Origin of the sequence: Acinetobacter sp. WC-141, from assembly GCF_000313935.1 — a bacterium.
Lineage (GTDB): Bacteria > Pseudomonadota > Gammaproteobacteria > Pseudomonadales > Moraxellaceae > Acinetobacter.
The window spans coordinates 1-108,191 of record NZ_AMSS01000054.1; the positions used below are offsets into that span (position 1 = coordinate 1).

Here is a 108,191-nt window from a genome sequence, read left to right on the forward strand (position 1 = left end):
ATAACTCATTGAGATGTGTCATAGTATTCGTCGTTAGAAAACAATTATTGTGACATTATTTCAATGAGTTATCTATTTTTGTCGTGTACAGAGATAATTTTTTCAAGATTTGATGGTTTTGATCATCAACAAAGATTATTTTGTCTCTCATACGCAACACAGGAATAAAATAATATGTTTGCCCAAACAAACTCTTCACGCCCACCCCAGCTCCCTTTTAAAGATAGTCCTTTTTCGATTCATGGGCGTTTTAATCGTATGAGCTATTTAGGTGGATATGGACTGATTTATTTAGTTACCCTCGTGGGCTATTTCATTTTGGCCTCATTTCTTGGAAGTTATCAGCTTTCAAGCAATCTATTTGATTTTGAGTTTTATAGCTCTCTTTCTGGTCCTAGCGCTTTAGTGGTCTGGGCTTTCTCACTGTTTTTAATTTATTTAAATATTGTTCTCGTTGTTCGACGTCTGCACGATTTAAATAAGAGTGGGTGGATGGGGTTACTGTTGTTCATTCCGGTTGTTCAGTTCTTTTTTATGATTTATTTACTGCTTGCTTCAGGTACAGCCGGTCCAAACGACTACGGTCCTGTTCGACCATCAACGTTTATAGAAAAACTCATGGCTTGGCTTATTTTAGTGGCTATTTTAGTTAGTCTCATTTCAACAGCCGGAATTTTTTATTATTTCTCAGGGACTGATACCCTAGAAACACCGACACAAATCTTACAAAAAGGAACGGAATACTTTTAATTAAAAAACACTTTATTATTCAGATGAACTCATTATAGTAGGCGCACATTTTATCTCCTACTATGATGAAAGCTGAAAATCGCTTTCATATTTTTTTTTAATTGAGACTTGTCGTGGCTGATGAACAAAAATCCTTAACGGATGTCGCAAAAAATACTGGCGAACTTTTACAAGAAGCAGGCACTAAAACCACTCAAACGGTTTTAGCCCATACTGAAAAGTATCATGATGCCTATACCACTATCGACAAAATCGTGGATAGCTTCTGGGAACGTGTGCCTTATATTTGTATTGCGATTATCGTTTTTATTATTTTTTGGCTATTGACCAAATTATTTAAGTTCTTTGTTCGTAAAACATTGGAAAACCGCTCTTATACGCGTCAAAACCTAGTTTTGGTGTTAAACCGTGTAGGCAGCACAGCGATTTTATTCTTTGGTTTCTTAATTGCTTTAGTGATCTCGATTCCGGGGTTTACGCCAGGGCAACTCATGAGTGCACTTGGAATTGGTTCTGTCGCAATTGGTTTCGCATTCAAAGATATCTTTCAGAACTTACTGTCAGGTATTTTAATTTTATTAAGCGAACCATTCCGTATTGGCGATTCCATTGTTGTAAATTCGCTTGAAGGAACTGTTGAAGATATTCAAATTCGTGCAACATTCTTACGCTCACCAGATGGCCGTCGCATTGTTATTCCAAACGCAACTGTTTATACGAGTGCCTTAACTGTAAATACAGCTTATCAACAACGTCGCTGTGAGTTTGTAGTCGGAATTGGATATGACGATGACGAACAAAAAGCCAAGCAGATTATTTTAGATATTCTTAACAATGACCGAAATGTACTTAGTCAGCCAGCCTTCTCCGTTAACGTAACAGCGTTAGCGGACTTCTCGGTTAACTTGACTGTACGCTGGTGGGTTGATACGACTGAAACTGATATTTCGTCATCTACGAGTACCATTCAAGCTCAGGTCAAACAAGCTTTTAATGCGAACGGAATTAATATTCCTTACCCAATTCAGGAATTAAAAATGGCCGCAAATCAGCCACTTTTAAACCCTGAAGCATCAACTAAAGAGACGACCTAAAATATAAGAAATAGACGTTTCAGTTCTTAAAATACGGTTGCCTAAGCTCACAGCTTGGCAGCCGTTTTTTGTGAGCAAATCAACCTCATAGGGAATGAAACCGCCTTCGGGACCCACGACTACACTACAAGTATGTGGAATATTAACAGGCATGCTCTGCTCAGCATAAGGATGAGCCACATAGGCGGGTATTTCTTTCGAAATTAAGCTGGGTAGGACATCTTCAACAAAAGGTTTAAAGCGTTTGTACATGTGAATTTCAGGAACAATCGTGTCGCCTGCTTGTTCAAGACCCAAAGTCACATAGTTGTCGAGTTGTTGCAAAAATGGAGTTTGCCAATAACTTTTATCTACGCGGTAGCTATGAATTAGACTAATTTTTTCAACACCTAAAGTCACACTATCCATAATTAAACGGCGTAAAACTTTGGGCCTTGGTAAAGCCACAATTAAATGAACCGGAAGTTTTGCAGGTACGGCTTCTTCATTAATCGGACGTACACAAACCTCTTGCTCATTAATTGAGACAATTTCAGTGATATAACGTGCGCCGTTGCGAATGCCGACTTTTAGATTTTGACCAACCGTAATATCAAGATGTTCACGCAAATGCTGTAATTGGCGCTTAGAGTGAATGGACCATATATCTGAATGGATATCTTCAGGCTCTAATAAAACAATATTCATGTTTTGTCGGCCAAATACCGATTAATTACACCAATATGTTTTTGCAATGAACCTTGATTACGTTGTAAGACTTTATGCGCTTGCTCTACCACTTGTTGGGCCTGATCAGGTTCAGCTAAACATGCCATCCAGATTGCCACAACTTGCTCAGCGTCTTGGGCAATGAGTACCCCATTTTCATCAATGAATTCATCGACAATGGTTTGGAAATTAAAATAACGAGGTCCAATTACGGTCGGTACATTCAAAACCATAGGCTCTAAAATGTTATGTCCACCACCCGGTTCATTTAAAGACCCCCCCACAAAACACACCTGACTTAAGGCGTACCACAACCAAAGCTCCCCCATACTATCGGCCAGATAAACCTGGGTACTCGTATGAATACTTTGGTTCAAGCTTCTACGGTGAGTAATTAAATCTAGGTTTTGGCAAATTTCAAATACTTCGTCAAAACGTTCAGGATGTCGAGGTACGACAATACAAACTAAATCTGGTTCTGACTTTAAATAAGGTGCCAGCGCTTCTAAAATTTGTTGTTCTTCGGGTGCATGTGTACTGGCAATGGTCAGGACTTTACGCTGCCCCAAATACCATAAATCATGTAATTTGGCTGCCTGATTTATAAATACTTCTGGTGCGTGAATATCAAATTTAATATTTCCAACCACCTGACTTTTGTGTTGATCTAAGCCAAGTTCGACATAACGTTGGCGAGTAGCATTATCTTGTGCCAAAACCCAGTCGATTTTTTCCAACATTCCTGCTGTTAGACCTGCAACTCGGCTATAACCTTTAGCTGATTTTTCTGATAACCGCGCATTTAACAATAAACAAGGAACTTGTTGTAGCTTGGCTTGATCAATTAAATTTGGCCAAAGTTCAGTCTCGACCAATGCTAAAAGTTTTGGCTGATATAAATCAAAAAACTGTTTTAAAAGATGCTTTTGGTCAACAGGCAAATAAACTGCTTGAAATAAATCTAAATACGGCGCTTTTAAAAATAATGATTTGGCTCGCGCCTGCCCAGTTTTAGTTGTATTAGTAACTAGTACAGGTTGACCGAGTTTAAGATAATGCTCGATTAAAGGCTGCGCAGCATTGGTTTCTCCAACCGAAACAGCATGGAACCAAATTGCTCTCACATTTTTCGGAGATTCAAACGGCCCAAATCTTTCAAGACATTCCTGATGATATAATTCCTGGCTTTCTGCACGTTTTTTTATCCGCCAGTGGTAAAAAGGTTTTAATAAATGGAGTGCGGTGTTGTACCAAAAAGGGGTCGCCAAGCGGTTTGCCTCAAATAGTCAAAGTTTAAAACTGGGGAAAATATAACATAGATAGAAAAAATGGCAGAGTTTCGATACCTAAACTCTACCATTACAAGAAAAGCGATTTACTGAGCCCATAAATCAAATAGGTCAGTAATTCTTAATTTCAAAAAATTTATGAAGCTTCTAGCGTTGGATAGTCTGTATAACCTTCCGCGCCTTTCGCATATAAAGTGGTTGGTTGAAGTTCATTTAAAGGTAAGTCTTGCTCTAAACGCTGTAAAAGATCTGGGTTGGCAATATATGCTTTACCAAAAGATACTGCATCAGCTTCACCATCACGCAAGATACGTTTTGCTGATTCTGGTGTTAGGTTTTCGTTGGCAATCCATACACCATTAAATTTTTCGCGAAGTTTTGGACTAATGCTGTCAGCAGCTGCATATTCACGAGAGAAAACGAAAGCAACATTACGCTGGTTAAGCTGTTCAATAACATAACCAAAAGTTGCTAATGGGTTTTCATCCCCCATATCGTGCGAATCACCACGCGGTGCAATATGTACACCTACTCGGCCAGCACCCCACACTTCAATAAATGCATCAACCACTTCTAATAATAAACGTGCACGGTTCTCAACAGGACCACCGTATTCGTCATCACGTTGATTCGTATTACTTTGAAGGAACTGGTCAATTAAATAACCATTCGCTGCATGTAATTCAACACCATCAAAACCCGCCACTTTAGCTAGTTCTGCTGAATGTTTATATTGAGCAACAACTTCTTGAATCTCTTCTAATGAAAGTGCGCGCGGTTTTACATACGGACGTTTAGGACGTAATAAACTCACCTCACCCGCAGGTTGAATTGCACTTGGCGCAACAGGAATATCACCATCCAAAAGATCGGGATGTGAAATACGGCCGACATGCCAAAGTTGAGCTACAATTTTTGAACCTTGAGCATGAACTGCCTCAATAATTTTATTCCAAGCTTGTGCTTGCTCTTGTGACCATAATCCTGGAGTCTCTGCATAACCCACAGTTTTTGAACCAATTACTGTTGCTTCAGTCAAAATAAGACCAGCATTTGCACGCTGTTGATAATATTCAACCATTAAATCATTCGGTACTCGGCTTTCACCACTACGCGCACGCGTTAATGGAGCCATTACCAATCGATTTTTGATTTCAAAATCACCAACCGTTAAAGGAGTATTGAGTTCAGCCATAGTCGCCTCGACTTACACTTTAAATCGTTAAAGTGTTTGTTTTAAATGTTCGATATATTGCTGAATCAAAGCTTCGTTACGTGAAAAATAAGACCATTGACCATATTTTTGGACCTGAATAAGCCCCGCCTGTTGTAAAACAGACAAATGATTCGACATTGTAGACTGTGCTACTTTGCCCAAACGTTCAATATGACCTGCACAAACACCCTTCTCAAAACTACCACCACATTCTTCCACCGGTAAATAATGTGCAGGTTCTTTTAACCATTGCAAAATTTGCCGACGTAGCGGATTGGAAAGGGCTTTGCTAATTGCATCAATATCCATAGGCTCAACACGTCTTTTAAACGAACAAAGCTTTGTTCAACATTTCGAAAACATAATATCGCATTTTTACGATATTCATATCTATTTTTTTCGATATTCATATCGCATTTTTTCGATTAACATTCGAATGCTGAACTGCTTTGCCGTTTTAATCGCTAAAAATCCAAGAGTTCTACATATTCATAGATGAACTGTATTTAAACTAAAAGTTCAGCAGACTCTTATAAACCTTGTTTTAAACTCGCTTCGATAAAGCGATCAAGGTCACCATCAAGAACAGCACCCGTATTAGAGTTTTCAACACCCGTACGTAAATCTTTAATACGCGAATCATCTAATACATATGAACGAATTTGGCTTCCCCAACCAATATCAGACTTCGAGTCTTCTAGGGCTTGAGCCGCTTCATTACGTTTTTGCATTTCCAACTCATATAAACGTGCACGCAATTGTTTCCATGCATGGTCACGGTTCGCATGTTGTGAACGTTGGTTCTGACATGCCACCACAATACCCGTTGGAATGTGAGTCAAACGTACTGCCGAGTCGGTTTTGTTAATATGCTGACCACCTGCCCCAGATGCACGGTAAGTATCTGTACGAACATCAGAAGGATTAATATCAATTTCAATATTGTCATCAACTTCTGGGGAAATAAACACTGCCGAGAACGAAGTATGACGACGGTTACCACTGTCAAATGGTGATTTACGAACTAAACGGTGTACACCTGATTCAGTACGTAACCAACCGTAGGCATATTCACCTTCAACACGAATCGTTGCAGACTTAATACCCGCTACGTCGCCATCAGATACTTCCATGAGCTCTGCTTTGAAACCATGGCGTTCAATCCAGCGCATGTACATACGTAATAGCATAGACGCCCAATCTTGTGCTTCAGTACCGCCTGAACCTGATTGAATCTCGACATAGCAAGGATTCGGATCCATTGGGTTACTAAACATACGACGGAATTCAAGTTTTGCCAATTCTTCTTCAGCAGCCCCAAGTTCAGATTGAACATCTTCAAGCAAACTTTCATCATCGGCTTCTACAGCCAAATCTAACATCGCTTTTGCATCTTCAAGTTGTGTTGACAACCCATCCAATACATTAATAACGTTTTCTAGTTCGCCCTTTTCTTTCGCCATTGCCTGAGCGTGGCTTTGATCATTCCAAATCGCAGGGTCTTCTAACTCACGTAAAACTTCTTCTAAACGCTCTTTTTTCAGATCGTAGTCAAAGATACCCCCGTAGTGTTTGGCTACGATCAGTTAAGTCTTTCAATTGGTTTAGATAAGGATTAATTTCCACGCGAGTGTTCCCATAAAAGCAGATAAACAGTCAATTATTTTAGCATAGCTTGCCATACTCAAACAAAAGCTCTCAAACATATTGATTTTCAATATCTCATTAATGAAAAATAAATATAATATTATTGATTTACCCATTAAAAATGTATTAAAATTAACAACTTAAATCTTAATAACTTTATAACATATATTACTCTAGAGCTTTATTCATGAAAAAATCAAAATTTTTGTTTGCACTTGTCACAACTGTATGTGCTTTCAACGCAAATGCCTATCAAACTGAAGTTGGTACAATGTACGAATTTACAGATATGGATGGTGGAGAAAATAATAGCTTCGGGATTAACGGTAAATATTATTTTAATCCTGTGGAAGCAAAAACTTTTCCTTTAGCTGAAGCTGCTTTTTTAAATAAATCTTCAAATATTGGACTAGGATATGCATATAGCAAACTAGAAGATGATGAAGACTCTGGAAAACTCGAATTTAGTTCTGTAGGCATTACAGGTGAATACTTTATTCCAAATACCCCACTTTATTTATCAGGAGCATTTAACCGCACAAAAACCGAAGTCTCTGCAAATGATTTTGGTTCGGTTGATGATAGCGGCAACGGCTATGCTGTAGAGGTCGGCTTCCTACCAACAGATGGCTTATTGTTGGCCGCTGGTGTAACAGATTTATCTGAAAGTTTTGATCCAATACAAGCAGCTAAATATGGCTTTATTACTTCAATCACAAATGCTACAGCTGTAACTGGTGAAGATGATGACACAGCCGTAACTTTACGTGCCAAGTATATTACTCAAATTTCAGGTTTTTATACTAATTTTGAAGGACAAACTTATATTGGTGATGAAACCACTTATCGTTTAGGCGCAGATCTTTATCTTGATCCTACTTTAAGTATTGGAGCATCTTTTGCAGATTCAACAGCAGAAGATTCTGATGCAATTTTTAGTGTCCGTGCACAGAAATTCTTCACACCTCAAGTAGCAGTAGGTTTAACTTATACAACTGTTGATGATGCTAACTCTTTTGGTATTAATGGAACATTCCGCTTCTAATCCATAAGTATTTATTATTAAAAATATGAATGCTCAAGGGAATTTTCCTTGGGCATTTTTCAGTTCACTTTAAGCTTAACCAGTAACATCCTCATACAAAATTGGGTACTTTTACAGCATTTTTTATGATCTACACAAAATCTCCTCAATTTTAATAAAATAAAACATTCTATTTTTATATTTTAAAATCAAATATTTAAGTTAAACATATTTACAAAAAAAGCACATAGTTACAGTATGGTTACTTGTACAAGATTGACGCTACCCGATTTTCCTCTAGACTAAAAGTTGTAACAAAACATTTATAAAATCGCTTTTTAGAGGGGAGAGATTCCATGAAAAAACTAGCAATTGCATCAGCTCTTTTATCTGCACTCGCAGTAAGTGGCGCGGCAAACGCTTACCAAGCTGAAGTTGGTGGTTCTTACAATTATCTTGATCCAGACAACGGTAGCAGCGTAAGTAAATTCGGTGTTGACGGGACTTATTACTTTAATCCTGTTCAAACTCGTAATGCTCCACTTGCAGAAGCAGCATTTTTAAGCCGTGCAAGTAATGTTAACGCACTTATCAACTATGGCGATAACAGCGGTACTAAAGATACTCAGTATGGCGTAGGTGTTGAATACTATGTTCCTAACTCAGATTTCTACCTTAGCGGTGATGTAGGCCGTAATGAGCGTGAAATTGACAACACTAACTACGACCAGAAAGTTACAACTTATGCAGCTGAAGTAGGTTATTTACCAGCTCCAGGTTTATTACTTGCACTAGGTGTTAAAGGTTACGACGAAAAAGACGGTAAAGACGGCGCTGATCCAACAGTTCGTGCTAAATACGTAACTCAAGTAGGTCAACATGACGTAAACCTTGAAGCGTTCGGTGCGTTTGGTGACCTAGACGAATATAAAGTTCGTGGTGACTACTACATCGATAAAACTTTAAGTCTTGGTGTGGATTACTACAATAACGACTTAACTGATAAAGATGAATTTGGTATTAATGCTAAAAAATTCTTAAATCAACAAGTAAGTCTTGAAGGTCGTATTGGTTTCGGTGACAACGATAACACTTATGGTGTTCGTGCAGGCTACCGCTTCTAATCTTACCTAAAAGTTTATAAAAAAATCCGCTCAATTGAGCGGATTTTTTTTATTGGGTTAAATGCACAATACGCAATTGCAAATTTACATTGCCATTAAATGCGTTACGATCAATCTCATAGACCAGATGAACCTCATCTCGCATAGGATTAAATTCAAATCGCCCTGCTGCATTAAAAGCAATCGCATCAAAAGTATATTGATCAAGACCTAATCTAAGTTTTAGATGTGTGTTTTTAAGCCAACGATAATCAACAACTTTAAAATGCCCTTCAAACTGGGGGAAAGGGAATTTTTGACCCCATGGTCCAAGCTGCTCTATCCAGTCCAATGTGCCTAGTTGCAAAGCAGAAGCTGGTAGTTCTCCATCCGTCCATAGGGTTGCTTGAAACAGAGATTCGTCCATGGCTGCAACACAGCCAACAAAAACAGTTTTAAAAGCATCAAAGTTTTCTTTACGTATCGTTAAGCCAGCCGCTGCCGCATGTCCACCAAAATGGCTCACCAATTCTGGATGTTGTTCGGCAACCTGTTCAATCATATCGCGAATATGCACACCATCAATTGAACGCGCAGAACCTTTAATATGAACACCGTCTTCATCTGGTGCAAAAACTATTGTTGGTCGATGAAACTGTTCTTTTAAACGCCCAGCTACAATCCCAATCACACCTTGATGCCAATTTTCCTCAAAAAGCACAAGAGCTGGAGGAACATCTTCTTTTGAAAGTTGCAGGCTATCTAAAGCAGATAAGGCTTGTTGCTTCATCTCTCCTTCGATTTGTCGCCGTTCTATATTTAACTGATTTAATTGTTGAGCAATCGGGTAAGCCGCTTCCATAGAATCAGCTAATAAACACTCAATGCCGATTCGCATGCTTTCCATACGCCCAGCAGCATTAATGCGTGGACCTAAAACAAAACCTAGATCTTGGGCACGCAAAGACGACGCCTCTCGACCCGCAATATCCAATAGTGCCAATATTCCAACTCGACATTGATGTTGCTGGATACGCTTCACACCTGCATCCACTAAAATGCGGTTGTTATAATCTAATACAGCAACATCTGCATAAGTTCCCAGAGCAACTAAATCTAGATATTGAGTGACTTTACTTGTGCTTTTGCCTTGCTTATTACGTAAACTTGCCAAATTGGCCAGCACATAAAATGCAACACCAACACCAGCAAGTGCTTTACTCGGAAATTCACAGCCTAACTGGTTTGGGTTAACCACCGCTTCTGCCGGAGGTGTTTCTTTAGTAGTTAAATGGTGATCGGTAATAATGACTTTCAGCCCCAAGGCATGGGCAGTTTCAACGCCTGCATGGCTGGAAATTCCATTATCTACAGTAATTAATAAATCAGGATGATAAGTTTGATGCGCAAGCTCTGCAATTGCAGGCGTAAGCCCATAACCATACTTGAACCGATCTGGAACTAAATAGTCGACTTGTGCTCCCATATCACGAAGCACCAATACCATTAATGCTGTGCTGGTTGCGCCATCTGCATCATAGTCACCGACAATAACAATTTTTTTCTGCTCATCAATGGCTTGATCCATTAATGCTACAGCGATTTCTAGACCTTTAAGCTCAGGAGCAAGTAAATTCTTAAGCTTTAGCTCTAGTTCCTGTTCCGATTGTACTCCACGTCTTGCCAAAATCTCGGCAATAAACGGAGGCACGCCCTGAAACTGTTCAGGGCGTGTCAATAAAGGTCTTTGTTTGATTTGTATTTTTGTCATTTAAGGCATCAGCCGGTGCAACATCCATTGACCGTCGATTTTTTCATAACTCAAGCGGTCATGTAAACGATTTGGTCGCCCTTGCCAGAATTCATAATAATCTGGTTGTAGACGATAACCTCCCCAGAACTCTGGCTTATCAAGCACTTCACGACTTTCGACTTGCTGCTGTAAGTCTTGAAAACGTTGCTGTAACAGCTCTCGGCTTTCAATTTTACCGCTTTGTGGAGTGCTGATATGTGCTGCAATCTGGCTATCACGTGGTCGTTTAAGGTAATAGTCTGTAGATTCTTGCTCAGCAATTTTAACTACACGACCACCAACTCTCACCTGACGCTCTAGACTTGGCCAGTAAAATAACAGTTCGGCATAAGGATTCTCTGCCAAATCTATACCTTTCTGACTGTCATAATTCGTATAAAAATCATACCCAGCTTCTGTAGCACCACGTAATAAGACTGTTCGAACATGGGGTCTACCATTAGCACCCGCGGTTGCTAATGACATGGCATAGGGTTCATGCAAATTAGCTGCTAGAGCATGGTTAAACCAACCCAGAAACTGCTGATGAGGGTTAGATTCAACCTGTCCCTCATGCAACTCGCCTTGCTCATAGCTCAAGCGTAATTCACTTAAATCTTTAATGACATCACTCATGTCATCACCTTACGCAACTTGTGCTTGTGAACGAACAGAATCTGCTAAATGCTGAGCTAAAGCATTTACTTCTTGCTCATCGTCACCTTCAACCATGACACGAATCACAGGCTCTGTTCCTGATTTACGAATCAAGATACGTCCACGACCTTTAAGCTGAGCTTCTGCTTTATCAAATTCAGCAACCAATGCAGGAATAGAATATGGATCAAGCATTTGTTCTAATCGTACATTTAAAAGAACTTGTGGGAATAATTTAAAGTCTTGAACCAATTCATGAAGGGCCTTATTTTGCTCGACCATAACAGTTAAAACTTGAAGAGCGGCGATAATGGCATCACCAGTCGTACTCTTGTCTAAAGTTAGAATATGACCAGAAGGTTCGCCACCTATCACCCAACCATTTTCTTCTAAAGCTTGTAATACATAGCGGTCACCGACTTTTGCGCGAACAAAGTTAACGTTTGCTTTTTCAAGTGCAACTTCAAGTGCCATATTACTCATGACTGTACCAACAATACCCGCTGGCTTATTTTGAGCTTGAGTCGCCAAAATATATAAAATATGGTCACCATCAATTAAGTTACCAAACTTATCAACCATCACAACACGGTCAGCATCACCATCAAAGGCAATCCCTAAATCTGCTTGGTGTTCAACTACTGCTTTTTGTAAGTGTTCAGGATGTGTTGAACCACAGCTTTCATTAATATTTAAGCCATCTGGTTCATTATATAAAGCTACAACTTTTGCCCCTAACTCACGGAAAACTGAAGGACCAACGCTATACGCCGCCCCATGAGCACAATCCAATACAATCTTTAAATTATTTAAATCAAAGTGGTAAGGGAAAGTAGATTTACAAAATTCGATATAGCGACCGTTTGCATCATTTACACGAACACTTTTACCTAAGTTGGCAGTGTCCTCAATAAATAAGTCTTTTTCTAATTCGCGGTTAATTTCTTCTTGTAATGAATCTGGTAATTTTTTGCCTTCGCTTGAGAAGAATTTAATCCCATTATCATAATATGGATTATGCGAAGCAGAGATAACAATACCTGCATGTGCATGCAAAGCACGAGTAAGGTGTGCAATTGCTGGTGTTGGTAATGGACCAAGTAAATGAACATATACACCGGCAGCGTTTAAGCCCGCCTGCAAAGCAGATTCTAAAATGTAACCAGATAAACGAGTGTCTTTTCCTAATACAACAAGTGGCTTATTTTTCGGACTCGTTCGTTTTAATACCTTCCCTGCAGCAAAACCGAGTTTTAAAGCAAACTCTGGAGTAATAGGCATTTGCCCAAATTTTCCACGAATACCATCCGTTCCAAAATAACTCATAGCTTATCTCATTCTTACGCCACTTCAGCCGTGGCTTACTTCATATATGGCAATTCCGCCATATTTCTTTTCGTCAGATTTACTTTACACCAAAAACAAAAAGCCGTCAGTGTAATGACGGCTTTCTTCATTGTCTTGGTTACCAAATTCTAACCAACACGATAGTTTGGAGCTTCTTTAGTGATCGTTACATCATGAACATGTGATTCAGACATACCCGCTGAAGTAATTTTCACAAATTTCGCATTTTGGCGAAGATCTTCAATCACAGATGAACCGGTATAACCCATCGATGAACGTAAACCACCCATCATTTGATGGACGATGTTACCCATTGGGCCTTTATATGGAACACGACCTTCGATGCCTTCTGGTACTAACTTTTCAGCACCCGCTTTTGAGTCTTGGAAATAACGGTCAGCAGAACCTGTTGCTCCCGCCATTGCACCCAATGAACCCATACCACGATATGCTTTGTAGTAACGACCTTGGAAAAACTCAACTTCACCAGGCGCTTCTTCAGTACCAGCCAGAAGTGAACCAACCATGATCGTACTTGCACCCGCACCGATCGCTTTTGCCATATCGCCAGAGAAGCGGATACCGCCATCAGCGATTAAAGGAATTTGATCTTTTAGTGCGTTAGCAACGCTGTCAATCGCAGAAATTTGTGGCATACCAATACCTGCCACAATACGTGTCGTACAGATAGAACCAGGACCAATACCTACTTTTACAGCATCTGCACCTGCATCTAATAATGCTAATGCAGCATCACCAGTTGCGATGTTTCCACCAATCACTTGTACTTGAGGGAAGTTTTGTTTCACCCAACGTACACGTTCAATTACACCAGCTGAGTGACCGTGTGCTGTATCAACAACAATTACGTCAACACCCGCTTCAACCAATGCTTCTACACGACTTGGTGTATCAGCGCCTGTACCTACCGCAGCACCAACACGTAAACGACCAAGATCATCTTTACAACTGTTTGGATAGCTCTCAGCTTTGCGGAAGTCAGTCACTGTAATTAAGCCTTTAAGTTCATTGCTCTCGCCAACGACCAAGACTTTTTCAATACGGTGTTTTTGCAATAATGCTTGAATATTTTCTTTAGACTCGCCTTCACGTACAGTGACTAAACGATCTTGACCTGTCATGATGTTGCTAACAGGTTGTTCTAAATTAGTTTCAAAACGCGTATCACGGCCTGTCACAATACCAACAACCTTGCCGTCTTTAACAACAGGTACACCGCTAATGTTATTAGCAGTGGTAATTGCAATCAGTTCACGTACTGTAGTTTCAGGCGTTACAGTGATAGGGTCTTTCACCATACCCGCTTCGAATTTCTTTACACGGCGTACTTCTGCAGCTTGAGCAGCAATATCCATGTTTTTGTGCAAAATCCCGATACCACCATTTTGTGACATTGCAATCGCCATACGTGACTCAGTCACTGTATCCATTGCTGCTGAAACTAATGGGATATTTAAATGAATGCCGCGAGTTAAACGTGTCTTTAAAGAGACATCTTTTGGGAGAACAGTAGAGTAGGCAGGAAGTAATAAGACATCATCGAAGGTTAGCGCTTCTTGAACGATGGTCAGCATAACAATCTCACTGGTAAATTCCGTGAGCTATTATAAACAAATTTCAATGCAATTTTCATATTATCTTTGCCTTTTTCAGCAATAGATATAGAGCCGCTCTAAATTATTCCCACTTATTATAGTTTTAAGCTTATTTTTTTAGTTCATATTTTATAACCCAGAATTTTATCTGGGTTGATCATTAGACATCATATTTAAGCAGGACAACTAAAAACCTGTTCTGTCAATAAGTCGACACCACACGCTAAAGTTTCAATCCAGTCCAAAAACTGATTAATCATTTCTTTACCCATAAATGGGCTGCCATGCTGTGGAACAATCATTTCAATATCCATTTGGCGAACCATGTTTACCCATAAACGGATGACCTTATTGGAACACATGTAGCGCTGGTGAAATGCCTTCATTTTTAGAACATGCGTATCAAAATCTGTTAAAGGTTCGCTTGCATCTTCAACAATCGAGGCTCCCATATCGCCAGAAAATAAAATTTTGGCCACTGGATCATAAAACTGAAAATTACCTACCGAATGTAGAAAATGCGCAGGGACCATCACAAGCTTTGACTCACCCAACTGAATCACTTGGCCCTGATCAGGTAATTCAATTAGGCGATCTTCCCAATTGCCTTTCATGCGCTCACTCATGAATGATGAATTTAAGTGAGGTAAAAATCGTGCCCACAATTTTGACGCCACGACTTTAGCGTCGGTATAGACTAACCAGCGCGGCATTGAGGTAATAATGTCCGGATCTTGATGAGAGGCCATCACATAGTCCAGATTTTTTAAGCGTGTATATTTATTGAGTTCCATGGTTAGCGGAACATAGGTCAAATCGCCACCGGGATCAATTACAGCAGCACGCTCATGATCAATAATTAAAAATTGATTGGCTTGGATACCTTCCCCTTTGACCAAACTGGTAAAACTAATACATTTATGTACGCCATTATCAAATAATATCTGCGATGTTGTTTTTTCAAACCCCATACAATTCCCCAAAAAAACTTTAAATATTAGATATTTTTATATCCATACTAAAATAAAGGGATTCGATAACTCTTGCAATGAATTGCTTTATTTTTCTCATAATATTTTAAAATAGCTTTCGCTTTTCTTATTTTATAAATGAATCATAATGTTATTTAAAATTAAGACACAATAAATTAAAATAATTCTCATTATCAGTTTTGTCTTTTGCGCTGCCTAGGCCTCCCATGAACCAAGCCCCTTATTTTTCAAGTTCCAAAACATTATTAGCAATTGCTATTTTTAGCTTAATGACAGCAAGTCATGCTGAAGAAATAACAGAACAAAAAAATTCGACCAGTGTGCTACCCACAATTTCTATTCAGGCGCAAAAAGAACCCAGCTCTACGTATGTCGCAACTAAAGCAACCTCTGCCTTAAAATCAGATGCGCCCTTATTTAAAACGGCTCAATCGGTTTCGGTAGTGACGCGTGAACAGCTCGACCAGAAACAAGCAAAGACGCTTGCAGAGGCACTTGAAGGCGTTGCAGGTGTTGAAGCTGGAAAACTTGGTCGTCGTGGTTGGGATGATTTCGTTATTCGAGGACAAACATCTTCCGATTCGGTTTATGTTGACGGTTTAAGAATCGGTCAAAGTTCTCCAACGCCATCTGTAGCAGCTGAACTATCAGGCATGGATCAAGTCCAAGTTTTAAAAGGTCCGGCCTCTATTAATTTCGGTTTGGTTGCGCCAGGCGGCATGGTGAATTTAGTCACTAAACGACCTGAAGCAGAAAACTTTACGCGTGCTAGCATGACTTATGGCAGCTATAACCTTAAAGAAGGAACATTCGATTTAAACTATAGCCCTAATAATAGTGAGAAAGGTGCTTTTCGTTTAAATGGTCGTATTTCTGACCAAGATGACCCGACAGATTATGTCTATTTTAAAAATTACTATATCTCCCCTTCTTACAATTTCGACTTAGGTGATAACACTGACCTCTCTGTAATCGCAAGCTATCAGCATCGCGAATATATTCGTCAGCAAGGCATGCCTGTAATTGGCACATTAAAAGACAATCCTAACGGCGCTATAGACCGAAGTTTATATATTGGTGACCCTAATTTCGGTAAATATGAAGCCGATGTTTACCGTACTGGTTATACGTTTAAACATGCTTTTAATAATGGCTGGAACTTTAACCAGAATTTTGCCGTGCAAAAAACTGAAATGGATGGCACTGCAGTTTTTGCTCAAACAGGGTCAAATTTCTGGGCAGACTCATCTTACACAACCATTAATCGAGCAAATAATAGTCGACATCAAGTTATTGATAACTTGAGTTTCGCCATCGATAACCGTTTAAACAAACAGTTTGATTTATATGGCATGCAGCATGACGTTAATATTGGCGTAGATGCTTTTCAAGAAAAAAGTGATTACACCAATGATAAATACAATATTGGCAATTTAAACATTTATAACCCCATTTATGATCAAGACGTGACATTTAAGAAGAATGTTCGTGATATTAATCGCCTCAAATATTTAGGGCTCTATGTACGTGACCGTATTCAGCTTAATGATCAACTACTTTTAAGCTTATCTGGTCGTCAAGACTGGGCACAAACTCAAACTAGAAGTTTGGTTAATAGCAATACGAGTAAACAATCAGACAATGCATTTACGGGTAGCGCCTCTGTCATGTACACCCTTAATGACATTGTGGCTCCTTATGTCAGCTATGCCACTTCATTTACACCCAACAGTGGTACTGATGTAAATAACAATCCGTTCAAACCTGAAGAAGGAAAACAGGTTGAAGTCGGAATGAAATTACAAAGCCCTGATCAACGAATTCAAGGTGCGATCGCTTGGTATGATTTAAAACGCCAAAATGTTTTAGTCACCGATACTGCGAATAGTGGGTATAAAATACAACGTGGTGAACAGTTAACTCGTGGTATTGAAACTGAGCTCAGTGCAGAAATTTTAGAGGGCTTAAAATTAACAGCTGCATATACTTACACCATTGATGCTGAAATTAGTAAAGATGCAAATTCAAGTAATGTAGGAAAAGCACTCGATAATATTCCTGAGCATGCTTATAGCTTGTCAGCGCGCTATAAATTTGACCCAGCATCAAAACTTGGTTGGTATGTAGGCGGTGGATTCCGTGGTGAAACCTATAAAACTGTCGATGGCTTAGATGTTCACGTTCCAGGCTATACAGTCTTTGATACTGAGGCCGGCTATGACGCTGGACATTGGGGCGCACAACTTGCGATCCGTAATTTATTTGATAAAGATTACTATGCAGGTGCACTGAATGAGAATTTGGTGACGCTCGGTAACCCTCGCCAAATTAACTTCACAGTGAAATTTAACTACTAAAATGACCTATAAAAAACGCACTCAATTCGAGTGCGTTTTTTATGGCAGCTTTAAATGCTTTAGAAGAAATAATGCTGCACTAAAGTAGAGATACCTACAATTAAGAAAATCGCAGCACCAATTTTATGAATGAGTGAGATAGATAAACGTTCAGCTAATTTATTACCAATAAATACAGCGGGTGCATTGGCAATCATCATACCTAAGGTTGTGCCTAGCATTACCCAGAAAATGCTGTCGTAACGTGCAGCTAAAGCAACTGTCGCAATTTGAGTTTTATCACCAATTTCTGCTAAGAAAAACAAGATAAAGGTTGCACCAAAAACACCAAATTTTTGCCATCTGTTAATGCTATCTGTTTCATCATCTAGCTTATCTGGAATAAGCATCCAGAACGCCATACCAATGAAACCACCCGCAAGTACCCAAACTAAAATTTCGGGACTCAAAACGGTCGTAATCCACTGCCCAAGCACAGCAGAGATACCATGGTTAATTAAAGTCGCTAAAAGAATTGCAATGAGAATAGGGATTGGCTTACGGAAACGTGCAGACAGTAAAAGGGCCAACAATTGAGTTTTATCACCCATTTCAGCTAGGGCAACAATCGAGGTAGAAATCAGAAATTCTTGCATGTCGTTTCTCTGGCTAGCATAAATGCCCATGACCTACCGCTCCTGCTAGCCAAATATCTGCAGAGTGGTAAATCAAAGGTCTTGCCAACTCGGAAACGATGAGACGTTTAAGCTATGATGACCATGTTCTGTTGAACAATTATGTTGATCATCACCTATTCATTCAGAAATGAATAGCGGCTACTCCCCAATGAAGTATGTGCTCATTATATTCGAGCAGTTCTATTTTTCAAACAAAAAATTTTATCCATGCCCATACTAACAGCCGCCCCAAGCCTAATAGTAAAGCTAAACAGATACTTAAGTTAATAAACCCAAAATTGTTCATGCCAGCTATATGCTGTGATTGAAATTCAAATGGCAAAATAAGGGTTGCCACAAATACTTCCAAACCTATCGCAACATAGGTCATCCACTCCCAAGGGAAGTGCAAAAGACTGACCCATAATCCCATCAATAAAAATACAACCAATAGAATCGGCAACATGATTTTAAAAAAACCCATCATTTATTATTTCTCCTTTGCTTAATAACGAGAAATTTCTCCTCTCTCGGTCATTCCCTCTTAATCTTTAGGTTAACCTAAAACCCATTAAATTAAATATCAAAATAAAACCCCGCCGAAGCGAGGTTTTCTTGATTCATTTCAAAATATTAGATTAATAAAGTACGAATATCTTTAAGAAGTTTCGTAAGTTTATTAGTAAAGCGAGCGGCATCTGCACCATTAATTACACGGTGGTCATAAGACAATGACAACGGCAACATTAATCGTGGGTCAAAGTCCTTACCGTTCCACACAGGCTGCATCGTTGCAGGTGAAATACCTAAAATTGCAACCTGTGGCCAGTTTACTAGCGGTGTAAATGATGTACCACCAATCGAACCTAAACTTGTGATTGTGAAGTTCGCGCCTTGTAAGTCTTTCGGTGTTAATTTCTTATCACGCGCTTTCTTACTAAGCTCACCTAACTCAATAGCAATTTGCTTAATTGATTTTTGGTCAGGATTACGTAGTACTGGTACTGTCAAACCATCCGGTGTTGCAACCGCAATACCCATATGAATTTCATTACGAAGCAATACAGACTTTTGATCATCTGCCAAGTGACCAGCGAAATAAGGCTCTTCTTTCAACAAGTGCGCTAACGCTTTTGCAATGAATGCTAAGATTGTTAGGCTAATACCTTGTTTCTTAAAGCCGTCTTTTAACTCACCACGCCAAGCTTCTAGCTCAGTGATATCAGCAAGGTCAAACTGGGTGACCTGTGGGATATAGTTGTTTAGAGACAACTGTGGCACAGATACTTGCTGTAAACGAGTCATTGGCTTCACTTCACCGCCACCAAAAGCAGTAAAGTCAGGTAATGATGGTAATCCAGCTGGTGCTGCAGCAGCTTGAGCAACAGGCGCTGCTTGCGGTGCAGTTAAACGAGTCTTCACATATGCAAAGATATCTTCTTTAATAACACGACCATGTTCACCAGAAGTTTTAACTTGTGATAAAACTACACCAAGCTCACGAGCAAGCTTACGCACAGCAGGGCCTGCATAAACTTTAGCGTTTTCAGCTTCTTGTTCTTTGGTTAATTTATCATTACCAGAAGAGGCTGGAGCAGATACAGCCTGAGTCGGAGCAGGAGTTGCCGCTTTAGGCGCTGCTGCCTGTGGAGCTGGAGCTGCTTCTGCTTTTGCCGCTGGTGCAGCAGCAGGTGCTTGGCCTTCAGCTTCAATTGTTGCAAGCAAAACACCTTGTGAAACCTGTTGGCCTGCTTGCAAGTGAATCGCTTTCACAACGCCTGCAACAGTACTTGGAACTTCAACAGTCGCTTTATCTGACTCAACCACAACAAGGCTTTGGTCTACATCAACTTTATCGCCAACTTGTACCAGAATTTCAGCAACAACTGCTTTATCTACACCCAAATCAGGAACGTTAATATCAACTGGTCCAGATTGAGTAGCAGCCGCAGCTACATTTTCTTGTTGAGCTGGTGCAGGTGCTGCCGCCGGAGCTGCTGTTGTAGGAGCAGATTCAGCCGGTGCACTTGATGCAGAGGTTGTTTTCACTTTAATGAGCACAACACCTTCTTTAACTGTATCGCCTTCTTTCACTTGAATGCTTTCTACAGTACCCGCAACACTGCTTGGTACTTCTACAGTTGCTTTGTCAGATTCCACAACAACGATGCTTTGTTCAACATCGATTTGCTCACCAACTTTTACTAAAATTTCACCAACGAGTGCTTTTTCAACACCAATGTCAGGAACTTGAACTTCCACCACTTGGCTAGTGGTTGCCGCTGCTGGTTGTGCAGCGGTTGAAGCCTGTTGTACCGCTGCCGGCGCTGCTGTTTGTTCAGCTACTGGGGTAGGTTTTTCAACTTCTTCTGCTTGAGCTACAGGTGCAGCACCTTCAGCTTCAAGTTCAAACAATACCGTACCTTCAGTTACGCTATCACCTTCTTTGATTAAGATGCTTTTTACAACACCTGCTGAAGTGCTAGGCACTTCAACAGAGGCTTTATCTGACTCAAGCAAAACAAGGCTGTCATTTTCAGCAATGCTGTCACCAACTTTTACCAAAATTTCAGCAACAACTGCTTTATCTACGCCAATATCAGGGGTTTTAATTTGCATGCTTAGTTCCCCTCACCAGTTTGCGCTTCATTGTATTCAGCAACTGCCTGAACTTCTGGATGTGCTTGTGGAGCCCATGCCACTGGACGGTCAGTATCTAACTCAAAGTTAGAAATTGCATCTTTAACTAAACGTGCATCCACTTCACCTTCGTCAGCTAATTTTTTCAAAGTAGCAACAACGATATGTGCAGCATCAACACCAAAGAAACTACGTAAGTTAGCACGTGTATCTGAGCGACCATAACCATCTGTACCCAATGCAACAAATGGGCGACCATCTGGAAGATAAGCACGGATTTGTTCGCTATACGCACGCATATGATCTGTTGCCGAAACAACAATTCCTTCTGTACCGCGTAATTGTTTAGATACCCAAGACTCTTTCACTTCTTCAGTAAGTGGGTGTAAGCGGTTGTATTCTTCACATGCCATACCATCACGCGACAATTCATTGAAGCTTGTTACACTCCACACGTTTGAACGGATTTGGTATTCGTCACGTAAGATTTTCGCAGCTTTGATCACTTCACGAAGAATTACACCTGAACCGAGTAACTGAACAGTTGCTTTTTCATCTTTTTCGAACAAGTACATACCACGTTTAATGCCTTCCTCAGCGCCTTCAGGCATTGCAGGATGCTCGTAGTTTTCGTTCATTACAGTTAAGTAATAGAACACACGCTCTTGGTTCACGTACATACGTTGTAAACCGTCATGAACGATTACAGCCAATTCGTAACCAAAACATGGGTCATAAGATACACAGTTAGGAATCGTGTTCGCCAAGATATGCGAATGACCATCTTGGTGCTGTAAACCTTCACCGTTCAAGGTGGTACGACCAGCAGTAGCACCTAACAAGAAACCTTGAGCTTGTGCATCACCAGCTGCCCATGCAATGTCACCAATACGTTGGAAACCAAACATTGAGTAGTACATATACATCGGAATCATTGGCAAGTTATTGGTTGAATAACTTGTTGCCAACGCAGCCCATGCGCTCATCGCACCAGCTTCGTTAATCCCTTCTTGAAGCATGTGACCGTCACTTGCTTCACGGTAATGCATTAACTGTTCTTGGTCTTCTGGGGTATATTTTTGACCGTGAGCTGCATAAATACCAAGCTGACGGAACATACCTTCTAGACCAAAAGTACGCGCTTCATCTGGAACGATTGGTACTACGCGGTCTTTAATTGCTTTTTCTTTAAGTAAAGCAGCAATTAAACGAACCATCACCATAGTGGTAGATTGCTCTTTACCACCTGAACCATTTAATACAGCATCAAATACAGATAATTCAGGAATCGCTAAAATTTCACTCTCTTTACGACGTGCAGGTAGGTAACCACCTAACGCTTCACGACGCGCCTTCATATACTTCATTTCTGGAGAGTTTTCACTTGGGCGGTAGAATGGAAGCTCTTCTAACTTATCGTCTGTAAATGGAAGGTTAAAACGGTCACGTACATATTTCAAAGAATCGATCTGCATTTTTTTGATTTGGTGAGTTTTGTTCACCGCCTCAATTTCTTCAGACAAACCATAACCTTTAACAGTTTTCGCAAGAATAACTGTTGGTTGACCTTTGGCTTTCATTGCTTCTGCATAGGCAGCAAAAACTTTGTATGGGTCATGACCACCACGGTTAAGATTATCGATGTCTTCATCGCTTAAATCTTTTACAAGTTCCGCAGCTTCTGGGTACTTGCCAAAGAATTTCTCACGTGTATATGCACCACCTTTCACTTGATAGCGTTGGTATTCACCATCAACTGTTTCTTCCATGACCGCTTTTAAAGCGCCTGAGCTGTCTTTTGCAAGAAGTGGATCCCAATGACGGCCCCATACAACTTTAATTACACGCCAGCCCGCACCACGGAATAAAGATTCTAATTCTTGAATGATTTTACCATTACCACGTACAGGGCCATCTAGACGCTGTAAGTTACAGTTAACCACCCAGATCAAGTTATCAAGTTTTTCACGACCAGCAAGTGAAATTGCACCAGTACTTTCTGGCTCATCCATCTCACCATCGCCAAGATATGCCCAGACTTTACGATCTTCTTCTTTGATCAAGCCACGGTTCATCAAATATTTCTGAATGTGTGCTTGATAAATCGACATGATTGGACCAAGACCCATTGATACAGTTGGGAATTGCCAATAGTCCGGCATTAAATATGGATGTGGATAGCTTGGTAAACCGTTACCGCCAACTTCACGACGGAAATTACTTAACTGTTCTTCAGTTAAACGTCCTTCAAGGAATGAACGTGCATAAATACCAGGAGCACAGTGTCCTTGGTAATAAATCATATCTCCGCCAAAGTTATCGCTGTTTGCGCGGAAGAAATGGTTAAAACCTACGTCATATAATGTTGCACTTGATGCGAAGCTCGCCAAGTGTCCACCTAAATCATCACCTGTTTTATTCGCACGAAGTACCATTGCTAAGGCATTCCAACGAATCAATGCACGAATACGGCGTTCCATATCTTGGTCGCCTGGCATTGCAGGTTGTTCTTCAACAGAAATTGTATTTAAGTAAGGTGTATTGAGACGTTGAATGGGAACATGCTTAGCAATTGCTTGTTGGTAAAGTTTTTCCAATAAGAATGCCGCGCGCTCAGTTCCCATATGTTGTAAAACTGAATCGAATGCATCTTGCCACTCTTGGGTTTCTTGTGCATCGGAGTCACCGTAAAACGCCATAATTCACCTGTTCCTTGTTCTTTAATCTACTTTGTATTTTTACCACGTTTTACCCCTCTCTAGTTATTGCCACGGGTGAATGTGAGGGGGGCCTATTATTTTCTGAATGAATAGTCATTGACCGAGCATTAAACAAAATAACAAAAAAACGCCAATAATGGCGTTTTTTTATACAATCTTTACGTTAAAAAAGGTTTAGCTTAGTTTTAGATTCATAAATTTAATAACCTTACCTTTTTAACTATGCTTTTATGGAAGCATTGCCAAGTAAGTAGTTGGATTCTTACGTTGACCATCTTTAACTACTTCATAGTGCAAATGTGGACCAGTACAGCGGCCAGTACAGCCTACATTGGCAATATGTTCACCAGCAGATACTTGGTCGCCTACACGTACCATTAAGCGCGAAGCATGAGCATAGCGTGTTAAGTAGCCATTACCATGGTTAATTTCAACATATTGGCCATAGCCAGTGCCCCAACCAGATTTCGTTACAATACCTGGGCCTGTTGCATAGATTGGTGTGCCACTCGGAGCAGCCATATCTAAACCGCCATGATGTTCGGCACGGCCACTCATTGTACGACCACCGAAGTTTGAAGAAACTCGTACAGTATCAGGAAGAGGATGAGCAATTAACCAAGAGTAAGCATTTGAAGAAGAGGCATTGAAAGAATTCTTCGCACTCGTATTGCCATATTTTTTTGCGAGCGACTCATTGTTGAGCTCAACCGTTTTTTGGCGTAAGGTCACTGAAACTTTCGCACTCGCCGGAAGATCTAAATCGTCAGGATGGGTATATGAACCTTGAGATAATGTTTTTGATAGTTGTTCCAATCGATCTGAATCAGTAGATTGGTTAATTGTTTGATAATCTGCAAAAGCAACTGATGCTGCCGAAGCGGCAAGTGAAAACGCTAATAAAATACGACGCGTGTGCATAAAAACCTCTTGAAACTGTTCTTACTCAAGTTCCTTATGATCTCTTCCTTGATATCAATCGAAATGAACGCTTAAGATGAAGACAAGAATCTATCCGAGAATGACCCATGTCTAAACCCGATAACGTTTTTCAACAAACCGGAAAACACATAAAAACAGGAAACCTTACGTTTCTAACAACGCAAGTCGCGCAATGGCAAAGACTTACGAAAATTATCCAACCCTTATTGCCCCAACCGGAACAATGGCAGGTCGTGTGTTATCAAAATGGTTCTTTAATCATTACTGGTGAAAATCAAGCGATGATCAGTCAACTCAGTTATTTACAGAACCAATATGTATCTAAATTATCTCAACTTGAAGGGTTAAAAGACTTACAAAGAATTCAGGTTCGCTTGAGAAATAAAAATATTCCAAATCCACCCTCATCTGATCCATCTAAACCCATCCCCCCGGAAACACAAGAAATGTTACGTAGTGCAGCCGACTTTGTGAGCGACCCTAAGCTTAGCCAAGCTTTACTACGTTTGGCAAGCAATAAAAAATGAGGGGCTTTCTATTTCTTAATTAGAATCGTTCTTATTATGTGACGATAATCACACTTTACAACGTTACAATATAACGTAGCCAAGTAAAGACAATGACTTATGTCACACTGACATATGGAATTGGACATTCATTCTCGTCATTAAATGTTACAATTTCATAATTACTTGGATCACTTTGAACATTGCGTAACAACTGATTATTTAAAGCATGTCCTGACTTATAGCCATCAAACTTGGCAATAATTTGATGACCAAGCAAATACAAATCACCTACTGCATCTAAAATCTTATGTCTTACAAATTCATCGGCGAAACGTAAACCTTCTTCGTTAACAACGCCTGTGTCATCTACACCAATCGCATTATCTAAACTTGCACCCAACGCTAAGTTATTTGCTTTGAGATAATCTAGATCTTTCATAAAACCAAAAGTACGAGCTTCACTTACTTCATATACAAATGTTTCAGTAGAAAAATCGATAGTGGCAGATTGATATTCTTTAGCAAATGCTGGATGGTCAAAATCAATCGTAAAATTTAACTGAAAACCATTATGGGGGCTAAAAATTGCTTTTTTATCATCTATTAATGCTTCAACTGGCTTTAATATTCTTATAAATTTTTTCGGCGCATCCAGTTCGCGTAATCCACCTTGCATTAATAGGTAAATAAATGGACCAGCACTTCCATCCATAATCGGAACTTCAGACGCAGATACCTCAACAATAAGGTTATCAATTCCCAAGCCTGCAATTGCGCTCATCACATGCTCAATTGTTCCAACTTTTATGTCACCAATCACTAAATTAGAGCACATAAAAGCTTCTTGAATGAGCAATGCATTCGCATGGATTTCAACAGGCGGATCTAAATCGATACGACGAAATACAATACCTCCATCCGCGGTATGTGGAATGAAATTGATCATCACTTTTTGACCGCTATGAAGACCTATTCCACTCGCTTTTACCACACGATTGAGAGTACGTTGTTTCACCATGCTTTGTAACTTCTTTTTTAAAACCGCTATACGTTAGCATATTTAGTCATTGATCAAAAACAAAAAAAGGCAGTGTTTAAACACTGCCTTTTTTAAAATCTAATAATATTTTACTTACGTTGCTGATTTTTCAAGTAATCTTGAATACTCATTGGAGAAGAACGTGGAGAAGAACTTGCTGTGCTACTCACTTCATTGTCTGCATTTTGACGCTTATTAATTGCAGGAACGTCATCTTCATCAACAGATTGAGCTGATTGAGTCGATGCATGACTTACTGTATTACGTTTTCTTGGTTCTGCATCTGCTGCATTACGAGTTAAACCAGTTGCAATCACTGTTACGCGTAATTCATCACGCGCATCTGGATCAAATACCGTACCGTAGAAGATTTCACCTTCATCAAGGTCAACAATCTGGTTCACGACATCAGTAATGATTTCAGTTTCACGTAAAGTAATATCATCGCCGCCAGTAATGTTAATCAACACACCTTTAGCATTAATAATATTGACGTTATCAAGTAATGGACTACGAATTGCTTGTTCAGCAGCTTGACGTGCACGATCTTCACCACGACCTAAACCTGCACCCATCATGGCATAACCACGTGTACTCATTGCAGTTTTCAAATCGGCGAAGTCAAGGTTAATGTGACCACGATTTACAACAAGGTCAAAGATACTACGTACAGCGTTTAACAATACATCATCAGCTTTTTTATAAGCATCTTTCATTGAAATATCGCCATATACGCTGAGTAAGCGTTGGTTAGGGATAATAATCAATGAATCAACATGTGCTTCAAGCGCTTCAATACCGCGTTCAGCAGACTTTAAACGGCGACGACCTTCAAAGTTAAATGGAGTTGTTACAACACCAACAGTCAAAATACCCATTTCTTTGGCAACTTCAGCCACCACAGGTGCCGCGCCTGTACCCGTACCACCACCCATACCAGCGGTAACAAATACCATATCCGTACCTTCGAGGTGGTGACGAATAATTTCACGGCTTTCTTCTGCTGCAACTTGCCCCACTTCAGGGTTAGCACCAGCTCCTAGACCACGTGTGCTTTGCTCGCCTAACTGAATTTTGAAAGGTGCATTCATACAGTCCAGTGCTTGTTTGTCTGTATTGGCACAAACGAATTTAACACCTTGAATATCAGACTGCACCATATGTTGAACGGCATTACCGCCACCACCACCTACACCAAATACAGTGAAACGGGCTTGACCGTTGCCATCGTTTAGTTCATCTTCTATAAATTCAAATGAGGCCATGACCTTTAGGGTTCCTAATACATTATGGCAGTCACTTCAGCCCGTATACTGCCTTGATTTTCAAAAATAACTAATTTTAAGAATGCTGTGCAATACAAACCTTGTCAAGTACAGTGGTTTTCTCTTACAACTTCCTAACAATTCTACCAATAAATCCATACATCCTAAAAAATGGCTTTTAGCTTGCTATTAAATGCATTCCAGCCATTTACCATTCGCTCCCATACCGAACGGTCATTTGCCTCTTCAGGCTCTTCAACAGCTTCTTGCAACTCACTTTGGCTAAACATGAGCAAACCAGCTGCTGTTGCATACATCGAACGACGTAATGCTGCCTGATGTTGATCATCAGCATAAACCTGTAACGGCGGATTACCCAAATGGGCAGATACCCCCAGCATACGACGAGCCAAACTCACCATACCTTCGATTTGACAAGCATCTCCTGTCAACACTACACCATGGTATAAACCATGAATTGCGCCGCTCTGTTCGAGTTCATCGCGAATCTGGCTAAAGATCTCTTCATAACGGGCAATAATAATTTCTGACAACTCAATTCGACTAATAGTTTGAGGGCCATCAATTCCTTCAACCTGAATCATGTGATCTGGCTTAACAGCACTTAAATCAACACAACCATGCAGAATTTTAATTCGTTCAGCTTCTTCTGTCGTGGTTTGCAATACAGCAGCAATATCACGTGTAACGTGTTCACCACCGCGCTGCAATGTACGTGCCAGAGCTAAACGTCCATCCAGATAAACAGCAAGATTGGTAATGCCTGCGCCAATATCGACTAGACAAACACCATACTCTTTTTCATCTTTCAGCAAGCTTGCCTCAGCGGTTGCCAGACAAGATACCACCATTTTTTCAACCCCGATATTTGCACCTTTCATAGCGCGATCAAGGTTTTGCATAGTCGCTATAGGCATCATCATGAGCTGATAATGTCCTGTCATACTATGGGCAGTCATATTAATTGGATTCTGCACCCATTCAGCAGAATCACCCAATTCAAAGCCTAACGGCACTGCACTTGCTAAATAGTAATCAGAAGTCACATGACTTGCTTTTGCCAATTCTAACGCGCGCACGACTTCATTTGTTGTAATAACATGTGCTGGATTAGCAACTGGTGTACGACCAGAGGCATAAAAACTTTGCAACTCGGTACTCGGAATCGATACCCATGCGCTATGAATGCGACATTCGGCCATATTTTCCGCTTCAGCAACAGCATTTTTAATCGCAGCGATGACTTTATCGAGGCTTACAATTTTTCCTTTATTCATGCCTCGATTGCGAGCAGTTGCCATACCGATAACTTGAATGTTATCCGGCGCATGAATTTTTCCAATCAAAACTGAAACTTTATGTGTCCCAATGTCAATCGCAACAACTGAGGGAACAGCTTCACTCATCACTCATACCATTTCTTTGTTGTTTAATACCAGGCAAATTGCCTATTTTAAAGCCACGTATTATGGCTTTGCTTTTGTTCCACCTGCAATGCTTGTGTCATCAATCGTTACAACAAACTGACCATTCACAATTTTAGGTGGTGTTGCGTTCTTCCATTGAATAGATAATCCATTACGATATCGCAAATCAATGGCTGAGATTTTCGACCACACCGGTTTTAAGTCAGATTGTGCCAGATGACTTAAACGTTGCAACTTATTCATTGTTTGATCTTGGTCAACAATAATTCGTAAACCTGAATCAAACTGCATAAACCAAGTCATGCGCTCCGTCAGATATAACTCTTTTAAGCGCAAATTGACAGGATGGAATAATTGATTAATTTCATTATAGCGTCGCATCATCATTTTCGACTGGCTTACCGGACCATGGAGTAACGGAAGCTCAGGATGAATTGTTGGCTCTGCCTCACTAAATACATCGCCTCCATCGCTTAACAAGCGACCTGTTCCCCAACGGGCGATAGCATGTCGAGGCATGACACGAACACGAATACCATTGGGCCAAGCACGAGATACAACAACTCGGTCTACCCATGAAATTTCTAATGTTTTGTCACGAATTTGTTCTAAATCAGATGTGAAATAATTCGCTTTTATAATTGGAGCAACATGCTGCATTACTTGTTGAGTTTCAACTGAAGACGCCGAACCCACAACTTCTAGCTTTGCAACTTTTGCATCGGTAATAACTTTATATAGCCCATAAATTCCGACTGCCAGCACTACAAAAGCAATAACCAACAGCACCCATCCACCAGCATTCGCAAGCTTTTGCTTACGCGTAGGCGGTTTATCATGAATAGAGGTGATGGCCGCACGTTTACGGCGCATGGAAGCCGGAAGTTGTGCCATATTTAAGCCGTACCTTCCAATGTTTGCTCTAGAATCGCAACACACAATTCATCAAAACTATAGCCAACAGCTTTCGCAGCTTTTGGAACTAAAGAGTGGCTGGTCATACCTGGCACAGTGTTTACTTCTAAAAGCCAGAAATTACCCTGCTCATCCTGCATCGCATCAATACGGCCCCAGCTTTCTGCGCCAACTGCCTGAAAAGCACGTAAGCATAATGCTTGTAAGTTTTTCTCTTCTGTCTCACTTAGACCACAAGGAATACCATACTCTACATCATTACGTTGATATTTCGCTTCGTAGTCGTAGAAAGCAACATCTGCTGGTGGTTGTAAGCGAATTACAGGTAACGGCTGACCATTTAGGAATGAGATTGTGAATTCACGACCTGTGATCCACTTTTCTGCCATCACAACTGCATCGTGCTGAGTCGCTTTCTCAATTGCAGCAGCAAAGTCTTCCGCTTTCTCAACCTTACTCATGCCGACACTTGAGCCTTCATGTACAGGTTTGATAATGACAGGTAAACCTAACTCAGCAATAACCGCATCTAAATCTGTTTCTTTAGTAATAATGCGATATGGCGCTGTAGGTAAATCGCTACCTTGCCAGATTTGCTTAGTTTTAACTTTATCCATGCCAATGGCAGAACCTTGCACACCTGTTCCGGTATAAGGCAGATTTAACCATTCAAGTACACCTTGAATCTGGCCGTCTTCACCACCACGACCATGCAATACGATAAATGCACGATCATAATTTACAAGTTCAGTCACACTGCGGTCTTGCGGATCAAATGCTTCAGCCTGAACACCTGAACGCAATAAAGCATCCAGAACTGCCTGACCACTATCTAAAGACACAGCACGCTCAGCCGATTTCCCACCAAATAACACGGCAACTTTGCCGAATTTTGTAGCATTTGACACGTTTAAATCCTTAACCCGATTATTCAATACTTTTTGTTTATTTCACATACAAATGGTGTTGTGCAAGTTCTACTGAAATTGCTCCCACGTTACCCGCACCTTGCGTTAATAACAAGTCATTTGGTTGTAACACATTTTGCATGATGTTTTGCAAATTACCTTCAACCGGATCGACCAAAATCGGTTCCACCTGTCCACGTAAACGAATACTACGCGCCAAAGTACGGCTGTCTGCACCTACAATAGGCTTTTCACCTGCAGGGTAAACTTCCAACAATAATAATTGATCGACTTGAGAGAGCACTTCAATAAAGTCATCAAAACAATCACGAGTACGAGAATAACGGTGTGGCTGGAATAACATTACCAAACGACGATCTGGATGGCTCTGACGAGCAGCTTTAATAGTTGCTTCTACTTCTTTCGGATGGTGTCCGTAGTCATCAACTAACTTAACGTTACCATCGGCAAGTTCAAATTCGCCTTGTACTTGGAAGCGACGACCAACACCACTAAATCCTGCTAAAGCACGGCTAATTGCGTCATCAGAAACACCTTCATCAGTCGCAACACCGATAGCAGCCAAAGCATTCAAAATATTATGCATGCCCGGTTGATTAATCGTTAAACGTAGCGGCTCACGACCTTTACGTAACACAGTAAAGTGTGAACGCATACCATCTTGTTCAACATCAATTGCGCGAATGTCATTGTCTTCATTAAAACCATAAGTAATGACTGGACGGCCTACACGCGGCATAATTTCACGAATGTTGGCGTCATCACCACAAACAACAGCCAAACCATAAAATGGTAGGTTATGAAGGAACTGTACGAACGTATCTTTTAATTTATCAAAGCTACCTTCATAAGTATCCATATGGTCAGCATCAATGTTCGTTACAATCGCTGCCATTGGTTGCAAATAAAGGAAAGATGCATCTGATTCATCAGCTTCAGCTACGATGAAACGGCTTTCACCTAATGCAGCATTTACGCCTGTACTGTTAAGTAAACCACCAATAACATAAGTTGGATCAAGGTTTTCTTCAGCCAGCATCGTCGTTAAAAGACTTGTGGTTGTCGTTTTACCATGTGTACCAGCTACAGCAATACCATGACGGTAACGCATAAGCTCACCTAGCATTTCTGCGCGGCGTACGATTGGAGTACGTTGCTCAATCGCTGCTTTAATTTCCGGATTTTCTGGATCAATCGCTGTAGAAACTACAAGCACATTGGCATTTTTAATATTTTCCGCTTGATGGCCGATATAAACCTTGATGCCATTTTGCTCTAATTGTTCTGTAGTTTTAGATGCTTTAATGTCTGAACCGGAAATTTTATAACCTTGGTTACCCAATACCTCTGCAATGCCACACATCCCAGCACCGCCGATCCCCACAAAATGAATGTGTTTGATACGGCGCATTTCAGGCACTTTAATCAGTTTTTTTGCTTGGTTCGCAGCTGTTGATGGAGACATAGTAAATCCGATTACATTTTTTGGATAAGATCAACCACATGCTGAGTCGCATTTGGTTGGGCATGTTGACGCGCTTTCACTGCCATTTCTGTAAGTAATTGGCGGTTCATCAGCGAAGTGAACAATTCATTTAGAATATCTGGTGTCATAGTCGATTGCTGACAAATTTTTGCAGCACCAATATCGGCCAGAAATTTGGCATTTGCAGTTTGATGGTCATCAACTGCTATAGGAAGTGGTACAAAAACTGCGGCCACACCTGCTGTTGCAACTTCTGTTACCGTGAGTGCTCCAGCTCGGCAAATAATTAAATCTGCCTCACTATACGCTTTTGCCATGTCTTCAATAAACGGCAAAACATGTACAGTTAAATTGGCTGGTGCATCTGCATAGAGTGCTTGAGTTGCCTCAATTTGTTGCTGGCCGCACTGGTGAAAAATATTAAGTGGAACTTGTAATTGTTTTAATGCTGGAGGTAAGCGTTCGTTGAGTGCTTTGGCACCTAAAGAACCACCAACAATTAGAATATTTAGAGGCTGCCCTGCTTGCGCACGCTCATCATAACGCCATTTTGGGCTTAAAATATCTGTGATTTCATGACGTACAGGATTTCCTGTTGTAACGACTTTTCCACCAGCAGGAAATGTATTTGGAAATGCTTCACACACGACTTTAGCAACACGAGACAACTGCGCATTGGTAAAACCAGCAACCGCATTTTGTTCGTGAATAAGTACAGGAATACCTAACAAGCGTGCTGCCAAACCACCCGGTCCCGCAACATAACCGCCAAAGCCTGCAACTGCATCAACTTTAAGCTGTTTCATATAACGCATTGCGCTTAAAGTGGCTTTTAAAATTTTAAAAGGTGCGGCAATTTTACGGACTAATCCATTGCCACGAACACCTTGAATATCAATTTGATATATTGGAATATTTTGATCTTTTAATAATCGGTTTTCCATACCTGTTGGCGTGGCTAACCATGAAACCTGACAACCTTGTTGTTGAAGTTTTTTGGCTACGGCGAGGGCTGGAAAAACATGTCCACCTGTACCGGCAGCCATCATCATGACATGTTTAGGTTTGCTTTGCTGTGAATCGGTCACGGTCTAATTCTTCAACTCAAAAAACAATGGAAATTGTCATCTATTTTTGTAGCCGTTTATTTTAATCCTAAAGCTTCATTAACGAAAAGCTAATTTCACTCGTTTATAACAGAAAGATGTGCTTTTTTGAAAATATGCCTACAAAGCTGTGGTGTATTTAGTATTGTTATTTTATTAATTCATATATTTTCAGGTGATTTCCCATAAATACCACGGAAAACCACCTGAAATAACTAATTAAGCTGTACGACCAGCTTCTAATACATCAAATAGATCGTCTGCAATTGATGTACCAAATTGAGCATCAATTTCGCGGATACACGTTGGGCTAGTGACATTAATTTCAGTGACATAATTACCAATCACATCTAAGCCTACAAAAATCAAACCTTTTTCGCGTAAGAAAGGGCCAATTTTAGCTGCAATCAGCTTATCATTTTCAGTCAGTGGGCGCGCTTGGCCTAAACCGCCTGCCGCCAAGTTGCCACGAACTTCACCATTTTGTGGAATACGGGCTAGACAGTAAGGAATAGGTTCGCCATTCACCATTAAAATACGCTTATCCCCTTCTACAATTTCAGGAATATAGCGCTGAGCCATAATTGGACGGTTGCCTAGCTCTGTAAGCATTTCTAAGGTAGAACCAATGTTTACGCCGTCTTGGTATAAACGGAAAATTCCCATGCCACCCATACCGTCAAGCGGCTTAACAATCACATCACCATGTTCTTTAATAAATTCTCGAATTAAACTTTGTTGCGATGTCACAAGTGTAGGTACTTGTAGCTCTGGAAATTGCGTTGCAAAAAGTTTTTCGTTGCAATCACGCAATGATTGAGGCTTATTAATAATCCATGAACCTTCACGCTCAGCTTGTTCCAGCACGTAAGTTGTGTAAACAAAATTCATGTCAAATGGCGGATCTTTACGCATGAGTACTACATCATAAGCCGCGATAGATTCTTTTTTCTTTTCGCCAAGCTCATAGTAATGATTGTAATCTTCAAAAACTTTTAACGGTGAAATTAGACCGTAAGCCTTACCTTGATCGATATATAAATCTTGCTGTAATGCATAACCTAATTCATGTCCACGACGGCTCGCCGCCCACAACATTGCCATGGTTGAATCCTTTTTAAGGTTTACGGTTTCAATCGGATCCATGACGACAAGTACACGCATGCTCAAGCTCTTCTTAAAATTTAAATTAACATGAGTATAGCTGAGATTTTTCACGGGTTTTTCTTAATTTCAGTAAAACCTTATCTGTTATTTCTTGATCTGGAATTTAAGTAAATTCAGTTAAACTATGAGCATAAAATATTATTTTTAAAGGCTAAACATGAAACTTTATCGCTATTTAACTGGTACTGATGACTCTGCTTTTTGTGCCCGAGTGACTAAAGCACTGAATCATGGTTGGGAATTATATGAAGCGCCAACCATGACCTTTAATGGCACGCATGTCATTGTGGGACAAGCAATTTGCAAAACAATTGATGAAAATTATGATCCAGAAATGGATATTTTAGATGTTCTGAAAAATAATGCTTAATCTCAAGGGGGAGTTTTTATTGCTGAAAGCCCCTCTCTAAAACTCAATTAACAAGAAAAACTAATGAGTTAATTCCCATAGTTTGCTTAATTTACTCATTACATTCCCAAAAAATAGTTATTAAAAAATAAATATGTCATTTTTTGAGTCAATAGTTCTTTTATTCTAAACAATTAAATGATTATAATTATCATTTATACTTTTATTTTTGTTAATTGATTTTATTTTTATGTTAAGAATTTCTATATCATCTCCCCAAATTAAGCGTCTTTTTCCACTGAGCTTACTCAGTTTAATGATCTTGAACATTCAAGGTACTTACGCAGAGGAGTCGACAGACACAGCTGCAAAAGTGGCGGCCTCCCTGCCTACTATAAAAATTGAGGCCATGAGTGAATTAGACCCAATTAAAAGTTATATCGACTATGACAAAGCCAATGTCACCCGCAATGGTTTAGACAAAAAAGATATACCTCAAACCGTTGATACCATTGACGTTCAGAAATATAAAATTTATGGATCGAATGATTTAAGCGTCATGCTGCAAGGTACACCTGGGGTGTCCACTAATTACGATATGCGCGGTGATGGCATCACGATTCGTGGTTTTGGTGCCGATACAGGTGACATCTATCGCGATGGTATACGTGAAAGCGGACAAGTACGCCGTAGTACTGCCAATATTGAACGTATTGAAATTTTAAAAGGCCCCGCTTCTGTCTTATATGGTCGTAGCGCAGGTGGCGGCGTTGTGAATATGGTGAGTAAGTTCGCCAATTTTGACTCTAAAAGTTCAGTTGGCGCATATGTAGGTTCATATGATAACTATGGAACAACAGCCGACATCAACCAAGTCATTAATGGTAATTTAGCCGTACGTTTGACTGGAGAATATGGCGAGTCAGGGAGCTTCCGCTCTGGCATTGAAAATAAAATTGAAATGTTTTCGCCAAGTTTCACTTATAAAAATGATGATGGAACACTCACTTGGACCACACAGTATACCTATGACAAATTAGGTCGTGTGCCTGACCGTGGCCCCACAAGTGACAACTTGCCAGCAGGAACTTCAATCAAAACAGGATTTGCCCAAGACGGCGATTATGTTGATGATATTTTGCAAGTGGTTCGCACCGATGTGAATTATCAATATGCGCCTGATTGGAACTTTCACTGGGCAGCAAGTTACCGACAAGCAGAACAAAACTTTGACCACTTTTACTTTGGCACTTATTGTGGTTTAGATGGAAAAAGTTTGAAAGGTGAAGCATGCACCACTAAAAAAGGTTACATCGACCAAATTTACTATTGGCAACAAACCAGCAATAAAACCACCACCAATACATTTGATATTAAGGGCAAGTTCAAAACAGGCTCGCTTGAACACCAAATTATGTTGGGTACAGACTGGACGTATGAACAGCGAGAGCCACGTCTAGCCAATAAAACTCAAAATGGGTCAGCCATTTATGGTTACGTTAATCCAATCAATGGTGAACGAGAATACAGTCGTGGCAATGGCCCATTAGAAATTAGACAGCATAACTATAATGAAGGCACAACTTACGGCGTATTTATTCAAGATTTAATTGGTCTAAATGACCAACTTAAACTGATGATGGGTGTCCGCTACGATTACTTCGACTTTTCAACCACCAACAAACTTACCAATGAACACCGTAATGTAAAAGATGGTAGCTTTAGCCCAAATGTTGGTTTGGTATGGCAACCGCTTCCGGAACATAGCTTTTATACGTCTTACTCTAAGAGCTTTGCACCGTTTGGCGGACAAATGGGTGTTAACCAAGTTACTGGAAGCACCGATGTCACAAAAATGGATAAAGAGCCTCAATATAACGAGCAATATGAAGTGGGTGTAAAAAGTGAATGGTTAGATAATCGTTTAAATACCCAATTTTCTGTCTTTGATATTCGTAAGAATAATATTCGCTATAAACCAAATCCTAATGAACAACCAGATGTATGGGCAACTGCCGGTCAGCATCAATCTCGTGGTCTTGAATTTAGCTTTATTGGCCGTGTATTAGATAATGTCTTTGTCCGCGGTGGTTATGGCTATACGGATGCAAAAGTAAAAGAAGACAAGCAAAAACCTGAACAAGAAGGCAACTATTTAGCAAACACATCTAAGAACACGGGTAATTTATTTGTTCGTTATTTACCAACCGAGCAGTGGTATACCGAGGTGGGCGTGACCTATGTCGGGTCTTATTATCCAAATATTAATAATCAAGTAAAAATGGAAGGATTTAACCGTGTTGATGCAGCAATTGGCTATAGTGCAGACCCATGGAATGTCACACTTGCAGTGAATAACTTAACCAATAAAGAGTACTGGCGCTCAGATAGCATGCCAGGCACACCACGTAATGTGCTATTGCGTTTTAATTATCAGTTCTAAGTAAATATTAAAAAGGCATACCCCTATTTTAGGTGTATGCCTTTTTCTTTTTAGATACCGTATTTCTCGCGATAAGCTTGCATATTTGCTAGCGCTTCTTTTTCGCATTTCTCTTCTAAATAATCCATTAAATCTTTCATGGTAATGAGTGCATGTACAGGAATTTCTAATTCTTTTTGAACTTCTTGAATTGCTGAAAGCTCACCTTGACCACATTCTTGACGATCTAATGCCACCAAAACACCCGCAATAGTTGCGCCAGCATTTTTTAAAATCGTTACGACTTCACGAATAGCTGTACCTGCAGTAATTACGTCATCAATAATCCAGACTTTTTTACCTTCAACCGCCGCACCCACTAAAACACCGCCTTCACCATGATCTTTAGCTTCTTTACGGTTAAAGCCCCATGGCACACTTTTGTTATGTGTTTGCGACAAAGCAACAGCAGTTGCCGCTACAAATGGAATCCCCTTGTAAGCCGGCCCAAAAATCACATCAACATTTTCACATTGTGTTAATTTATCGGCATAGCCTTGTGCTAAAAGAGATAAAGCTTCACCATCGTTGAGTAGGCCTGCATTAAAAAAATAAGGACTCACGCGTCCAGATTTTAAAGTAAACTCACCAAATTTAAGCACACCGCGTGATAATGCGAGTTCGATAAATGCTTGCGGGTTAAATGACACAGGCGTTGTCATGAGGTGCTCCAAATTCACAATTGAGGTTAAATTTTCGCATGATACCAAAGGATCAGTATCCAAGTGATGTAAAAATTCTTCGAGTCGTTTCCATTAACGTAAATGGCTTGCGTTCTTCAGTAACGAAAGGCTTACTTGAATGGTTAGAACAATCAGATGCCGATGTCGTATGCATGCAGGAAAGCCGCATTACCCATGAACAATGGACTGAAAAATTTAGACCCGAAGGATGGCATACCCATCTCTTTCCAGCAGAGCGTGCAGGCTACGCAGGGACTGCCATATATAGCCGCTTACCCTTTGTCTCTGTTAAAGACGGTTTAGGGTTTGAACTGGCTGACAGTCAAGGCCGCTTTATTTCTGCTGAATTCGATTTAGGTTTGTCACATCCAGTACATATTGCGTCATTATACTTACCTTCAGGCTCAAGTGGTGAAGAAGCGCAGGCACGTAAAGATTTATTTTTAGGTGAATACGCAAAGATCTTGAAACAATGGCGTGATGAAAATAAGTCAGTCATTATTTGTGGCGACTACAATATTGTTCATAAACGTATTGATATTAAAAACTGGTCAGGTAATCAAAAATCATCTGGCTGTTTACCACATGAGCGTGCATGGCTTGATCATATTTACGATGAACTTGGCTATGTCGATACATTCCGTGTAGTTCGCCCCGAAGCAGAACTTTATTCATGGTGGTCAAATCGAGGGCAAGCTCGCGCAAAAAATGTAGGATGGCGTATTGACTATCATGCATGCTCTCCAGACTGGAAAGCGCGTACAACCAATGCATGGGTCTTTAAAGATCAATGGTTTAGTGACCATGCGCCTGTTATTATCGACTATAAAATTCAAGAATAAGTGAACAGTTGTTCACTTACATTGTCGTTTTCGCTTACAGCATATGTCGTTTTTGAGTATTTTTCTTACACAGCTTTAACGGCATTATAGCCCCACGGCACAGGGAAGCAGTCAGGATGACGCAAAAGGATAGGACGCCGTAGGAAGATAAAATAAACTTATGATAAGTTTATTTGCAAGGATGTGACATTGGACGTTGAAATGAGACCCGCATGATCAGGATGATTAAATGCGGGTTTTCTCTTTTCAATCTCTTATTTTTTGCGCTAAGTTCTTTTAGTTTTAACTTCTTCTTATTAAGCTCATTATCGCTTTGTCTTATGACAATAACATGACATTTCTCTTTTGATTAATCATTATTTTTCATTTGTTTTAAAAGTATCTGTATAAAGTAGTGCTCAAATGCGTTTTGAGTTAGGCTGTGTGCTCTCTCTTTTTGACATGGTCCGATAGAATGTTAAAAATTTATGGAATTAAAAACTGCAACTCAATGAAAAAAGCATTTGATGCTTTGCAAGCTAAAGAACTTAGCTATGATTTTCACGATTATAAAAAACAAGGAATTAATGCAGATACTTTAAAAATCTGGTTAAAAGAAATTGGACAAGATACAGTTCTAAATAAAAAAGGAACGACTTGGCGTAAGCTTTCAGAAGAAGAACAAAATCGCGCATTAAGCAGTGAAGATAACCTGATTGAAGCGCTCATTGCCCAACCAAGTTTAATTAAAAGACCTGTTTTACAAACCTCACAAGGTTTTATTGTAGGTTTTGATGAAGCAACTTATCAAAATATCCAAGCATAAAAAAACGAGCCCAATGGCTCGTTTTTTATTGAATCTTTTAGTTAGCGCGAATCCACGTTTGGTTACGACCAAGCGCAGAAACGCCAATATAACCACGCAATTTAAGCTTCTTACCGCCATCGGCCAACTCACCTTTCAGTTTGTAAGTTTTACCAGATTTTGGGTCTAAAATCGTACCGTTTTCATAACTGTTACCACCTACATTTTTTAAATTATGTACAATGGTGACACCTTTAAGTGGTTTGTTTTTGTACGGACCTTCACATTTTGTACAAGCGTTTTCTTCGCCTGGCGTCAAAATATTTTGAATGGTTGCAGTTAAGGTTCCATCCTTCTGTTCCGTGAATTTAACTACGGCTTTTGGCTTATTGGTCTGATCATCAATTGTTTTCCATACCGTTCCATTGAGTGAATCAGCCGCATTGGCAAATGCAGCCATACCAATGAGTCCTAAAGCTAAAGCAATCTTTTTCATTTTTGTAATATCCTTGGGTCTTTCAAGATTTTTAGTATTCAGAAGTCGCAAAGATATTGCAATTTTTGAATGTGACTGTTTCGTGTAACCTTGTAATCTTGCAAAATAAAATTTACAAGAAAACAAGAAACTAGCATAAAAATGGATGCTCTATGAATATATCAAATGTTTGGAAATATTACTTTACAGAAACTTTTCTTAAAACAACAATTCGCAAGCCAAGTCAGCTAAATTTGCCGGCTACAGCCTTACGTCCCGTTCTAGATCAGATGTGTCGTGCTTTCCCACGACAAAAAAATGTTTCTGTTCGCCCGATTCGGTTAGCAGGCATTAAAGGTGAAGAAATCAAGCCACAAGATTCTGCCACTCAACTGATTTTTCACATTCACGGGGGCGCATTTTTTCTTGGCAGTGTCAAAACCCATCATGCTTTCATGACGGATTTAGCTGCTCGCACCCAGATGCAGATTATTCATGTGGACTATCCTCTTGCACCAGAGCATCCATATCCTGAGGCAACTGAAGCTCTGTATGACATCTATCAATCTTTAATGGTACAAGGTATTCAACCTAAAGATATTATTTTATCGGGTGATTCATGCGGAGCAAATTTAGCACTGGCGCTTTGTTTACGCTTAACAGAACAACCCGAACTCATGCCGAGTGGTCTAATTTTACTATCTCCATTTTTGGATTTAACGCTCACCAGCGAGTCTCTTAGATTTAACAGAAAACATGATGCCTTATTGTCTATTGAAGCTCTTCAAACAGGAACTCAATACTATATAGGCAATCATATCGCAGCCGACGACCCACGGGTTTCACCTATTTTCGATGACTTGCATGGGCTACCACCAACTTTGGTTCAAGTGGGTTCTAAAGAAATATTATTAGATGATGCCAAGCGTTTTAAAGAAAAAGCCGAAGATGCCGGCGTTAAAGTTCAGTTCAAACTTTATACAGGCATGTGGCATAACTTCCAGATGTTTAACGCATGGTTTGATGAGGCAAAACAAGCATTGGCAGATATTGCTGAGTTTGCTCATGAACTCGATAAAACTTAATTTATCTATAAATGATGTGAATAGTGAACAGAACTTTTCACATCATTTACTTTATAAAAAGTCATCATGCTTAAATTGAAAATCATGTTATGTTTAAAATATAAATTATTTAAACAATCCAATTTTAGGATGGTCTAACAAAGAGGCATCTATATTTAGGAGCCCTTACTTACTATGAAAAATCGTTTAATCACTCATCCAATACAAAGAACAAAACAGGTGATAATCGATTTCATCCACAATAATCACATCATTAACTGGACACCATTACAAAAAAGTGCACTGATGCTTACACTTGCCTGTGCAATGAATTTCAGTTGGATTTTATGGAAAGGTTATATTCTAATCACGCCAAGTGTCTGGCGATGGGCACATTTACCTTTAGTTGAATCACAGCTCTGGCTCAATTTATTGACCTTACTTTTATTGGGCCTTTTGATTATCCCCTGCTATCGCTATAAAAATGATGAACAAGCTCAAAGAATTATTCCTTTCGTTAGTGTGCAATTTTTTACACTCATGCTATGCCATGATGGATATTTAATTGGCAGTATTAGTCCCGCCACCATGGTGGGTTATGTCGGCACCATTGGTGTTGGACTTGTGTTATTTGACCGAAAAATTGTTTATAGCGCTCTTATACCTGCGACAATTATTTTAACCGCATGTACTTATTTGAGTATGAAAGGTGCTTTGCTTTATGCCCCTTTATTTAATTTTAAAGCTATGGAACATGCTCAAACTAACCCCTTTTGGTTGGGAAGCATGGCATTTTTTATTATGCCGATTTTATTGGCCTGTTTTATTTTATTTGAAATATTACTCACCCAATGGCGTCAAAGAGAAACTTATATTCAACGCTTAAGCCAACTTGACCCATTAACGAATGTATTAAACAGGCGTAGTTTAAACACTCATTTAGAATCAATGCACCAACAGCAAGTTGACTATGCAATAGTACTTCTTGATATCGACCATTTTAAAAAAATTAATGATATATATGGACATCACCAAGGTGATCAGGTCTTAATTGAAATAGCGCAATGTCTTTCTGAAAACTTGCGTAATGAAGATATTATTGGTCGATTTGGTGGAGAGGAGTTTATTTTATTACTCCCCCATACCGATATTATTCAAGCGGAAAAAATTGCTGAGCGCTGTCGCCAGGCTTTGCAAGAATTACCTGTTTGTAGCACTCAAAATAATCCCATCCATATTAGTGCTAGTTTTGGAATAAGTAGTTCAGCTTTTGCACAGGACCCTTATCTTGTTATTCGACAGGCTGATCAAGCACTCTACGCGGTAAAAGCTTCAGGACGTAATCAGGTCCGTACATTTCATCAGACCGAAGCTATTCAGACACTATGATTTTTTTAGCTTTGCCAAACTCGCGAGTTGCTGTAAAAGTTCTTGCTGACTAAAGGCCCCAGTTAAACGTAACGCACGAATTTCTTTTTGCTCTGGGCTTAAAAATAGATAAGTCGGTGGTCCTAAAATATTCCATTGCTTGAGTAGAGCTTCATGTGATTGATCATAATGGCTCAAATCAAGCTTAATCAAATAGTAAGGTGCAAGAGCAGACTGAACCTCTGGCGCTTTTAAAATACGGTGTTCAATCGGTTGGCAAGCAACACACCAGTCTGCATAGACATCCACCACAATCGCCCGATCAGCAGGTGCTGCTGCTAATATCTTTTGGAAGTCTGCTGCACTCGTTGCAACATGCCAATCAGCCATGTGCTCAGAACTTTGCAAATTTCGATTATGAATATGTTGATATTGGTTATAGGCCACAAAAGGTGTAACGACTAACAATAAGATCGCGTAGAGCCATTGCAGCTGCCCTTTTTTCAAGAAAAGCTGATAAAGCGAATAAGCTATAAAAGCGAGTCCTAATATGAGACTAAGTACTTGCATGCCCCAATCTGGCAATAAAGGACGAATAAAGTAGAGACTTAAACCCAACATCAGAAAAGCAAAAATCACTTTAATCTGATGCATCCAGTCGCCCGCTTTAGGTAGGAATTTTGCTCCTAATATGCTCGCTAATAGCAACGGAATTCCCATTCCAAAACCTAGACAGAATAAAAGCAAAGCGCCTTGCCATTGGTTTTGTGTTTGAGAAATAAATAATAAAGTTCCAGCGAGTGGTGCAGTCATACAAGGACCGACCAAAAGTGCAGAAACCACACCCATGACTCCCGCACCCACTAGAGTGCCACCTTGTTGCATCGACTGAATGCGATCAAGTCGGTTTAGCCATGTTTGCGGTAAACGAAGTTCAAACAAGCCAAATAGGTTCAGAGCAAAGATAATAAACAGTAAACTAAAAGCAATTAACGTCGCAGGCTGTTGTAACCAGCGCTGGAAATTTAAACCTGCCGAAGAAGCGATTAATCCTAAACCTGCATAGACCAATGCCATACTACAAACAAAAGTAAGTGCAATGGTCCAAGCCTTTAAACCTTTGTGATCTCGAATAATTAACGAAGTTAATATAGGCAGCATTGGTAAAGAACATGGCGTAAATGCGAGCAATATGCCTAAACCGAGAAATAATAAAATCCCATACCACAGCGAGTGTTCAATTAACTTGGCTGACCAAATCTGATCTTGCGCAATTTCTGGTGTGGTTGTAACAGCTGTTGACTCTGTATTTTGCTCTTTTTCTAAAGAATCTGAAGAAGTGTCAGACTGTGTATTCGCCAAATCTAGCAATCGCTTTGGCGCTGATCCTGCTTGATTTTGTACACCCACTAAGCCATCTGCATCAGTTTGAAACTCAATGGTTTGGGGTGGATAACAAATACGATCTTTTGCGCAGCCCTGCCAAGTCACACTGTAGTGTTCTGAAGGCTTAGTCTTAATTTGGAAATTAACTTGATGGTAGTAAACCTCACTTTGCCCATAATTTTCATCATATTGAGCAATCGCTTTAGGTAACTTTAAAGCTAAAGGTTGCGTACCTTGTTGTACGGTAAATTTATGCTGATATAGATAGTAATTTGGCTGAATCTGCCAAGACAAACTTGCCGTATGCGGCTCAGAAGATTCAACCGAAAATGAAAAAGCTTGTTCGGGTGAGAGTAGCTTATCTTGTGCAGAAACCAACTGGCTAAATAGACAAACAGCAACTGCTAGAAAATAAAGAATTCCCTGATGAATAGGCTTTTTCATTAACATAAAATTTAAATTGCTTCGATTAGAACAAGAACGCCACGCCTAAGCCACCACGGTAGCTCTTGTCTTGACCCTCTAAATCAACCCCTACACTTGCATCAAGCTGAGTACGATTATTAACTGCATAGACTAAACCTGTGCCTAAACCATATTCATAGTCTTGGCTTTCAGCTTTACGATAAACAAATTCTGAATAACCAGAAAGCTTACCTGCGATTTTATAGTCAATCGTTGGGATTGCAGTTACTGCCCAGTTACTATTTTGTACTTCGTAGCGCATAGTGATTGATGTGCCTACCAAGTCATTATATTTATAAGCTACCGCTGAACTCAGGCTATAAATATCATCATGCGCAGTAAATTCATCATTTCCTGTTGCAATAACAGCCTCAGCTAAAACAGCCATTGATAAGTTATCATCATCTAGATCAATTGCTTTTTTCAAACCAATGCTTACATCACCAAAACCTGAATTGTCAGTTTTTTTGCCAGCACGTTTGGTTTGAGTCCATGCTGGACCTTGCCACCCTAATTGTAATTCTAAGCCATCAGCCAGACCTGTACGGAATAGCATATCTTCATTTACAGTTACGGTCTTTTCTTTAACGCCATCAACAGTCGACTCTGTATAAGTTGCGCTAGGCAAACCTTGCTCCCAAGCTAACTTACCTACTGGTGTGATCCCTGTTCCAAAGCCCGAACCTGGACGGTCAAAAGAAAACTCTGCTGCGAAAGTACTTCCGGCAGCAACAGTAGTCAGAGCAAAAGTTAAAATTTGTACTATTTTCATTTTAATATCCAATCAAGCAGTTAATTCTTTTGTCATTTTAGCCCCATGACGGCGCAATAACTCTAATGTTTCACGCTCTTCTTCAAGCGATTCTGACCAATCTATTTCATCAAAGTCACAATCAAAGAACAACTGACTGATTGAAGATAAAATGGTGAGTCCTTCTTCATCACGTGAGTTTGGATCAACTTTTTCATCGAGTAAACGTTGAACGGCTGGCGCGCATGCCGAGCTTGCTGCATCCCATAGCGGACCATAAAACTCTTCTGCATCCCAAAGGTGTACATTGGCTTTGGCCTGAATCAAAGCTTCGAGAATATCGAGGTAAACTTGTAAAGCTTGTTGCTTTTCTTCTTTTGATAATGGTGTACCAGCTTCATAAGCTTCCGATACATTTTCCCACCATTTAAAAATTCCGTCACAGATAATTGATACAGGCGGCCCTTGTTCCGGATCAATAAAATTCGGATCAAGTCCTTCAGCAAGTAATTTCTGCACTTGCGCGAGTTCTAATTCTTCTATGGCTTTAATTAAAGCTTGCTGCTGGGTGGTTAACATGACCATCTCTCAAAAATATATTAGGGCTATTATGCCTAATCTCTTATCCAGATTTTAGAGGTTGATTGCATCGCATTGCAAACCTAATGTTGTGAATAGTTTTATTTTCATCAAATATAAAAAAAGCCCCGAAGGGCTTTTTAGCATTTTTAATTAAACTTCATCATCAATGAATTCTGGTTGCCCACCTCTCGGGTGTTCTTTTTTCTCAAAAGTATGTTCGAGGCTACGTTTTAATTTTTCAATCGCGCCATGAATTGAAGCATCAATATTTCCTGCTTTATGGTGCACTGCAACCGGTTTCAAACCTGAAGGACGTGCTTCAATCATACAGTGGATATCTTTGTCACCACTTTTGTCCCCATTTTCATCACTAAAATGAACCGAGAAATGTGTAATACGTTCGCTATGACGTTGGAATTCTTGAGTAAGTTCTGCACGTACATAAGTAATTAAACGTTCACTATTATGGATGTTTTTATCTGTGCGGATTTCAATATTCATAAATACCATCCTCTCTTTCTTACTGTGGATCTTTTCTATGCAAAACTTTTTTATGTTGGCATGTTTTAAGCATGCATCAACTGACTTTAATTGTACATTTTGATGGTGTAATGGTTTGTTATCTCCTGACTTAAACGTACTGGTTTTAATATATTTTGAAGATCTCCATATCTTCAATATCAGTCCATCTATAAAAATATGCAAGCTGATTTTTTAAATTTTTATGAAAAAATGAACAAAAGGAGAGCAATCGTGTCCAAATCTTATCTATCTGGAGCCGAGCTTATTGAGCAAATTCAAAAGTCTCCTTATTCACGTGATTTAATCGGTTATCACGGGCAACCTCCACAGGTTAAATGGCCTAACAATGCTAAGGTTGCAGTGCAATTTGTGCTTAATTATGAAGAAGGTGGAGAAAAACATATTGAGCACGGCGATGATGGCTCAGAACAGTTTTTATCAGAGATTATTGGCGCTGCAAGCTACCCTGCTAAACATATGTCGATGGACTCTATGTACGAATATGGTTCACGTGCTGGTTTTTGGCGCATTCATGCTGAATTTCAAAAACGTAAGCTCCCGATGACTATTTTCGGAGTTGCGATGGCGCTCGCCCGCAACCCTCATATTGTGGAAGCAATTAAGCAAGCTGATTATGATGTGGTGTCTCATGGTTACCGCTGGCTTCACTATCAAGATACCGATATTGAAGTTGAAAAACAGCATATGGAACAGGCTTTAACTGTCTTAGAAAACTTGTTTGAAAATAAAGTGATAGGTTGGTACACCGGACGTGATAGCCCCAATACTCGTCAGTTACTTGCAGAGTTTCCACAACTACAATACGACTCTGATTATTATGGCGATGATCTGCCTTTTTGGACAACGCTTACCGATACGGCTGGTGCATCACGTCCTCATTTAATTATTCCTTATACCTTAGAATGTAACGACATGAAGTTCTGCTCGCCTGGTGGCTTTAATAATTCAGAACAGTTTTTTCAATATTTAAAAGATAGTTTTGATGTGCTGTATGCAGAAGGAGAAACTGCACCAAAAATGATGTCGATTGGAATGCACTGCCGTATTTTAGGGCGTCCAGGTCGTTTTAAAGCACTACAAAAATTTCTCGACTACATTCAAATGCACGATCGAGTCTGGATCTGTCGTCGTCAAGACATTGCGCAGCATTGGTATAAAAATCACATAACTAAATAATCAATTTTTAATTTTCCAAATTCATAAGAGACGCATAAACCACTATTGGCACTGTTATTGCTAAAACTCTATATCACAACAACGAGTTTAGGAATAACAGTGTTTTTAGCCGAGTTTAATCAAGCCCCACCCGAACAACTCAAGACTTTGTTAAAAAACTGTGTCCACATTCCAGCATGGGCTGAGAAAATTATCTCAGAACGCCCCTATTCATCAAAAGCATCTCTTTTAGAGCATGCAGAAAATTTAAGTCAAATGTGGTCATGGCAAGACATTGAAACTGCTTTAGCAACCCACCCAAAAATTGGTGAACGACAAGCAAAAAAACAACTCAATGCAAAAGAACAACATCTTTCAAATCAGGAACAAGCTGGCATTTCTTTAGATGAACAAACGCAACAAACGCTGCTACAAGGCAACCTCGATTATGAACAAAAGTTTGGCTTTATTTTTTTAATTAAAGCAGCGGGCCTCAGTAGCGATGAGATTTTAAAAAAGCTACACGAACGTTTACAACATGACTTAGCTATCGAAAAAGTAATTGTACATGAGCAACTCTCAGCGATTGCTCTATTACGTCTATCTCAGGAAATACAAGCATGATCAGCACTCATATTTTAGATACGAATTTAGGCAAACCAGCTGCACACGTAGAAGTGAAGTTGTTTCATGCAGAAACCCATGAACTGATTGCAACCGCAACCACTAACCCAGATGGTCGAGTGAGTGATTTTGGAATAACAGACTTTGCAGTAGGTGCTTATCAACTTGAATTTGAGATTGCACCTTATTTTTCATCGCAGCAAATTAAAACTTTTTTCCCACGTGTTTGTATTCAATTTTTTGTAGAAGACATCAATCAGCATTATCACATTCCATTACTGATCAGCCCGTTTGCTTACTCCACTTATCGCGGCAGCTAACTCAGAATATAAATAGGAGAAAAATATGAATCATCAGCAAAAAAATGCGATTTCTCCAGAGCATGAATATTTAGGAATTTCCAAAAGTTTTGCTTACGGCTTACAGCATGTGCTGACCATGTATGGTGGCATTGTAGCCCCGCCACTCATTATTGGAACAGCAGCTGGCTTAAGCTCAGCACAAGTCGGAATGCTCATTGCAGCGGCCCTATTTGTCGGGGGACTGGCAACACTGATTCAGACCATTGGAACCAAATATCTAGGTGCAAAATTACCTTTAGTTCAGGGCGTTTCTTTTGCTGGCGTGGCTACCATGGTCGCCATTATCACCACTGGTGGCGGCTTACCTGCTGTGTATGGTGCGGTGATTGTCGCATCTCTGATTGGACTATGTCTTGCGCCTTACTTTTCAAAAATTATTCGGTTTTTCCCACCCGTTGTGACTGGATGCGTCATCACGATTATTGGACTATCTTTGTTACCCGTTGCGATTCGCTGGATGATGGGTGGTAACAATAAAGCACCTGACTGGGGTAGCGTAGAAAATATCTCTTTAGCCTTACTGACCTTAGGTATTGTGATTGTTCTAAATATGCTGCCGCAAGCAAGCATTCGCCGCTTATCAATTTTGTTGGCTATTGTTGCTGGTACCACCCTCGCCTACTTTATGGGTTTTGGTGATTTTAGTCAGGTGAGTTCAGGTGCATGGCTGCAATTTCCACACTTATTTGCATTTGGCTTGCCTACTTTCGAGCTTAGTGCAATCTTGTCGATGTTGATTGTAACTTTGGTAATTATGACTGAAACGACAGCCGATATTATTGCTGTCGGAGATATTGTAGGAACTGAAGTCGACGCGAAACGGATCGCCAATGGCGTACGTGCCGATATGTTTTCGAGTGCTTTCGCACCTATCTTTGGTTCGTTCATGCAAAGCGCTTTCGCCCAAAATGTTGGGTTAGTTGCCATTACAGGTATCAAAAGTCGCTTTGTTGTGGCAGCAGGTGGTGTCATTCTCATTATTTTGGGCCTACTCCCCATTATGGGTCGTTTGATTGCAGCGATTCCAATGCCCGTACTTGGTGGTGCGGGTTTGGTCTTATTTGGTTCAGTTGCAGCAAGTGGAATTCGTACTTTGGCAAAAATAGATTATAACGATCAGAAAAATTTAATTATTGTCGCGACCGCTTTATCAGCAGGGATGATCCCCATTATTAACCATGAGTTTTATGCTCATTTTCCAGTTTGGGTACAAACTTTGTTCCATTCGGGTATTAGTTCAACATGTATTTTTGCTATCTTGTTGAATTTATTATTTAATCATTTACCTTCATTTCGCAGCTCGCGTACCCCGCATTTAAGCCAAACAATAAACACAAGAAATACTCATTAAAGGTTTAGTTTTTAGCGCCCCACTTCGGTGGGCTTTTTTTTAACCGTTGATCAAATTTGGCTTCATTTTTGCTTAAGACCCTGTATCCTTAGCGTGCTTTATTTGGGGGGAGATCATTTAAATGCAATTAAAGCAACTTGCGGCGACTTGTGCCTTGTTATCTGCAACTGCCATGGTTCAGGCAAAACCAATCTGGCAAGATTTTAGCGTGACCGGACTTTATGGTGAAAACTATGAAGTTGTAGATGACAAAGAAACCACGATTACTTTGGAATATGCAGCGAAAGTTAAATACGCTGATGTATTTTTCTTCATGGACCGCATGCGTGGCGAAGATGACTATAAAAGTACTTACTTTGAGTTATCACCACGTTTAAGCTTAGGCGAAGTGTCTGGTAAAAAACTAGCATATGGTCCAATTAAAGATGTGTTAATTAGTACCACTTGGGAAAGTAACACTCAAAGCGGCAATAACTTCGACAACTTCCTTTATGGTTTTGCAGTTGACTTAGATATCCCATATTTCCAATATGCGAATTTAAACTTCTACCGCGCGAATAATGAGAAAACTGACGACGATTATCAAATGACATTCGTTTACGGCGTTCCATTAAAATTAGGATCTGAAGATTTCTTGGTAGATGGTTTCCTTGACTGGTCAACTGCTGAAGGCGACCATGCCAGCGAGTTGAACTGGACAACTCAGTGGAAATGGAATGTAGGTAAACACATTTCTCCTGATACACGTTTATACTTAGGTATTGAGCACTCAGTGTGGAATAACAAATTTGGTATTAAAGGCGCCGACGAAAATAACGTCAGTGCATTGGTTAAATACCACTTCTAAAATTTTTATTTAGAAGATAAAACAGCAAGGAAATCTCCTTGCTGTTTTTGTTTTTAATCGAGTGGATTACCCACAATATTGCTAATAATCCCCTGCATAATATGGCCACCTTGCTCACGGCGTAGTTCTGCATACCATGCTTGTGTAACGCCTTCATCTTTCATATGAGTCACATCACAGCGTTTACGCGCACGAAGTACCAATTCATTTGCACGTTCATTACGTTTATTTTGATAGCGTCGCAAAGCATCCTCTAGCCCCAAGGTGTTAATTTGCAGAGAACGCGCTAAATAAATCGCATCCTCCATCGCTTGGCAACCGCCTTGCCCAATATCAGGTGTCGTGCTGTGTGCAGCATCTCCCAAAATCACTACACGACCTTTATAAAACTGAGAGAACGGTTCAATATCGTGGATTTCTACCCGATTGGTCTTTTGCGGGTCTAAGCGTTCAATGAGCTGCTGTACTGGCAAACACCAATCAGAGAAATATTGTTTTAAAAGTTTTTTGTATTCATCCCGATTATTTTCTAATCCTGCTGGTAAAGGCACATCTAAAAAGAAATAGAACTTGCCATCTGCAACCGGCATTAAAGAAGCTCGCTTGCCTTCCCCCACATAAGTCGTCCATTGCTGAGCTGGCGCTAAATCTTCAGATATTTCAACCAAGCCATTCCAGTTCACATAACCTGCATAACGGCGCTGTACTTGTTGGCCCAACACATACGTCCGTGTAAGTGAGTGAGTACCGTCAGCCCCAATTAATAGATCAGCCTGCGTTGAACTACCATCTGCAAAATGCACCTCAACAAAATCAGCTTTGTCTTCAAGGCTGACCATTTTTTTGCCTAAATGAATCTGATCTCTGCCAAATTCATCCATCAGCATATTTTGTAAATCGGCACGTGCAACTGGATAATGTCTTTGGCCTACTTCTTCAATTAATGGTAGTAAACTGAATTGTGTCATCACATCTCCAGTTAAACCATCCACATAGGCCAAATCATCCATTTGTCCACCAAGTTTGGCTATTTTGTCAGTTAATCCCAGATAATTTAGACATTTCACACCATTCGACCACAGCGAAATTGCAGCACCCACTGGAAGAATCTTTTCAGTTTGCTCAAAAATACGAACTTGGTGACCAAATTTTTTTAATGCAATGCCTGTGGTTAGACCTCCCATTCCCGCACCAATAATCACCACATTCATAACACGCTCCTATAGATATTCACCTATAGAGTGCTTATGCTAAAAACATGCCATCCTTCAAAATTTATTTAGCTTTTCCACAAAACTGGCATGCACCATGCTTATATATTTATGTATAAAACTCGACTTGGCACGCTCCGTGTTAGCGCAGTTTTAAATGAAAAATCATGTTTTTAACAAGAAATACGGATACCCCATTATGGCAACATTGCACGCTCCAGCATTTGAACTTCCTGAAATTTTGAATACGAAAACCAATTTGGCAGATGCCCGAATTGGTGCACAAGTCATTGAGTGTTCAGATGATTTCTTTGCAGAAGCAAAGCGTATGCTGCAATTTGAAGCACCTGTTTTTGTTGAAGATAAATTTGATGACAACGGCAAATGGATGGACGGTTGGGAAACTCGTCGAAAGCGTCACGCAGGCTATGACTGGTGCATTGTGAAGCTTGGGGTGACTGGAAAAATCAGTGCACTTGATATTGATACCAGCTTTTTCACAGGAAATTATCCAGCATCTGCAGCATTAGAAGCCTGTTATGCACCAAATGGGGACCTGACAGGAGCAAAATGGGAAAGTGTTTTAGGAAATACTGAACTCGGTCCAAGCCAGCACCATATTTTTATGGTCAATAATGATGCACTTTTCACTCATATACGCCTCAATATTTTTCCAGATGGTGGTATCGCCCGTTTACGCGTCTATGGAGACGTTCATATTCAGGTGACTGATAGCGAGCAAACTCTCGATTTATTGGCCCTTGAAAATGGTGGCCGCGTAGTTGCTTATAGCGATGCGCATTTTGGCCATCCTCGTAATTTGATTAACCCTGGCCGTGGCATCAACATGGGCGATGGATGGGAAACTAAACGCCGCCGAGCGCCGGGTTATGACTGGTGTATTCTTGCATTGGGTAAAAGTGGAAAAATTGAGAAACTTGAAATTGATACGGCTCACTTTAAAGGAAATTTCCCTGCCCAAGTATCCATTCAAGCGGTTTACCTTGAAAATGCAACCGATGCACAACTGATTCCACAAAGTATGTTCTGGTCTTATTTACTTGAAGCTCAACCGATGCAAATGGACCATATTCACGAATATGTAAATGAGATTTTACAGCATGAAAAAATCTCTCATATCCGTATTAACATGATTCCAGACGGGGGGATTAGTCGTGTTCGTTTATGGGGGAAAATTGCCAAGTCATGATCATGATGAATGTTCAAATTCAGCCCTTAACAATTGAAAACTTTCAGCCCTTCGGAGAGGTCATCTGTTGTGACGGGCATGACTTTTTTCATATTAATGATGCCCACACCGAGCGCTACCATGCGCTCGTTGAAACAGAAATTGAAGGGGAAGCAAAGGCAGGAATTAGTATTTTCCGTAATACTAAGGCCAGCGTGTTGCCTCTGGAAATTTCAATGCTAGAGCGCCATCCGAAAGGCTCTCAGGCATTTATTCCATTACAGCAACAAAAGTTTTTAATTATTGTAGCACCCGCTTTAGATGAGAATACTCCCGATATTTCAAAGCTATGTGCATTTGTTTCAAATGGGAAGCAAAGTATCAATTATCGGGCAGGCACATGGCATCATCCTTTGCTTACTTTTGAGGCACCAAGTGATTTTGCGGTGGTAGATCGAATTGGAGGTGGAGCGAATTGTGATGTTTTTCAATTTCCATTTGCTATAAAACTTACGGCCTAAATTAAAATATACAGATCTGTCTATTTTTTAATTTAATGGTAGAACCTATTGTGGTGATTTCCAATAATTTAGGTTTACATAAAAAATCCCCGCCTATTGAGCGGGGATTTTTTAATTCTGTTTTAAACAGTGATATCGGCTAGGTTACCCTTCTGCTCAAGCCACTGCTTACGATCTGCGGAACGTTTTTTCGCAAGTAATTTGTCGAGTAAACCCGCCGTAAAATGGGCATCATCAAGATCTAATTGAACCAAGCGGCGTGTATTAGGATCCATCGTGGTTTCACGTAGTTGAATCGCGTTCATCTCACCCAATCCCTTGAATCGGGTAATTTGCGGATTACGATTACCTTTAATATTTTTCAAAATAGTTTCAAGTTCATCATCATCAAGCGCGTAATGGACATCTTTACCAATATCGATACGGAACAATGGTGGCATTGCCACATACAAATGTCCTTCTTCAACCAATGCTGGAAAGTGTTTAACGAATAAAGCACAAAGCAAAGTCGCAATATGTAAACCGTCCGAGTCGGCATCGGCCAAAATACAGATTTTGCCATAACGCAGCTCTGATAAATCATCACTACCTGGGTCTACACCAATGGCAATCGCAATGTCGTGAACTTCTTGAGAAGCTAAAACCTCATCTGAAGAAACTTCCCACGTATTTAAGATTTTTCCACGAATTGGCATGATGGCCTGAAAGTTTTTATCACGTGCTTGCTTGGCACTACCACCCGCCGAGTCACCCTCGACAATAAATAGCTCACTGTCTTCACGAGTTTGCCCAACACAGTCGGCCAATTTCCCTGGCAATGCAGGGCCAGAAACAATCTTTTTACGCTCGACTTTTTTAGCTGCTTTTAAACGACGACCTGCTTTGGAAATTGCCATTTCAGCCAGTTGCATGGCAATTTCAGCATGTTGATTTAACCAAAGTGAAAAAGCATCTTTAGCAATATTTAAAACAATATTAGAGGCCTCGCGACTAGAAAGACGCTCTTTGGTTTGACCTGAAAACTGCGGTTCTTGGAACTTGAGTGACAAAATATAGTTCACACCGTCCCAAACATCTTCTGCAGATAGTTTGAGGTTACGTGGTAACAAGTTACGTAGCTCACAAAACTCACGTAATGCTTCAGTTACCCCTGAGCGCAAACCATTCACATGGGTACCGCCTTGAGCGGTTGGAATCAGGTTGACGTAACTTTCTTGAACCTGCTCACCGCCTTCTACATTCCAGCAGATTGCAAACTCACATGCTGCACGATCTGCTTGTCCACTACTTACAAAAGCAGGATTTGGCAAAATTTCGCGGTCTTGCAGTTCATCCATCAAATAATCGACGAGGCCATTTTCAAATTGCCATTCGATTTTTTCATCGTTAATTTGATCAATATAAATAATTTTTAAGCCTGCTGCTAAAACAGCTTTGGCTTTTAAATTGTGTTTAAGTGCTTTTAAAGCAAATTTCGGGCTATCAAAATATTTCGCCTCTGGCCAAAAATGTACTGTTGTACCTGTCGCGCGTTTTGGCGCTTTGCCTTCTAACACAGCCAAAGGTGCAACCGGTTCACCTTGCTCAAACGCCATTTGATATAGGTTACCCTGACGTTGAACTTCGACCTCAACACGTGTTGATAAAGCGTTTACAACTGAAATCCCCACACCATGCAAACCGCCCGAAAACTGGTAGTTATCGGTACTGAATTTACCACCAGCATGGAGCTTGGTCAGAATGATTTCGATACCACTTTGGCCATATTCAGGGTGAATATCAACCGGCATACCACGGCCGTTATCTTCAACAGACAATGAACCATCTTTATAAACTGTGACACAGATTTTGTCGGCATGACCCGCTAATGCTTCATCAACAGCATTATCGATCACTTCTTGGGCTAAATGGTTAGGTCGAGTCGTATCGGTATACATCCCTGGACGACGACGAACAGGGTCTAAACCAGAAAGGACTTCAAGCGATTGAGCCGTATATTGTGTCACGTTGTACGTTTTCCTTATTTGATGGTGTGCGCAAAGAATTCGATCACTAACGGTAATTTTTCTTCAAAATCTTCCATAGCATGATTGCCATGAGCATCCGTCAAAATCAATGAGGATGGCGTTGCAGCACTATAATAGCGTTGTGCTTGACGATAATCCAAAATTTCGTCGCCTTGTTGCAATAAGACGAGTATTTTGTCGGCATTTTTAGGTTGTTTCAGTTCCAGTTGTTGCAACTGTCGCAACTGAACATGATCAATTGACCATTGATCATTTACCACATAGGGCATGCTTTCAACTTGAAACAGCTCATCAAACAACTTCCATGGTTGCATAGCAGGGTTAATCAGTACAGCAGGAATATTATATTTCGCGACAAAGTATGTCGCAAAAAAACCACCTAAACTACTACCAACCAATGCAACATCTTCCAGACTTTCAATAAGCTCTGAAACTTGCTCAACCACCTGATCTGGAGATCTATTGAGGTTTGGCAAATGCACATTAATCCCTAATTCGCTACAATACTGCCTTAAGCTCAATCCTTTAATCGAAAGAGAGCTACTATTAAAACCATGGAGGTAGATAATATTCATATATTTCCCTCTAAATTGAGACAAATTCCACAATTTTGTTCTCAGTTTGTATAGAAAAGCACAATTGTTAGACAAGAAAAACCACTCAACTAACCATTCATCAGTATTTTAAAAAAATGTGTTATTTAAACTACTAAGATGGAAACGTTTACTGCCGTTGATAAAAAGTACAGCTTAAAACGTCGGTTATAACGTATATGGGGAAAAGATATGCCGAGCTTAACACCACTACATGAAACTTATTGTAAATGGGATCGTACGCCACCGAGTCAGGCAGACGTACTAGAAGGTTTAGCTCAACTGTTCAGTACCAGCTTAAATGGTGTACATGAATTAATACAAGTTATTAATATTGAAGTATTAAAAAATGCTTTTGGTATTAGCACACAAAATGCAAAAAACTTTCAAAAACGACCATTTGTGCAAAAGGCATATCAATTTTCTTATGGCGCTTTACAAAAATATGGTAGCTGTTTTTTAGCGCCAAGTTTACGTCATATTATTGAAAAGTATCCGACACTTCACGAAAAACCACTCACCCCAAGCCTACATTTTTTAGTCGGAATTTTGAATGGAATTTTTGGGGATTATCTGCTTAAACAGCACAGTCCACTCGCCTTACCCATGGTGCTATACGATCATTACGGTGCAATTCAACAAGGGGAACTTGCGGGACGTATTGTAATTTTGGTCCATGGTTTGTGTATGAATCATCTGACTTGGTCAAACGCACATTATGGCGGTATTGGGGAGCGCCTGTTAGCTCAACGTGACCATAACACGATGCTGTATTTAAATTACAATACCGGTCGACGCATTTCAGCCAATGGGCGTAGTTTTTCAAACTTATTAGAAGACTTGGTACAACGTAATCCAAGAATTACCAGTATTGATATCATTGGCCATAGTATGGGCGGATTGGTTTCACGTAGTGCTTTGTTTTATGGCAAACAAAATATGTATCAATGGATCCATATGGTCGAGAATCTGGTATGCATTGGCTCTCCACATCATGGCGCAGTCTTGGAACGCTTTGGCTTTACCATACAAGATAAACTTGGGGCTTTCCCTTTTGTGGGCTTAATTGGTCAACTGGTTAATATTCGTAGCAACGGCATTTTAGACCTACGCCACGGCAGCGTTCGTGATGACGACTGGGAATATATGGATGCCCGTATTGGCATGATGGATGATAACCGTGCCCCTGCTCCGCTACCTTCCCATATCAATACTTTTTTAGTGGCAGGAACCCTCGAGTTTGAAAAGGTCCGTAATAAAGCACTTACTGTGATTGGCGACTATTTGGTGAGTGTAAAAAGCGCGCTAGGTGAACACCCTAATCCACGTTTTCAACTCAAAGTTCCAGACTCTCATAAAGCCGTGTTTTATGGCTTAAATCACTTTGAAATTCAGTATCACTCAAGTGTTGCCGAACAAATTACTCGCTGGTTATATCCTCATGTTAATGATTATGTGCAAGAAGGTATTCAGACCCATATTATTGATATGCCGAACTATACGCTCGAAGATTTAGATGGAATTGTAGAGACATAAAAGAAGCCCAACTTATGTTGGGCTTCTTTATATTTAAATTATTTTCAAGATCATAAATCCATCAATAATTTTTATCTAACCATTTTTTAATTTCAGAAATAGTTTTATATTTATAATAGACTTTTCCTTCTGCAATCCCTTCAAAACCCTCTGCATTACTACCTAATATATTTGTTATATTTTTTAGATTTAAAATCTTATTTTTATTAATTTGATATAGGTTAACTTGATAAATTTCACCTTCAATTTGTGGAGTACAACAGTAATATGATGAGTTAAGGGTAATTAATATAGGAGGTTTTCTTTTATTTGATTGATAAATACTGACAGCTAAAAGTTTAGGACTCTCTTTAGCTGCAAAATCAGAATAATCACCAACAAATACTTTTTTCTCTTGATCTCCTACATAACTTTTAAGATATGAACCTTCTGAAGATTCACATATATAATTATAGAATTTATAATCATTTTTCTTAAATATATTTAAATTTACTTTTTGATCAATATTACATTGATCCTTTGCAAATAAATTCTGAGAATATATTAGAGATGATATAACAAACAGAATACTAGTAAAATATTTTTTCATTTCATAAACACTATATTAAATAAAAATCTTTCTTGCCTGAACAAAATGTGCTCGTCGATCAGCATATGAATTTGTAGCTTCATTAATTACTTTTGTGATGGCATCTACCTGTTCTCCATTAGCACCCTTATCAGCAACATCATAAAGCTTAAATTTCAACCAGAATCTAATAGCAGATCTAACTGCATATTTTGGTTGTTCAATTAATTCAGGATTCTTTACAAAATCGACTTTCTCTCCAGGCCATATAGTTGAGTACATATTAGTTAAATCTTGATAATTATTCTTTCCTGTTAATTGTTTTAGTCCTCGGCCTAAATACTTCCAACCATCACCAGGAGAAGTATTACCTAATTTATATTTAGCGCTACGATAATTATCGTCGTACATGCGATTAGCAATTACTTCTCCATTTGCTGGTCCTTGGCCTTTTTTATATCCATCAATATCTGCTTGTTTATGATGAGTTCTATAATATCCAATTTGTTTCAATGCCGTTGGCCCCATATATTCCACTTGTTCTCTCAGTGAAAAAGAGCTACCAACTTCTTGCCTAACTTGAGCCATGAAATGGGCTTGCCTCAATCTAGTATCCAATTTATAGCCCGTTAAATCGCTATTTAATTCATCTAAAATTGGTTGAATTTTTGTAGCTGAAGCTTTTGGCCACATTTTTTTCATTTGGTCCATTGTAATTAATATATCAACTTTAACTTTCTTATTAATCTCTGGATTATTCTGTGCCGTACTGCCTTTTGTTATATCTACATCCAGATGGAACTCAACAGGGTTGTTTTTGACTCGTGTTGCCATATAGGTTTGTGTCTTTAAAGGCTTACCATCAGGCTTATATACCGTAAATTCTAGTTTCTGTCCTACCATGCTTTGTAATGGTAATTTTCCATTCGATATACTAAAAAGCTGTTTTTTACCATTCTCTACAACTAACATTTCTACATTAGTTTTTTCTACAATGTAGTCACTTCCATCTCGATCTAAAATTTTAATCGTAGATGCACTTTTAAATTTTTCATAAGGCTCATCTAATTTAATAAAAATTGGCTGAGAGACCCCATTACTTGAATTTATAGAACTTTTTAAAACAAATGTATCATTTGATGTTAATACTAAGATCTCTATGTCTCTATTAGGTGATGAGCGTACCTCTACTATGCCTTCATCATTTGTATATTTATCGGGTGAATTTCCTTTACCTTTTGGTCGTGATTGAATAGGAAAATTTTTCAAAACTTTTCCATTCACATCAAAAATTTTAAAAAAAGTACTAACAATTCCTTTAGTTGAGATAGATTGCTTTACTTTTTTATATTCATTAATTGTTTTTGGCAACTGGACTTTAATAGGATTTTTTACTGAGGAATGAATAGTAGAGTTTATCGTTTTAAATACTGTATAATCTTTTTGATTAGGAGGCTTTGCTAATATCTCAACAATTCTATTTGGTGAAGCCTGAAATACAAACAGACCGAGTTTATCAGTTGTTTGGCTATTAGCATTTAATGAATCTTTATATCTAGATTGTACATCTAAACCAATAATCCGACTTCCAGATTTATCATAAAACTTAGTAGTAATAGTAACTAATTTATTCATTAATTAAAATTCCTCTTCTGTATAGACATCATCGCTTTCTTCGTCATACAAAAGTTTTTCTTCTAAAAGCTCATCAATATTTTCACTATCAGGTATATTTTGCCTTAACTGAATATAATCCGAATTAAAAATCATTGCAGTAAAGTCTGCTTCTTCTGGTGTATAAAACCGTAATGAACTTAAATTATTATTCTTATCAAGCTCATTTTTATGAGTTTTAATAAGGCTATTGTTCTTTTTATTTATAATAAATAGTTCTTTTTTACCTTCCGAATTTATATTCCAATTATAATTAATTTTATTACTAAAAGGTGTTTTTATAGTAGGTAAGCTTATCTTTGGAACAACAATATTTGCGCCGCTCATAAATAAATGCTGACCTGCCTTAACCTCAAGCTTGCCCGCAGTTACAGGGAAAATACCTGAACTATTAATCTTGAGTTGTGAACCGTCCGCAGTGAGTATAATTTCTTTTGGGCTAGTTATTTCGATTCTATCTTCTGTTGAAATAATCTGTATCCCTTTTCGCGCAATGATATCTGTACCATCACTTTGTGCTTGTAACTCAATTTTGCCCTTACCCGCATACATTTTTGCTCCATCTTGAGCAGCAAAAAAACTTATCTTATTTTGGGCATGAACTATCAAATTCTTTTGAGTACTTAGGTTAATACTATCACCAGCAGTTTGGCTAATCTGTCCATCTGCACTCAGATGGATGTCTTCATTACTCGTAAGAGCCATACTATTTGGCGTACTTAACACCATAATCGCTTGTTTAAATGCAGCAGCTTTATCTTTGTCTTGCTGTTCAATCTGATCTAAAAAGGTTTTTAAATGATCAAGAACTTCCAACGGATCTGTTTGCTGATTTTTAGCAACTTCACTTAGAGCTTTGCTGTTGTTTAATCCGCCTTCAAGCTGCTGTTTGGATTCATTCGCATCAAGGTGAAGTCCTTGAGCTTGCTCTTGTGCATAGGTACTGATGAGCATACCTTTACCTGCACGCACAGCTCCCCAAGCATCTGTTCTAAGCTCAAAGCCTTCTCCACGACCTTGGCTCGTCGCTTGTTCTTTCGGATGGCTCAAATTACCTAAATTCAGTTGCGTCGTTGCATGACTACTTTGTAGTTGGGTACTAATTTGCCCAGTTGTGTCATCAAAGCGTAATTGGTTAAACCCGCTGCCATTAACTTCCTGACTGCGAATCCCGCTCAGTTTTTTAGTATCAGGAAGCTGTCCTTTTACATCGAATTTGGTTGGTGAACGCTGTGCCTCATGGATGCGTCCGGTCACAAATGGACGGTCAATATTGCCATCAAAGAAGTCAATGACAACCACTTCACCAATACGGGGTAAGAAGCGTGCTCCATAGCCTTCACCTGCCCAAGGAGTCAGTACATCAACCCAAGCCGAGTCCGTATCATTGTCATTACTACCTGCGCCACCATCATGGCCATGATCATCACTACGGGTAAATAGAAAGCGTACTTTGATACGCCCCCATTCATCTACATGAATGGTTTCTCCCTCTGGCCCCACGACTTTTGCTCGTTGTGGGTAGGCCATTGGTCGATGCAGTTCCGGATTATATTCAGGTGCAGTTTTAATTTGACGGCGTATTAAGGTCAGCTCATTACCTTGACGCTCAATATCATCATAACCATGTTGATCCCAACGGCTTTGAGTTAACAACTGGCTAACTTGCTGATGCAAATCTTTCGGTAGGTTATTTTGGTTATAGAAATTTTTAGCAATAATCAGGAACTCTTGGTCCACTCCTCCATGCTGATCAATTTCCGGATGTTCGCGTAGATTAAACCAATAGCCGACTTGGCTATCGCGGACACTACTATAGGCCTTAAAATATTTGGCCTGACTTGCATACATATCCGTAAATTGCTGATTTAATTTTTCTAACTGATTACTACTTGAAGCGGTAGCTTGATCTTCCCCTTTTAAATCTTGCATCCAAGCTGGGCTCATGTGCCATGCTTGTTCAAGGCTTAAACTCGCTGAATCAAATTGCTCTGAATGCATGTGTGTAGTGATAACTGAACCTACACCTTCTTCATGTGCCAGAGCATCAGGTTGCCAACGCTGCACGTGTACAGCAGTCGGCTGCAAAGTCCGCACCGCAACAAAACCTGTAATACTATCTTGATATTCTGTCGCACTACTTCTGTGATAGCGAATGCTACGACGTGCTAAAGCTTGGTACTGGCTATTGTCATCAATGAGTCTCAGTTTTTGAGGTTGTATTGGTGCAGTAAAATGAGGAACAAAAAGTTCTTTTTCATCAACCAGCCAACTAATGCCTTCACTTCGCCACAAACGCGTCAGAAAGTCATAGTCAGACTCATTGTGTTGCATAATAAATGGGCGAATATCATAACTCTGGCTTAGCCCACTAAGGTCAAGATTTAAACTTGTCGCAAAAAGCTGACTTTTTTCTTGCCACTCTTTAAATAAAATTTCCGTGACTTCAATAATACTTTTATTCATAAAAACACGACTATTACGGCGTTTGTGCCATAAATTTGTCGCATCTTTTAAAGTGAGTTTATAAAGCGTTAACGCACCGTCACTTTGGCCATAACATGCTTCTGTTATAATTCCCGTAGTTCGAAATAATTGTCCTGAATCAGTGACCTGATCGACAGCAACTTGTGCCCCTATAAACTGCTTGAGTGCAATTTGGGCACTCGTCGAAAGACAAATTAACTCAGCTTCAATTTCCCCATTTAGCTGATGTTGGCCTTCGATACGTTGCAAGAAAACTTGGTTATTGAGCAACTCATTAGAAAATTGCACGTGAATTGCGCGTTTCTGTGCACTTAACCCTATTTTTTCCAAAACATTAAAGATATTAAAAAGCATTTTTTATAATCATAAGGATATAAAACGGCTGCACTTTATAAAAAACAGACCTATCTGTCTACAAAATTATGCTTTATTTCTATCAATTTTTTTATATTTTCACTTATTCGAAAGTAACAAAAAAAGCCCAACATCAAGTTGGGCTTTTTTTAATCTGTTTAAACTCTTTTTTTAGCAGTTTTAAACACTGGATAAAAACGGAATAACTGCCATAAACAGACCAGTAATAGCAAAATGAAATAGACCAATGACCAAACTGGTAAAGATTGACCTAAAAAGGTCCAGTCAATTGCAGCGCACTCACCTGAGCCAGAAAGCACTTCTTGCAAAACTGCTTTCATAGGTAAAGCCTCAACTAAATAGTTTAAACCCGGTCCACAACTCGGTACTTGATCTGCTGGTAAATGCTGTATCCAAACATGACGACCTGCTACTCCGACTGACCATAAAATTGCGATGCCAGCCAAAAAAGCATAAAAGCGTTTAATCGCGTTGGAAACCGGGTTATGCAAAAATGCAATCAGTGCCACAAGGCCCATCGCCATTAAGCCAACACGTTGAAAAATACAGAGCGGACATGGCTCTAAACCTTTTACATGTTCCAGATACAACGCAAAAGACATGCCGACAATACTTGCCAAAACAAGTAGTCCACTCACCAAACGGTAACTTAATCGCATGTAAAACCTCGTTTTATTATCGATATTGTTCAAGATATTGGTCAAAACTGACCTGAGTATCTTGCTCAAGTTGTTCTTGCTGCTGTAAAGATTGTGCAGCCAATTGTTCAAAATGTTTCAAAGTTTCCACACTAAGCTCATGCTGCTCATAACTTTCAGCATGTAGCTGTGCCATGTGGCTACCAAAACTCCAAGTTCCACCATGCTTTAACGTATCGTCAATAACATGTGCAGACAAAGTCTCATCAACTTCATCAATTCGTGCTTGCATGATGGCTAATGCTAAACCATACAGCTCCGTTGCATAGGTCTGATCGAGTAACTGTGCACAATCTTGCATTTTTGCAATGTATAAACGTGCCCAATCTTCAATGTGATATGACCCTGTTAAATCGGTAATGGTTGCGTTCGGCGCTCGACCTCGGTTTACCACCTCGGTCTGATTTTTCTCAATCAAGTCTTGCTCAGGACCTAACAACTCTGGACTGTCACTTAGCAAACAATAAAGTGCTAACACTTCAAGAAAGCCTGCCGTCGTTTCATCAACGCCAATTGCCGAGTATGGATTTACATCAACAGCACGTAACTCAACATATCCCACTCCCCGATTTTTCAAGGCTTGAGACGGCGTTTCACCAGCTTGAGGCACCTGTTTTGGGCGTACAAGACTGTAATATTCATTCTCGATTTGCAAAACATGATCATTAATTTGCAACGGCTCACCAGCGGCATCATTTAACCCTAAACGGCTAAATGGTGGGTAAGGAGAATGAACGGCTTTTTGTAAACCATCCAGATAGCCAGTCAAATTGTTGTAATGAATACCTAAGCTTTTTTGAGCTGAGTTTTGATAACCTAATCGTCCCATGCGGAGTGCTGTAGCATACGGTAAATAGTATGAACCTTTGATTAAAGGCAACAACTGATGTTTATGTCCAATTAAGAAACAACGACATACCGTGGGGCTTGCACCCACTAAAAACATAACCAGTGGTGTTAAACGAATAAAATTACGAATAAGACCAAAATAACGATGGCTACGATAATCCTGCAAACTTAATGATTTTAATTGTTCGTTAGTTTCATGAGCCTGGAGCTCAGCAAAAAGTGTATCTGGAAAAGATAAGTTGTAATGTACCCCTGAAATCGTCTGCATACGACGACCATAACGAATTCCCAACCCACGGCGGTATAGTGTTTTAAAGCGACCAATATTAGAAGTGCCGTATTGTGCTAGGCGAATCCGTTCTTCATTGTCGTCTAACATACATGGCATCGAAAGCGGCCAGAGTTTTTCACCATTTTCTAAATGACGATGCACAACCGCATGAATATCGGTGAGCTCATTCAAAGCTTCACCAATGGTTGGCTTAGGTGAGGTAATAAACTCCATCAACGCTTCTGAATAATCAGTCGTAATTTGCGGATGTGTTAAAGCTGAACCTAATGCTTTTGGATGTAACTCTTGCGATAAGAACCCATTACTTTGCATACGTAGGCTTTCACGCTCTATTCCACGTAACATGCCTTGTAGTAGCGACGAATCCACCCAAGCAGGAATAACTGATTGAGAGGGTGTAGTGGGTTGACTCATGCATTTGCTCGCTTATTAAAGATCACTATATACAAAATCGTGAGATGATACGGCTATTTATATAAACACATCATTCCAGTTTGGCAATTTTTATCACAATCTTGTTATTTAAGACACGAAAGAATTGTGATTTTATTGAAGAATAATTGCTAAAGAGTTGTCAATATCATGAACGATCAAGACATTTTAAACTTCTGGTTTTCTCCTGAACACCGTTCACTTTGGTTTGCAAAAAGTGATGATTTTGACAAAAAAATTCGTGAAAATTTTTCTGACGTTCATCGACAGGCAACTCAAGCAGAACTGTGGTCTTGGCGAAAAACGGCTGAAGGCCGTCTGGCAGAGATTATTGTACTAGACCAGTTTTCTCGCAACATTTATCGTGATCAGCCCCAATCTTTTGCCTATGACAGCTTGGCATTAGCTTTGTCACAAGAAGCCATTAGCTTGCAATTAGATGCACAGCTTAATCCAGAGCAACGCTCTTTTTTATATATGCCGTTTATGCATAGTGAATCAAAATTGATCCATGAGTTTGCCTTGAAACTTTTTCAACGCCTCGGCAATGAAATTAATTTAAGTTTTGAGAAAAAGCATAAAGTCATTATCGATCGCTTTGGACGCTATCCGCATCGCAATGCCATTCTCGGACGTGTTTCCACGCCAGAGGAAACCGAATTTTTATTAGAACCGAACAGTAGTTTTTAAAACTTCTTCATTTTTAATGCTGAGTCATTTATTTTTTAAAATGCTCAGCTGGGAGTTCATCATGAAATATCTCTCTCTTTGTTTAGCCTTAGGCACTGCCTTAACTTTAACTGCTTGTGCAACGACTCTAAGTAAACCAAGAACCTTTGATCAGCTTGGCCAGTTTTCAGCATATCCTCTAAATGCCCAAACGTTCCGTATTAGTTTTCAAGCCGACCCTAATATGAGTTATGGCAGAGCTGAAGAAATTACTTTGGTGAAATCAGCTCAAACGACCATACAAAAAGGTTTCCGCTTTTTTAAAGTACAAAATGACCCAAGTAACCAGAGTCAGAAACCACCACGTCAAGCCGTGGTTTATCCATCTGCGCCAAGTTTTTACCCCTATGGTTACGGTCGTCGTTACCCTGGTTTCTGGCATGATCCGTTCTATGATTACCCACAAGTGGTCAATATCGACCCTGTTCAAGTGTCGTATACTATTGAATGTTATCGGGATCAAAAGCAGGCTCCTCAGGACGCTTTTGATGCAACCTTGATCTTGAAATCAATCGGACAAAAATATGGATTGAGTCCGACAGGAGAGCTGTTGCCACCGCCCGAGCCCTCAGTAAAACAAAAATGAATAGGATAAATTTATGAACATGGCAGAAGAAGTCCACCACGTGCCCAGTCTTAAACGTAGCAAATATTTTGCTACTCTAGCGCTTATTATTGTCGTTGTGCTGTGGATTGCACTGATGGTGGCTGATCGTTTTCTGCCAGAGTACACAGGTTTTATTCATATTTTAATGTTAGGGGCAGAAGCTGGTGTAGTCGGTGGTTTAGCCGACTGGTACGCGATTACCGTTCTGTTTCGGAACCCATTTGGTAAGTTACCCATTCCTAAGTTTTTACGCGACCATACCGAGATTATTCCGCGCAACAAAGCTCGCATTGCAGAGTCAATGGGACGTTTTGTACAAGAAAATTTTCTTTCGCCTCAAGTGGTCGAACGCAGCTTAGAAAAGACTGACTTAAGCCTCGCAATTGGTCAATGGTTGGCAAGCCCACAAAACAATACCCAAGTGGTGCAGCTCATTCAGCAAACCGTACCGAAAATTTTTGAGTTTGTTAGTCAAGATCAAATTGCCAATTTTGTGCAAAACAATAGTGTGCAGTGGGTGCGTAATACTGAAGTCAATAAACTCGCAAGTGAAATGCTACGCGCGGTACTGGAAAATGATTTCCACCAAGATGTTTTACAACGTGGACTTGATATCGCCCACGAGTGGGTGGTACAAAACCCAGATAAAACCCGTGAATTAACCCGAAAAATGTTTAAGGCGCTTGGCGTCTGGTCACTTGCAAAAGGCGCAAGCTGGATTGGTATCGATGTTCAACAACGCACCATCGACTCATTGGTTGAAAAAGTAGAATCGATGCTGGCAGACCCTGAACACCCATGGCGACAGGAAATTGAAACCATTGCCCACTCTCTCATGCTTGAGCTGGCAAAACCCGACAGTGTGGCTAGCCAACGTCTCAACAGCGGTAAAGATGCTCTTCTAGATAGTCCGCAAGTCTTAAATTTCATCAGTGGCGCTGTCACCATTTTGTGTGATGCCATTAAAGAAGATTTAATAAAAAAAGACTCTGGTATTGCGATGAACCTTCGGGCCGCTATTCAGCAATTGGGTGAAAACCTTGTTCAAAATGCCAAAGTACGCGAAGTATTGAATAAAGAAATGACAGGTCTTGCGCTGACTTTTACAGATCAATATAGCCATAAAATCATTCGATATGTCAGCGAGCGCATTCATGAATGGGATTCGCGCGAAATGATCGGGAAAATTGAAAACGAAGTCGGTGGCGACCTACATATGATCCGTGTGAACGGCGTTGTGGTCGGGGCATTTATTGGTTTAACACTCGGTGTCATTCGGGCTGTGATTGAATCAATTTTATAACTTTAAATATTTTTAATAAGAGAACAATATGCTACAGCTACAGTCAAAATTGACCACTCAAGGCGTGACTATTTTCAGTACTATGACGGCAATGGCACATCGATTAGGTGCTCTCAACCTGTCACAAGGCTTTCCAGATTTTCCGGCACCACAAGCCTTACTGGAAGCTTTATCACAGGCGACTTTAGCTGGGCATAATCAGTACCCACCCGGCGATGGTATTCTCGGTTTACGGGAACAGCTCGCTTTACAATTTCAGCAGCGTGACCAACTTCAACTTGACCCTGTAACGCAAATCACGATTACTCCCGGTGCAACCATAGCAATTTTCTGTGCCATACAAGCCTGCATCAATACAGGTGATGAAGTCATTATTTTTGACCCAAGTTATGACAGCTATGGCCCTTCTGTGCAGTTAGCAGGCGGCAAGGCAGTTCATATTGCCCTGCAAGCACCTGACTTTAAGGTGAACTGGCAACACGTTAAAGATTTGATTAATGACAAAACCCGTATGATTGTGGTGAATACGCCTCACAATCCAACTGGCACCATCTGGGAAAAACAAGATTGGTTAGAACTGATTGCCCTGATTCAAGATAAAAACATTGTGGTTTTATCCGATGAAGTCTATGAACACCTAGTCTTTGATGGTCAACAACACTTTAGTGCTTTGCATTTTCCAGAGCTCAGAGAGCGTAGTTTTGTAATTGGGTCTTTTGGAAAAACCTTCCATGTGACCGGTTGGAAAACAGGCTACTGTGTCGCTTCACCTGAGTTAATGCGTTTATTCCGCCAGATTTACCAATATGCAAATTTCTGTGGCACGACACCTTGTCAGATTGCTCTAGCGCAATATATGGAACAGCATCCAGAACATATTCAAGAGCTTTCGCAGTTTTACCAGACTAAGCGAGATCGTTTTAATCAGGCAATTCACAATAGCCGTTTTTTACTAAAACCATCTCAAGGTACTTATTTCCAAAATCTTGATTACAGTCAAATTAGACCCGACCTAAATGATGTAGAAATGTGCCAGTTTCTTGCCGAGCAACATAAAATTGTGGCTATTCCTGTTTCGGTGTTTTACCAGCAAGCGCCGGAGTCTTTACGCCTGATTCGTTTCTGCTTTGCTAAAAATGATGAAACTCTGCAAAAAGCAGGAGAAATTCTGAATCAATGTTAATAAATTTAGCTACTTAGCACAGTAAAAACACTACAAGTCATTTGCTCCAACTATGCTAAGTTAGATATCTGCCCCGCTCATCAAAGAGATGGGCGATGGAGAACACATGCCACCAAGACAGTCTTTAATTCATCAGCAAAATTTATGGAAAACATTTTTTGTTTTCTTGCTGCCTCTGATTGCAACCAATATTTTGCAGAACTTGTCGGGAACCATTAATACCATCTTTGTTGGTCAAATGATGGGAGTTGATGCGATTGCCGCCGTCTCGGTTTTTTTCCCTATTTTATTTTTGCTCCTCGCTTTTATTATCGGGATTTCAACGGGTACGACTGTTTTAGTAGGGCAAGCATGGGGCGCGCAAAATATAGAGAAAGTCCAAAGTGTGGTCGGTTCTACCCTGTTTATGACATTGATTGGGGGAGTAATTACCGCGATTATTGGTGTGTTTTTTGCCCATGATATTTTAGAGTTATTAGGTACGGATCCAAAGGTGATGCATCTCTCTTTGCCTTATGTGCAATGGATGCTGGCGGGTAGCCCGCTTCTATTTGTCTATATTATTTACACTTCAATTTTACGTGGTGTGGGTGACAGTACAACCCCATTAATTGCCCTTGCTTTAACCAGTGTGATTGGTTTGGTGATTACCCCAATATTACTTAAAGGTTATTTTGGCTTACCGGCTCTTGGGATTATTGCTCCAGCAATCGCAACGATCACAGGTTATGTGGCTATTTTGATTTTTCTCGCGATTTATCTAAACAAGAAAAATCATCCGCTTCGACCAAATCGGCAGCTTTTGCAACATATCCGTCACAATCCAGAACTGAGCAAAATCATTTTGCGCTTAGGCGTTCCAACCGGCATTCAAATGATTACGACCTCAATGGCTGGCTTGGTTATTGTTGGGTTAGTTAACCATTACGGTTCGCATGCGACAGCAGCGTATGGTGCGGTGAATCAGGTGCTCAATTACATCCAATTCCCTGCTTTATCAATCTCAATTGCAGCTTCAATTTTTGCCGCACAAGCGATTGGTGCTGGCAAATCAGATCTGTTAGCACGAGTAACCCGCACAGCTTTGGGAATGAACTTCTTATTTACAGGTGCCTTAATTGCACTTGGCTATCTATTTTCTAAATATTTAATGGCTTTGTTTATTACCGACCCAACTGTGGTGGTGTTAGGGCAGCAACTTTTATTTATTGTACTTTGGGCAATTTTATTCTTTGGTGCAGGTGCCATTTTTGCATCCATCATGCGTGCCAGTGGAACTGTTACCGTTCCAATGCTGTTAAACATCTCTGCTATTTTATTTATTGAAATTCCATGTGCTTACTGGTTTAGTTCAATATGGGGGCTTAAAGGAATCTGGGTTGCTTATGCCTTAGCATTTGTCAGTTTATGTATTATTCAAGGCTTGTATTACCAATTTATCTGGAAGAAAAAGAAGATCAAAGTTCTTATTTAGAACTAACTAAACCTCATAAAAAAAGCCATCATTTGATGGCTTTTTTACTTTAAAAATTATTTCATTAACTTGGTCACAATCGTAGAAGCACGTTGATATCCTGTTGGGAATAAACGCTGGAAAGCATCAAGAATTTTTGCGTCACTGCCAATCAATAAACGGCGTTTATTTTTCAATACTGCTTGTAAAATTTGACGAGCTGCCTCTTCAGGTGGAGTACGTAGTAACTTGTCAAAGTTTTGGATCGATTTTGTTGGGTCCATACCCAAACTATTCAGGCTATCGCTCATTTTTGCAGATTTAGCAATATTGGTGCGAATGCCGCCCGGATGAACACACAAAGAGCTTACGCCACTTTTTTCAATATCTAACTCTTGGCGTAATGATTCGGTAAAACCACGTACAGCAAATTTAGTCGCATTATACCCAGATTGAGTCGGTTGAGCAGTCAGACCAAATAGGCTCGAGATGTTAATAATATGGCCATCTTGAGTTTGCTTAATGAAAGGTAAAAACTCTTTAGTTCCGTACACGACACCCCAGAAATTAATCCCAACAATCCACTCTAAATCTTCGTAGGTCGCACCTTCAACAGTTGAACCTAACGCAACGCCAGCATTGTTAAAAATCAGGTTAACCGAGCCATGATCTTGAACTGTTTCTTGTGCCCATTGCTTTACTGCTTCACGGTCAGAAACATCAAGTTTTTTAGTGGTAACAGTAATATCGCTATACGGTTTTAAAAGCTCAACGGTTTGCGCTAATCCCTTTTCATTAATATCGCTTAATGAAAGATGACAGCCCTGTTTTGCCAAAAGAATTGCTAACTGTTGTCCAATGCCCGAACCCGCGCCCGTAATTGCAGCGACTTTGTTTTTAAAATTTTTCATTGTCCATCCTTTGTTTTTCGAAATTTGCACAGTCGGTTCATTGCATGTGCAATTCAGACCTCTTCAATATAATTTTGACAATATCCATTGTCAATATAGTACACTGTAATTTCAGATAGAATGGCACAATTCTGCTGAGAGCTTTATCATAGTAAGCATATTTGGGCAAAACCTATAAATTAGGAAAGCATTCATTAGGACACGACTTATTTATGGCGACAAACGACTCAACCAGTAAAAAGAAAACAAAAACTGTGAGTAAAGAACGTCAGTTCAAAGGGTTATCTCTATCTGAACGTAAAGAGGCACGCCGTGAAAAACTGATTGAAGCAGGTATTGCGACCTACGGAACGCTCGGTTTTTTTTCAGTGACCGTCAAGGATGTCTGCCAAGAAGCAAAACTCACAGAACGCTATTTTTATGAATCATTTAAAAAGAGTGAAGATTTATTCCAAACCATCTTTTTAAAAATGATTGAAGAATTACAGCAAAACTTAATGCAAGCTGTCATTAAAGCGACACCCGATCCAGAAAAAATGGTGGATGCTGGCTTAAGAGCGCTTCTGACGACATTAAAAAACGATCCAAGATTAGCTCGCATTGTCTATGTTGACGCAGTTTTGGTCCAAGAATTACATAATCAGGCCACCATTCAAGAGACACTTGCGCAATTTGATCGCATGATTCAGGCCTTTGTTATGTTGACCATGCCGCAAATTCAACATCATGAAAATGAGCTCTCTTTAATCGCCACTGGCTTAAATGGATATGTCACTCAAATTGCAATTCGATGGGTCATGGGAGGGTTTGAGCAGTCTCTTGAGCAGGTTTTAACCGCGTGCCGCATTGTTTTCTTATCTTTATTAGCTCAAGTTTCAAAATAATATTAAAGTTTTTTGACAGCCATAAATGTGCAAAACTAGTTAAGCTATTCAAGTGATAACCTGTTGAATGATTTTAAGAAAATTAAAGTATTCGTGTCACAATTTGGTCATACCTTTGCCTTACTTTTGTCACAAATTATTGCTAAATTTAATTTTATAGACTTTTCTGCAATGAAATTGTCATAATTAATCTTTGTAATAAGCCTGTCATAACTACAAAACGGTTCACCGTTAAATCTATAGGATATTGCGCTGTGAAAGATGACTATATTTTAATTGTCGATGATGAGCTTCCTATTCGTGAAATGATCCATACTTCTTTGGACATGGCAGGCTTTCAGTGTTTACAGGCAGAAGATGCCAAACAAGCTCATCAAATTATCGTCGACCAACGTCCGGCGCTTATCTTGCTTGATTGGATGTTACCTGGAGGCGTAAGTGGTGTTGATTTATGTCGCCGCTTAAAACGAGATGAAAACCTGGCAGAAATTCCGGTCATTATGTTGACTGCCCGCGGAGAAGAAGACCATAAAGTACAAGGTCTTGACGCAGGTGCAGATGACTACATGACTAAGCCGTTCTCAACACGTGAACTGGTTTCACGTATTAAGGCAGTTCTTCGTCGTGCTAATGCATTAAGTGGCGAAAAAACCATTGATGCCAATGGATTAATTCTTGATCCTGTAAGCCAGCGTGTTAGCTTTGGCAACAGCATTTTAGATATGGGTCCAACTGAATACCGCTTACTTGCGTTTTTTATGACCCATCCAGAGCGTGCATATACACGTGCCCAGTTGCTCGATCAGGTGTGGGGCGGTAATGTATATATTGAAGATCGAACTATCGATGTACATATCCGTCGTTTACGTAAAGTTTTAGAACCTTTCGGTGTTGACCGATTTGTTCAGACTGTGCGTGGAACAGGCTACCGCTTCTCAACACGTGCAGATTTAGCCGCAGGTTAACCAAGATTTATGTATGAACCCTACCCCGTCCCCGAACAGGTACGTGAACAAAAGCTTTCCCGCTACAGTAGTTTATGGACGTTTGCCAAACAAGATTTACGGCTCTTATTATTTTTTCTAATTATTGCCGGTTTAGTCGGTTTAGGCCTTGGGTATTTCTGGAGCTGTATTTTTATCGCCTTTGTGGTGTTCTTTACACTCCAGTTGCGTTCTTTATATCTGGTCAATGACTGGATTGCGAATAAGCCTTATGACGTTCCTCCAAATCTTAACGGGATTTGGGGGGCATTATTATTTAATGTTTACCGTGCTCAGCGTCAGGAGCGAATTGTTCAGGCCGAAATGGTCGGTTTAATTGACCGAGCTCAATCATCTTTGGTTGCACTTGCTGAAGCCGTTGTTTTGATTGATGACCAACATCAAATCGAATGGTGGAACCCTGCTGCTGAACGTTTGTTAGGCATCAGCCCTCTCGACCGTGGTCGAAATCTATTAACGATTTTACGCCAGCCGACCTTTATTGAATATTTTAACAATATTGATCAGGCACCCGATGGTATCAAGCTCCACTCTAATTTTGATGATGACCGTTATGTACAGGTTAAACTCACAAGATTTGGTGGAGAAAGTCGTTTATTGGTGGCTTACGACGTTACGCGTATGCACAACCTTGAACAAATGCGTAAAGACTTCGTCGATAATATTTCTCATGAACTTCGTACGCCTTTAACGGTACTGAGTGGTTATATCGAGACATTTACCGATCAGGAAGATATTAGTCCACGCTGGAAACGAGCATTTGATCAGATGCAGTCACAAACCAAACGCATGAATGCTTTGGTAAATGATTTACTACTGTTATCAAATTTAGAAAACAACAAGAAAGTTGCAAAAAATCAGATTATTGAAATGCCGAGCTTAATGAATCAACTCTTTGATGATGCTCAGGCCTACAATGCGGATTATGGACACACGCTCAATTTACATATTGATAGTCACTGTGACCTGATTGGTTCTGACATGGAAATTGCCAGCGCGTTTAGTAACTTAATTACCAATGCTATTAAGTACACACCAAAAGGTGGAACCATTACCATTGGTTGGCACGATGACGGTGAACACGCTTACTTTAGTGTACAAGACACAGGCATCGGGATTAACCCAAAACATTTACCACGTTTAACTGAACGCTTCTACCGAGTTGACAGCGACCGTAGTCGTCAAACTGGTGGTACAGGTTTAGGTTTGGCCATTGTGAAACACGTATTGATGCAACATGGCGCGTATTTAGATGTGCAATCTAAAGAAAATGAAGGTTCAACGTTTACTGTAGTTTTTCCAAAAGAAAGACTATATAACATGACCTAAATCCCTCTTCAAATATAAAAAGCCGGCTCATCAGTAGTCGGCTTTTTTGTAGCATTTAAACCCAATTACTTAGAAGTTGAGCAATAGGACTTGGTCTCATTTTTCTCGATTATGTTTAAAAAGTGAGTGGCAAAAGTATTGCTCTGACGCAGTGCATCGCGATGATCTCCGCCATCAATCGTTTGATAGATGGTCGGTTTTTTTAATTTACATAGCTGCTGATAATAAGCAGATGTCCCTCTAGGGTCGACTAAATGATCTTTAGAACCCTGAACAATCATTAATGGTACGGTCGGCACCATATTTTCAATGGACTGTTGTTTTAGATAAGCCAAAAGAGGTTTTAAGTCTGCATTAGGGCGAAATATGCTAGAAGGAGATTTCTTCAAATCAGTTTGAAGTTCAGATAAACAGCGGCTGCGCGCTTGAGTTAGCACCGTGTTCATTTCTGGACTAACTAAATTTTCAGGAACAATACTTGGTTCTGCGGCTTGTGCTCCCAATAATACAATCGGAAAAAAAGCAGCCACACTAGGTTCTGGGTTCGGATTAGTTTTCACGTATTCTGCAATACCCTCATATTGATAGCCGCCTGGCGCAAGAGCGATCGCTCCTTTTAAATCTAATTCGGGTGCATCTTTTTGACCATAGGCAGATACGGCAATTGCCGCAGCCCCGCCTTGACTGTGCCCCATCACCAACCACTGTTTATTAAAATTTTTAGGCTTAAGTACATGTAATGCCCGCACAGCATCGACCACCGTATGGAGCTGGCTCTTTGCATTCATATATGGATGCGCACCTAATGTACCTAGACCTTGATAATCAGGTGCGACAACTGCATAGCCACGTGCAAGCCATGCATCTAAAGCTTTGGAAGCAACTTCTTGGTATGAATGAACTGGTCCGCCCACATAATCACCCGAAGGTGCACATGTGTCGGCAACTCCCGTCGTACCATGCGCCCAAGCAAGTACAGGCCAGCCATTTTTTGGAGGTGTGCCTTTAGGTAATAAAATAAAAGCCGATGCAACAATAGCTTCGCCCTGAATACCTCGACTACGATAATTTACTAATAAGCGCTGATCTGCATGAGGAAATAAACTCGTCACATCTTGCTGTTCTAGAGACAATATTGAACCCGGTTTTTCGCTCACAATTTGCTTATCCAAATCTGTAATTGGAGAAGCCGTAGCAGAGCCAGACACTAAACACGCACAGCTAAGTAAAGTATTTAAAAAAGAATTACTTTTTCTAATCAAGGGATTACTCCTCTATTATTTACACTATATATTTTTAAATAAACAATTTATAAAATATAAATTACCATAAAATTATCAATATTTATATTCAAAGTAAAATAAATTACCTTTATATAACCACTTAAAATTTAATTAAAATATATTTTAAAGAAACGCATTATAAATATCGTTGCAAAAATTAATCACATTTAAATAATAAAAAATATATGCTGATATTTTCTTAATTACTATAGCAATCAAAATGTCAAAACAATATAAATTTATACAGTACCTGCTTTACCTTATTCTCGGTTCTCTATCAATGCATAGCTTTGCAGATGTACAAGTATATGGTCCTGGTGGGCCAGCACCCGCCATGAAAGAAGCAGCCAAACAATTCACCAATAAAACTGGTATAGCAGTTCAGGTGACGTCTGGCCCTACTTCTCAATGGTCTGAAAAAGCGAAACTAGACGCCGATGTTATCTATAGTGGTTCCGAAGCGATGATGTCTGATTTCGAAAATGCTTTTTCTGAACACATTATAAAAGACTCGGTAGAACCTTTATATTTACGTCCAGCGGCCATTTTAGTAAGGCAAGGAAACCCTAAAAATATTAAAGGATTTAAAGACCTAGCTAAACCCGGTATTAAAGTTTTAGTGACCCATGGTGCAGGTCAAGTTGGCATGTGGGAAGATATTGCTGGCAGAACCGGAAATATTCAATTAACAAAATCCTTTCGAAAGAATATCGTCACCTATGCAGCCAATACAGGTATTGCCAAGAAAAACTGGGAAGAAAATAATAGTTACGATGCTTGGTTAGTCTTTAATATTTGGGGAATTAGTAGCCCAAACGTTGGACAAATTATTCCTATCGAACCAGAGCTGGTTGTCTATCGTGATACAGGTGTTGCCTTAACCAAACATAGTTTAAAAGACGCTGAAGCTAAACGCTTTGTAGAGTTTTTATCGTCTCAGCAAGGTAATGCTATTTTCAAAAAATATGGTTGGACTAAATAGTTAAAAAAGGGAGCTCAGCTCCCTTTTTCATTACTTACTTTCAAACTCTTTAAAATCTGCTTTTCTGATTTTTGCATGAATACCTTTGGTTTTATCTACAACTTGTGAAACTTCAAAATCAGTTGCGGCACTTAAATACGCATATGCTGTCGCCTCATCAATCCCGTATTCTTGGTTTAAGAAACGAATGGCTTCACGTGTAGACTTTTTCATGGCTTCATCTAAATCTTCATCAAGTCCCGGCGTAATCCAGAACTCAGCATTTTCAGCTAAAGGCTGTTTTAAATCTTTGCCTGGTATTTTGTCTTTACCTGCCTTGAGCAAGGTAAATTTCAGCGTCGCACGTGCGGAAGCTTCTAGAGCAGTTAATGCTACTTCACCATCCCCTTGCGCAAAATGGCTATCACCCGTATAGAATAACGCGCCCTTGACCTGAACAGGATAATAAGCCGTTGAACCTGCACCTAACTCATTAATATCAATATTTCCACCATACAGTGCAGGGGGTACAGAGTGAACAGGTTCAGACGTATTTGCTGCTACGCCCATAATTCCCATAAAAGGATATAGCGGAAAACGTATTGATTTACCCGACTCTGTTTTTAATACCCCTTCGTATTCACCTTGAGCATTTTTTTCAATGGGGGTGAAAATTGAGACATTTCCATAGTGTTCAGGATGCTCAGCCGAGGCGTTTTCTTGTTTTGCTTTTTTAGGAAATTCTCCCGCTAAAGCACCTTTACCATGTCTGTTGGAAATAACACCGTAAGGTACACGCGGCTCCACTTTAAGTACTTCAACTTTCAAAATATCGCCGGGCTGTGCACCTTCAATTGCAACAGGACCTGTCACAATATGTGGTCCATCTTTATGAAAATCATGCTTTAATTTCGACTGCGTAATCGTTTTTGCATCTTCCAATATTTCATTAGCTTTTACACCTTTCGATTGAAAGAACTTTTCAGCATTACGTCCTTGGTCTTCAAGCAAACCTTCATGAGAAACCGTATCAAATGTCACGACACTACCCGACGGAACAGTAAGAACGGGTTTAGCATCCCGATTTGGTAAATAACCCCATGTGATCGTATTTAAGGTAGAGGGAACATAATAATTACCTTTATATTCGCCACTTTGAAGTTGGGTAGGTTGTTTTGAAATTTGATTTAAAACTTTAAAATCATTGGCATGGCTGAGTGAAATGCAAAGCACAGATAAAACCGAAGCTGTCAGGCGTTTAACTTTTAACATGATTTCAGAACCTAAAAAATATGAAAATTACAGTAAGGTGCTGAATAATTAGCAATCATTGTGCCAAAGCTTTATTTATGTATGACCTAAAATATTATTCTCAGTTCTAGGAATTGAATAAATTTTTTATATTTAATACCTTATCTTTAAATAAAATTAAAATTACGACTTAAGTCTAACTTAAATATTTCTTTCTATTTTTGTTTATAAAATTTCAATCATATTAATATTTTGCTCTCTTCAGACACATATTTATCATCTAGCTCATGTAATGTACTCATTTAGATCACTTAATAACAATTATATTCCATATTATATAAATCCAAAAATAGTTATATATTTTACTTTTATATAATTTAAATAAAAATAAACCCTGAATAATTAAACTCAGGGTTTATATATTTTCTAAGGGTGATATGGTTTACTAAACTGTATGTCCCATGCGCTCGCCCATTACAACAACAGACTCAGCTTTAAAACGTTGTTCCCACTCGATCTTATCTTTTTCAAATAAAATAACGGCAGTAGAACCTAAATAAAAACGTCCAAGCTCGGCACCTTTCTCTAGCTTCAACTGATGATGCTGTAATTCGATACGACCTGAAGGTTTTACCTTGCCTGTCGCCACAGTTTCGATACCTGCAACAATCATTGCACCCACTAGAACAACAGCCATACGGCCAAGTTCAGTATCAAATAAACACACCATACGTTCATTACGGGCAAATAGTCCCGGTACATTTTCAGCCGTCACCTGATTTACCGAAAATAACTCACCTGGTACATACAAAGTTTCAGTTAATGTGCCTGCAAACGGCATATGAACACGATGGTAATCGCGCGGTGACAAATAAACCGTTGCAAACTCGCCTTCTTGAAACGGCTGAGCAAGTTGTGGGTCGCCAATTAATTTTTCTACAGAAAAACTTTGGCCTTTTGCCTGAAATACTTCACCCGCAGTAATTTTACCAATCTGAGAAATGGCGCCATCAGCAGGTGACACGATGCTATCTGCCTTTTCGTCAACCAGACGTACACCATCTTTTAAAGCACGAGTAAAAAATTCATTAAAAGACTTATATTTTAATGCATTGCCTTGCTCAGCAATTGATAAATCAATCCCATATTTGGTTTTAAATGCATGAATAACAGCAGTTTTCACAACTGGATTTTCACTCGCTGCAACTTTACCTACCACTCGGCTCAATTGGTGCTGCGGAACGAGATTTTGCACTTTAATAAATAATTCTTTTTTTAATCGAGATGTGAAACTCACGACGGTGATTCTCCAGTAATAATAGGACTATCGAGGCGATTGCCCCATTCACTCCACGCACCATCATAGGCTTTTGCTTCCCAGCCCAAGAGTCTAGCCAAGATATAGGCCAAACCGGAACGGTGATGTGACTGGCAGTATACGACCACAGGTTGTTTTAAATCGAACCCAAGTTGTTCAAGACGCTGCCGCGTGCGTTCAAGCGGATGCAATTTTAGATGATTTTCACGATTAAGTGCAGTACTCCATTCAAAATGGAGTGCATTTGGAATGTGACCGCCGCGTCGCGCTGCTAAACGGACACCGCTATATTCATCACTTGTCCGGCAATCCCACAATTGAATACTTTCTTGTTCGACTTGTTTTCGTAGTTCTTCATAGTTCACTCGGAACTGAGCAGCATGCGATAAATCAATTTGAATTAAATTATCAACCCGAGGAATTTCTTCAATTTCGGCAATCGTTGGCAAGCCTGCTCCTAGCCATGCATGAATACCACCATTAATTAAACTGGTGCGGGTAAATCCTAAGCAATGTAAATTCCAGATTAAACGCCCCGCCCACGCTCCGCCTTCATCGTCATAGACCACAACATGATGATTAGGTGAAATATTCAATTTTTCAATAAGTGCTTGTAAACCTGCTTCATCTGGTAAAACGCCCGTAGCTTCTTCGTGTTGAGCCACTAACCATTTAGGTTGTAAGTGAATGGCGTGTGGAATATGGAGTTGTTCATAAACAGACGCACGGCTCAAATCTATAATGCGAATATATTCATTGCCTAAATAAGGCACTAACTCTTCTGCTTCTATTAATAAATCGAGTTTAAAATCAGGGAGGGTCATCGTCATGGTTTCTTTTTATACCAGCTTAATTTCATATTAGCATAAGCATATATCTAACAAACTCTGATTTTCTGCAACTCTTTAGCAGAAAATCAGATATCAGCATTCTTACCTTTAAAAATAGCGGGACTACTTTTACTTAAACCACTTCTTCAAGTTCTTCGATTTCAAAAACCTGACGTAAATAGGCTAAGAACGTATCATTATCAGTCATGGTTTTACCCGGACTATCAGAGATTTTGGCAACTGACTGACCATTACACTCCACCAATTTCAACACAATATTGAGCGGCTTTTGTCCCATGTCATTGGTCAAATTGGTTCCAATACCAAAACTCACCTGAAAACGATCTTTGAAGTATTGGTGTAATTCCCATGCTTTTGGCAAATTAAGCCCATCGCTAAAGGTCAGCATCTTGGTTTTAGTATCAATTTTTAATTTTCGGTAGTGCGCGTATGCCTTATCACCCCATTCATAGGGGTCACCACTGTCATGACGCAAGCCATCAAATAATTTTGCGAAATACAGATCAAAATCTCTTAGAAAAGCATCCATACCCACTACATCGGTTAGGGCAATTCCTAAATCGCCACGGTACTCTTGTACCCATGTTTCTAAAGCAGCTTTCTGGAAATCACGCAGTCTTACATCAAGCGCCTGAAACGCCTGTAAAAACTCATGGGCCATGGTTCCAATTGGTGTGATGTTTAACTCTTTAGCAAGCAATACATTACTTGTACCACGAAACACATTTGGAACAGTTTTATGAAAGGCAGCAACCACATGTTTTTGCCATTCAAAGCTATAACGGCGACGTGTACCAAAGTCAGAGACTAAAAATGGCGGGTCATTCGGTTTTTGAGTTTTTTCATATTGCTGAATCAATTCAAGCTTGGCTTGTAAACGGCGCTCACCCTCAGCCCATACTTCATCAGTTTTAATACGGCTAAAATAAAGTTCATTTACAATCGCCAATACAAAAATTTCAAACATCATGGCTTGAACCATTGGACCTTCAATATGAATATCCAAACGACCTTCGGCATCGATGCTCGCCCGAATAAAGCGTCGCTTTAGTTGAAAGAGTTCCAAATAATCAACAAAGTCACTTTTTATAAAGCGTAATTTACGCAAATATTGTAGTTCGTCTTCTTTATATTTGAGATTGCATAAATGGTCGAGTTGCTCATTTAAGTCATCCAAAATATCTACTAGTGGATAGACAGTATCTTCTAAATTTCTACAGCGGAAATGATAGACACTATGGGTTTGCGGGAATTTATGCAAAACCACTTGTAACATCGTAAATTTGTACAAGTCTGTATCTAGTAAAGAATGGATAATTGGAGACATAGTCAATGATTATTCGCTTGCTTCTTAGCATTAAAGCATATTTTTAGAAACGAATTGCGAGCTTTTAGACCATTGTTGCAATTCCATGAAATTTCCTTTTAAAAATCATTTAATTTAAATTCTGCTAAACTAAACCAATTCAATTAATTGCAGAAATTTGCTTTAACTATGCGCGCTTTAATACAACGAGTTCTTGAAGCCAAAGTGGTGGTTGACGGTGAGACGACTGGTGAAATCCAACACGGACTACTGGTTTTTTTAGGCATCGGTCGAGATGACACTTTAGCAATTGGCCAGAAGCTTATTGATAAGATTTTGAAATATCGTATTTTTGATGACGAACAAGGCAAAATGGGCTGGAATGTCTCTCAAGCAAATGGAGGAATCCTGCTTGTTTCACAATTTACCCTGATGGCTCAAACGCAAAAAGGTTTACGTCCAGATTTTGGTCCAGCCATGCCACCAGCAGATGCCAAAGCGCTGTATGAACAGTTGGTTGAATATACACATTCACAATTTGAAAAAGTTCAAACTGGTATTTTTGCAGCCGATATGAAGGTTCATCTCATTAATGATGGTCCGGTGACGTTCAATCTAGAAGTCGAAGCATAGATATAAAAAAACTCCCGAACGGGAGTTTTTTTATATCGGGCGATTAACGACCAGTTTTCTCTTTAATAAAAGCACGTGCCTGACGTACTTTATCTTTAACTGGTTTTGGCAACTTAGGTGGAATAAGTCTAGCTACTTGGTTAAACCAAACGAGTAGGCTGAAGTCACCTTCCATTTTAATACTGCCGTTTTGCATACCCGTCATAAATGCTGTTGGGTCACCTTTAATTAAAGTTTTTACACCCTGTTCGCTATCTGCAAACTGCAAGATAAAATCAGCTTTTTCAGGTGCGCCTGCAACCGTGTCAATATGGCCATTATTAATAATGATCTGACGTGCAACACCTAAATCCGTACCGATCTGAATACGGAATGCGCGGTCATGAATCAGTTCAATAAACTTAGGGCTAGTACGCGCCAACTGCTTCATACGCAGCACTAAACCTGCTACCAATAAATCTAACGGGTCTGTACTGACATCAACGAGAGGTAATTTGATTACAGGTATAGAAGAAAGTTTCATGAACATTCACGCCTATTGTATTTTTATGAAAACTTTAGAGCAAAACTCAGCAAGAACATACCATTGCGTGAGTTTTGTGCATCAACTGATAATTTTTAGCTGGCAACGCAATCTAGATGAAACGTCAACCGACTTATGTATCGTAGCATAACTGGCTATTTTTTAATAAATGCTTTGTATAATAAAAATCACGTTTCGTAAATAAAAAAGGCATGCTGTGCATACCTTTTTACTGTTGGATAACAATTTAATTATCGGCTAGAACATTGCTGCTGATCATCTTCATATACTGGCGTGTGTTCTATATATTGGCGATTTGCCAAAGCCTTTTGTGCCTGTTTATCCTCACGTAACAAAATAAATGTAACCATTACCATCGCTAGACTTAGTGCAGTTAAATAACTATATGTGACTGGCATTTCAAAAGTGACTTGAACTCCAAAACGGACCACTTCCAATAGCCCCCAAAAGAACATCCCTGCAAGCATAAAACCAAGCCAACGACGGTAAGGAGAAAAGAAAACAGCAACAAGCGCGACAGCAATCAAGCTGAATCCGGCGATAGCGGCAAAATTCGCTGTTACCATAGAAACCTCCGTCTTAATGAAAACGTCTAAAAACATTCGGTCTTAAAAACCCGACCTCATTCCAAAAACAACTTTAATTCATAATTTGTGTTGAAGCTTAGGATGCATTATGGATGTTTTTTTTTAGAAAAAAAGACCCGTTTTTTCTTAATGCGACATACTTTGTCGCAACATTCTTTTGTCATTACATTTTTGTAAAATTCAAAAAGTTCGATTCCCTATATGGCATCAATTCTGGCGTGTCATTACAAAAAAATATGCTGTTTTTAAGGAGCTAAATAAGTTTTTTTCAGATTTTTTTATTGCCTTTTTTCTGTGCACGATTTGAGCATAACATGCTTGATTTTATAACTATTCTGCATAAAAAAAGCGCTACTCTGAAGTAGCGCTTAAAGCTTAACCTTATAGGTTAAGCACGGTTTAAATCTTTGTCATGCATGCCGAGTAAATACAGCACTCCATCCAAGCCAACACTTGAAATAGCCTGATTTGCATTTTGACGAACTAAAGGTTTAGCACGATAAGCAACCCCAAGCCCTGCAATCGCAAGCATGGGTAAATCATTTGCACCATCGCCTACTGCCATGGCTTGTTCTAAAGAAATATCCATTTTATTCGCAAGCTCGCGTAATAGCTCAGCTTTACGGGCGCCATCAACAATTGCGCCTTTCACTTCACCTGTTACGAAACCGTCTTGCACATCTAAAATATTGGCATGAACTTCATCAATACCAAGTTTACCTTGTAGATATTCAGCAAAATACTGGAATCCGCCAGATAAAATTGCCGTTTTATAACCTAGTGCTTTCAAGGTCGAGATAAGACGCTCTGCACCTTCAGTAATAGTTAAACGTTCAGCAATTTTAGGCAAAACAGCTGCATCAAGCCCTTTTAATAATGCAACACGGGCACGGAAGCTTTGTTGGAAGTCCAATTCACCTTGCATCGCTCTTTCAGTAATTTCAGCAACTTGCTCGCCTACCCCTGCTTCAATCGCCAACTCATCAATCACTTCTTGTTCAATGAGTGTTGAGTCCATATCGAAACAAACTAAACGGCGATTACGTCGATACGCATTGTCTTCTTGAACAGCAACATCAATGTTTAATTCACTTGAAAGAAGTAAACAGGCAGCACGCATAGCTTGTGCATCTAAAGTCGGACCACTGCTTAAACCAAACTGTACACATGCACGACGTGGGAATGCGCTATTCTTTTCAAAGTCGACACGGCCTGATAACCGGGTAACAGTTTCAATGTTAAAGCCTTGGGTAGACACAATTTGTGTAACTGCTTGTAAATGTGCAGCAGTGAGTTCAGGTGCTAAAGCCGTGACGATATAACGAGTACGGCCCCCTTCACTTACCCATTGATCGTATTCTGCGCCTGTGATTGGTTTAAAGCGCACTGTTAAGCCAATATCATGTGCTAAAATCAGAATTTCTTTCATTGCCAATGCGGTTGCAGTTTCATTTTCAGAAGCGACCACAATGCCCAATGTTAGTTGATTATGAATAACAGCCTGACCTACATCCAGTATTTGCAATGAATGTACGGATAGCACTTGCATTAATCGGGTAAACTGGTTTGGTTGGTCTGGTCCTAAAAAGGATATAAGAATGATTTCTCGCATGAATTGACTCTAGTCTGAGTGACAACTATTGTAAGAATCATAATCGAATTTCAATATAATTGCCTTGGAAGTTTAACTTGATTGCGCCTAGACAAGGGCTATTTGCTAGCCTACTGATCGTTAGTTTTGCATTGCATACCTTTTTATTGGTGATTGCAACGACACACCAGCTCAATGAAAACCGTGCGAGTCAAGGTCAGCTCATGACCAGTCAGCTCGTTGCAGACAGCTTATCCGAGCTAGAACCGGCAAATACGGTATCTTTAGCTCTGATTGCCAATCGCTATGCGACCAATCCAAGCGTTGCGTCTATTCGCATTCTTGATGCCAATAAACAAGTGTTGGCAACGAGTGGAATTTCAAAAACTCGCCAAGGTGAGATTTTTGCTCGCGATGCGCTGCAAAATGAAAAGAAAGTGGGCTCTATCGAGATTACGCTGATTCAGCCAAGTATTGGGGAAATTCTTCGCACTCAATGGCTGGCAATCTTAGCTTCTTTGTTTTTGCATGTTTTATTATGGCTTGCTTATCGCGCGATTGCTCGTCCAACCCGTAGCGAATACTTGGCACGCATTAACGAAGAAAACCGCTTAAAACATGAAATTCAGCAGTTAACTCAGGCATTGGCTCTAGAAAAACAAAATACAGTAACGTTGGTTGCTCAAGCTCAACAACAAGCCAAAGGTAAACCAGCGGCTCGTCCACAGCCAGAGAAAACCGCAGATTCAGCTGACCAACATACTTTGGCGCTCAATATCCAGTTTTATGACCCTAAACAGTTATTAAGCAGTGTTAACCAATCAGTATCTGTTCCGTACTTTAAACTCTGTCAGCTCTTTTTAAACAAGAGCATTGAGTTATGCGTTAAGCATTACCAATTGAAGCTAACAGATATTGAAGTGGTAAATGAGTTTAATGCCGATGGTGCGACACTTGCGATTTCAACTTCGCATAGTCACGCTGTAGAGTGTCTGCTTATGATTGGAACTGTATTCCAACTGCTCTCTGATGTTTTATATAAACGTTATCGCGAAGATAAACGCTTTGCTTTGCAAACTCGTAGCGCAACTTGTAATGCTGTAGAAGCCATGCAAATTGATGCCAAAGAAGCTGCTCAACGTTTAGCACAGCATCTTCATGCGAAAGAATCTGCTTTATATCTTGAGAATGATCAACTCAAGGCAATTCAAGACAGCTATCAACTTGTTGCAATGCCAAACCCAAGTAATGTCATGACTCGTCATGCCTTTATGATTAATGGCATGAATGCAGAGTGCGCTGAACTTGCTCAAAATATCCGAACTGAAATTTTGATGGGAAAAAAATCAATCCCACAAAATGATAGTCCAAGTAGTGCAGCTTCGTAAAAAGTAAGTGCACACAACAGAACCTAGCCTTTTGGCTAGGTTTTTTTATTTAAATTCATGGCTTTTATTTTAAATAACTCCATTTTCTTATGATTTATTTGTATAAATAAAGCTGGATCTATTCTTAAGTGTCACAAATTTGGATAAATCAGAATCATAGGCAAAATTCTCTAAACAGCGTAAACTATGCAAAATTTATTAAATAGAAATTGTCTAACGACAAAAAAAGGTGAAAGCGAATGCCGCTGAGTCGTGTTGAAGATCTTGTCGCCGATATTCGTGCAGGCAAAATGGTTATCTTGATGGATGACGAAGATCGCGAAAATGAAGGTGATCTTGTCATTGCAGCAACGCATGTTCGTCCTGAAGACATTAACTTCATGATTACCCATGCACGTGGTCTGGTTTGCCTAACGTTAAGCCGTGAGCGCTGTAAACAGTTAAACCTTCCGTTGATGGTTGACCAAAACGGTGCTCAGCACAGTACAAACTTTACCTTATCAATCGAAGCCGCTGAAGGTATTACGACTGGTATTTCAGCAGCAGAGCGTGCACATACAATTCAAGCTGCTGTCGCAGCGCATGCAAAGCCAAGTGACATTGTACAACCGGGCCATATTTTCCCGTTAATGGCACAGCCAGGCGGTGTTCTACATCGTGCGGGTCATACCGAAGCGGGCTGTGATTTAACACGCTTAGCAGGTCTTGAACCCGCTTCTGTCATTTGTGAAATCATCAATGAAGATGGCACAATGGCACGCCGTGCAGATTTAGAAATTTTTGCCGAGAAGCATGGCTTAAAAATTGGTACAATTGCGGACTTGATTCACTACCGCATGACGAATGAGCAAACGGTTGAACGTCTGGATCAAAAAACCATTCAAACAGAATATGGTTCATTTGAACTTTATCGTTATCGTGAGATTGGTAACCCGGACATCCATTTGGCTTTAGTTAAAGGCGAGCCAAAAGAAGGTGTTACAACAGTACGTGTACATGGTTTCAGTCCAATTCGCGATTTGCTTAAGCTAAATAAAGCCGATGGTGAACCTGCGTGGAATCTAGACCGTGCACTACAGACAATTGCAGCGAGCGATCGCGGTGTTTTAGTCTGGATCGGGCAAGATCATTTGCAAGACTTGGGGCCAGCGTTGGATGATTTAAATAAGCCAAAACCGGTGAAATCCAATGCAGCACTTTCACATCAATATCAAACCATTGGTGTCGGTGCTCAAATTTTGCGTGACTTAGGTGTTGAAAAAATGAAGCTTCTTAGCTCACCATTACGTTTCAATGCTTTATCTGGCTTTAATTTAGAAGTAGTGGAATATGTCACTGCTGATCAAATCACAACGAAATAATCGAGGTTGCTATGGCAATTCGCCGTATTGAAGGTTTATTACATCTCGCAAGCGAAGGTCGTTATGCGATTTTAGTGGGTCGTTTCAACAGTTTTGTTGTTGAACACTTATTGGATGGTGCAATCGACACATTAAAACGTCATGGTGTAAATGAAGATAACATTACTGTTATTCATGCTCCTGGCGCATGGGAACTCCCGATTGTTGCTAAAAAATTAGCTACATCAAACCAGTTTGATGCAATCATCGCACTTGGCGCAGTTATTCGTGGTAGCACACCGCACTTTGACTTCGTTGCTGGTGAATGTGCAAAAGGTTTAGGTGTAGTCGCGTTAGAAAGCAGCTTACCTGTCATCAATGGTGTATTAACTACTGATAGCATCGAGCAAGCCATCGAACGTTCAGGTACAAAGGCAGGAAATAAAGGTAGCGAAGCTGCTTTAACTGCAATTGAAATGGTTAATTTATTAAAGGCAATTTAAAGCATGTCTCAAACACTGCAAGCCGCTTATGCAGCAAAACGCAAAGCACGTCGTTTTGCTGTACAAGGTATTTATGAGTGGCAAATGAGTCACAATCCTGTACATGAAATCGAAGCACGTACTCGTGCTGAAAATGCGATGCACAAGGTAGACTTAAATTACTATCACGAACTATTAACGCAAGTGATTGCACAGCGCGAAGATCTTGATGCATTACTCATTCCGGTACTTGACCGTGAAATTGATGCACTTGATGGTGTAGAGCTCGCAACCTTACGTTTAGGTGCTTACGAGTTACGTGATCATTTAGAAGTACCTTATCGTGTAGTTCTTGATGAAGCCATTGAACTCGCCAAACACTTTGGTGGAGCTGATAGCCATAAATACATTAATGGCGTTTTAGATCGTTTAAGTTCAACACTACGTAGTGCTGAAAAACAACAAGCAAACTAATAGGTTTGAAGTTGATATGGCTGAGTTTTCTATTATTGACCAGTACTTTAACAGACAATCTTATACAGATGTCACCTTAGGTATTGGAGATGACTCAGCCTTAATTACCCCTCCCCAAAATCAACAATTGGTGATCTGTGCAGATACACTAGTTGCTGGTCGTCACTTTCCTCTTAATACCTCTGCGCATGCAATTGGTTGGAAAAGTGTGGCAGTCAATCTTTCAGATATTGCTGCCATGGGTGCTAAACCTCATAGTATTTTACTTGCGTTAAGCTTACCTACCATTGACCACGAATGGCTCGAAGGATTCAGTCAGGGTATTTATGACTGCTGTAATCAATTTGGTGTCGCTCTCATTGGTGGAGATACGACCCAAGGTCCACATCTGACCATTACCGTGACGGCTATGGGCTGGATTGAAGCTGGACAAGCTGTGTTACGTTCAGGCGCAAAAGTCGGTGACTATGTGTGTGTGAGTGGTCAAGTTGGAGATGCAGCTTATGGTTTACAACACCTAGGTCATCCATTACAACAAAGACTAGACTACCCGACACCACGTTGTCAGCTTGGACAACAGTTGAAGGGACTTGCTTCTAGCATGATTGATATTTCTGATGGATTAGCCCAAGATTTAGGCCATATTTTAAAAGCCTCTCAAGTCGGCGCCCGACTATTTTTAGAAAAATTACCGATTGATTCAACACTACAAAAACTACCAGAACAGCAGCGTTGGCAATATGCGTTGGCTGGTGGTGATGACTACGAATTATGTTTTACAATAACACCGCAAAATTATGAAAAACTTTTGCAAAAACAACTAGACATTAAGATTACAATGATCGGAGAGATCGTTGAGCAAACACAACTAACTTTTGAGCATTTGGGTTCAGATTACCCATTGCAAATTCATGGATACCAACACTTTGCATAAGCCGCCGATTCATTTTAAGAACATGTCTTGGTTCAACCGCTGCATCGTTTTCTGTGGGGTTGGTTTCGGATCTGGTCTCGCACCTAAAGCACCTGGTACTTTTGGCTCTGCCTTTGCCCTACTCTTCGTTCCGATCTGGTTATCGCTTGGATTTAATTTAAGTTTAATCGCAATCATTATCATGTCTTTGGTCGGGATTTATATCTGTGGGCAAACTGCAAAAGTTATAGATGTACACGATGATGGTCGCATTGTGTGGGACGAGTTTGCAGGGCAATCTATTACCTTTCTTCCACTTCTTTATTTACAACAAATGAATTGGATGTGGATAATTGCAGGCTTTATATTATTTCGAATTTTCGATGTTTGGAAACCTTGGCCTATACGTGTTATTGATCGTCAAGTGCATGGTGGTTTTGGTATTATGCTTGACGATATTATTGCCGGTGTATGGGCTGCTCTTTGTACACTAATTATTATCCATTTGAGTTAAATCATTAGAGTTATACATGTCAACTACCGTCATTATTCTTGCTGCTGGCAAAGGAACGCGTATGCGTTCTCAGCTTCCTAAAGTACTACAACCTTTAGCGGGTCGCCCACTATTAGGACATGTCATTCAAACAGCAAAACAATTACAAGCTAACAATATTATTACGATTTATGGTCATGGTGGTGACCGCGTACAACAAACATTTGCCCAAGAAAATGTTCAATGGGTTGAGCAAGCTGAACAACTTGGTACAGGTCATGCAGTACAAATGACCTTACCGGTACTCCCTAAAGAGGGTGTTTCACTGATTTTATCAGGCGATGTGCCATGTATTAATGCAAATACGCTACAAAAATTATTAGATGCATCGACCCAGACAGGAATTGGCTTAGTTACGCTCACTGTAGATGATGCAACAGGTTATGGCCGTATTGTTCGCCAAGATGGCAAAATCCAAGCCATTGTTGAACATAAGGATGCAAACGAAGAACAACGCAAAATTAAAGAATTTAATACAGGCATTTACTGTGTTAGCAATGCAAAACTTCATGAGTGGTTACCTAAACTTTCAAATGAAAATGCGCAGGGTGAATATTACCTAACTGACATCGTTGCAATGGCAATTGCAGATGGTTTGGAAGTTGCCTCTGTTGAACCAGAGCTTGCTTTTGAAGTTGAAGGTGTAAATGACCGCATACAACTTGCAGCTTTAGAACGCCAGTTCCAACAAGAGCAAGTTAAAAAGCTCATGCAGCAAGGTGTAATGTTCTTTGATCCTGCACGTTTTGATTTACGTGGTTCTGTAAAAGTTGGACAAGATGTTCGCATTGACATCAATGTTATTATTGAAGGTGAGTGTGAGCTTGGTGATTTTGTAGAAATCGGCGCAGGCTGTATTTTAAAGAACACCAAAATTGCAGCAGGCACTAAAGTTCAAGCCTATAGCGTTTTTGATGGCGCAGTTGTAGGTGAAAATGCTCAGATTGGACCATTTGCACGCTTACGCCCAGGGGCTAAATTGGCAAATGAAGTGCATATTGGCAACTTTGTTGAAGTTAAAAACACATCGATTGGATTAGGTAGTAAAGCTAATCATTTCACCTATTTAGGTGATGCCGAAATCGGTGCTGAATCAAATATTGGGGCAGGTACAATTACTTGTAATTATGACGGTGCAAATAAACACAAAACCACTATTGGCGATGCAGTTTTTATCGGTTCTAATAGCTCGCTGGTTGCTCCGGTGACCATTGGGAATGGTGCAACAGTCGGTGCGGGTTCTGTGATTACGAAAGATGTAGCTGAACAAAGTCTCTCCTTTGAACGAGCGCAACAAATTTCTAAAGCAAATTATCAACGTCCCCAAAAGCTTAAAAAATAAGAGGATTGAAGTATGTGTGGTATCGTCGGAGGCGTTGCAGAGCGTTGTGTAACCGAGATTTTAATTGAAGGTTTAAAACGTCTTGAATACCGTGGTTATGATTCTGCGGGTGTTGCTTTACTAAATAATCAACAAATTTTACGTGAGCGCCGTGTAGGTAAAGTCATCAATCTTGCAGATGCAGTTGCTGAACACCAACTTACAGGGGCAATCGGGATTGCGCATACACGTTGGGCGACCCATGGTAAGCCAACTGAAAACAATGCTCACCCGCATATGTCTGGTAAAGTTGCTGTTGTACATAACGGCATCATTGAGAACTATCAAGAGTTAAAAGATGACCTTCAAGCGTTAGGTTATGTTTTTACTTCTCAAACAGATACTGAAGTTGTTGCACACTTAGTTGCTGAAGCCCTAAAAAGCACAGATAGCCTTTTAGAAGCTGTTGAAACTGTTGTACCACAGCTTAAGGGTGCTTACGCTTTAGGTATTATCCATAGCGATTATCCAGATGAACTTATTACTGTACGTGAAGGTTCACCTTTAGTTATTGGTGTAGGTATTGGTGAAAACTTTATTAGTTCAGACCAACTTGCTCTTTTACCTGTGACTAACCGCTTTATGTACCTAGAAGAAGGCGATATTGCCCGTCTTACACGTACTTCAATTGAAGTATTTGCAAATGGCGAACGCGTTGAACGTCCAGTGCGAGAGCTTGATGCAACTGTAAGTAGCGCATCAAAAGGTGAATACAAGCACTACATGCTCAAAGAAATTTATGAGCAACCAGAAGCAATCAAGCAAACTATTTCTCAAGCACTTGATGGTAATAGTTTACGTGATGATTTCTTGAAAAATTCTGAAGCAGATTTCAATAAAATTCAAAGCGTACAAATCATTGCGTGTGGTACAAGTTACCACTCAGGAATGATTGCGAAATATTGGTTTGAACAACTGATTGGTGTGCCTTGCCAAGTTGAAATCGCAAGTGAATTCCGCTATCGCACCCCTGTGATTGTTGAAAATACACTTTATATTTGTATTTCACAGTCAGGTGAGACTGCTGATACTTTAGCTGCACTACGTGAAACTCAAAAGCGTGCGAAAGCAAACAATATCGATATTCAGACTTTGACTATCTGTAACGTTGCTACGTCTTCAATGGTTCGTGAAACTGATCACCACTTATTGACTCTTGCTGGTCCTGAAATTGGTGTTGCTTCAACTAAAGCGTTCACGACTCAGCTTGCTGCACTTATGTTGTTAATCTTGAAAATTGGACAAGTTAAACAACGTATTAGCCCTGCTCTTCTTGAAGAAATTACACGTGAGCTATGGCACAGCCCGAAAGTTATTCTTGATACGCTTAAACATGATCCAGAAATTTTGCGTTTGTCTGAATTATTCGTTGAAAAAAATCACTGCTTATTCTTAGGCCGTGGTACGAATTATCCAATCGCATTAGAAGGCGCATTAAAGCTTAAAGAAATTTCATATATTCATGCAGAAGGTTATGCAGCTGGTGAGTTAAAACACGGCCCATTAGCACTTGTTGATAATGAAATGCCTATCGTGATTCTTGCTCCACATGATGAAATGCTTGATAAGCTCAAATCAAATATGGAAGAAGTTCAGGCACGTGGTGGTGAATTATTTGTTTTTGCTGACGAAAATAGCGGAATCAATGGAAAAGACCGTCAACACGTTGTGCATATTCCAGCAGTAAACGAATGGCTAGCTCCAATTGTTTATAGCGTACCAGTTCAGTTATTGTCTTATCATGTTGCGGTTTTACGTGGCACAGATGTTGACCAGCCACGTAACTTGGCGAAGTCAGTAACTGTAGAGTAATTCAAAAAGATCATTATTAAGGCATAACCTGCTCTAATAACTGATTTGATAAGCCCGATATGAATATTGCATATCGGGCTTTTTTATTGCCTTCATATCGCTACACAGATGCTTTGCCATGAAAGAAAATCGAGTTTGTTCGTAGAGCCCCTGTGTCATAACGGACTTTTACTTTTGCGCTGATTTAAAGTTTGAGAGATCATTGCGACACAGAGATAAAGGAGCTAAGCGAACTTAGACCATTTCATTTTTGTCGCAGCGTTGAATGCTGCTGAACAAGTTAGGGGCAAAGTCCTGTGGGAGATCAGGACTTTGCAAACTGGTGCGTTTTAAACGTTGCACGGTTTGAGGTGAATAAACCTGTTCAAGCTGTTGGCAAATACAATTGCAACTGGCTTGCATCTGTTCACCTGACAAACAAATTCTTTTAAATTCCTGCTGAGCATTGGCGTCATCATTTGTAATACTGTAACCACCGACCACAAGGTTTAAAACTAATATAAATTTATGAAGTTCCATATTATTCTCATGAATATTTATATCTTCAGATAAAATAAAAATATGATTCGCCTAAATATTAAAATAATTTTTAAATAATAATTAACCCTCCCAAAAAATAGGAAAATAAAATAATTAATATTATAAAATAAAAATAATTTATAAATCTAAAAAAATCAGGTCATAGAAAACCCAAACTTTAAATAAATAAAATAGTTAAATAAGAGAGAAAATAAGTTTGAATACTGGCCTGGCCAACTCCTTAAAAATGGAGTCCTACCACCAAATCACCGCGAATTAATTTATGGTGGTAGAACGAAAGAGGGTTAGCAGACTGACCTAGCGACCAGCACGCGCGAACGCGTCCCCCTTCCGCCCTACCATAGAGAAAAAGGGGGCACAAAGGTTCCACACGGGAAATACTGAGAAAGTATAACCCGACACGCTAGGGTACGGTCTGCTAAAACCGACTGGCAATGTAGGCCAGCAACGAAATAATAATCGGTATAATAAAGAACGTCAATTTATTTTAATGAAAAAAGTTTAAATATAATAATTTTATTAATATTTAAATAATATTATCCTCTTTATTATATTTATAACTTTTAATTAATTTTAAAATATAAACTTGGGTTATATATATTTGGTTAATAAAATAGATTTATCGTTAATTCTAATTTAACAGTTTATATAAAAATATAAGATAAGAAAAAGTGAGATATAAAAAAGATCTTAATCTAGTTGCTCTGAGCTTAGAGTTTTGTGATTGAGTTTTTTGACAGTGACTCTAAAAGTTAGATCAAGTTATTTTGACTTTTTATAGCCATAAATCTGATTATAAAAATTGAAATACTTATAAATTTCATATACTTTAAATTGTTTAAAATTCATTCAAAAATAGTAACAATAAGATAGGTAATAACATGATTTCTTTAGAACTTTTCATTACATTTTTAATTACTACGATTATTTTTGCTTATATTCCGGGCCCAGCAATGCTCTATACCGCTGCACAGACGCTTTCTCGCGGAAGAAAATCGGGTTTGATGGCGGCATTTGGAATTTTCTTAGGAGGCTGTTTTCATATCATCGCAGCCTCTTTAGGCTTAACGACCATCTTTCAAATCATTCCAAAACTCTATGATATTATTAAAATTTTAGGTGCGTTGTATTTAGTCTGGTTAGGCATTAAATTAATTAGATCGACCCCTTCCCCTACTATTCAGCAAAATGTTGAAAATGGTCAGTTATCTTTGAAGCAGAGCATACTGGTCGAAGTTTTAAACCCTAAAACTGCTATTTTTTATATCGCATTTTTACCGCAATTTATTAATACTTCATTAGATTTTCCAGTTTGGTCTCAATTCATCATTTTAGGACTGATTGTTAATCTGATCTTTGTTTCTGCTGATGTTGTTTGTGTGTTTTTAGCCAATTATATTAGCCAAAAATTAACTAAATCGAAGAAGCCCCAAAAATCTATGTCAGTTATGGGTGGACTCATTTTTATGGGGCTAGGCGTTTTTCTTGGCTTTAAAAACCAGTAGTTTCTACGGGTAAATGTGTACCTAACAAAGAAAAAGTCACGTCCGCAACTTCCAACGGTTCTGAACTGGTCCAAATAATATGATTGCCTTCATTTGGACTTTCAGAACTTAAATTGAATTGATTGAGCTGCCGAATTAATTGCGCTGTTACAGCTTCCGAAGGCTCAATAATTTGAATATACGGGCCTACAATTTCCTGAATTGTATCTGAGACAAATGGATAGTGTGTGCATCCTAAAATAATCGTATCGACTTTTTGTTCGACTAACGGCGCCAAAATATTTTTTAAATAATCTTTAACTTCCGCTGTATGTGCTTTACCCGTTTCAATTTTTTCGGCTAAGCCAATACAAGGCACCAAAGACACTTTAATATCTTGCGCATACGTTTCAATTAGACTTTTTAAGTTTTTGCCCTTTACCGTGGTTGCAGTTGCCAAGACAGCAATATGCTTGCTTTGTGTGATTGCTACCGCGGGTTTTACCGCTGGCTCTATCGCAATAAGTGGCACATTAATTTGCGCTCTGATTGTTTCTATCGCTACAGCCGTCATGGTGTTACAAGCAACCACAATCGCTTTGCACTTCCCGTCATTTATAAGATTTGAGATTAAATGAGTGGTTCTTGAAACAATCCAGTCGCTATCTCTATCACCATATGGGACATATTTCGAGTCGGCGAAGTAGATAATGTCTTCATTCGGAAGAGCCTGCCGAATGTGCTTAAAGAGAGACAGCCCACCTAAACCAGAATCAATCATTCCAATCGGGTTATTCTTCTGGTTCATTATTTTTCCAATTTTAAATTCTAAAAGAAACTATATTTTTCATTATTATATTCTGTTTTTAAATCAGGCCCAACGAGGACCTGATCTAAATTTCGACTTTTCTTTTAAGCTGCCGCTTTTTGTTCCTTAATCCAATTTTTAATACGTGCATCCAATATATTTAAAGGCAATGTTCCTGCATTTAAGATCATGTCATGGAATGCTTTGATATCAAAACGGTCTCCAAGCTCATGTTTCGCGAGCTCTCGAAGCTCTAAAATTTTTAGTTGGCCCATCTTGTAAGCTAACGCTTGGGCAGGAATAGCAATATAGCGGTCTGCCTCTGCCTGAATATCGGGTTCATCTAAAGCAGAGTGTTCTCGCATAAAATCAATCATTTGCTGACGGGTCCACTTTTTATAATGCACGCCAGTATCAACCACTAGACGACAAGCACGGAACAACTCACTCGATAGTCTTCCATAGTCTGAAAGCGGGTCTTTATAGAAACCAACATCTTTACCCAATTGCTCTGCGTAAAGTGCCCATCCTTCAATATAAGCGGTGTGGTTGGGTTGCTTTCGGAACATCGGCAAATTTGGCAGGTTTTGGGCAATATCAATCTGCATATGGTGCCCGGGAATTGCCTCATGGTAAGCGGTCGCTTCCATTGATATTTTGGAACGTTCAGAGAAGTCGCCAGTATTTACATATACTTGTCCAGGGCGTGAACCATCAGGCGTGCCTTGGTGATACTCCGCACCTGCTGCTTCTTTTTCTCGATATTGCTCTACAGGCAAAACTTCGACTTTGTTTTTGGGTAATAAACCAAATAGTTTCGGCAACTCTGGTTGCATTTGGGCAATATATCCGCGGTAAATCTCTAAAATTTCTTCACGAGATTTTGGAAAAACAGCGGGATTTGTTTTTAAGAATTGTTGGAAACTTTTTAAATCATTGAAACCTTGTGCTTTGGCAATTTTCAGCATTTCCGCTTCTATGCGAGCCACTTCTTTTAATCCAAGCTGATGAATATTTTCAGGGCTTTCCAACGTGGTCGTATTATCTTCTACATAATAGCGATAGAGCTCGTCACCGTTTGGCAAGCTCCAGATACCTTCGTGTTGTCGCCCATAAGGTAAGTAATCTTTCTGAATAAACGTACCGAGTTTTTCATAAGCAGGGCGAACATTCTGATCTATGGCCTGTAGAATTTCACGGCTTAAACGCTCTTGTTCTGCTTTCGAGATGTTTTTGGGAAATTGCTTTAATGGAGAAGCAAATACACTGTCCTTCCCTGAAGGAGTCGCAATGCTATTAATCTGCTTTGCCACCTTTTCAATTAAATATTTTGGTGGCATTAAGCCGTCTTTTTGTCCTTGTTTTGCTAGCTGAGTACCTTGATCAAGAATAAGAGGAATTTGTTTTAAACGAGCAATATAGTCTTGATATTGTTTAGCATTATCAAATGGAATTGAGCTAATGAATCCCGGAAATTGTAAATGTAGTCCCCACATTTGATTGAAAGGCATCTCATAGAGTTTCAAATCATAATATTTAAGTGACTCTTTCAACTGATAAATCATTAAATCTTTATTTAATTGATCAGTTGCTGAAAATCCTGTGCTATCTATTGCTTCAAAACGTTTTAAAAAATTTTGAGTAGTTTTTTTATCTTTCTCAATCTGATTTTTTGAAAACTCGGTCCATCGATCGTTGTAGCGTAAATCTCCTAAAGTCGTTGCAATTTCAGGATTATTTTTTAAAGTATATTCCCACTGCTCTTGTAAAAGCTGGTTTAAAGCTTTCACCCGAACAGAGACATCACTCTTTTGTTTAGATTGTAATTTTTCGATGGTATTCGTATTAATTTCGGGGGTTGCAGCACCAGAAGAATGAGACATCCAAAATAAAACACTGATACAAGCCAAATGTAAGGTTCTGTTTTTCATTTAATTATCCAGAAATATTTAACGAAGTTTAAAATATAGACAAAACAAATTACGTGCCAAGCAGCCTATAAAATGGTGTAAAAATCGAGTATTTTTTAACTCAATGATTTTATAAATTAATTTTCTTTTTAATTAAATTATTTATAGTTGCTATCTTTATTCTATATCGGACTTTAATTTACCAGAAAGTCAAAAAAAGTGCACATGAGCGATCTCAGTGCACTTTTTCATTTCTACATTAAAAATTGTTTCTCAAGAAAACAAATATTGATAAACAATATATGCAGCCAGTTTTGCTGTTCTGTTGTCTAAATCAAATTTTGGATTGCACTCAGCAATATCTAGAAGTTTGATTTTTCCAGTCTCTTGAATATGCTTAAAAATTGCCTCAAAAGTGGCTAAATCAATTCCTTTTACAGCAGGTGCACTGACTCCCGGTGCAACCGCAGCCGTGAAAACATCTAAATCAATCGTAACGTACAAACAGTCTACTTTTTCAATAAAAGCATCAACCGCTGCAAGCACGTTTGGTAGGTTAAAAATATTAACCTCATGGTCACGTAAATATGAACAATTCAGCACATCGGCTGTATCAAACAAAACTTTAGTATTGGCGTGGTTAGCAACCCCAATACATAAATAATTAAATTGTTTTTGATGCTGTTCTGAAAGTCGCGCTGCTTGTAAAAAAGGTGTTCCAGATGTCGCATATTCTGCTTCACGCAAATCAAAATGGGCATCGAAATTAATAATGCCTATTTTTTTATCTGGCGCATGTGCTTGTACATAGTGGAACAGACCGCTAAAACTGCCAAATGCAACTTCATGTCCACCACCAAGTACAATCGGTTTTAAACCATTTTGTAGGCTAGTTGCGACTTGCTCGGCCAACTCAGTTTGAGCTTGCTCTAAATTGTCATATTCGCAGGTCACTGTACCTAAATCGACAATACTGACTGGACGATGAATCGGTAAGTTAGCAAGTTGATTACGGATTGCGTCTGGCGCATCGGCAGCACCGACTCGGCCTTTATTGCGCTTCACGCCTTCATCAGAGCTAAAACCAATCAACGCAAATTCGGCATGTTGGGTTTTGTTCATAATATGATGAATACGTTGGTGTGCATCACCTTCGCCATCATGGCGGCCTTGCCATTTAAATGTGTGATTCATATGACACCGTTTAAAAAATAACTTCTTGTCCATGCTGAACGACTCGCTTAGGCAAATCGCCGCCAAGCCAGTAAACAATTTCAGATGGATGCTCAATATCCCAAGCGACAAAGTCAGCGACTTTACCCTGCTCTAAACTGCCGTGCGTTTGCTCTAAACCAAGCGCTTGTGCAGCATGAATAGTGACACCCGCTAATGCTTGTTCTGGCGTTAGGCGGAAGAGCGTACTGCCCATATTGAGCATTAAACGTAAAGAAAGTGCTGGAGATGTACCCGGGTTTAAATCGCTCGATAGCGCAATACGTACGCCATGTTTAATGAGGCTTTCAATCGGCGGATATTGTGTTTCACGCAATAAATAAAAAGCGCCCGGCAATAACACAGCAACCGTACCCGACTCTGCCATAGCTTTGACATCATCTTCGGTCATGTACTCTAAATGGTCAGCCGACAAAGCATGATAACGTGCTGCCAAGCTTGAACCACCTAGCGATGAGAGCTGTTCAGCATGAAGCTTAACGGGTAGACCCAATGATTGTGCCGTTTTAAACACACGTTCAACCTGAGCAGGTGAAAATGCTAAATGCTCACAGAATGCATCTACTGCATCGACTAAACCTTCAGCATGCAGTTTAGGCAGCATTTCTGTACAGATATGCTCAATATAAGCATCGCTTTGATCTTTGTATTCTGGCGGTAATGCATGCGCAGCTAAACAGGTGCTTTTGACCGTCATTGGTAAAGCTTCACCAATTTGACGAATCACACGTAGCATTTTGCGCTCATTTTCGTAATTGAGGCCGTAACCAGACTTAATCTCAATGGTGGTTACACCGTCTTGTTGCATGCAGCGAATGCGTTTAAGTGCTGAATTTAATAATTGTTCTTCGCTTGCTTCACGCGTTGCACGTACTGTACTGGCAATGCCGCCACCGCTTGCTGCAATTTCAGCGTAGCTTACACCTTGCAAGCGTTTTTCAAACTCAACACTACGATTGCCGCCAAATACACTATGCGTATGGCAGTCAATAAACCCTGGGGTTACCCAAGCGCCATTTAAATCAACTGTTTCGGAATATGTATCGGTAGGAAGTTGTTGTTGTTTTCCAATCCATTGAATGAGATGCCCTTCTGTGACAATTGCAGCATCTTCAATGTAGGAGTATTGCCCATTTTGCATGGTCGCAATGTGGCAGTTTTGCCAAAGTTTTTTCATGAGCCTTTCCTCAAAACTGCCCAATAGTTAAACCATTGGGCAGTTCATTTGTTAGCTTTCTATCTCAACATTTTGCTGGATAGGATTACTTTCCTTTCCCAAGTTTTGCTGTGGTTTTACCCATATGCGATAAGCAATAGTTAAGAGTGCAAGCCATGTTATTCCGACATAAATTGCAGGACGTGAATCAGGGAAATAACCCATCATCACTAAAATAAACACCATAAAACCAATCGCGAACGCAGGTGCAACTGGCCAACCCCATACAGGGAAATCAAGTGCCTTAATTTCAGCAGTAGATAATTTACGGCGCATCGCAACTTGCGAAAGCAAAATCATGAGCCATACCCAAACCGTTGCAAAAGTGGCAATTGATGCAATGATCATGAATACATTTTCAGGAATTAGGTAGTTCAACACCACACCAATTAACAGCACACCAGCCATAACCACAACAGTCATCCATGGCACACCATTACGCGATAATTTTTGGAAAATGCGAGGTGCTTGACCACGATTTGCCATACCATAAAGCATACGGCCAGCGCCAAATACATCACTATTAATTGCCGAAATCGCAGCAGTCACCACCACAATATTTAAAATATTCGCGGCAGATTTAATGCCTAAATTTTCAAAAATTTGTACAAATGGGCTACCTTGGCTACCAATTTGATTCCATGGGAAAATCGACATCAAAACAAAAATGGTCAGTACATAGAAAAGTAAAATACGTACTGGAACAGCATTAATTGCTTTTGGCAAAGTGGTTTTCGGGTCTTGTGATTCGCCAGCAGTTAAACCGATAATTTCGATGCCGCCAAAAGCAAATACAACCACAGATAAACATGCAACTAAGCCTGCAATACCATGCGGCATAAAGCCATCATAAATCCATAAGTTTTGAATACCCGGTACTACACTGCTATGGTCAGCGTGGAAGCCATAGAACATTAAGCCTATTCCGCCTAAAATCATGGCAACAATGGCACTCACCTTGATGATGGAAAGCCAAAATTCAAGTTCACCAAAGACTTTAACGTGAATCAGGTTAATGGCACCCAAGAACATAATGAGAGATAAAATCCAGATCCACCGTGGTACATCGGGATACCAGAACCCCATATAAATACCAAAAGCGGTGACATCGGCAATCGCGACAATTACCATTTCAAAAACATAAGTCCAACCCGTCGTAAAACCGGCCAGAGGACTAATGTATTGTGATGCATAGTGGCTAAATGAACCAGATACTGGGTTATGGACAGCCATTTCACCCAGTGCGCGCATAACGATATAAATTGCAATCCCTGCAACGATATACGCCAATAATACTGAAGGCCCCGCCATTTTAATAGCAGTTGCCGAACCATAGAAAAGCCCAGTTCCGATTGCTGAGCCCAATGCCAAGAAACGAATATGGCGGGTGTTCAAACCCCGCTGTAGTGTGGAGTTTTGTGACATTATAATCTCCAATCCTTGAGGAAATTTAGTTAGATTCGGCCACTCCATGTGACCGTTTTATCAATCACACTTCAGATAAACTTGGGAGTAGTTTTGGAATAATTAACTCGTTTAAACAACCACTCGAGAGTAATTCACTTGCCTGTTCAATATCAGGAGCAAAGAAACGGTCTTCACTGTAGTAAGGAACTTGATCGCGCAAGATTTTACGAGCTTGTTCAAGTTTAGGCGAGCTTTTTAAGCCTTCACGGAAGTCTAGACCCTGACAAGCGCCTAACCATTCGACAGCTAAAATGCCACGAACGTTATCCGCCATTGGCCAAAGTCGTTTACCCGCATTCGGAGCCATAGATACATGGTCTTCCTGATTCGCTGAAGTTGGTAAACTATCAACACTTGCTGGATGTGCAAGTGCTTTGTTATCACTCGCAAGCGCTGCTGCGGTCACTTGAGCAATCATAAAGCCCGAGTTCACACCACCATTTGCAACTAAGAACGGTGGAAGCTGTGACATGTGGCGGTCCATCATCATCGAAATACGACGTTCTGAAAGTGAACCAATTTCTGCGATTGCCAATGCTAAATTATCTGCCGCCATTGCTACAGGTTCTGCATGGAAGTTACCACCAGAAATCACATCACCTTGTTCTGCAAAAACAAGCGGGTTATCAGATACAGCATTTGCTTCAATTTCTAAAACTTCAGCAGCCTGACGGATTTGGGTTAAACATGCACCCATCACCTGTGGTTGGCAACGTAAAGAATACGGATCTTGAACTTTGCTACAGTCTTCGTGTGAATGTGCAATTTCACTTGATTCTGTTAAGAGATCACGATACGCCGCAGCCACATCAATTTGACCACGTTGACCACGAACTTCATGAATACGAGCATCGAATGGTGAGCGTGAACCCAACATTGCTTCAACACTTAAGCCACCACAAACTGTCGCAGCCGCAAATAAATCTTCAGCTTCAAACAAGCCACGTAAAGCGTAAGCAGTTGAAACCTGCGTACCATTTAGAAGTGCCAAGCCTTCTTTAGCCGCTAAAGAAATTGGCTCTAAACCTGCAATTTTTAAAGCTTCAACTGCCGGTAACCATTCACCTTTATAACGCGCTTTACTTTCACCTAGTAAAATCAATGACATATGTGCAAGTGGAGCTAAGTCACCTGAAGCGCCTACTGAACCCTTAAGAGGAATATGCGGATAAACTTCAGCATTAATTAAAGCCAACAAAGCATCAATGACTTTACGGCGAATACCTGAGAAACCACGTGCCAAGCTATTTGCTTTCAATAGAATAATTAAACGAACCATTGCATCATCAAGTGCTTCACCTACACCTGCTGCATGCGAAAGAACTAAAGAACGCTGTAATTTTTCTAAATCTTCAGGAGCAATCTTGGTTGAAGCAAGTAAACCAAAACCTGTGTTAATGCCGTAAGCTGTACGTCCTTCATTTACAATCTGTTCTACACAAGCCACGCTTGCGTTAATTGCAGCTGAAGCACTGTCATCTAATTTAACTTTAATCGGGTTGAGGTAAGCTCGACGTAAATCAGCTAAGGTTAATTTTCCCGGTTGGATCAGTAATTCCATGTTGGCTTCCTAATTTTTTACACTATATTCTGCTGAGACGGTGCTTTTCACAATTGCAAAAAGCACCGCCAGTTCTTCCATGTGTTTTTATTGAGTGATCATTGGCAAGTTTAAGCCTTGCTCTTTCGCACAGTTAATCGCAATTTCATAGCCGGCATCTGCATGACGCATAACACCTGTTGCAGGGTCATTAGTCAGTACACGAGCAATACGTGCAGCAGCGTCATCTGTACCATCACACACAATTACAACGCCTGAGTGTTGAGAGAAGCCCATACCTACACCGCCACCATGGTGTAGAGAAACCCAAGTTGCGCCGCCCGCTGTATTTAACAATGCATTTAATAAAGGCCAATCTGATACGGCGTCTGAGCCATCTTGCATTGCTTCAGTTTCACGGTTTGGACTCGCAACCGAACCTGAGTCTAAGTGGTCACGACCAATTACGACTGGTGCAGATAATTCACCGCTACGAACCATTTCGTTAAATGCCAAACCAAGTTTTGCACGTAAACCTAAACCAACCCAACAAATACGCGCTGGTAAGCCTTGGAAGCTAATGCGTTCACGTGCCATGTCTAACCAGTGATGTAAATGTTCATCATCAGGAATTAACTCTTTAACTTTGGCATCTGTTTTATAAATGTCTTCTGGGTCACCAGAAAGCGCTGCCCAACGGAATGGACCAATACCGCGGCAGAACAATGGACGAATATATGCAGGAACGAAGCCAGGGAAATCAAAAGCGTTTGCTACGCCTTCTTCTTTCGCCATTTGACGAATGTTATTACCATAGTCAAATGTTGGAACACCCATTTTTTGGAAATCGAGCATCGCTTGTACGTGTTTTGCCATCGACTGTTTTGCAGCTTTTACAACAGCTTCTGGTTCTGTTTTCGCACGTTCACGGTATTCATCCCAAGTCCAGCCTACTGGTAGGTAGCCATTGAGTGGATCGTGTGCACTTGTTTGGTCGGTTACCATGTCAGGACGTACACCACGGCGAACAAGCTCAGGTAAAATTTCTGCAGCATTGCCATGAAGTGCAATTGAAATGACCTTACCTTCTTTCGTATAACGATCAATACGCGCTAAAGCATCGTCTAAATCAGTTGCTTGTTCATCTACATAACGAGTACGTAAACGGAAATCGATGCTTGCTTGCTGGCATTCGATGTTTAAAGAACAAGCCCCTGCAAGTGTTGCAGCTAAAGGTTGAGCACCACCCATACCGCCTAAACCAGCAGTAAGAACCCAACGGCCTTTTAAATCACCATTGTAGTGTTGGCGGCCTGCTTCAACGAAAGTTTCGTAAGTACCTTGTACAATGCCTTGGCTGCCGATGTAGATCCAAGAACCTGCTGTCATTTGACCGTACATTGCCAAAGCTTTAGCGTCTAATTCGTTAAAGTGTTCCCAGTTTGCCCAGTGCGGTACAAGGTTTGAGTTTGCAATTAAAACACGTGGTGCATCTTTATGAGTTTTAAATACACCGACTGGCTTGCCTGATTGAACTAATAGAGTTTCATCAGTTTCAAGATTTTTTAAAGTATCTACAATTTTGTCGAAACATTCCCAGTTTCGTGCTGCACGGCCAATACCACCGTATACAACCAACTCTTTCGGGTTTTCTGCAACGTCCGGATCAAGGTTATTCATCAACATACGTAATGGAGCTTCAGTTAACCAACTTTTAGCCGTCAATTCAGTGCCGCGTGGCGCACGAATTTCTACATCACGAAATTTTGTTGTCATTGTTGTCACAGGCGGACTCCTTCCTTTGAGCTTACATCAGCAGAACATCACTTGTTTCTGCATTTGTATAGTAATGTATTAACTTGTATATACATCCATATACTACACAAATATTTTACGGCGTGAAGAGGCTTGCTCATATTTTTTTAACAAAATTGAATAAGCTTATGAATTAAATTAATTTATTTTTATATTAGGCACAAAAAAAGCACATATCTTTTCACTCGACATGTGCTTTTTAAGTCGTAGATAATGTCTTTTTATCGTTGAATTAACTCAATAACATAGCAACTTTTGTGTTGTTTTTTTGGAAAATTGACGGAAGTAACTCCAGCCTTTTTTTCAATTCTTAATGTCTCGTGAGCAGCAACGTGAACGGAATGATCATCCACATTTACTTCCGTTTCAGAACCACTATTAAAAATAAAAATCAGGTCTGCCGAACTTAAAAAGGTCTGTGCTTCTGTACTGTCTACTCTCTGAAAGCGGGCATGAAACTTTGCAGGATCATAAATTAAATTTAAATCTCGAATTGCACCGTCTACCAGTTCACTTTGAACCTGACTCTCACCATGAAAAGCAAAAATATCACCTTGGTTCAGCGTTTTGGCAGGAAGATCATCGACATGCAATACCATGCCTTTCCCATCAAGCACACTAATAATTCGCTGCTTATGGGGAAATAGCGAAAATGGCCCAGAAGTTGTCACGTCTGCCATCGAAATGCGCCAATCGAAATCAGCTTCACCTTGGCTTCGCGCAATTTCTAAAGTAAAGCCCGCACCGTTTTTCCAAAGCATTTTTGTATATTGATCGGCCCTGATCAATTCAATCATGGGTTAAATTTCCCTTCAAGATAGTAGCGGCTACCCGGATAAATCAGACGTGCACTTGAAATAAGTTGTTTGTTTGACCATGTGCGACGACGGATCAACAAGCATGGCTCAGCTTTTGTGATCTTCAACCATTTACACTCTTGCGGAGATGCTAAAACTGCCTCAACAATATGCTCACCTTCTGACACAGGTGCTTTTGCCATGAGGTAAGCATTTGGGGTAATGGTTTTAAAATCTTGTTGTAGATAATCTGGAATCAGTGCTGCGTCGACTAAACGATCTTCGACCTGAACAGGTACATCATTTTCATAATGCACAATAATCGAGTGAAATAATCTTTGCCCTTCGCGAGTCTGCATTAACACGCTTTGCTCTGCATTTGCATAAATTTGTTCTAAGACTAAAACTTCAGCGTGGTGCTTATGGTTTCGTGCAATAATCTCATCGGCAATATTATTAATCTGAAAAAGTGCAGTTCGACCTTGCCCTTCAGCTACGAAAGAACCCACACCCTGAATTCGAACAAGTAGGCCCTCAGTCGTTAATTCACGAAGCGCACGGTTTACCGTCATACGGCTACAGCCAAGTTGATTCACCAGTTCACTTTCCGAAGGAATTTTTTTATTTACAGCCCAAGTACCTTCATAAATCTTTTGTGAAATCAGCTGTTTGACGCGTTGATATAAAGGAACTGGACTATCAGCTTCAATCGAAAGCTCAGCATGTTCTTGTTTTGATGTTCTGGGCATAACAAATACTCAAAAAGGCAGCAGGCAAAAAGGTATTTTAGTTGACATACTATGTATATACAACTACATACAACATGTTAATTTATGAATTAAATAGATTTTAAAAAGTTTAAAAAATAAACATGGCTCAATAAGAGCTAATTTAAAGTTTTATGTAGAGAAATTCAAATATATAAATGCTTTATCAATATTTATTTAATAGTTATTTCTGCTATGCCTTGACTCAATTCAAGGATGTAAAAAGTACCGTCTTTTCTGGTTTACGAAATGATGCTTAAAATTTTTATTTAAAATAACTGATCGATAGTATTCTTCTGCCACACAGTATATTAATAAAACTGGAAGCACATCGAATGCGTAATTATAAAATAGATATTCTTCGAGGAATTTCTATCCTTTTGGTTCTTTTACATCATTTTAATATTCCCTATAAACTTAAAGATACATGGTTAGGTTTTAATTTCTTAGGTGAAGCTTTTAGCACAGTCATCGCAAGAAACGGAAATTATGGCGTGACCATGTTTTTTGTGATTTCGGGTTTTTTAATTACCCATCACACCTTAAAAAGAGACAAACAATTTTCGAAAATTAACCTCAAGCATTTTTATATCCGACGGGCAGCGCGTATTTTACCGTGTCTGGTTTTACTCATTTTAGGTGTAAGCATACTTGGGTCATTTGACTTAAAACCCTTTATGAACCAAGCTCCGAATGGCATTGAGGGCAGAGTAAAACTTGAAGTGCGACATAAACCACCTAATTAATTTAAAGGGTTTATGGAGTATATAAAATTGTCATACCATCATCTTAACTTTGAAGATCGTACTGCATTAATGCTTGAGTCAAGAAAAGAAGGCTTTTCAGCCAGAAAATTTGCTGAACTCATTAAAAGACATCCTAGTACGATCTATCGTGAGCTTAAAAGAAATAGCATCAATGACGTTTATCAAGCTCGATATGCTTCTGATAACACCTTCGCTAGACGTAGACGTGGTCACAGAAAACTCAAAATCGATTCAATCCTCTGGAAATTTATTGTTGAAGCGATCCGTTGTTTATGGTCTCCTCAGCAAATAGCAAAGCGTTTAAAGACATTTCCTGATTTGGATCAAACAATGAATGTAAGCCATACAACGATTTATTCAACGATACGAGCATTACCAAAGGGTGAGTTGAAAAAAGACTTATTATCCTGTCTGCGTCATGAAAATAAAAAGCGAAAAGCTAACGGTGAACCTAAAAAAGATTCTATATTACAGGATATTAAAACTATTCATGAGCGCCCAGCCGAAGTTCAAGAAAGAAAAATACCGGGTCATTGGGAAGCTGATTTAATTAAAGGTAAAGACAATAAAAGTTCGATAGCAACACTTATTGAACGAAATACACGGCTCTGTATCTTGGCAACATTACCTGATGCAAAGGCAGAATCAGTGCGCAAGGCTTTAACTGAAGCTCTGAAATATTTACCTGCAGAACTGCGTAAAACGTTGACCTATGACCGTGGACGCGAGATGTCAGAACATAAAATACTCGAAGAAGATTTAGGCATAGATGTATATTTCTGTGACCCACATTCACC

The 108,191-nt window shown here is 39.7% G+C and carries 95 protein-coding genes, 2 pseudogenes and 1 riboswitch; of the genes and pseudogenes, 41 read left to right on the top strand and 56 right to left on the bottom strand.

Features of this window, described 5'->3' with window-relative positions; all coding sequences use genetic code 11:
* The first annotated feature begins 174 nt into the window (after positions 1–174).
* Together ACINWC141_RS11385 and ACINWC141_RS11390 are read left to right on the top strand one after the other, a co-directional pair.
* Complete coding sequence (locus ACINWC141_RS11385) at positions 175–750, top strand: DUF805 domain-containing protein (RefSeq protein ID WP_009391450.1); 576 nt, start codon at positions 175–177, stop codon at positions 748–750.
* Positions 751–863: 113 nt separating this feature from the next.
* Positions 864–1,844 carry a mechanosensitive ion channel family protein gene (locus tag ACINWC141_RS11390; protein WP_009391447.1) on the top strand — a complete coding sequence of 327 codons (981 nt, stop codon included), beginning with the start codon at positions 864–866 and terminating at the stop codon, positions 1,842–1,844.
* On the opposite strand, the gene ACINWC141_RS11395 is transcribed toward ACINWC141_RS11390, so the two are convergent.
* The 5 genes from ACINWC141_RS11395 to prfB all read right to left on the bottom strand — a co-directional run bounded on the left by ACINWC141_RS11395 (position 1,824) and on the right by prfB (position 6,683).
* A complete protein-coding gene (locus tag ACINWC141_RS11395; protein ID WP_009391405.1) occupies positions 1,824–2,531 on the bottom strand; it encodes a 16S rRNA (uracil(1498)-N(3))-methyltransferase in 708 nt (235 codons plus the stop codon). The two genes, ACINWC141_RS11390 and ACINWC141_RS11395, sit on opposite strands and share 21 nt — an antisense overlap.
* Positions 2,528–3,820 carry a 3-deoxy-D-manno-octulosonic acid transferase gene (locus ACINWC141_RS11400; RefSeq protein WP_009391389.1) on the bottom strand — a complete coding sequence of 431 codons (1,293 nt, stop codon included), beginning with the start codon at positions 3,818–3,820 and terminating at the stop codon, positions 2,528–2,530. The genes ACINWC141_RS11395 and ACINWC141_RS11400 overlap by 4 nt, the downstream gene beginning before the upstream one ends.
* A 157-nt stretch (positions 3,821–3,977) precedes the next feature.
* Positions 3,978–5,036 carry an alkene reductase gene (locus tag ACINWC141_RS11405; RefSeq protein ID WP_009391375.1) on the bottom strand — a complete coding sequence of 353 codons (1,059 nt, stop codon included), beginning with the start codon at positions 5,034–5,036 and terminating at the stop codon, positions 3,978–3,980.
* A gap of 27 nt (positions 5,037–5,063) precedes the next feature.
* Positions 5,064–5,366 (bottom strand): ArsR/SmtB family transcription factor, encoded by a 303-nt coding sequence (locus tag ACINWC141_RS11410; RefSeq protein WP_002121891.1) that lies wholly within the window; start codon positions 5,364–5,366, stop codon positions 5,064–5,066.
* Between the two features lie 221 nt (positions 5,367–5,587).
* A protein-coding gene (gene prfB, locus ACINWC141_RS11415; protein WP_155757895.1) for a peptide chain release factor 2 occupies positions 5,588–6,683 on the bottom strand; the annotation gives its coding sequence in 2 pieces (ribosomal slippage) (positions 5,588–6,610 and positions 6,612–6,683; 1,095 coding nt in all).
* A 208-nt stretch (positions 6,684–6,891) separates the two neighbouring features.
* On the opposite strand from prfB, the gene ACINWC141_RS11420 reads away from it, so the two are divergent.
* Positions 6,892–7,749, top strand: coding sequence for a putative porin (locus ACINWC141_RS11420; RefSeq protein ID WP_009391452.1), 858 nt, complete (start codon positions 6,892–6,894; stop codon positions 7,747–7,749).
* A gap of 335 nt (positions 7,750–8,084) precedes the next feature.
* Positions 8,085–8,852, top strand: coding sequence for a putative porin (locus ACINWC141_RS11425; RefSeq protein WP_009391349.1), 768 nt, complete (start codon positions 8,085–8,087; stop codon positions 8,850–8,852).
* A gap of 49 nt (positions 8,853–8,901) precedes the next feature.
* Here the strand turns inward: ACINWC141_RS11425 and recJ are convergent, their stop codons facing one another.
* The 5 genes from recJ to ACINWC141_RS11450 all read right to left on the bottom strand — a co-directional run bounded on the left by recJ (position 8,902) and on the right by ACINWC141_RS11450 (position 15,214).
* A complete protein-coding gene (recJ, locus tag ACINWC141_RS11430) occupies positions 8,902–10,602 on the bottom strand; it encodes a single-stranded-DNA-specific exonuclease RecJ (RefSeq protein ID WP_009391428.1) in 1,701 nt (566 codons plus the stop codon).
* Positions 10,603–11,259, bottom strand: coding sequence for a pyridoxamine 5'-phosphate oxidase (pdxH, locus tag ACINWC141_RS11435; protein ID WP_009391327.1), 657 nt, complete (start codon positions 11,257–11,259; stop codon positions 10,603–10,605).
* 9 nt (positions 11,260–11,268) lie between these two features.
* On the bottom strand, positions 11,269–12,606 hold the full coding sequence (gene glmM, locus ACINWC141_RS11440; RefSeq protein WP_009391368.1) for a phosphoglucosamine mutase: 1,338 nt from the start codon (positions 12,604–12,606) through the stop codon (positions 11,269–11,271).
* A 149-nt stretch (positions 12,607–12,755) separates the two neighbouring features.
* The gene (gene guaB / locus ACINWC141_RS11445) at positions 12,756–14,222 is read right to left on the bottom strand and encodes an IMP dehydrogenase (protein ID WP_003654069.1); all 1,467 of its coding nucleotides are present in this window, start codon (positions 14,220–14,222) and stop codon (positions 12,756–12,758) included.
* 194 nt (positions 14,223–14,416) lie between these two features.
* Complete coding sequence (locus tag ACINWC141_RS11450) at positions 14,417–15,214, bottom strand: oxygen-binding di-iron domain-containing protein (protein ID WP_009391449.1); 798 nt, start codon at positions 15,212–15,214, stop codon at positions 14,417–14,419.
* 227 nt (positions 15,215–15,441) lie between these two features.
* On the opposite strand from ACINWC141_RS11450, the gene ACINWC141_RS11455 reads away from it, so the two are divergent.
* Positions 15,442–17,592, top strand: a complete 2,151-nt coding sequence (locus ACINWC141_RS11455) for a TonB-dependent siderophore receptor (protein ID WP_009391382.1) — start codon at positions 15,442–15,444, stop codon at positions 17,590–17,592.
* 59 nt (positions 17,593–17,651) lie between these two features.
* On the opposite strand, the gene ACINWC141_RS11460 is transcribed toward ACINWC141_RS11455, so the two are convergent.
* The 5 genes from ACINWC141_RS11460 to ACINWC141_RS11480 form a co-directional block, all read right to left on the bottom strand.
* On the bottom strand, positions 17,652–18,227 hold the full coding sequence (locus ACINWC141_RS11460) for a TMEM165/GDT1 family protein (protein WP_013196598.1): 576 nt from the start codon (positions 18,225–18,227) through the stop codon (positions 17,652–17,654).
* A 15-nt stretch (positions 18,228–18,242) separates the two neighbouring features.
* A riboswitch (yybP-ykoY riboswitch) is annotated at positions 18,243–18,428 on the bottom strand.
* Between the two features lie 28 nt (positions 18,429–18,456).
* Complete coding sequence (locus ACINWC141_RS11465) at positions 18,457–18,735, bottom strand: hypothetical protein (RefSeq protein WP_009391376.1); 279 nt, start codon at positions 18,733–18,735, stop codon at positions 18,457–18,459.
* Positions 18,736–18,881: 146 nt separating this feature from the next.
* Positions 18,882–20,867: a 2-oxo acid dehydrogenase subunit E2 gene (locus tag ACINWC141_RS11470; protein WP_009391390.1), complete on the bottom strand. Its 1,986-nt coding sequence runs from the start codon at positions 20,865–20,867 to the stop codon at positions 18,882–18,884.
* Positions 20,868–20,869: 2 nt separating this feature from the next.
* Positions 20,870–23,587 (bottom strand): pyruvate dehydrogenase (acetyl-transferring), homodimeric type, encoded by a 2,718-nt coding sequence (aceE, locus tag ACINWC141_RS11475; protein ID WP_009391367.1) that lies wholly within the window; start codon positions 23,585–23,587, stop codon positions 20,870–20,872.
* A 249-nt stretch (positions 23,588–23,836) separates the two neighbouring features.
* Entirely contained in the window at positions 23,837–24,529 is a 693-nt protein-coding gene (locus tag ACINWC141_RS11480; protein WP_009391396.1) for a M23 family metallopeptidase, read from the bottom strand.
* 107 nt (positions 24,530–24,636) lie between these two features.
* On the opposite strand from ACINWC141_RS11480, the gene ACINWC141_RS11485 reads away from it, so the two are divergent.
* A complete protein-coding gene (locus tag ACINWC141_RS11485; protein WP_009391401.1) occupies positions 24,637–25,077 on the top strand; it encodes a DciA family protein in 441 nt (146 codons plus the stop codon).
* 97 nt (positions 25,078–25,174) lie between these two features.
* On the opposite strand, the gene lpxC is transcribed toward ACINWC141_RS11485, so the two are convergent.
* The 8 genes from lpxC to gshB form a co-directional block, all read right to left on the bottom strand.
* A complete protein-coding gene (lpxC, locus tag ACINWC141_RS11490; RefSeq protein WP_004790060.1) occupies positions 25,175–26,077 on the bottom strand; it encodes a UDP-3-O-acyl-N-acetylglucosamine deacetylase in 903 nt (300 codons plus the stop codon).
* 110 nt (positions 26,078–26,187) lie between these two features.
* Complete coding sequence (gene ftsZ / locus ACINWC141_RS11495; protein WP_003654090.1) at positions 26,188–27,363, bottom strand: cell division protein FtsZ; 1,176 nt, start codon at positions 27,361–27,363, stop codon at positions 26,188–26,190.
* A gap of 164 nt (positions 27,364–27,527) precedes the next feature.
* Complete coding sequence (gene ftsA / locus ACINWC141_RS11500) at positions 27,528–28,790, bottom strand: cell division protein FtsA (RefSeq protein ID WP_009391393.1); 1,263 nt, start codon at positions 28,788–28,790, stop codon at positions 27,528–27,530.
* A gap of 60 nt (positions 28,791–28,850) precedes the next feature.
* Positions 28,851–29,705, bottom strand: a complete 855-nt coding sequence (locus ACINWC141_RS11505) for a cell division protein FtsQ/DivIB (protein ID WP_009391444.1) — start codon at positions 29,703–29,705, stop codon at positions 28,851–28,853.
* Positions 29,706–29,707: 2 nt separating this feature from the next.
* Entirely contained in the window at positions 29,708–30,634 is a 927-nt protein-coding gene (locus tag ACINWC141_RS11510; RefSeq protein ID WP_005300616.1) for a D-alanine--D-alanine ligase, read from the bottom strand.
* A 37-nt stretch (positions 30,635–30,671) separates the two neighbouring features.
* Entirely contained in the window at positions 30,672–32,120 is a 1,449-nt protein-coding gene (gene murC, locus ACINWC141_RS11515) for a UDP-N-acetylmuramate--L-alanine ligase (protein ID WP_003654096.1), read from the bottom strand.
* An 11-nt stretch (positions 32,121–32,131) separates the two neighbouring features.
* Entirely contained in the window at positions 32,132–33,229 is a 1,098-nt protein-coding gene (gene murG / locus ACINWC141_RS11520) for an undecaprenyldiphospho-muramoylpentapeptide beta-N-acetylglucosaminyltransferase (RefSeq protein ID WP_009391329.1), read from the bottom strand.
* Between the two features lie 237 nt (positions 33,230–33,466).
* Positions 33,467–34,411, bottom strand: a complete 945-nt coding sequence (gshB, locus tag ACINWC141_RS11525; RefSeq protein WP_009391338.1) for a glutathione synthase — start codon at positions 34,409–34,411, stop codon at positions 33,467–33,469.
* Between the two features lie 160 nt (positions 34,412–34,571).
* Between gshB and ACINWC141_RS11530 the strand changes: the two genes are divergently transcribed.
* Together ACINWC141_RS11530 and ACINWC141_RS11535 are read left to right on the top strand one after the other, a co-directional pair.
* The gene (locus ACINWC141_RS11530; RefSeq protein WP_009391394.1) at positions 34,572–34,784 is read left to right on the top strand and encodes a DUF1737 domain-containing protein; all 213 of its coding nucleotides are present in this window, start codon (positions 34,572–34,574) and stop codon (positions 34,782–34,784) included.
* Between the two features lie 229 nt (positions 34,785–35,013).
* A complete protein-coding gene (locus ACINWC141_RS11535) occupies positions 35,014–37,206 on the top strand; it encodes a TonB-dependent receptor (protein ID WP_155757896.1) in 2,193 nt (730 codons plus the stop codon).
* Between the two features lie 50 nt (positions 37,207–37,256).
* Here the strand turns inward: ACINWC141_RS11535 and pyrE are convergent, their stop codons facing one another.
* Positions 37,257–37,907 (bottom strand): orotate phosphoribosyltransferase, encoded by a 651-nt coding sequence (gene pyrE / locus ACINWC141_RS11540; protein ID WP_009391435.1) that lies wholly within the window; start codon positions 37,905–37,907, stop codon positions 37,257–37,259.
* 38 nt (positions 37,908–37,945) lie between these two features.
* Between pyrE and ACINWC141_RS11545 the strand changes: the two genes are divergently transcribed.
* Entirely contained in the window at positions 37,946–38,770 is an 825-nt protein-coding gene (locus tag ACINWC141_RS11545; RefSeq protein WP_009391431.1) for an exodeoxyribonuclease III, read from the top strand.
* 454 nt (positions 38,771–39,224) lie between these two features.
* Positions 39,225–39,575, top strand: a complete 351-nt coding sequence (locus ACINWC141_RS11550) for an arsenate reductase (protein WP_009391395.1) — start codon at positions 39,225–39,227, stop codon at positions 39,573–39,575.
* Between the two features lie 37 nt (positions 39,576–39,612).
* Here the strand turns inward: ACINWC141_RS11550 and ACINWC141_RS11555 are convergent, their stop codons facing one another.
* A complete protein-coding gene (locus ACINWC141_RS11555) occupies positions 39,613–40,050 on the bottom strand; it encodes a DUF2147 domain-containing protein (protein ID WP_009391439.1) in 438 nt (145 codons plus the stop codon).
* Between the two features lie 152 nt (positions 40,051–40,202).
* On the opposite strand from ACINWC141_RS11555, the gene ACINWC141_RS11560 reads away from it, so the two are divergent.
* Entirely contained in the window at positions 40,203–41,114 is a 912-nt protein-coding gene (locus ACINWC141_RS11560) for an alpha/beta hydrolase (protein ID WP_009391358.1), read from the top strand.
* A gap of 174 nt (positions 41,115–41,288) precedes the next feature.
* Complete coding sequence (locus tag ACINWC141_RS11565; protein ID WP_009391385.1) at positions 41,289–42,482, top strand: GGDEF domain-containing protein; 1,194 nt, start codon at positions 41,289–41,291, stop codon at positions 42,480–42,482.
* Here the strand turns inward: ACINWC141_RS11565 and dsbD are convergent.
* The 4 genes from dsbD to ACINWC141_RS11585 form a co-directional block, all read right to left on the bottom strand.
* Positions 42,477–44,297: a protein-disulfide reductase DsbD gene (gene dsbD / locus ACINWC141_RS11570; RefSeq protein WP_009391424.1), complete on the bottom strand. Its 1,821-nt coding sequence runs from the start codon at positions 44,295–44,297 to the stop codon at positions 42,477–42,479. The two genes, ACINWC141_RS11565 and dsbD, sit on opposite strands and share 6 nt — an antisense overlap.
* 19 nt (positions 44,298–44,316) lie before the next feature.
* Positions 44,317–45,084 carry a transporter gene (locus ACINWC141_RS11575; protein WP_009391387.1) on the bottom strand — a complete coding sequence of 256 codons (768 nt, stop codon included), beginning with the start codon at positions 45,082–45,084 and terminating at the stop codon, positions 44,317–44,319.
* Positions 45,085–45,096: 12 nt separating this feature from the next.
* Positions 45,097–45,642, bottom strand: a complete 546-nt coding sequence (locus ACINWC141_RS11580) for an ankyrin repeat domain-containing protein (protein ID WP_009391363.1) — start codon at positions 45,640–45,642, stop codon at positions 45,097–45,099.
* A 153-nt stretch (positions 45,643–45,795) separates the two neighbouring features.
* Positions 45,796–46,146, bottom strand: coding sequence for an HPF/RaiA family ribosome-associated protein (locus tag ACINWC141_RS11585; protein ID WP_004640014.1), 351 nt, complete (start codon positions 46,144–46,146; stop codon positions 45,796–45,798).
* Between the two features lie 252 nt (positions 46,147–46,398).
* Here ACINWC141_RS11585 and puuE point away from each other — a divergent pair, with 252 nt between their 5' ends.
* From puuE to ACINWC141_RS11610, 5 genes are all read left to right on the top strand, one after another.
* Positions 46,399–47,364, top strand: a complete 966-nt coding sequence (gene puuE / locus ACINWC141_RS11590; RefSeq protein WP_009391441.1) for an allantoinase PuuE — start codon at positions 46,399–46,401, stop codon at positions 47,362–47,364.
* A gap of 99 nt (positions 47,365–47,463) precedes the next feature.
* Positions 47,464–47,967 carry a 2-oxo-4-hydroxy-4-carboxy-5-ureidoimidazoline decarboxylase gene (uraD, locus tag ACINWC141_RS11595; protein ID WP_009391342.1) on the top strand — a complete coding sequence of 168 codons (504 nt, stop codon included), beginning with the start codon at positions 47,464–47,466 and terminating at the stop codon, positions 47,965–47,967.
* Entirely contained in the window at positions 47,964–48,287 is a 324-nt protein-coding gene (uraH, locus tag ACINWC141_RS11600) for a hydroxyisourate hydrolase (protein WP_009391325.1), read from the top strand. Before uraD ends, uraH begins: the two co-directional genes overlap by 4 nt.
* Before the next feature lie 25 nt (positions 48,288–48,312).
* Positions 48,313–49,680, top strand: a complete 1,368-nt coding sequence (locus ACINWC141_RS11605) for a nucleobase:cation symporter-2 family protein (RefSeq protein ID WP_009391344.1) — start codon at positions 48,313–48,315, stop codon at positions 49,678–49,680.
* A gap of 121 nt (positions 49,681–49,801) precedes the next feature.
* Positions 49,802–50,527, top strand: a complete 726-nt coding sequence (locus ACINWC141_RS11610) for an outer membrane protein OmpK (RefSeq protein WP_009391378.1) — start codon at positions 49,802–49,804, stop codon at positions 50,525–50,527.
* 53 nt (positions 50,528–50,580) lie between these two features.
* Here ACINWC141_RS11610 and hpxO read toward each other — a convergent pair whose 3' ends face one another.
* The gene (gene hpxO, locus ACINWC141_RS11615) at positions 50,581–51,738 is read right to left on the bottom strand and encodes an FAD-dependent urate hydroxylase HpxO (RefSeq protein WP_009391372.1); all 1,158 of its coding nucleotides are present in this window, start codon (positions 51,736–51,738) and stop codon (positions 50,581–50,583) included.
* Between the two features lie 199 nt (positions 51,739–51,937).
* On the opposite strand from hpxO, the gene alc reads away from it, so the two are divergent.
* Together alc and ACINWC141_RS11625 are read left to right on the top strand one after the other, a co-directional pair.
* The gene (gene alc, locus ACINWC141_RS11620) at positions 51,938–52,948 is read left to right on the top strand and encodes an allantoicase (protein ID WP_009391438.1); all 1,011 of its coding nucleotides are present in this window, start codon (positions 51,938–51,940) and stop codon (positions 52,946–52,948) included.
* Entirely contained in the window at positions 52,945–53,448 is a 504-nt protein-coding gene (locus ACINWC141_RS11625) for an ureidoglycolate lyase (RefSeq protein WP_009391442.1), read from the top strand. Before alc ends, ACINWC141_RS11625 begins: the two co-directional genes overlap by 4 nt.
* Positions 53,449–53,570: 122 nt before the next feature.
* Here ACINWC141_RS11625 and parE read toward each other — a convergent pair whose 3' ends face one another.
* Both parE and ACINWC141_RS11635 read right to left on the bottom strand, forming a co-directional pair.
* The gene (gene parE, locus ACINWC141_RS11630; RefSeq protein WP_009391402.1) at positions 53,571–55,454 is read right to left on the bottom strand and encodes a DNA topoisomerase IV subunit B; all 1,884 of its coding nucleotides are present in this window, start codon (positions 55,452–55,454) and stop codon (positions 53,571–53,573) included.
* Positions 55,455–55,468: 14 nt separating this feature from the next.
* Positions 55,469–56,050, bottom strand: a complete 582-nt coding sequence (locus ACINWC141_RS11635; RefSeq protein ID WP_034678451.1) for a YqiA/YcfP family alpha/beta fold hydrolase — start codon at positions 56,048–56,050, stop codon at positions 55,469–55,471.
* Between the two features lie 210 nt (positions 56,051–56,260).
* Between ACINWC141_RS11635 and ACINWC141_RS11640 the strand changes: the two genes are divergently transcribed.
* The gene (locus ACINWC141_RS11640; RefSeq protein ID WP_009391427.1) at positions 56,261–57,604 is read left to right on the top strand and encodes an alpha/beta fold hydrolase; all 1,344 of its coding nucleotides are present in this window, start codon (positions 56,261–56,263) and stop codon (positions 57,602–57,604) included.
* A gap of 61 nt (positions 57,605–57,665) precedes the next feature.
* On the opposite strand, the gene ACINWC141_RS20390 is transcribed toward ACINWC141_RS11640, so the two are convergent.
* The 5 genes from ACINWC141_RS20390 to gshA all read right to left on the bottom strand — a co-directional run bounded on the left by ACINWC141_RS20390 (position 57,666) and on the right by gshA (position 64,961).
* Positions 57,666–58,193 carry a hypothetical protein gene (locus tag ACINWC141_RS20390; protein ID WP_009391364.1) on the bottom strand — a complete coding sequence of 176 codons (528 nt, stop codon included), beginning with the start codon at positions 58,191–58,193 and terminating at the stop codon, positions 57,666–57,668.
* Between the two features lie 15 nt (positions 58,194–58,208).
* On the bottom strand, positions 58,209–59,807 hold the full coding sequence (locus ACINWC141_RS11650) for a glycoside hydrolase family 19 protein (protein ID WP_009391365.1): 1,599 nt from the start codon (positions 59,805–59,807) through the stop codon (positions 58,209–58,211).
* Positions 59,808–59,810: 3 nt separating this feature from the next.
* Positions 59,811–62,687 (bottom strand): type VI secretion system Vgr family protein, encoded by a 2,877-nt coding sequence (locus ACINWC141_RS11655; protein ID WP_009391398.1) that lies wholly within the window; start codon positions 62,685–62,687, stop codon positions 59,811–59,813.
* Between the two features lie 158 nt (positions 62,688–62,845).
* Positions 62,846–63,367 carry a disulfide bond formation protein B gene (locus ACINWC141_RS11660; RefSeq protein WP_009391350.1) on the bottom strand — a complete coding sequence of 174 codons (522 nt, stop codon included), beginning with the start codon at positions 63,365–63,367 and terminating at the stop codon, positions 62,846–62,848.
* Positions 63,368–63,383: 16 nt separating this feature from the next.
* Positions 63,384–64,961: a glutamate--cysteine ligase gene (gene gshA / locus ACINWC141_RS11665; protein WP_009391334.1), complete on the bottom strand. Its 1,578-nt coding sequence runs from the start codon at positions 64,959–64,961 to the stop codon at positions 63,384–63,386.
* Positions 64,962–65,129: 168 nt separating this feature from the next.
* On the opposite strand from gshA, the gene ACINWC141_RS11670 reads away from it, so the two are divergent.
* The 5 genes from ACINWC141_RS11670 (at position 65,130) to ACINWC141_RS11690 (ending at position 70,275) form a co-directional block, all read left to right on the top strand.
* Positions 65,130–65,669, top strand: coding sequence for a DUF924 family protein (locus tag ACINWC141_RS11670; RefSeq protein ID WP_009391373.1), 540 nt, complete (start codon positions 65,130–65,132; stop codon positions 65,667–65,669).
* A gap of 61 nt (positions 65,670–65,730) precedes the next feature.
* Positions 65,731–66,294 (top strand): CC0125/CC1285 family lipoprotein, encoded by a 564-nt coding sequence (locus tag ACINWC141_RS11675; RefSeq protein WP_009391362.1) that lies wholly within the window; start codon positions 65,731–65,733, stop codon positions 66,292–66,294.
* A gap of 13 nt (positions 66,295–66,307) precedes the next feature.
* Positions 66,308–67,618 (top strand): DUF445 domain-containing protein, encoded by a 1,311-nt coding sequence (locus ACINWC141_RS11680; RefSeq protein ID WP_009391380.1) that lies wholly within the window; start codon positions 66,308–66,310, stop codon positions 67,616–67,618.
* 28 nt (positions 67,619–67,646) lie between these two features.
* Positions 67,647–68,801, top strand: a complete 1,155-nt coding sequence (locus ACINWC141_RS11685) for a pyridoxal phosphate-dependent aminotransferase (RefSeq protein ID WP_009391379.1) — start codon at positions 67,647–67,649, stop codon at positions 68,799–68,801.
* A gap of 106 nt (positions 68,802–68,907) precedes the next feature.
* Entirely contained in the window at positions 68,908–70,275 is a 1,368-nt protein-coding gene (locus tag ACINWC141_RS11690; RefSeq protein WP_009391384.1) for an MATE family efflux transporter, read from the top strand.
* A 56-nt stretch (positions 70,276–70,331) separates the two neighbouring features.
* On the opposite strand, the gene ACINWC141_RS11695 is transcribed toward ACINWC141_RS11690, so the two are convergent.
* Entirely contained in the window at positions 70,332–71,165 is an 834-nt protein-coding gene (locus tag ACINWC141_RS11695; RefSeq protein ID WP_009391374.1) for an SDR family NAD(P)-dependent oxidoreductase, read from the bottom strand.
* A 212-nt stretch (positions 71,166–71,377) separates the two neighbouring features.
* Here ACINWC141_RS11695 and ACINWC141_RS11700 point away from each other — a divergent pair, with 212 nt between their 5' ends.
* The 3 genes from ACINWC141_RS11700 (at position 71,378) to phoR (ending at position 74,382) form a co-directional block, all read left to right on the top strand.
* Positions 71,378–72,049, top strand: coding sequence for a TetR/AcrR family transcriptional regulator (locus ACINWC141_RS11700; protein ID WP_009391386.1), 672 nt, complete (start codon positions 71,378–71,380; stop codon positions 72,047–72,049).
* 254 nt (positions 72,050–72,303) lie between these two features.
* Positions 72,304–73,014: a phosphate regulon transcriptional regulator PhoB gene (gene phoB, locus ACINWC141_RS11705; RefSeq protein WP_000650776.1), complete on the top strand. Its 711-nt coding sequence runs from the start codon at positions 72,304–72,306 to the stop codon at positions 73,012–73,014.
* A 9-nt stretch (positions 73,015–73,023) separates the two neighbouring features.
* On the top strand, positions 73,024–74,382 hold the full coding sequence (gene phoR, locus ACINWC141_RS11710) for a phosphate regulon sensor histidine kinase PhoR (RefSeq protein ID WP_009391354.1): 1,359 nt from the start codon (positions 73,024–73,026) through the stop codon (positions 74,380–74,382).
* A gap of 65 nt (positions 74,383–74,447) precedes the next feature.
* Here phoR and ACINWC141_RS11715 read toward each other — a convergent pair whose 3' ends face one another.
* Positions 74,448–75,644: an alpha/beta fold hydrolase gene (locus ACINWC141_RS11715; RefSeq protein ID WP_009391359.1), complete on the bottom strand. Its 1,197-nt coding sequence runs from the start codon at positions 75,642–75,644 to the stop codon at positions 74,448–74,450.
* 241 nt (positions 75,645–75,885) lie between these two features.
* On the opposite strand from ACINWC141_RS11715, the gene ACINWC141_RS11720 reads away from it, so the two are divergent.
* Complete coding sequence (locus tag ACINWC141_RS11720) at positions 75,886–76,647, top strand: AcfC family putative adhesin (protein WP_034678457.1); 762 nt, start codon at positions 75,886–75,888, stop codon at positions 76,645–76,647.
* A 30-nt stretch (positions 76,648–76,677) separates the two neighbouring features.
* On the opposite strand, the gene ACINWC141_RS11725 is transcribed toward ACINWC141_RS11720, so the two are convergent.
* The 4 genes from ACINWC141_RS11725 to pncB form a co-directional block, all read right to left on the bottom strand.
* Positions 76,678–77,898, bottom strand: a complete 1,221-nt coding sequence (locus tag ACINWC141_RS11725) for an acetamidase/formamidase family protein (protein WP_009391331.1) — start codon at positions 77,896–77,898, stop codon at positions 76,678–76,680.
* A 424-nt stretch (positions 77,899–78,322) separates the two neighbouring features.
* Positions 78,323–79,174 carry an archaetidylserine decarboxylase gene (asd, locus tag ACINWC141_RS11730; RefSeq protein ID WP_009391371.1) on the bottom strand — a complete coding sequence of 284 codons (852 nt, stop codon included), beginning with the start codon at positions 79,172–79,174 and terminating at the stop codon, positions 78,323–78,325.
* Positions 79,171–80,019, bottom strand: coding sequence for a sulfurtransferase (locus ACINWC141_RS11735; RefSeq protein WP_009391366.1), 849 nt, complete (start codon positions 80,017–80,019; stop codon positions 79,171–79,173). Before ACINWC141_RS11735 ends, asd begins: the two co-directional genes overlap by 4 nt.
* A 139-nt stretch (positions 80,020–80,158) precedes the next feature.
* Complete coding sequence (pncB, locus tag ACINWC141_RS11740; protein ID WP_034678459.1) at positions 80,159–81,373, bottom strand: nicotinate phosphoribosyltransferase; 1,215 nt, start codon at positions 81,371–81,373, stop codon at positions 80,159–80,161.
* 168 nt (positions 81,374–81,541) lie between these two features.
* Here pncB and dtd point away from each other — a divergent pair, with 168 nt between their 5' ends.
* Complete coding sequence (gene dtd, locus ACINWC141_RS11745; RefSeq protein WP_009391425.1) at positions 81,542–81,985, top strand: D-aminoacyl-tRNA deacylase; 444 nt, start codon at positions 81,542–81,544, stop codon at positions 81,983–81,985.
* 43 nt (positions 81,986–82,028) lie between these two features.
* Here dtd and ACINWC141_RS11750 read toward each other — a convergent pair whose 3' ends face one another.
* The 3 genes from ACINWC141_RS11750 to serB all read right to left on the bottom strand — a co-directional run bounded on the left by ACINWC141_RS11750 (position 82,029) and on the right by serB (position 84,728).
* Complete coding sequence (locus ACINWC141_RS11750) at positions 82,029–82,508, bottom strand: hypothetical protein (protein WP_009391355.1); 480 nt, start codon at positions 82,506–82,508, stop codon at positions 82,029–82,031.
* A 251-nt stretch (positions 82,509–82,759) separates the two neighbouring features.
* Positions 82,760–83,095 (bottom strand): ciprofloxacin tolerance protein AciT, encoded by a 336-nt coding sequence (gene aciT, locus ACINWC141_RS11755; RefSeq protein WP_002119105.1) that lies wholly within the window; start codon positions 83,093–83,095, stop codon positions 82,760–82,762.
* A 409-nt stretch (positions 83,096–83,504) separates the two neighbouring features.
* The gene (gene serB, locus ACINWC141_RS11760; RefSeq protein ID WP_034678463.1) at positions 83,505–84,728 is read right to left on the bottom strand and encodes a phosphoserine phosphatase SerB; all 1,224 of its coding nucleotides are present in this window, start codon (positions 84,726–84,728) and stop codon (positions 83,505–83,507) included.
* Between the two features lie 59 nt (positions 84,729–84,787).
* On the opposite strand from serB, the gene ACINWC141_RS11765 reads away from it, so the two are divergent.
* The 8 genes from ACINWC141_RS11765 to glmS all read left to right on the top strand — a co-directional run bounded on the left by ACINWC141_RS11765 (position 84,788) and on the right by glmS (position 93,050).
* Positions 84,788–86,095: a hypothetical protein gene (locus ACINWC141_RS11765; protein ID WP_081400124.1), complete on the top strand. Its 1,308-nt coding sequence runs from the start codon at positions 84,788–84,790 to the stop codon at positions 86,093–86,095.
* Positions 86,096–86,334: 239 nt separating this feature from the next.
* A complete protein-coding gene (gene ribBA, locus ACINWC141_RS11770; RefSeq protein ID WP_003654193.1) occupies positions 86,335–87,456 on the top strand; it encodes a bifunctional 3,4-dihydroxy-2-butanone-4-phosphate synthase/GTP cyclohydrolase II in 1,122 nt (373 codons plus the stop codon).
* Positions 87,457–87,467: 11 nt separating this feature from the next.
* Positions 87,468–87,938 carry a 6,7-dimethyl-8-ribityllumazine synthase gene (gene ribH / locus ACINWC141_RS11775; RefSeq protein WP_002119264.1) on the top strand — a complete coding sequence of 157 codons (471 nt, stop codon included), beginning with the start codon at positions 87,468–87,470 and terminating at the stop codon, positions 87,936–87,938.
* A 3-nt stretch (positions 87,939–87,941) separates the two neighbouring features.
* Positions 87,942–88,391 carry a transcription antitermination factor NusB gene (gene nusB / locus ACINWC141_RS11780; RefSeq protein WP_009391323.1) on the top strand — a complete coding sequence of 150 codons (450 nt, stop codon included), beginning with the start codon at positions 87,942–87,944 and terminating at the stop codon, positions 88,389–88,391.
* Between the two features lie 16 nt (positions 88,392–88,407).
* Entirely contained in the window at positions 88,408–89,325 is a 918-nt protein-coding gene (thiL, locus tag ACINWC141_RS11785; RefSeq protein WP_009391357.1) for a thiamine-phosphate kinase, read from the top strand.
* On the top strand, positions 89,303–89,818 hold the full coding sequence (locus ACINWC141_RS11790) for a phosphatidylglycerophosphatase A family protein (protein WP_009391429.1): 516 nt from the start codon (positions 89,303–89,305) through the stop codon (positions 89,816–89,818). The genes thiL and ACINWC141_RS11790 overlap by 23 nt, the downstream gene beginning before the upstream one ends.
* 16 nt (positions 89,819–89,834) lie before the next feature.
* Positions 89,835–91,199 (top strand): bifunctional UDP-N-acetylglucosamine diphosphorylase/glucosamine-1-phosphate N-acetyltransferase GlmU, encoded by a 1,365-nt coding sequence (glmU, locus tag ACINWC141_RS11795; protein ID WP_009391370.1) that lies wholly within the window; start codon positions 89,835–89,837, stop codon positions 91,197–91,199.
* A gap of 12 nt (positions 91,200–91,211) precedes the next feature.
* Positions 91,212–93,050, top strand: coding sequence for a glutamine--fructose-6-phosphate transaminase (isomerizing) (gene glmS, locus ACINWC141_RS11800; RefSeq protein WP_009391340.1), 1,839 nt, complete (start codon positions 91,212–91,214; stop codon positions 93,048–93,050).
* 224 nt (positions 93,051–93,274) lie between these two features.
* On the opposite strand, the pseudogene ACINWC141_RS11805 reads toward glmS, so the two are convergent.
* Positions 93,275–93,569: pseudogene (locus ACINWC141_RS11805) on the bottom strand (hypothetical protein).
* A gap of 902 nt (positions 93,570–94,471) precedes the next feature.
* On the opposite strand from ACINWC141_RS11805, the gene ACINWC141_RS11810 reads away from it, so the two are divergent.
* Positions 94,472–95,095, top strand: coding sequence for a LysE family translocator (locus ACINWC141_RS11810; protein ID WP_009391381.1), 624 nt, complete (start codon positions 94,472–94,474; stop codon positions 95,093–95,095).
* On the opposite strand, the gene murI is transcribed toward ACINWC141_RS11810, so the two are convergent.
* From murI to hutC, 9 genes are all read right to left on the bottom strand, one after another.
* Positions 95,082–95,882 (bottom strand): glutamate racemase, encoded by an 801-nt coding sequence (gene murI / locus ACINWC141_RS11815; protein ID WP_009391361.1) that lies wholly within the window; start codon positions 95,880–95,882, stop codon positions 95,082–95,084. The genes ACINWC141_RS11810 and murI overlap by 14 nt on opposite strands.
* A gap of 104 nt (positions 95,883–95,986) precedes the next feature.
* Positions 95,987–97,813 (bottom strand): DUF885 domain-containing protein, encoded by a 1,827-nt coding sequence (locus tag ACINWC141_RS11820; RefSeq protein ID WP_009391377.1) that lies wholly within the window; start codon positions 97,811–97,813, stop codon positions 95,987–95,989.
* 252 nt (positions 97,814–98,065) lie between these two features.
* Complete coding sequence (gene hutG, locus ACINWC141_RS11825; RefSeq protein WP_009391392.1) at positions 98,066–98,986, bottom strand: formimidoylglutamase; 921 nt, start codon at positions 98,984–98,986, stop codon at positions 98,066–98,068.
* Between the two features lie 10 nt (positions 98,987–98,996).
* The gene (gene hutI, locus ACINWC141_RS11830; RefSeq protein WP_009391436.1) at positions 98,997–100,202 is read right to left on the bottom strand and encodes an imidazolonepropionase; all 1,206 of its coding nucleotides are present in this window, start codon (positions 100,200–100,202) and stop codon (positions 98,997–98,999) included.
* Positions 100,203–100,253: 51 nt separating this feature from the next.
* Positions 100,254–101,666 carry an amino acid permease gene (locus ACINWC141_RS11835; RefSeq protein ID WP_005300457.1) on the bottom strand — a complete coding sequence of 471 codons (1,413 nt, stop codon included), beginning with the start codon at positions 101,664–101,666 and terminating at the stop codon, positions 100,254–100,256.
* A 64-nt stretch (positions 101,667–101,730) separates the two neighbouring features.
* Positions 101,731–103,269 (bottom strand): histidine ammonia-lyase, encoded by a 1,539-nt coding sequence (hutH, locus tag ACINWC141_RS11840; RefSeq protein ID WP_009391433.1) that lies wholly within the window; start codon positions 103,267–103,269, stop codon positions 101,731–101,733.
* Between the two features lie 87 nt (positions 103,270–103,356).
* Positions 103,357–105,024 (bottom strand): urocanate hydratase, encoded by a 1,668-nt coding sequence (gene hutU / locus ACINWC141_RS11845; RefSeq protein WP_081400125.1) that lies wholly within the window; start codon positions 105,022–105,024, stop codon positions 103,357–103,359.
* Between the two features lie 260 nt (positions 105,025–105,284).
* Complete coding sequence (locus ACINWC141_RS11850; RefSeq protein WP_009391437.1) at positions 105,285–105,860, bottom strand: HutD/Ves family protein; 576 nt, start codon at positions 105,858–105,860, stop codon at positions 105,285–105,287.
* Positions 105,857–106,609: a histidine utilization transcriptional repressor HutC gene (hutC, locus tag ACINWC141_RS11855; RefSeq protein ID WP_004790171.1), complete on the bottom strand. Its 753-nt coding sequence runs from the start codon at positions 106,607–106,609 to the stop codon at positions 105,857–105,859. Before hutC ends, ACINWC141_RS11850 begins: the two co-directional genes overlap by 4 nt.
* 353 nt (positions 106,610–106,962) lie before the next feature.
* Here hutC and ACINWC141_RS11860 point away from each other — a divergent pair.
* Together ACINWC141_RS11860 and ACINWC141_RS11865 are read left to right on the top strand one after the other, a co-directional pair.
* Positions 106,963–107,331 (top strand): annotated as a pseudogene (locus ACINWC141_RS11860) (acyltransferase family protein); the annotation flags it as partial.
* Positions 107,332–107,385: 54 nt separating this feature from the next.
* A partial coding sequence (locus tag ACINWC141_RS11865; protein ID WP_081033352.1) for an IS30-like element ISAba125 family transposase occupies positions 107,386–108,191 on the top strand: 806 nt, incomplete at its 3' end.

Excerpts from the sequence above, each read along its gene's own strand:
- ACINWC141_RS11575 (WP_009391387.1), bottom strand. The coding sequence starts at position 45,084 with ATGAAAATAGTACAAATTTTAACTTTTGCTCTGACTACTGTTGCTGCC.
- hutU (WP_081400125.1), bottom strand. The coding sequence starts at position 105,024 with ATGACAACAAAATTTCGTGATGTAGAAATTCGTGCGCCACGCGGCACT.
- ACINWC141_RS11650 (WP_009391365.1), bottom strand. The coding sequence starts at position 59,807 with ATGAATAAATTAGTTACTATTACTACTAAGTTTTATGATAAATCTGGA.
- hutI (WP_009391436.1), bottom strand. The coding sequence starts at position 100,202 with ATGAAAAAACTTTGGCAAAACTGCCACATTGCGACCATGCAAAATGGG.
- ACINWC141_RS11505 (WP_009391444.1), bottom strand. The coding sequence starts at position 29,705 with ATGGCACAACTTCCGGCTTCCATGCGCCGTAAACGTGCGGCCATCACC.
- guaB (WP_003654069.1), bottom strand. The coding sequence starts at position 14,222 with ATGCTGACCATCGTTCAAGAAGCGCTAACCTTCGATGATGTCTTATTA.
- ACINWC141_RS11455 (WP_009391382.1), top strand. The coding sequence starts at position 15,442 with ATGAACCAAGCCCCTTATTTTTCAAGTTCCAAAACATTATTAGCAATT.
- ACINWC141_RS11535 (WP_155757896.1), top strand. The coding sequence starts at position 35,014 with ATGTTAAGAATTTCTATATCATCTCCCCAAATTAAGCGTCTTTTTCCA.
- ACINWC141_RS11480 (WP_009391396.1), bottom strand. The coding sequence starts at position 24,529 with ATGCACACGCGTCGTATTTTATTAGCGTTTTCACTTGCCGCTTCGGCA.
- phoR (WP_009391354.1), top strand. The coding sequence starts at position 73,024 with ATGTATGAACCCTACCCCGTCCCCGAACAGGTACGTGAACAAAAGCTT.
- ACINWC141_RS11530 (WP_009391394.1), top strand. The coding sequence starts at position 34,572 with ATGAAACTTTATCGCTATTTAACTGGTACTGATGACTCTGCTTTTTGT.
- ACINWC141_RS11610 (WP_009391378.1), top strand. The coding sequence starts at position 49,802 with ATGCAATTAAAGCAACTTGCGGCGACTTGTGCCTTGTTATCTGCAACT.
- serB (WP_034678463.1), bottom strand. The coding sequence starts at position 84,728 with ATGCGAGAAATCATTCTTATATCCTTTTTAGGACCAGACCAACCAAAC.
- aciT (WP_002119105.1), bottom strand. The coding sequence starts at position 83,095 with ATGGTAACAGCGAATTTTGCCGCTATCGCCGGATTCAGCTTGATTGCT.
- hutC (WP_004790171.1), bottom strand. The coding sequence starts at position 106,609 with ATGCCCAGAACATCAAAACAAGAACATGCTGAGCTTTCGATTGAAGCT.
- ACINWC141_RS11685 (WP_009391379.1), top strand. The coding sequence starts at position 67,647 with ATGCTACAGCTACAGTCAAAATTGACCACTCAAGGCGTGACTATTTTC.
- ACINWC141_RS11810 (WP_009391381.1), top strand. The coding sequence starts at position 94,472 with ATGATTTCTTTAGAACTTTTCATTACATTTTTAATTACTACGATTATT.
- ACINWC141_RS11580 (WP_009391363.1), bottom strand. The coding sequence starts at position 45,642 with ATGTTAACCACCCAGCAGCAAGCTTTAATTAAAGCCATAGAAGAATTA.
- ACINWC141_RS11565 (WP_009391385.1), top strand. The coding sequence starts at position 41,289 with ATGAAAAATCGTTTAATCACTCATCCAATACAAAGAACAAAACAGGTG.
- ACINWC141_RS11605 (WP_009391344.1), top strand. The coding sequence starts at position 48,313 with ATGAATCATCAGCAAAAAAATGCGATTTCTCCAGAGCATGAATATTTA.
- ACINWC141_RS11555 (WP_009391439.1), bottom strand. The coding sequence starts at position 40,050 with ATGAAAAAGATTGCTTTAGCTTTAGGACTCATTGGTATGGCTGCATTT.
- nusB (WP_009391323.1), top strand. The coding sequence starts at position 87,942 with ATGTCTCAAACACTGCAAGCCGCTTATGCAGCAAAACGCAAAGCACGT.
- ACINWC141_RS11670 (WP_009391373.1), top strand. The coding sequence starts at position 65,130 with ATGAACGATCAAGACATTTTAAACTTCTGGTTTTCTCCTGAACACCGT.
- ACINWC141_RS11410 (WP_002121891.1), bottom strand. The coding sequence starts at position 5,366 with ATGGATATTGATGCAATTAGCAAAGCCCTTTCCAATCCGCTACGTCGG.
- hpxO (WP_009391372.1), bottom strand. The coding sequence starts at position 51,738 with ATGAATGTGGTGATTATTGGTGCGGGAATGGGAGGTCTAACCACAGGC.
- pyrE (WP_009391435.1), bottom strand. The coding sequence starts at position 37,907 with ATGACAACGCCTGTGTCATTTAACCCGCAAGCATTTATCGAACTCGCA.
- recJ (WP_009391428.1), bottom strand. The coding sequence starts at position 10,602 with ATGACAAAAATACAAATCAAACAAAGACCTTTATTGACACGCCCTGAA.
- ACINWC141_RS11750 (WP_009391355.1), bottom strand. The coding sequence starts at position 82,508 with ATGAAACTTTCTTCTATACCTGTAATCAAATTACCTCTCGTTGATGTC.
- ACINWC141_RS11420 (WP_009391452.1), top strand. The coding sequence starts at position 6,892 with ATGAAAAAATCAAAATTTTTGTTTGCACTTGTCACAACTGTATGTGCT.
- glmM (WP_009391368.1), bottom strand. The coding sequence starts at position 12,606 with ATGAGTTATTTTGGAACGGATGGTATTCGTGGAAAATTTGGGCAAATG.
- ACINWC141_RS11425 (WP_009391349.1), top strand. The coding sequence starts at position 8,085 with ATGAAAAAACTAGCAATTGCATCAGCTCTTTTATCTGCACTCGCAGTA.
- ACINWC141_RS11635 (WP_034678451.1), bottom strand. The coding sequence starts at position 56,050 with ATGAATATTATCTACCTCCATGGTTTTAATAGTAGCTCTCTTTCGATT.
- aceE (WP_009391367.1), bottom strand. The coding sequence starts at position 23,587 with ATGGCGTTTTACGGTGACTCCGATGCACAAGAAACCCAAGAGTGGCAA.
- thiL (WP_009391357.1), top strand. The coding sequence starts at position 88,408 with ATGGCTGAGTTTTCTATTATTGACCAGTACTTTAACAGACAATCTTAT.
- pdxH (WP_009391327.1), bottom strand. The coding sequence starts at position 11,259 with ATGAGTGATGTCATTAAAGATTTAAGTGAATTACGCTTGAGCTATGAG.
- ACINWC141_RS11585 (WP_004640014.1), bottom strand. The coding sequence starts at position 46,146 with ATGAATATTGAAATCCGCACAGATAAAAACATCCATAATAGTGAACGT.
- ACINWC141_RS11385 (WP_009391450.1), top strand. The coding sequence starts at position 175 with ATGTTTGCCCAAACAAACTCTTCACGCCCACCCCAGCTCCCTTTTAAA.
- alc (WP_009391438.1), top strand. The coding sequence starts at position 51,938 with ATGGCAACATTGCACGCTCCAGCATTTGAACTTCCTGAAATTTTGAAT.
- ftsA (WP_009391393.1), bottom strand. The coding sequence starts at position 28,790 with ATGAGTGAAGCTGTTCCCTCAGTTGTTGCGATTGACATTGGGACACAT.
- ACINWC141_RS11545 (WP_009391431.1), top strand. The coding sequence starts at position 37,946 with ATGATACCAAAGGATCAGTATCCAAGTGATGTAAAAATTCTTCGAGTC.
- ACINWC141_RS11625 (WP_009391442.1), top strand. The coding sequence starts at position 52,945 with ATGATCATGATGAATGTTCAAATTCAGCCCTTAACAATTGAAAACTTT.
- gshB (WP_009391338.1), bottom strand. The coding sequence starts at position 34,411 with ATGCGTGTACTTGTCGTCATGGATCCGATTGAAACCGTAAACCTTAAA.
- ACINWC141_RS11550 (WP_009391395.1), top strand. The coding sequence starts at position 39,225 with ATGTTAAAAATTTATGGAATTAAAAACTGCAACTCAATGAAAAAAGCA.
- ribH (WP_002119264.1), top strand. The coding sequence starts at position 87,468 with ATGGCAATTCGCCGTATTGAAGGTTTATTACATCTCGCAAGCGAAGGT.
- ACINWC141_RS11735 (WP_009391366.1), bottom strand. The coding sequence starts at position 80,019 with ATGACCCTCCCTGATTTTAAACTCGATTTATTAATAGAAGCAGAAGAG.
- ACINWC141_RS11560 (WP_009391358.1), top strand. The coding sequence starts at position 40,203 with ATGAATATATCAAATGTTTGGAAATATTACTTTACAGAAACTTTTCTT.
- ACINWC141_RS11680 (WP_009391380.1), top strand. The coding sequence starts at position 66,308 with ATGAACATGGCAGAAGAAGTCCACCACGTGCCCAGTCTTAAACGTAGC.
- murC (WP_003654096.1), bottom strand. The coding sequence starts at position 32,120 with ATGTCTCCATCAACAGCTGCGAACCAAGCAAAAAAACTGATTAAAGTG.
- ACINWC141_RS11695 (WP_009391374.1), bottom strand. The coding sequence starts at position 71,165 with ATGAAAAATTTTAAAAACAAAGTCGCTGCAATTACGGGCGCGGGTTCG.
- ACINWC141_RS11655 (WP_009391398.1), bottom strand. The coding sequence starts at position 62,687 with ATGCTTTTTAATATCTTTAATGTTTTGGAAAAAATAGGGTTAAGTGCA.
- ACINWC141_RS11725 (WP_009391331.1), bottom strand. The coding sequence starts at position 77,898 with ATGTTAAAAGTTAAACGCCTGACAGCTTCGGTTTTATCTGTGCTTTGC.
- glmS (WP_009391340.1), top strand. The coding sequence starts at position 91,212 with ATGTGTGGTATCGTCGGAGGCGTTGCAGAGCGTTGTGTAACCGAGATT.
- dtd (WP_009391425.1), top strand. The coding sequence starts at position 81,542 with ATGCGCGCTTTAATACAACGAGTTCTTGAAGCCAAAGTGGTGGTTGAC.
- ACINWC141_RS11835 (WP_005300457.1), bottom strand. The coding sequence starts at position 101,666 with ATGTCACAAAACTCCACACTACAGCGGGGTTTGAACACCCGCCATATT.
- ACINWC141_RS11395 (WP_009391405.1), bottom strand. The coding sequence starts at position 2,531 with ATGAATATTGTTTTATTAGAGCCTGAAGATATCCATTCAGATATATGG.
- ACINWC141_RS11470 (WP_009391390.1), bottom strand. The coding sequence starts at position 20,867 with ATGCAAATTAAAACCCCTGATATTGGCGTAGATAAAGCAGTTGTTGCT.
- murI (WP_009391361.1), bottom strand. The coding sequence starts at position 95,882 with ATGAACCAGAAGAATAACCCGATTGGAATGATTGATTCTGGTTTAGGT.
- ACINWC141_RS11820 (WP_009391377.1), bottom strand. The coding sequence starts at position 97,813 with ATGAAAAACAGAACCTTACATTTGGCTTGTATCAGTGTTTTATTTTGG.
- ACINWC141_RS11850 (WP_009391437.1), bottom strand. The coding sequence starts at position 105,860 with ATGATTGAATTGATCAGGGCCGATCAATATACAAAAATGCTTTGGAAA.
- ftsZ (WP_003654090.1), bottom strand. The coding sequence starts at position 27,363 with ATGGCCTCATTTGAATTTATAGAAGATGAACTAAACGATGGCAACGGT.
- ACINWC141_RS11640 (WP_009391427.1), top strand. The coding sequence starts at position 56,261 with ATGCCGAGCTTAACACCACTACATGAAACTTATTGTAAATGGGATCGT.
- ACINWC141_RS11460 (WP_013196598.1), bottom strand. The coding sequence starts at position 18,227 with ATGCAAGAATTTCTGATTTCTACCTCGATTGTTGCCCTAGCTGAAATG.
- ACINWC141_RS11660 (WP_009391350.1), bottom strand. The coding sequence starts at position 63,367 with ATGCGATTAAGTTACCGTTTGGTGAGTGGACTACTTGTTTTGGCAAGT.
- ACINWC141_RS11405 (WP_009391375.1), bottom strand. The coding sequence starts at position 5,036 with ATGGCTGAACTCAATACTCCTTTAACGGTTGGTGATTTTGAAATCAAA.
- gshA (WP_009391334.1), bottom strand. The coding sequence starts at position 64,961 with ATGAGTCAACCCACTACACCCTCTCAATCAGTTATTCCTGCTTGGGTG.
- ACINWC141_RS11485 (WP_009391401.1), top strand. The coding sequence starts at position 24,637 with ATGTCTAAACCCGATAACGTTTTTCAACAAACCGGAAAACACATAAAA.
- ACINWC141_RS11700 (WP_009391386.1), top strand. The coding sequence starts at position 71,378 with ATGGCGACAAACGACTCAACCAGTAAAAAGAAAACAAAAACTGTGAGT.
- uraH (WP_009391325.1), top strand. The coding sequence starts at position 47,964 with ATGATCAGCACTCATATTTTAGATACGAATTTAGGCAAACCAGCTGCA.
- dsbD (WP_009391424.1), bottom strand. The coding sequence starts at position 44,297 with ATGTTAATGAAAAAGCCTATTCATCAGGGAATTCTTTATTTTCTAGCA.
- ACINWC141_RS20390 (WP_009391364.1), bottom strand. The coding sequence starts at position 58,193 with ATGAAAAAATATTTTACTAGTATTCTGTTTGTTATATCATCTCTAATA.
- lpxC (WP_004790060.1), bottom strand. The coding sequence starts at position 26,077 with ATGGTGAAACAACGTACTCTCAATCGTGTGGTAAAAGCGAGTGGAATA.
- hutG (WP_009391392.1), bottom strand. The coding sequence starts at position 98,986 with ATGAATCACACATTTAAATGGCAAGGCCGCCATGATGGCGAAGGTGAT.
- ACINWC141_RS11675 (WP_009391362.1), top strand. The coding sequence starts at position 65,731 with ATGAAATATCTCTCTCTTTGTTTAGCCTTAGGCACTGCCTTAACTTTA.
- pncB (WP_034678459.1), bottom strand. The coding sequence starts at position 81,373 with ATGTCTCCAATTATCCATTCTTTACTAGATACAGACTTGTACAAATTT.
- ACINWC141_RS11790 (WP_009391429.1), top strand. The coding sequence starts at position 89,303 with ATGGATACCAACACTTTGCATAAGCCGCCGATTCATTTTAAGAACATG.
- glmU (WP_009391370.1), top strand. The coding sequence starts at position 89,835 with ATGTCAACTACCGTCATTATTCTTGCTGCTGGCAAAGGAACGCGTATG.
- hutH (WP_009391433.1), bottom strand. The coding sequence starts at position 103,269 with ATGGAATTACTGATCCAACCGGGAAAATTAACCTTAGCTGATTTACGT.
- ribBA (WP_003654193.1), top strand. The coding sequence starts at position 86,335 with ATGCCGCTGAGTCGTGTTGAAGATCTTGTCGCCGATATTCGTGCAGGC.
- ACINWC141_RS11465 (WP_009391376.1), bottom strand. The coding sequence starts at position 18,735 with ATGATGGGTTTTTTTAAAATCATGTTGCCGATTCTATTGGTTGTATTT.
- ACINWC141_RS11450 (WP_009391449.1), bottom strand. The coding sequence starts at position 15,214 with ATGGGGTTTGAAAAAACAACATCGCAGATATTATTTGATAATGGCGTA.
- ACINWC141_RS11720 (WP_034678457.1), top strand. The coding sequence starts at position 75,886 with ATGTCAAAACAATATAAATTTATACAGTACCTGCTTTACCTTATTCTC.
- ACINWC141_RS11690 (WP_009391384.1), top strand. The coding sequence starts at position 68,908 with ATGCCACCAAGACAGTCTTTAATTCATCAGCAAAATTTATGGAAAACA.